We start from the raw sequence: 107,146 nt of genomic DNA on the forward strand, positions 1-107,146 counted from the left end.
CGCCCAGACCGAGCGCCTGCACTCGGAGGGCGTGCTGGCCCATATCGCCCGGCTCGACTCCCCTCAGCCCGGACTGCTGCACCTGCAATGCAAGGGCGTCCAGCGCTTTCACATCCAGCGCTGCTGGCAACTGCCGCATGGCCTGTGGGTAGCCGATGTCGCCATGCTGCCCGACGACCCCAAGGTCACTGTCCCCAAGCATTTACTCAGCACCTCCTATGCACTGGCTCAGGCCTTGCTGAACCTGCACAGCCACGACCCCGACCACGCGCAACTGCCCACTCCGACGCAGATGCATGACTGCGCCTGGGTTGCCAATCGCTGGGCCGAGATGCTGCCCCTGCCGGTGCGGGTCAAGCAGCAGCTCATGACACTGGATGCCCCGCTGCTGCGACTGGAGCTGATTGCCGATGTGCTGGAGCAAAGCGGCATTACCGGATCAGGCCCACAGGAGGAAGCCTGAATTTGACTCATCCCTTTAACGGCGATGTAGAAACACTACTTTTTCGGCAGCATTCAGCTGGCTGGCTCGGCTGCAGTCTGGGCCATGGATGCGACATTCCGCAGTTCCTGCGAGCGCTTTGCCCGGTCGCTTACCGCTGACTCGGCAAAAAACTTAAAATCACCGGTTTCGGGCAGCGGCTATCCTTGCCGTGCCCCCATTCCTGGCCTCCAACCGGCGCTTGTCGCTGGCGCTCTCTTTTCATGACTGAACAAAACATCTCTTCTGCGGCAGAAAACACCGCCCCTCAGGACGAAAACAAACTCATCGCCGAGCGCCGCGAAAAACTCAAAGCCCTGCGCGAGTCTTCCAAGGCCAACGGCGGCGTTGCCTTTCCCAACGACTTCAAGCCCGAGCATCGCGCCGCAGCCCTGATCGCCGAGCACAGCGACAAGGATGCCGAAGCCCTGGACGCTGCAGCCGTCGCCGTCAGCGTGGCTGGTCGCATGATGCTCAAACGCGTGATGGGCAAGGCCAGCTTTGCCACCGTGCAGGACGCCACGGGTCGTATCCAGGCCTATGTCACCCGCGATGCCGTGGGTGAAGAGGTCTACGCCGACTTCAAGAAATGGGATCTGGGCGACATCATCTCCGTCGAAGGTCAGCTGATGAAGACCAAGACCGGCGAGCTGTCGATCAAGGCCACGAAGATCCGCCTGCTCACCAAGAGCCTGCGCCCCATGCCCGACAAGTTCCACGGCATGGCCGACCTGGAGCAGAAGGTGCGACAGCGCTATGTGGACCTGATGACCGACGAAGAAGCCCGCAAGCGCTTCGTGGCCCGCAGCAAGGCTGTGGCCGGCATCCGCGACTTCATGGTCGAACACGGCTTCCTGGAAGTCGAGACACCCATGCTGCACCCCATCCCCGGCGGTGCCAATGCCAAGCCCTTCATCACCCACCACAATGCGCTGGACCAGGAGATGTACCTGCGCATCGCGCCCGAGCTCTACCTCAAGCGCCTGATCGTCGGCGGTTTCGAGCGCGTGTTCGAGATCAACCGCAACTTCCGCAACGAAGGTATCTCGGTGCGCCACAACCCCGAGTTCACCATGATGGAGTTCTACGCGGCCTACTGGAACTACCAGGATCTGATGGACTACACCGAAAAGCTGATCCGCGACGCGGCCATGAAGGCCGTTGGCACGCTGGAGCTGAGCTATGGCGGCAAGCCCGTGGACCTGGCCAAGCCCTTTGAACGCCTGACCATCCCCGAAGCCATCGTCAAATACACCGAAGCCGGCGACAACGTGGGCAACCGCGAATGGCTGACCAATGCCCTGAAGAAGCTGGGCATGAAGGAAGACAAGGACAAGTTGTCCACCCGCACCCTGGCCAGCCTGCAGGTGCTGTACTTCGAAGAGGTGGTGGAAGATAAGCTGTGGAACCCCACCTTCATCATGGAGCATCCCACCGAGATCTCGCCGCTGGCGCGTGCCAACGACGAGCGTCCCGAAGTGACCGAGCGCTTCGAGCTCTACATCACGGGCCGCGAATTCGGCAACGGCTTCTCCGAGCTCAATGACGCCGAAGACCAGGCCGCCCGCTTCAATGCCCAGGTGGAAGCCAAGGACAGCGGCGACGACGAAGCCATGTACTTCGACCACGACTTTGTGCGCGCCCTGGAATACGGCATGCCCCCCACCGGCGGCTGCGGCATCGGTATCGACCGCTTCATGATGCTGCTGACCGACAGCGCCAGCATCCGCGACGTGATTCTGTTCCCGGCATTGCGCCGCGAGGTCTGAGAAGCGGCTGTGCGCCCGGCTCGGGCGTTGCGGAACAACATGGCCTGACGAGCCGAGGACGATCCGCGACTGAGACACCAATAGCCACCGACACAGCCAGATTGCGCACCGGCCATGATTCAAAATAGGCTGTCGCAATACTGGCTGGCTATACTGCTTGACATGCAGATTCCCCAATACTGGGCTCAGGCAAGACTACGTCATCAGACCGGCGTACGCCATGGCGTCACCGTTCAACGCTGGGGCTGGTCTGACAACAGCGAGTCCGATGCCCAGGCTCATGCTCAGCAAAGAGCACAGCAGGCACTGGAGGCGGCTCTCGCTGCCGCTGCCAAGCGCAACCTGCCCGAATACTTCGAGCGCATGGAATGGCGCACCGAATACGGGCTGGACGGCGGCACACCCATTCGCGAAGAGGTGCTGGAGCGGCGTGATGAATCCGTCATGACGCGCAACAGCTATGGCGCACACTGCCTGAATACAGAGAACGTGGCCATCGCCGATATCGACTTTCCACATCAGAAAAAGCCTGCCCGCTTCCCTGTCATTTCGTCGCTGCTGCTGGCTCTGGCCCTGCCCTGGCTGTGGATGACCCCGCTGACCTGGAGTCTCGGTGCAGCGATGTTGATGCTGCTGGTGGCCAGCATCGGCCTGGTCTTCTGGTCAGGCCTGAAGCAATGGCTGCATGCCCGCCAGACGCAGCGCAACAATGCCCGCCTGCCACCGCCTGTGGATATTGCACTGGCAAAAGTTCGGGCGTTCTCAGCCAGGCACCCGGACTGGGGCTTGCGCGTCTACGAAACGCCCAAAGGACTGCGCGTCATTGTCACCCACGCCGCACTCGCCCCCTCCTCGCCCGAGGTCCAGGGACTGTTCCAGCAACTGGAGGTTGATCCGCTCTACGCCATGCTGTGCAACCAGCAGCAGTGCTTTCGCGCCCGAGTCAGCGGCAAACCATGGCGCATGGGTCTGAACGGTCTGTCGGGCCAGGAAAGGCGCTGGCCCCTGTCTGCCGCCTCTCAGGGTGCACGCCAGCAGTGGGTGTCGGTTTATGAAACAAGATCGACGCAGTTCGCGGCCTGCCGCTTTATCGATCAACTGGGCGCGACGACGCTGTGTTCAGCGGCACAGACTTTCGTCATCTGGCACGATGAACGCAGCAAAGCGCACTCCTCTCTGGCATTGGCCTGAGCATGTCCGTGACCATTCACAAAGCCTGTTGCTTGAAACCGGCGTATAAAGTAACAATATATTTCCCAGACCATGCCTGAACTACCGATGAGTCTGACCCTGACCTTCCTCTCATGACAGCTCTGCCATCTTCTGCATCAGCTTTGTCTGCCATCGAATCCAGCGGGGCACGGTTCTCGTCACCCGATTCTGCGACGCCGTTCTCCGTACTGGTCGTCGAGGATCAGGCAGTCATGCGAGCTGCTCTGGTGACGGAACTTCGCCAGGCCGGTGTGACACAGGTGCTGGAAGCCGAAAACGGCCGCACCGCGCTGGCACTGTTTCGCAGCGAAAGACCCGATCTGGTGCTGCTGGACATCCGCCTCCCCGGCGAAGACGGCTATTGGGTCGCGCGTCAGCTGCGCGAGGCCGAGCCCGGCGAGTGGACACCCATCATCTTTCTCTCCGGCCTGGACAACGATCTGGACGTCTGGCGCGGTATTGAGGCGGGGGGCGACGACTACCTGGTCAAACCCGTCAAACCCATTGTGCTGGTCGCCAAGCTGCGCGCCATGCGCCGCCTGCTGGACATGCGCCGTCGCCTGGTCACGGTCTCTGCAGAGCTGCATCTGGCGAATCAAAAGCTCAACGAAATGGTGGAGCTCGATGCGCTCACGGGTCTGGTCAATCGTCGAGGCCTCGATCGCATGCTGCATGCCGAAATTGCTGCGGCAAGGCGCGAGAGCAGGCCGCTGACGCTGATGCTTTGCGACCTCGATCACTTCAAGCACTTCAACGATACCTACGGCCATGTCCAGGGTGACGAATGCCTCAAGCAGGTCGGGCGTCTGCTGCGCGAAGTCTGCGTGCGCCCGCGCGACATCGCCGCACGTTATGGCGGTGAAGAGTTTGCCATGATCCTGCCCAATACCCCGCGTTCCGGCTCGATGACGTTCGCACGTGCTCTCGGCCAAATGCTCAAGTTCCTCAAGATTCGCCCGCCAGGAGCCGCCGAGGATATTCCGCTGACCCTCTCCGGCGGGATTACCACCTGCATTCCCGACGAGCACACCAGCGCCGAATCCATGCTGATGCGAGCCGACGAAGCCCTGTATGCCGCCAAGTCTCAAGGGCGCAACCGCTTCTTCAGCTTCGAGATGCAGATGGACACCATAGAGCAGAGACAGATCTAGCAGTCCGCCAAGCAGCGTTGCGGCACTGCCTGCCCATTCGACACTTATCAGCTTCGCTCTCAAGAGACGCTAGGATTGGCGCATTGTCCTGTCAGCCCTTCTGGGCTGACCTCTGCCGTTTTTCTAGAGTGACTGGTTATGCGTCGTCTTCAAATGCACCTGCCCGATTGGATGCAGGACTGGCTTGAAATCCTGATTCCCGGGGTTCAGATCTTTCTCATCATCCTGGTGGCCTGGCTGATCAACTGGCTCATCAAGCGCATCATCTCGCGTGCAGGCAAGGCCTATGACCTGCCTCATGAACTGCTCATGCCGCTGCGCGGGGTGTTTCGCTGGATCATCATCGCCGCCGCCATACTGGCGATTCTGGAGCGCCTGGGCATGTCGGCTACCGTGCTCTGGACGGCTTTCACCGGCTTTGCCACCGTGGGTGCCGTTGCCTTCTTCGCAGCCTGGAGCGTGCTCTCCAATCTGTTTTGCGCGCTGCTGATCGTCACCGTCGGCCCCTTCCGTCTGGGCGACTATATCGAGGTACTCGACACTGCCGAGAAGCCTGGGGCCAAGGGCCGCGTGATCGACCTCAATATGCTCTACATCACCTTGCAGGATGACAGCGCACCGGCAGGCATGCCCAATCTGCTGCAGATTCCCAACTCACTGATCTTCCAGCGCGTCATTCGCCGCTGGAAAGGCGGCATGCCGGTGGTGACGGAGAACACGCCGGCCACCAGCCAGGAAGAAGCCTGCGCCGTGGCCATCACGACTCCTGGCGGCAGCGCCGCTGCCTCGGGCTGATATCGGCTGATACCCGGCCTCCATGCAAAAGGGCTTCCTGAGAAGCCCTTTTTTGATTTCGTCAGGGCAGACGCGGCCTGACCTTGCTGGCGGCCAGCTTGGCATTCACACGTGCCTGCTCCACATCGCCAGCGCGCGCCAGGGCCACGCCCATGCGACGCTTGACGAAACTCTCGGGCTTGCCGAAGAGGCGCAAATCGGTGCCGGGCACTGCCAGGGCTTGCTCCACACCATCAAACACCAGGCCTTCGGCATCCTGACCGCCGTAAATCACGGCACTGGCACCAGGGTTGCGCAGGCTGGCATCCACGGGCAGGCCCAGAATCGCGCGGGCATGCAACTCGAACTCGCTTTGCCATTGCGTGCACAGCGTCACCAGACCTGTGTCATGAGGACGTGGCGAGACTTCGCTGAACCAGACCTGCTCGCCCTTCACAAACAGTTCCACGCCAAACAGGCCCAGACCACCCAGGTCGTCGGTGACGGCCTTGGCAATCTGGCGCGATTTCTCGAGCGCGGCAGGATGCATGGGGTGGGGCTGCCAGCTCTCCACATAGTCGCCGGCCTGCTGGATATGGCCCACGGGGTCGCAGAAATGGGTTTCGATTTGACCATCTGCACCCTTGGCGCGCACGGTCAGCTGGGTGATTTCGTAATCGAAGTCGATAAAGCCTTCGACGATCACGCGGCCCTTGGCGACACGGCCACCGGCCATGGCGTAATCCCAGGCCTTGGCCACATCGGCCGGGCCGTCGATCTTGCTCTGGCCCTTGCCCGAGCTGCTCATCACGGGCTTGACCACGCAGGGGTAGCCGATGGCGGGCTGGCCGTCGCTGCCGTCAATCGCGGCTTGCAGCTCGACCAAGGAGTCGCAGAAACGATAAGGGCTGGTGGGCAGACCCAGGGTTTCAGCGGCCAGACGGCGAATACCTTCGCGGTCCATGGTCAGACGCGCGGCGCGGGCCGTGGGAATGCAGGTGATGACGCCTGCGGCCTCCAGCTCTTCCAGCATGGGCGTGGCAATGGCCTCTATCTCGGGCACGACCAGATCGGGCTTGAGCTCTTCGATCAGTGCCTTGAGCTGGGCCGGATCGCTCATGGTGATGGTGCGCGCATGGTGGGCCACCTGCTGGCCAGGCGCGTTTTCATAGCGGTCCACGGCAATGGTTTCCACGCCCAGGCGCTGCAGGGCAATCAGCACTTCCTTGCCCAGCTCGCCGCTGCCCAGCAGCATGACTTTGGTGGCATTGGGGGAGAGAGGGGTTCCTAGGGTGGTCATGGTTGCATCCTGCGTATATGGGGCCAAGCCCCCGATCATAGGCGAGCAGGCAAGCCTCTCGTGACTGCAGCTTGGCAATTCGGCCGCTTTCCGCGCCGAGCTATGAAGCGCATGGCGCGGCTGACTGAAGATTCAGTGCGGCATCGGCGAGTAATGCTCGATGCGGCAGGCGCCGCGATTCTTGCATTGCCCGTCCAGATAGCGAAAGCGTACCGTCACGGCAGCACCGGGACCGGGCCACTGCCTGCGCGGCAGCTCGCTTTGATAGTCCGCCGTTTCGGGTCTGAAGCTCAGCGCCGTGCCTGGCTGCGGACATTCGGCATCGCCGCTGGCTTTGGCTTCGAGCACGCGGGTCTGCAGCGCGCGGCCACCGCTTTGCTTTTCTCGCACCTGCACCTTGAGATCGCAGATCTGCCAGTCTGCAGCCTGGGCGGCAGCGGCGCAGGCGCTCAAAGCCGTCACAATCAGAATTCGGAAAAGAGTCATCTGTCTACCTGCGAGTGAGTGATGTTCATGGCCCAGCATCTCTACCAAATAGATAGCTTCAATCGCTTCAAGACAAAGGGAGTGAGGCCAATATCATGGATTTTTTCGGTGGGTATCAGTGCGTCAGACCGACAGCCTTGCCGCCACGCTGCGGAATGCTTCCCGCGTCGAATCGCATCTCCGAAGTCCAGACCGCATCGTCCCAGACCCAGGGGCTGCTGGCCTGCTCCAGACCCAGCACATGCACGCCGCTCAGGTCCTTGATGCGTTCCTTGAGCCAGTCGATCTGATCGCTGCGCACAAACACCAGGCAGGCGATCTCCCAGTCGGGCTGCGTGATGCCCAGGCCGTGCAGCTGCGACAGCAGCGGGGCATACCATTTCTCGACCCGCTCGTTGAGTCGGTTGACCAGCGCCAGCGGATAGCCGGAAGCCGATACCTCGACCACATAGACCTGGCGACGAGCCGGGCGCAATGCCACGAAGGCCGGACATTGCCAGCCATCGGCCACCTCGTACTTGGGGGCCACAAAAGTCTCACCGTTGGCCGTGAGCAGCTGCATCACGGCTTCTTCATGTCGGTCCATGCTGAATTTCTCCGGCGCGCCGAAAGTGCGCGCAGGCTCACACCTTAGCGCAGCTCAGGCCTCGCCAAAGCAAATTCCGATATCGCGCGCCATGGTCAGCAGCGGGCTGTCCAACGGCACGGTGCGCTGGGTGTTGGCCACATCGGCAATCGCCACACTGCCGATGCGGCCGTTCTGCAGCGTGACCATATGGCCCAGTTGGCCGCCCAGCACCAGTTGCGCCGCATGGTGGCCGAACTGCGTGGCCAGCACCCGGTCAAACGGCGTCGGATCGCCGCCGCGCTGCACATGCCCCAGCACCGTGGTGCGCACCTCGCTCTGGAGATGGGGTTGCAGGCGCTCGCGCAGCACATGGCCGACGCCGCCCAGACGCACGGGGTCGGGACTGTGCGCAATCCGCTCGCGCACCGTCAGGCTCTGGCCGCTTTCCTTGGCCCCCTCGCCGATGCAGATGATGGTGTAGCGCTGACGCCGCTCGCGCTCCTGACAGACCTTGATGATGGACTGCAGGTCGTAATCGATCTCGGGCAGCAAAATGATGTCGGCAGCACCGGCGATGCCGGACTCCAGCGCCAGCCAGCCCGCGTGGCGGCCCATGGTCTCCACGATCATCACGCGGTGGTGACTCATGGCCGTGCTCTCGATGCGGCGCAGGCTTTCGGTCACCGTGGCCACGGCCGTGTCGAAGCCGAAGCTGCGCTCGCAGTTGGCAATGTCGTTATCGATGGTCTTGGGCACGCCCACGCATTGCAGTCCCACCTGCGCCAGGCCATGGGCCAGACTCATGGTGCCGTCGCCGCCGATGGCGACCACTACATCCAGTGCCAGCGCCTTGACATTGCGCCCCACCTGGGCCAGCGTGGCCGCATCGCGCAACGGGTTGGCGCTGTTGCTGGTGCCCAGGATGGTGCCGCCGATATGCAGAATTCCGCTGACCTCGTCCCAGCTCAGCGCTCTGACGCGCGGACTTGCATCCATCAACCCTTCAAAGCCGTCGGCAATGCCCAGTACCTCGCACTGGCCATGGTTGATCAGGGACTTGGTGACCGCACGGATCACCGCATTGAGGCCGGGGCAGTCGCCGCCACCGGTCAGCACACCAACGCGCATGGGCTCGTTCTCCAAAGATTCTCGAATGCACATCATCCCACGAGAAAGTCGCTGCCAGAGCCTCCCATGCCTGCACCGTGGTTGAGACTGCTTGTCCCCGAACCTGCCTGCCTCAGCGGCTCCCGGGCAGGTCGGCCTCCCGGATCCCTTGCTGCGGCTGCAGCAGCCAGCGGGCCGTGTGGAACTCCGTCACACTGTCGCGGTGCGCCACCGAGACCAGCGCCCCGCCCCTGTCCTGCACCAGTTGCACCAGCCGGCTGTAGATCTGCGCTTCGGCGGCATTGTCCAGCGCGCTCGTGGCCTCGTCCGCAAACACCCAGGCCGGACGCTTGAGCAAGACCCGCGCCACGGACAGCCGCTGCTGCTCGCCTCCCGACAGGCTGCTGTTCCAGGCCGCCTGGCTGTCCAGCCGCTCCTGCAGCTGCGGCAGCTGCGCTTCGCGCAAGACCTGTTTGAGCTCAGCGTCGCTGTAGCTTGCCGCCGGCTCCGGATAGGCCAGGGCATCGCGCAGGCTGCCGTCGGGAAAATAAGGGCGCTGAGGAATGAACATTGCGTCCAGAGGCCGCTCCACCCGACCTCGCGCATAGGGCCAGATACCAGCAAACGCCCGCAGCAAGGTGGACTTGCCGCTGCCCGAAGGCCCGCTGATCAACAGCCTCTGGCCCGGGCATATCTGCAGCCTGGCGCCCGCCACGATGGGGCTTCCTGCGGGCAGGGATACATCGAGATTCCGGGTCTGCAACTGGTTCGACGCTGCAAGCTGAACGCCGACCGGATGCTCCTCCTGCTCGCGCAGGCTCTCGTCGAAACCGGCCAGGCGCGCAGTCGTGGCCCTCCAGGCAGCGATATCGGAGTAGTTGTTGACGATCCAGCTCAGCGAGTCCTGCACCTGATTGAAGGCCGAGCCTATCTGCATGAGCTGACCCAGCTGGATGGCGCCGCTGAAAAAACGCGGTGCCGCAATGATGAAGGGAAAGACCACGGCTGCCTGGCCGAAGAAATTGGTAAACCAACCCAGACTCTTCTGCTTCTTGATCAGGTCCAGATAGTTGCCCAGGGCGTCGCCGAAACGCAGGCCGATCTGAGCACCCTCCACGCGCTCGCCACCGTCCAGGGCGATCGCCTCGGCATGCTCGCGCACGCGGATCATGTGATGGCGGAAGTTGGCCTCCAGTTGCTGCTGGCGGTTGTTGAGTCGGACCTGGGGCTTGCCGATCCAGAAGGTGATCGCGCTGCCGACCAGACAATACAGCACGGCCATCCAGACCATGAAACCGGAAATCTGCAGCTGCCCGCCGCCGAACATGGCCGGCAAACTGACATCGACGACGGAGCTCAGGCTCCACAGAATGCCGACGAAGCTCACAAAGGTGACGACCGCATTCAGCAGCCCCATGGACAGCGACACGGTATAGGTGGTGAACAGATTCAAGTCCTCCTGAATCCGCTGATCGGGGTTGTCGGGGGCCTTGGCATTGCCGTCCACGCCATAGCGCCCCAGCTCCAGCCGGTAGAACGCCTTGGCCGACAGCCAGCGCTGCAACATGTGCTCGGTCAGCCAGCGCCGCCAGTTGAGCTGCAGCAACTGCGTCAGATAGAACTTGTAGACCGCGATGACGATGTACACCAGGGCCAGCCAGAGAAAGCGCCATAGCTGCTGCCAGAACACCTCGGCCTGCTTGTTCTGCAATGCGTCATAGAACACCCGGTTCCATTCATTGATCTGCACCAGCATGAACACCGCGGCGAGATTGAGGCCCACGATGGCGGCCAGCAGCCCCCAGGCCTTCCATTTCTCCTCGGACTGAAAATAGGGCCGGGTCAGCGAAAAGGCCTGGCGCAGCACGCCCGACCGGTTTTTGCGGGACTCAGGTCCCGGGCTCTTGGAAGTCATGCAGGCTTTCGGTGATTCATGAACCGCTGGCGCCACGGCGATGCCGCTGCCAGGCTTCTGAGCACACCCTAAGCCGGCTAACTGAGGCCAGACTTAAATTCCGGCAGCCGACCTGCCCAGCCTTCGAAAGGCATAAAAAAATCCGCTGCCCTTGCGTCAAAGGCAGCGGATGGCGGGGCCGGCTCAGTGCCGCCTAGGGCAGCAGATCCAGCGCCTGCAGATAGGCTGGCTGGCGCATCAGGTCGTCCCAGGCCTGGGGTTCGGTGTCGGGCAGCAGCGAGACACGGCGCGATTCGGAGTCGATATCGGGCACCCAGCGACCGTCGCGCAGCGCGGCATCCATGCCGTCCAGCAACTCGTCCACATGCTCGCCCAGACCCAGGCTCTGGTTGCACAGCAGCACCATGTCGCAGCCCGCATTCAGGGCCGTCAACGCGGCATCGGTGTAGCTGATGAGTGCGCCGTCGATGCGGCGCGCGCCCTCCATGCTCAGATCGTCGCTGAAGATGGCTCCGTCATAGCGCAGACGGGCGCGCAGAATGTCCTTGAGCCATTTCTCGCTGAAGCCCGCCGGGCGCTTGTCCACCTTGGGGTAGATCACATGGGCGGGCATGACGGCCGTGAGCACGCTGGACAGCCAGGGATAGGGAGCGGCGTCTTCGTCGAGGATGGCCGTCAGGCTGCGCTTGTCGACGGGAATGTCCACATGCGAGTCGGCCTTCACAAAGCCGTGACCGGGAAAATGCTTGCCGCAGTTGCCCATGCCGGCCTGCAGCAGACCCTGCATCAGGCTCCTGGCCAGTGTGGCCACCACGCGCGGGTCGCGGTGAAAGCTGCGGTCACCGATGACCGAGGACTCGCCATAGTCCAGATCCAGCACGGGCGTGAAGCTGAAATCCACACCGCAGGCACGCAGCTCCGTGCCCAACACATAGCCGGCAGCCGTGGCGGCGTTCATGGCCCGCATGGCGCCGCTGCCTTCGCGGTACTTGTTACCTTTGCCGCTGCGCACGCCGTCATCCATCCACATCTCGCCAAAGGCGCGCATCGGCGGTAGATGCGTGAAGCCATCGGTGCGAAAGCGCTGCACGCGGCCGCCTTCGTGGTCCACGCTGATCAGCAGATCGGGCTTGACGGCCTTGATATCGGCGCACAGCTGGACCAGCGCGCTGCGGTCCTCCCAGTTGCGCTTGAAGAGAATGATGCCGCCCACCAGAGGATGGGCCAGGCGCGCGCGGTCCACATCAGTCAGCGATGTGCCGGCAATATCAATGATCAGAGGTGCATGCATGCTCATGACTTTAAAATTTCCATAGCTGTCAGCGCCTATGTATCAGGCACCAGAGGCTGATTTCACTCTTTTCTTTCGACGACACAAAAGCTGGCCGCGTAGTCGGACTCGTCGGTGACGGACAGGTGCGCCGTCAGATTGTTTTTCTCGAACCATTCCTTGAGTTCGCCATGCAGACGAATCGCAGGCTGGCCGCTGGGCAGTTTGATGACTTCGCAATGACGCCAGGTCATGGGCATGACCATGCCCATTCCCACGGCCTTGCTGAACGCCTCCTTGGCCGAGAAGCGCGTGGCCATATAGCGGATGCCGCGTTCGGGCCAGCGCTCGCTGCGTGCCTTCCAGGTTGCCAGCTCGCCATCGGCCAGAATCTTGCGGGCAAAGCGCTCGCCATGCTTTTCCAGGCTTGCGCGTATGCGGCGCACATCGCAGATATCGGTGCCGATGCCGTAAATCATCCATGGCTCCTTTAGAAAGAAAAAGACCTTAAACGCTTACCTACAAAGCGCCGGCAGCTATCTTTTCAGGAATTTTTACCTGCCATGCCGGTGTCGATGCAGGCCTGATAGGCCTTGACGGTCTCGGCATAGCCCAGCTCCAGCGCATCGGCAATCAGCGCATGGCCGATGGAGACTTCGGCCAGACCGGGCACCCGGGCCACAAAGGCGGCCAGATTGTCGCGATTGAGGTCATGGCCGGCATTGATGCCCAGGCCCGCATCCAGCGCGGCCTGCGCGGCCCTGGCATAGGTCTGCAGCTGCTGCTCCTGCTCGGACTTGCCCCAGTTGGCAGCAAAAGGCTCGGTGTAGAGCTCCACGCGATCGGCACCGACGGCCTTGGCCGCCGCCATCTGCTCGGGAACGGGGTCCATGAACAGGCTCACGCGCACGCCCAGGGCCTTGCACTCGGCAATCAGCGGCTTGAGGCGTTCGGCATCCTGGGGAAAGCTCCAGCCATGGTCACTGGTGAACTGGTCTTCGCTGTCGGGCACGAAGGTGGCCTGATGCGGACGCGTCTGGCGAATGAAGTCCATCAGATTCTGCGTGGGATTGCCCTCGATATTGAACTCAGCGCCAGGCCAGCTCTTGAGCAGCTCGTGCAGCTCGAAGACATCCTGAGCGCGGATATGACGCTCATCGGGACGCGGGTGGATGGTGATGCCCTGCGCTCCGGCCTCCAGGCAGATCTGCGCCGCACGCGTCACCGAGGGAATGCCCAGATGGCGGGTATTGCGCAGCAGCGCCACCTTGTTGACATTGACCGAAAGCGCGGTGCGAGGGGAGGCAGGGGTATTCATAGCGATTGCAGATCCATCATCAGCTGGCGGGTGCGCAGCATGGTTGAGCCGCAATGGTATTGCAGAAGATGGCGCAATTGCGGCTTCAGGGCCTGGGCCACCTCCGGCTCGGCCAGCGCGTTCAGGGTTCTCGGAAATGGCTGCTCGGCCTGCAGCGCCAGCTCTATGGCTTGCCACTGCTGGCCTCTCAACGCCGCGCGCTCGTAGCCGGCGGCCTGGCGCAGGCCGCCGTCGGCCACCAGGGTGTAACGCAAAACACTGTTGAGCTGGCTGAGCGTTGCGCTTTCCTGCCTCAGATCGGGCAGATGGCCGAGTTCGCGCAGCAGCACCAGCTCGAAGGCGCGCAGCACGGGTTCGATGGCCTCGGTCGTGCCGCCATGCTGGCCAGCCAGCACGCGCACCACACCGGCATAGATATCGAACAGCGCCGTATAAGGGTCATCGCGCGCCAGCAGGCGCAGCAGCAACTCGTTCAGATACATGCCCGACCACAGCGCATCGCCCTGGGGCATGACATGGCCGCCCACCCATTCCGCCCCCTTCAGGCTATGAATCTCGGCATTGCCCTCTGCTCCCAGCGTGTAGCTGAGCTTGAGCGGCTGCAGCGGCAGCAGCACGGGGCGAAAGTTGGAGGTATGGCGCTTGACGCCCTTGGCCGCAAGCGCCACGCGCCCGCGATGGCGCGTGAACACCTCCAGGATCAGGCTGGATTCGCTCCAGTCGTACTGGTGCAGGATGTATGCGGGCTCGTCGCCGACGCGTTTGGCGCTAGCCATGACTTGCTCCGTACCACAACAAAAATGTGAAGGGGGCGGTTTTGCCGCCGGGCCGCCCCAAGGCAAAACCCGGCCTAAGCCGGGTCAGGACCCCCTCGGGGGGCAGCGAGCACACGCAGTGAGCAAGCGTGGGGGTCAAAAAATTTTACTCGTAGCCGAAGGATTTGACCCGGGCCTCGTCGTCGGCCCAGCCGGACTTGACCTTGACCCAGACTTCGAGGAACACCTTGGCATTGAGCAGCTTTTCGAGCTCCTGACGGGTTTCGGTGGAGATGCGCTTGAGGCGCTCGCCGCCCTGGCCGATCACCATGGCCTTGTGACCGTCGCGCTCGACCACGATGGTGGCTGCAATGCGCATGAAGCGACCGAACTTGGGACTCGGCTCCTCCTCGAACTTGTCGATGACCACCGTCGAGGTATAGGGCAACTCGTCGCCCGTGAAGCGGAACAGCTTCTCGCGCAGAGTCTCGGAAGCCAGGAATTTCTCGCTGCGGTCGGTCAGTTCGTCCTCGCCGTAGAACCAGGGCTGCTGCGGCAGGTATTTGGCGCAGATGCCATACATGCGCTCGATATCCTTTTTGTTCTTGGCCGACATGGGCACGAACTCGGCAAAAGGATGGCGCTCCTGCATATCGCGCAGCCAGGGGGCGATCTCGGCACGGCGACCCACGGTGTCGAGCTTGTTGGCGATCAAGAGCGTGGGAATGCCGGGCTTGAACAGGCTCAGCACCTTGGCATCGGCCAGCGTGAAGCTGCCCGCCTCCACCACGAACAGGATCAGGTCCACATCGCCGATGGCGCCCATCACGGTCTTGTTGAGCGACTTGTTCAGGGCAGTGGAATGCTTGGTCTGGAAACCGGGGGTATCGACAAAGACGAATTGGGTCTCGTCCTTGGTGCGGATGCCGGTGATGCGGTGGCGCGTGGTCTGGGCCTTGCGCGACGTGATGGAGATCTTCTGGCCCACCAGCGCGTTCATCAGCGTGGACTTGCCCACATTGGGCTTGCCGACGATGGCGATCAGGCCGCAGCGCTGCTCTTCGGGCGCGTAGACGCGCGCCGGAGCCTCTTCCTCCTGATCGCGGATGGCAGTCGGCGTGCTGCCGGGCTTGGCAGCGGCCAGCATGGCGCTGATGTAGTCCAGGCTGGGGTCGCTGATATCGGTAGTCACAGACTTGGGGCCTTTCTGGCCCTTGGCTTTTTCTGCACCTGCGGTGCCCGCTATCTTTTTCTTAGCAGCATCGGTCATGGATTTTTGGCTTTCACTTTTTCCAGCAAGGCAGCGGCGGCTGCCTGCTCGCCCATGCGACGGGATGCTCCCGAGCCCTGGGCGCTGATATTCCATTCGGCAATCGTGCACTCGACCTTGAAGGTCTGCTTGTGCGCCGCGCCACTGATTTCCACCACATGGTATTGCGGCAGCTTCATGCGCTTGCCCTGTAGCAATTCCTGCAGTGCGGTCTTGGGGTCTTTGTCGGCCGCACGCATATGGGGGTTGATGTCCACGCCCTCGAAGAGGTGGTGGACGACTTTCTCGCCTGCGGCAAAGCCGGCATCGAGGTAGACGGCACCGATCAGCGCCTCCACGGCATCAGCCAGGATGGAGGGACGCTGCTTGCCGCCGGACTTGGCCTCACCTTCGCCCAGGCGCAGCAGATCGGGCAGCTGCAGCTTCAGCGCAATCTTGTGCAGCGTGCCTTCCTTGACGAGATTGGCCCGAACACGCGAGAGATCGCCTTCGGGCATAGAGGCCAGCTTGGCATAAAGCAAGCTGGAGATGGCCAGACTGAGCACCGAGTCGCCCAGAAACTCCAGTCGCTCGTTGTTGTCGGCCGAAAAGCTGCGGTGCGTGATGGCACGCTGCAGCAGCGCCGGGTTGGCAAATTGATGTTGCAGCCTTTGCTGCAGAGCGACTAGAGCAGGTTCCACCTGAAAGGTCTATTTCTTGAAACGGTAAACAAGGTAGGCAGGGCCTGCCAGATGAATCTCACGGGAATACTCGAAGCCCACGACGATCTTGTCGTTGACCTTGGTCACGTTCAGATCGTTGCCGGAGATGGACTTGAAATCATCAATGGAGGCCGAACGATCGAAGCTGGCCTTGACTTCGGCAACGGTACTGCCTTCAGCGGCGGCCTTGTTGGCCGCCTTGGTGATGGCCTGGTACTCCAGGAAGACGGGCACCGATTGTGCGCCAATTGCGGCAACTGCCACGATGATGGCCACGAGAAACACCAGGCCGATAAAGGACAGACCACGCTGCCTGGAGCGCAATGCCAGATTTTTCATGCTTTTCCCCTCTCAAGCCGGGCATGTTTCTGCCCGTGTATCCCAGAAAAATGACGAAACGATTGCCGGTGCTCAGTGGAAACGGCCGATACGGCTCAGGTCACCAAAGTTCATCCAGACAAAAAAGGCCTTGCCCACGATGTTCTGGTCGGGCACAAAACCCCAGTAGCGCGAGTCCAGCGAGTTGTCGCGGTTGTCGCCCATCATGAAGTAATGGCCCTCGGGCACCTTGCAGGTCACGCCTTCCACGCTGTAGCGGCAGTTTTCCTTGAAGTCGAAATTGCTCGCCCCCTGGATGAAGGCCGGCACATCGTTGTTGACGATGGCACGGTGCGGCTGCTCGCCCAGAGTTTCCTCGAACTGCTTGAAGTAACGCATCACGTCACGGTCCAGAAAGTCCGGCAGCTCACGGGTGGGCAGCTCCTTGCCGTTGATGCTCAGGCGCTTGTTGATATAGGCCACCTCATCGCCGGGCACGCCCACCACACGCTTGATGTAGTCCAGCGTGGGCTGGGGCGGGTAGCGGAACACCATCACATCGCCGCGCTGGGGCTTGTTGCCTTCGGTGATCTTCTTGTTGATCACGGGCAGGCGGATGCCGTAGGTGAACTTGTTGACCAGGATCAGGTCGCCCACCATCAGCGTCGGAATCATGGAGCCCGAGGGAATCTTGAACGGCTCGAACAGAAAGGAGCGCAGCACGAAGACGATGGCGATCACCGGGAACAGACCGGCGGTCCAATCCAGCCACCAGGGTTGCATGAGGATGCGACCTTTGGCGTCTTCGGAGACTTCGATGTCGGTCTTGGCAATGCCCATGCGATCCAGCTCGGCGCGGCGCTCGACCGCGGCCTGCTCCAGCGCAGCCGCAGCCGCGCGGCGTCGAGGCCAGAAGTAAAAGCGCTCGGCCAGCCAGTACACCCCGGTCACCACGGTTGCCAGAAACAGCAGCAGTGCGAAGTTGCCCTCGATGGAGCCGGTGTACCAGGCCGCGATATAGCCTACAAAGGCCGCCAGGATGGCGGCCGTGATCCACTGCATGACTTGCATCAATCCTCCACTTGCAGAATGGCCAGGAAGGCTTCCTGCGGCACTTCCACCGAACCGATCTGCTTCATACGCTTCTTGCCGGCCTTCTGCTTTTCGAGCAGCTTGCGCTTACGCGTGATGTCGCCGCCATAGCACTTGGCCAGCACGTTCTTGCGCATGGCCTTGACGGTCTCGCGCGCAATGATGTTGGCGCCGATCGCGGCCTGAATGGCCACATCGAACATCTGGCGGCTGATGATCTCGCGCATCTTGGCCACCACGGCACGGCCGCGGTAAACGGACTGCGAACGGTGCACGATGATGGACAGGGCGTCGACCTTTTCGCCATTGAGCAGAATGTCGACCTTCACCACGTCGGAAGCGCGATATTCCTTGAACTCATAGTCCATGGAGGCGTAGCCTCGCGAGACGCTCTTGAGCTTGTCGAAGAAGTCCAGCACGATTTCGCCCAGCGGCATCTCGTAGGTCAGCATGACCTGACGGCCGTGGTATTGCATATTCATCTGCACGCCACGCTTCTGGTTGGCCAGCGTCATCACCGGACCCACATAGTCTTGCGGCATGTAGAGGTGCACGGTCACGATGGGCTCGCGGATCTCCTGGATGCGGCCGATGTCGGGCATCTTGGAAGGATTTTCCACATCGATCAGCTCGCCATCGCCCTTGATCACCTGGTAGACCACGCTGGGTGCCGTGGTGATCAGGTCCTGGTCGAACTCGCGCTCCAGGCGCTCCTGCACGATTTCCATGTGCAGCAGGCCCAGAAAGCCGCAGCGGAAGCCAAAGCCCAGAGCTTGCGAGACTTCGGGCTCGAACTGCAACGCCGCATCGTTGAGCTGCAGCTTTTCCAGCGCATCACGCAACTGGTCGTATTCAGAGGCTTCGGTGGGGTACAGACCCGCGAAAACCTGGGGCTTGACTTCCTTGAAGCCCGGCAGAGGCTTCTCGGCAGGACCCAGGTTGTTGGGCAGCTTTTTTTCCAGCGTGATGGTGTCACCGACCTTGGCGGCCTTCAGCTCCTTGATGCCGGCAATGATGTAACCCACCTCGCCGGCCCTGAGCATGTCGCGCGGCTGGTTGGCCGGGGTGAACACGCCGATGTTGTTGGCTTCGTAGGCAGCGCCGCTGGCCATCATCTTGAAGCGCTCGTTCTTCTTGAGCTCGCCATCGACCACGCGCACCAGCATCACGACGCCCACATAGGGGTCGAACCAGCTGTCCACGATCATGGCACGCAGCGGGCCATCGGGATTGCCCTTGGGGGCCGGCACCTTGGCCACGATAGCTTCCAGGATCTCGTCGATGCCCATGCCGGTCTTGGCCGAGCAGGGAATGGCATCGCTGGCATCGATACCGATCACGTCCTCGATCTCGGCCTTGGCGTTCTCGGGATCGGCCTGGGGCAGGTCCATCTTGTTGAGGACGGCGAATACCTCCACGCCCAGGTCCAGCGCGGTGTAGCAGTTGGCCACGGTCTGGGCTTCCACGCCCTGGGAGGCATCGACCACCAGCAGGCCGCCTTCGCAGGCCGACAGCGAGCGCGAGACTTCGTAGGAAAAGTCCACGTGGCCAGGGGTGTCGATCAGGTTCAGGTTGTAGACCTTGCCGTCCTTGGCCTTGTACTGCAGGGCAGCGGTCTGGGCCTTGATGGTGATGCCGCGCTCTTTCTCGATGTCCATCGAGTCCAGCACCTGGGCTTCCATATCGCGGTCGGCAAGGCCTCCGCAGCGCTGGATCAGGCGGTCCGCCAGAGTGGACTTGCCATGGTCAATATGCGCAATGATGGAGAAATTACGGATGTGATTCATCAACGAGAAAGACAGCTTTGGAATTGAAAAAAGTGGCCTGCAGCAGCAAGAAAAAAGGGCGCGTCCCTCAAGCGGCGCGCCCTTAACCAACAATCTCTGGCAACTGCGATAGTTGGGACTTTATTGTAGGCAAAACTGGCCGCAAGCCAAGACCCAGCAAGGCTTGACAAGTTTCGGTTTGTGATTTTCGAATTCATTTATCAACAAATTATCCACAAACCAGAAAACACCGTTTAGCCATCAGCAGCCGGAGATTGCAAAGGCTTTTGCACCGCTTGAAAACCGCCTGTCAGCGTGATTTTTTGCGTCCAACCACCATGCATTTGCGTGGGATTCTACCCAATGGCATAGGGGCACTGACAGGCTGAGGGCTTGTTGTCATTTCAGATCACGAAATGGCAACAAGCCCATGCAGGCTTTTCGCCACATTTATTTGGCAGGGCGAATCAGCACATACTGCGCCCAGTCACCACGGCGCACCAGCACATTGACGGGCTTGGACTTGTCGGCCTTGGCCCAGGCGGCCTCGAAGCTCTTGAGATCGGAGACTTCCGCATTCGCCAATTGCAGAATCACATCGCCTTCACGCAGGCCGGCGCGGGCTGCCGCATCCACCGCAGCCGACACGCGCACGCCGCCCTTGATGGCCAGCTCCTTCTTCTGTGCAGACGTCAGCTCGCTCAGCGTCAGGCCCAGAGCCTTGTTCTCCAGCGTACCGGATGGAGTCTTGCCTGCACCACTGTTGCCTGCCTTGGTCTTGGCAGATTCGTCGGAAGGTACTTCGGCAATCACCATGCTCAGCTCCTTGAGCTTGCCGCGGCGCAGCACGGTAATGGTGCTCTTGGTGCCGGGCTTGGTATTGCCCACGAGACGCGGCAGATCGGAGACCTTCTCGATGGCCTTGCCATCGAACTTGGTGATCACGTCGCCCGCCTCCACACCGGCCTTGGCCGCGGGAGAGTCCGGCTCGACGGCCGACACCAGAGCGCCTTCTGGCTTGCCAAGGCCGATGGACTCTGCCACGTCCTTGGTCACGGGGCCGATCTGCACGCCGATACGACCGCGCGTGACCTTGCCGGTGGCACGCAGCTGATCGCTGACACGGATCGCTTCATCCACGGGAATTGCAAAGCTGATGCCCATGAAGCCGCCCGAGCGCGAGTAGATCTGGCTGTTGATCCCCACCACCTCGCCACGCATATTGATCAGCGGGCCGCCCGAGTTGCCGGGGTTGATGGCCACATCGGTCTGAATGAAGGGCAGATAGTCACCGGTATCGCGCTGCTTGGCAGAGACAATGCCGGCTGTGACCGAATTTTCGAGTCCGAAGGGCGAGCCAATCGCCATGACCCACTCGCCCACGCGCAGCTTGCTCACATCGCCGATCTTGACTGCGGGAAGCCCTTTGGCATCGATCTTGACCACAGCCACATCGGTGCGCTTGTCCGCGCCGACTATTTTTGCCTTGAACTCGCGCTTGTCGGTCAGCGTGACAATGACTTCATCGGCACCATCGACCACATGGGCATTGGTCATCACATAGCCGTCAGCCGTGAGGATGAAGCCCGATCCCACGCCACGCGGCTGCTCTTCCTCGGACTGACCGCCCTTGGGCGAGCGCTGACGCGGCACATTGGGCACGGGAAGGCCGAAGCGGCGGAAGAACTCTAGCATGTCTTCATCCATGCCCAGAGCTTCGGCGCTGTTGTTCGAGACCTTCTCCAGCGTACGGATGTTGACCACCGAAGGCCCGACCTGATCGACAAGATCCGTGAAGTCCGGCAGCCCGCGCGCCGTTGCAGCACTTTGGGCATGAGCAGCTGTAACCGGCAGCATGCCTCCTGCGGCCAGGGCCGCGATCGCCATCGAACTGGCAATGGCTGTAGCCGAAACACGGGATTTGAGCGTCATCCAGGATGGTGTGCGCATCGTTTTTATTCCTTGTTCGAGTCGTCGGACAGAACGGGTCGCCAAATCAGACCCATGAGAGAAAACAGGTGAGAGCATTGAAGCGCATTCTGGCAAAAGCCGCCATCAACTGAAAGCGCTCCAGCCCGTGAAATCGGGCACAGATCAAACAGTATCTGTACCCAACAGATCCTAAATCAATAGCTTCGCACGCAAGCTGCATAAAGCTTAGACCTGAAAACCATGCGTTTCAGGCCTAAGACTGCTGTGCGCAGAAGCATCAATGGCGGGTAGCCGTGGCAAAGCTTGCATTGCGCAAAAAGCTGGCAGGCATCTGCAGATTGGGCGCGCTGCTTTGCTGAGGGTGAGAAGCCAACAACTCGTCCAGACGCGGATCGCGCAGCATCACGGTCTGGCCGTTGGGGCCAGCAACTGCCACCACGGTGGAAGACTGGGCTTCCGAACCCAGGGGCATGGCCGTCTCTTCACCGCCCGAAACGGGCTGGCTCAATCCTAGCGATGCGGCAGGCGCGGCGGCCACCACGGCATTCGGGCTGAGAGCAGCGAGCTGCGCCCCACCCTGGCGGCCGTACAGCCCCCCCGAACCGGCGAGCATGACCCCCCAGCCAACGGCGGCCACGGCAGCAACCGAGGCAAAGCCGGCTGCCATTTTCCAGCGAAAGACCGATGCATTGGCCGCCTGACGGGCAGGCAGGCTGACCACGGTTGCGCCATTGCCCAGCGCCTGCCCACGTTCCTCGGCAGCTGTGATCTGCTCCAAACCGCCCAAGCTCAATGAACTGGCCGCATCTGCGGTCACACCGGGCAGATGAATGCCACGGATCGGCTCACGCTCCATATGGGCGCGCACGCCGCTCAAAATATCGTGCTGACTGTGATGGGCCAGCTCCGGAGAACGCAGCACATCGCCAATCAGGTGGTACATGGCCCAGGACTGCTGGCCTTCGTCGCTTTCCGCATAGGAGAGCACGGCCTGCATCTGGACCGAGGAAGCCTCGCCATCCACCAGTGCCGACAACTGTTCCTGCTTGATCAGATCGTCATTCATGAAGTTCACCTGCTCGTCTTGCCTGTACTACCAACGCTTTCCACCCTGGCGCTCCAGTAAGGGCTTGACCCTGGCCGAAATCGCCTCGCGTGCCCGAAAGATGCGCGAGCGCACCGTGCCTATGGGGCAGTCCATCGCCTGCGCGATTTCCTCATAGCTGAGCCCCTCGATTTCGCGCAACGTGACCGCCTGACGCAAATCCTCGGGCAAAGCCTCCATGGCGGCGTTGACGGCTTCGGCAATTTCACGCGCCGCCAACACTGTTTCCGGGGTTTCCTGAGTCGTTAGTTCCTGTCTGTGAACAGAAGTTTCATCCTCATCGTCCCCAGTGTGTAACGCGCTCTCGGTCATCACCGGCGAGCGATGCATTTCCATCAAGGCCTTCTTGGCCGTATTGACGGCAATGCGGTACAGCCAGGTGTAGAACTGGGCCTCGCCGCGGAACTGGTGCAAGGCCTTGTAGGCGCGGATGAAGGTTTCCTGCGTGATGTCAGGCACCAGATCGACATCGCGCACCATGCGGCCCACCAGACGTTCGATGCGACGCTGGTACTTGATGACCAGAAGCTCAAAAGCCCGTGTGTCGCCAGCATTGGCTCGTTCGACCAAAGCCAGATCGCTGTCGGCAGAGGGAGTGGGAAAATCGGGAGGTGTCATGAAAGGCCAAGCGGCGTGCTGCCATAACCGGCGAGGGCCTAGCCCTGCTCTGCCAGCGGCACGATGGAGGAATATACCGCACGCCGCAAGTCTCCCCATTGCTCGGGGCTGTGTCGTTGAGACAGGAAAATCCATAGCAGCTTGCGCCTGCCGCCCTTGGTCCTGAACACCAGAACATCCGAAACACTGAGCCAAAGCCAGTGGCCAGCATCAAGCCCCACCGCCAGCCGCACAGGCAGTGACCGAGCGGTTGACAGGTTTTCGGCTTCCAGCAACCAGTGCTCGCCATTCCAGAGCAGACGTCCTTGCGGCCAGTTGCGCCACTGTCCGCAAAGCAGCACTGCGGCCAGGATCAAGGCCGGCAAAGCCAGCAGCACCTGCAACCAGCCCGACTGGACTTGCAGGCACCAGACCAGCAGAGCCATCAGCAAGACCATCCCGGTCAGCAGCAGCAGTCCTCCGGCGCAGCCAGGCCGGACAAAGACATAGGCAACTGCTGGAGCATGGTAGCGAGCACTCATGGGCCGACCATGTGCGAAAACCCGGCTGCAGCAAAGCTAGGGAAAGCACGATCAAGCCGCACATAGAACAAAGCCCGCAAGGCCAGGGCCTGTGCGGGCTGTGCAGAAGCTGCTCGAAGCGACTTAGACGCGCTTGAAGACCAGCGTGCCGTTGGTGCCACCGAAACCGAAGTTGTTCTTCACGGCAACTTCCAGCTTGGCGTCACGCGCCGTATTGGCGCAATAGTCCAGATCGCACTCGGGATCCTGGTTGATCAGATTGATGGTCGGAGGAATCTTCTGGTCGTGCAGCGCCATCACGGTGAAAACGCTCTCGATACCACCAGCACCACCCAGCAGGTGACCCGTCATGGACTTGGTCGAGCTGACCACCAGATTCTTCTTCGCAAACTCGCCCATGGCCGCCTTGATGGCATTGGATTCATTCGCATCGCCCAGAGGCGTGGAAGTGCCGTGCGCATTCAGGTAGTTGACCTGATCCTGGTTCACACCGGCATTGCGCAAAGCGTTGAGCATGGCACGGCGAGGGCCGTCCATATTGGGTGCGGTCATGTGACCGGCGTCGGCACTCATGCCAAAGCCTGCCAGCTCCGCGTAAATCTTGGCGCCGCGGGCCTTGGCGTGTTCGTACTCTTCGAGCACCAGCACACCAGCACCTTCGCCGAGCACAAAGCCGTCACGGTCCTTGTCCCAGGGGCGCGATGCAGCCTTGGGGTCGTCGTTGCGCGTTGACAGCGCACGCATGGCAGCAAAGCCGCCCACACCCAGAGGCGAAACAGTGGCTTCCGTGCCACCGGCCACGACGATGTCTGCATCGCCGTATTCGATCATGCGTCCGGCTTCGCCGATGCAGTGCAGGCCTGTGGTGCAGGCTGTCACTATCGACAGATTCGGCCCCTTGAAGCCAAATCGCATGGACACATGCCCTGCCACCATATTGATGATGGAAGCAGGCACGAAGAACGGCGTGATGCGGCGAGGACCGCGGGCAGCCAGTTCTGCGTGAGTGTTCTCGATCAGCGGCAGGCCGCCAATGCCCGAGCCGATCACGCAGGCAATGCGTGTGGCCAGGTCTTCGGACAGGGCTTCACCTGTGGGCAGGCCTGCGTCCAGAACGGCTTGCTCCGCAGCCGCGATGCCGTAATGAATGAAGCTATCCATGGAGCGCGCATCCTTGGCGCTCATGTATTTCTCCACATCAAATCCCTTGACCTCACCTGCAATCTTGCAGGAGAAGTTCGACGCATCGAACTTGGTGATGAGGTCAATACCGGACTGGCCGGCCAAAAGATTGGCCCAGGCTTCGCCCACCGTGTTACCCACGGGGGAGATGCAGCCCAGACCGGTCACGACAACGCGACGACGGCTCATGCGTTCAAACCTTTAACTGATCGCTGAAAAAAGACCTTAGGCCTTTTGGTGGGTATTGGCGTAGTCGATGGCGTTTTGCACCGTCGTGATCTTCTCTGCGTCTTCGTCAGGGATCTCGATGCCGAATTCATCTTCCAGGGCCATCACCAGTTCCACTGTGTCCAGGGAGTCAGCGCCCAGGTCAGCCACGAAGGCCTTTTCGTTGGTCACTTGGGACTCTTCAACGCCGAGTTGTTCGGCAATGATTTTTTTGACACGTGCTTCGATATCGCTCATGGTTTCCCTCAGGGGGTTGTGAATGAACCCGCGATTCTAGCCGTTTCGGGAGAAGCCCCCTTGGCGGCTGGCCGTCGCGAGGAAACGGCCACTGAACTTGCAAAAGTGTTCAGCTTCTGGCAGCAAGTGCGGCAAACACCGCGCAAACTGCCGAAATTTCTTACATGTACATGCCGCCGTTGACGTGCAGTTCCTGCCCCGTCACATAGCCGGCACCGGCAGAAGCCAGATAGGCCACGGCATGCGCGATGTCGCTGGGCTGACCCAGATCACCCATGGCGATCTGTGCCTTGAGCGCAGCCTTTTGCGCCTCTGGCAGATCTGCCGTCATGTCCGTGGCGATGAAGCCCGGAGCTACACAGTTCACGGTGATGCCGCGACTGCCCAGCTCCTTGGCCAGAGCACGGGTCATGCCAGCCACGCCAGCCTTGGCGGCAGCGTAATTGGCCTGACCGGCATTGCCCGAGGCACCAACCACGCTGGTGATGCTGATGATGCGACCGAAACGCTGCTTCATCATGGGACGAATAGCCGCACGGCTGACTCGGAAAACAGCCTTCAGATTGGTGTCGGTGACGGCATCCCAGTCGTCATCCTTCATGCGCATGGCCAGGGTGTCGCGCGTGATACCGGCATTGTTGACCAGCACATGCAGGCCGCCGTCGTTCTTGACGATGGAGTCGATCAGGGCATCCACGGCAGCGCCGTCGGTCACGTTCAGCGTGACACCACGGCCGCCGAAGGCGGACAGCGCCTGGCTGATCTTTTCGGCACCAGCATCCGATGTGGCCGTGCCAATCACTTGATAGCCCTTGGAGGCCAGCTCCTGCGCGATGGCGGCACCAATGCCACGGGTGGCACCGGTGACCAGGGCAACCTGGGGCTTGGTCTGGTTATCAGTCATGCGAGCAATTCTTTCACGTCAGCCAGGGTGGCTGTATCAAACAGGGGAACACCCGTCAGGTCGGCGTCAATACGCTTGACCATGCCGGCCAGCACCTTGCCGGGTCCACATTCCACGATATGGGTCACGCCGCGAGCCTTGATGGCCTGCACGCACTCCACCCAGCGCACCGGACCAAAGGCCTGACGATACAGGGCATCGCGAATCGCATCAGCGTCCGTCTGGACGGTGACGTCGATATTGTTGATGACGGGAATCAGGGGAGTAGCCAGCGTCAGCTCGGCCAGCGCGGCCTTGAGCTTTTCTGCAGCAGGCTTCATCAGGCTGGAGTGAAAAGGTGCGGAGACCGGCAGAGGCAGGGCGCGCTTGGCACCGGCCGCCTTGACCGCTTCACAGGCCCTCTCCACGGCCAGCTTGCTGCCGGCGATCACTGTCTGACCGGGATCGTTGAAGTTCACGGCTTCCACCACTTCAGCACCGCCCAGCTGAGCCGTCACTTCGGCGCAGACCGCCTTGACCTTTTCGGCATCCAGGGCCAGCACGGCCGCCATGCCACCCGTGCCAACGGGCACGGCATCCTGCATGGCCGCGGCACGCAGACGCACCAGCGGAGCGGCCTGAGCCAGCGTCAGCACGCCGGAAGCGACCAGCGCCGAGTATTCACCCAGGGAGTGACCGGCCACCGCATCCGGCAGTGCACCGCCTTCTGCCTGCCAGACACGCCAGGCCGCAACACCGGCAACCAGCATCACGGGCTGGGTATTGGTGGTCAGCGCCAGAGCTTCCTTCGGGCCTTGCTTGATCAGCAGACCCACATCCTCGCCCAGAGCCTCGGAGGCTTCGGCCACGGTCTGAGCCACGACGGGATGATCCCCCCAGCCATCCAGCATGCCCACGGACTGCGAACCCTGGCCAGGAAATACAAATGCGAATTTCTTCATATTTCTTAGTATAAAAATTGCCTGAAACGCTTATTTATATAGCGTCTACAGCTACATCTTGAGGAGCACCGCACCCCAGGTGAAGCCACCGCCTACCCCTTCGAGCAGCACGGTCTGGCCTTTTTTGACCTGTCCGCTGCGCACGCCATGATCGAGTGCCAGAGGAATCGAAGCCGCCGAGGTGTTGCCATGCTGATCGACGGTCACCACCACCTTGTCCATGGACAGCTTGAGCTTGCGCGCCGTGCTTTGCATGATGCGGATATTGGCCTGGTGCGGGATCAGCCAATCGATGTCGGCATCCGTCAGACCCGCTTTTTCCAGCGCGGAGCGAGCCGCCTTGTCCAGCACGCTCACTGCCAGCTTGAAGACAGCCTGACCGTCCATCTTGAGCAAGGGATCGCCCAGCACATTGCCGCCGGAGACATTGCCCGGTACGCAGAGAATGCCCACATGGCTGCCATCGGCATGCAGCTCGGTAGCCAGAATGCCAGGCTCGTCGGAAGCCTCCAGCACCACGGCGCCTGCGCCATCACCGAACAGCACGCAGGTCGTGCGGTCGTTGAAATCCAGGATACGGCTGAAGACTTCGGAGCCCACCACCAGCACGCGCTTGGCAGCGCCGGTCTGGATCATGGAATCGGCCACCGTCAGGGCATAGACGAAACCGCTGCACACGGCCTGCACATCGAAGGCCGGGCAGCCATTGCTGATGCCCAGCTTGTGCTGCAGGATGGCGGCCGTCGAGGGAAACACCATGTCCGGAGTGGACGTGGCGACAATGATCAGATCGATGTCCGAAGCCTCGATGCCTGCGGCCTCGATGGCCTTGCGGCTGGCCTCAAGAGCCAGGTCGCTGCTGGTCACATCGGGCTCGGCGAAGTGGCGGGCACGAATGCCGGTGCGTTCGACGATCCACTCGTCCGAGGTTTCCAGGCCGCGCTGAGCCAGCTCGGCTGCGAGGTCGTTATTGGTCAGGCGGCGGGGCGGCAGGTAACTGCCGGTGCCAATGATGCGTGCGTAGCGTCTCATGTCTTCTATCAGGGCGCCGAAGTTCCAGATTCCGTCTGTGCTGCCAGCAGCAAAGGTGCGGCAGCAGCAATACGGCTGCGGACACGGTCAAGCAGGTTGTTGCGTGCCGCATCATACGCGCGGTTCAAAGCATGCTCGAATGCCATTGCATCAGCCGAGCCATGGCTTTTGAAGACCAGCCCGCGCAGACCCAGCAAGGCAGCGCCGTTGTAACGACGATGATCAACACGCTTCATAAGCGCAGATAGCACCGGATAGGCAATGATGGCAGCAATCTTGGTGAAGATGTTGCGCTTGAACTCTTCCTTGAGAATCCCCGAGATCATCGAGGCAACCCCCTCGGTGGTCTTGAGTGCAACGTTACCAACGAAACCATCACACACGACAATGTCCACCACACCCTTGAAGGTGTCATTACCTTCCACATTTCCGTAGAAATTGAGGTTGCCCGCATCGCCTGCAGTGCGCAGCAGCTCGCCGGCACGCTTGATGACTTCGCTGCCCTTGATCAGCTCTTCACCGATATTGAGCAGGCCGACACTGGGCGCCTCCGTATTCTTGAGCGCAGACACCAGGGCCGAGCCCATGACCGCAAACTGCAGCAGATGTTCTGCCGTGCAGTCCACATTGGCCCCCAGATCCAGCATGGTGGTGTCACTGCCCTTGGCGTTGGGCAAACCAAAGGCAATCGCGGGACGATCGATGCCATCCAGAGTCTTGAGCAGATAGCGCGAGATTGCCATCAGCGCCCCGGTATTGCCCGCCGACACTGCAGCCTGAGCCGCACCATTCTTGACCTGCTGCACGGCCACGCGCATGGACGAGTCCTTTTTCTTGCGCAGAGCTATTTCCACGGGATCATCCATGCTCACCACCTCCGTGGCGGGAACAAGGGTCACGCGTTCATGCTTGAAGTCGGCCAACTCCTCGGCCTTGCCGACCAGCAGCAGATGCGCATCGGGGTGTGAATTCAGAAACTGACGGCACGCGGCCAGCGTGACGCGGGGGCCATGATCGCCCCCCATGCAGTCAACAGCCAAATTAATCATGGGCGACTGACAAATCCAATTAGGCTTGGGATGATGAATTGAAGGATCCGAGGACCACAACAGAAGCTATTTGCAAAACCAGCATTGAGATTTTGCAGCCATGCCCGTCATGACAGGCTTTGCAAATATCTCCCATAAAAACAAAAGCCTGTTGCTACAAAAAAATGTAGCAACAGGCTTTGCGAATGCAGTCGTCGCTTAGGCTTCGGACTTGTTCTTCAGCACTTGACGGCCACGGTACACGCCGTTGGGGCTGATGTGGTGGCGCAGGTGTGTCTCGCCGGTAGTGGCTTCGACAGCGATGCCAGGCACATTCAGTGCGTTGTGCGAACGGTGCATGCCGCGCTTGGAGGGAGACTTCTTGTTTTGCTGAACAGCCATGATGGCTCCTGTGTATCTTGAAAGGGTTGGTAACACGACTCACACAGCAAGACCGGGCAAAAAACTCTGCCTTTCGACGCCCCCACCGATAGTGAGAGTGCGCCCTTGTCCGTGCAAGTCCTAAAAAAACGCGATCAGCCCATTAAAGACACGAGGGGGTTTCGCGCGAAGCTCACGATTATAGCGCAAACGCTTTTCGCGGCCCAGGCAAAATCAAATCCCCACCGTGCCATGGGATGGATCAGTCGGCAGACTTGCCTACATTGAGAGATTGCAGCACGGCAAAAGGGTTTTCCTTTTGCTCGTTGGCCTGCTCGAAGGCGTCATCGCTGACCTCCAGCTTGACGGGTACCGGACAGACCTCATGGCGAGGCACTACAGGCACTTCCATCAGCAACTCGTCCTCGACCAACTCCAGCAGATTGAACTCGCTGCTCAATGCCAGCACATCCTCATCGCTGTCGTCATCTTCCAGTTCTGCCGTCGCTTCGTCCGGAACGAAGCGAAATGACCGATCCACATAAAGGGGAATATCGGCCTCGGTCAGGCAGCGCTGGCAGGTCAGCGGCAAAGCCACCTCGGCGCTCAGGTGCAGCCACACATGGCCGCTGCCACCTTTTTGCTCCACCAGCTCGCCTTCGGCTTCCCAGCGCACCAGAGGCTGCTCGCCGGTAATCGCCAACGCATCGGCCGCCAGACGCTTGAAGTCCGACAATGGTGCCTGACCATGCAAATGACCTTCAGCCTGCGCGAAAGCACGCACATCCAGCCGGGTCGCAGAAAAATCCTTGCTCATGCAGCCAGTGTAAGAGAATCCCGCAATGCCCGACTTATTGATTGCCGGACGACTTGAGCGTCCATTGATTCTTGGCTCCACCTCGCGCTACCGCCGTGAGCTGCTCAGCCGCCTGCAACTGCCGTTCGAGACGGTGTCTCCTGAAGTGGATGAAACCCCGCTCAGCGGCGAAACACCCCACGACCTGAGTTTGCGTCTGGCCATAGCCAAGGCACAGGCCGTGGCCCGGTTGCACCCCGGCGCCATCGTGATCGGCTCCGACCAGGTGCCCGAGCTCGATGGCCAGCCCCTGTCCAAGCCCGGCACCCACGAGCGCGCCACCGAACAGCTGCGCCAGATGAGCGGCCGCCAGATGAATTTCCACACCGGCGTCTGCGTGAGCTGTACCGAAACCGGCTTCACGGAATCCAGCGTGGTCACGGTGCAAGTGCGCTTTCGTGAACTGAGCAATGTCGAGATCGAGCGCTATCTGCGCGCCGAGCAACCCTATGACTGCGCAGGCTCGGCCAAGAGCGAAGGCCTGGGCATCGCCCTGCTGGATGCCATCGTCAGCGACGACCCCACGGCACTGATAGGCCTGCCGCTGATCCGCACCTGCCAGTTGCTGCGTGCCGCAGGAGTGGTTCTGCCATGAGCGAAACACCGAAAAGCAAAGCAGGCACCCTTTATCTGGTACCCGCTCCACTCGATTTCGGCTGCGAAAGCCAGACCGCATTGACCGAGGTGCTGCCCGAGGGCACGCTGCGCCGCGCCGCCTCTCTGACTCACTGGATCAGCGAAAACGCCAAGACCGCACGCGCCTATCTCAAGCGCATCGACGCCTTGTTCCCGCTGACTGCTCCGTTGCAGGCCCAGAACATTGCCGAGCTGCCCCGCGAAGCCCACAAAAAAGGCGACCATGGCAACAAGGGCGCGGCCGTCTTCGACCCCAAGCCCCTGCTGGCAGCGGCCCTGGCCGGACAGGACATGGGTTTGATCAGCGAGGCGGGCATGCCCGCCGTGGCCGACCCCGGCAGCTCCATCGTGCGTGCCGCCCATGATCTGGGCATTCGCGTCGTGCCGCTGACGGGACCGGTGTCGCTGCTGCTGGGCCTGGCGGCCAGCGGCCTCAATGGCCAGAACTTCGCCTTTGTCGGCTATGTGCCTCAGGATGGAGCCGAGCGCACGGCCCGCATCAAGGAGCTGGAGAGCCTGGCCCTGCGCCAAGGCCAGACCCAGCAGTTCATCGAGACGCCTTACCGCAATGCCTCCCTCTGGCAGGCGCTGCTGCAAACCTTGCAACCGAATACCAGGCTGGCCCTGGCCAGCGGATTGACGCTGGAGACAGCACGCATTGAAAGCCATCTGGTGCGCGAATGGCGCCAGCGCAATACCCCGCCCGACAACCGAACACCGGTGGTGTTCGCCATAGGCCGCTGAGCACCTGAAATCAAAAAAAGCCTGCGGCATTGGCCGCAGGCTTTTTTGATAGCTACCAGCGCTTATCTGGCAAAGGGTTCGCGGCTTTTTAATGCCTTATCAGCGAATGCTGGGCACCAGGCCACGCATGGCTTTGACCGAGCCCTCGCCGATGGCGGCGCCAAAGCGCTTGGCCAGGCGCTCGGCCACGTTGTCGCGGCGGGTGTAGTCTATGACTTCCTCGGCCTTGACCACCTCACGCGCCACATAGTCGAGGCTGCCCAGCTTGTCGGCCAGACCCAGCTCCACGGCCTGCTGTCCAGTCCAGAACAGTCCGCTGAACATTTCGGGGGTCTCATGCAGGCGGTCGCCACGACCAGCCTTGACCACGCCGATGAACTGCTGGTGAATCTGCTCCAGCATCTGCAGCGCAAATTCCTTTTGCTGCGCCGACATGGGGCTGAACGGATCGAGAAAGCCCTTGTTCTCACCGGCCGTCAGCAGGCGGCGCTCCACGCCGACCTTGTCCATCACGCCCGTAAAGCCAAAGCCGTCCATGAGCACGCCGATGCTACCCACGATGCTGGCCTTGTCGACGAAGATCTCATCGGCCGCCGCCGCAATGTAGTAGGCCGCCGAGGCGCAGGATTCCTCGACCACCGCATACAAAGGCTTGTTGTACTTGGCCTTGAGACGCGTCATCTCGTCGTTGATGATGCCGGCCTGCACGGGGCTGCCGCCGGGCGAGTTGATCAGCAGCACCACGGCGCGCGAGCCCGAATCTTCAAAGGCGCTGCGCATGGCAGCCACCACGAATTCGGCACTGGCGTCCGCTCCCGAGGCGATCTCGCCCTTGATCTCCACCACCGCGGTATGGGGCGAGGTGCTGGTCTTGGTGGCCGTATCCTTGAAGAACACCGCCCACATCACCAGCAGCACCACCACGGACCACAGCAGACGGCTGAAAAAGCGCCAGCGCCTTGCCGCCCGCTGCTCCTTGATGGAGGCGAACACCAGCTTTTCCAGCACATCGCGCTCCCAGCCCCCGTTCCCAGAGGCCTTGGCCGCAGCGGCGGGCGCCTCAGCGGACGCAGCAGACGCCTTGGACCAGAGGTCCGCGCCCGGCGTCACATGCGACTGGGAATCATGGTTGTCAGGAGTACTCATCTCAAAACTTCAGAGGTTTCAGGTGTGGCCCAGTATGCCAGCGCACCAAGCCGCCGCTTTCGCTCAAGGCGATTTTTACCAACCCACCGCGGCAAGGACCGCCTGCACAGGCGCCGCTGTCAGGTTCGTAGGCAGCTCCGTGGGTAGAACACAACAGCCAGCGACCGGAATCGTCAAAAAACTGACCTTCCTGGTAGTCCATTTCCATGGGGATATGGCTGCAGCGATTCAGATAGGCATGAACCTGCCCCTGGTAGCGGATGGCAAACGCGCGGCTGCTCTGACCGGCATACAGCACATCAAAGCTCACCGCCCGGCCGCCGTCGACCAGATCCGCACTGGCGCACAGCTCCACGGCATCTGTCATATCTGGCTTCACGCGTTGGCCAGCAGCCAGGCCCGCAGCTGCATCGCGGAATCGGCCACGAACAGCGGATTGAACTGGGCGAAGCCGTCGGGAGCATGGGCGCCATAGGAAACCCCCACACAGGCACAGCCGGCATTCTGTGCCATCTGCAAATCGTGCGTGGTGTCGCCAATCATCAGCGTTCGCTCGGGCTCCACGCCGAATTCGGCCATCAGCTCGTGCAACATCAGCGGACTGGGCTTGCCAGCGGTCTCGTCGGCCGTGCGCGAACCGTCGAACAATCCCTTGAGCTGCGGGTCCTGCAGCGCATGGTTGAGCCCCATGCGGCTCTTGCCCGTGGCCACGCTCAGCCAGTGGCCGCGCTCGCGCAGCTCGGCAAGCAGCGGCAGTATGCCGTCAAACACGCAGATATCGTCCTGATGCTTGAAGAAGTGAAAGCGATAGCGATTGGCCAGCTCAGGATATTTTTCGGGCGGCACATCGGGTGCCGCGCGGGCCAGGGCCGGCATCAACGCCATGCCGATCACATAGGCAGCCTGCTCGTCGCTGGGCACGGTGCCGCCCACATCACGCACAGCCTCCTGGATGCTGCGACTGATGATGGCCGTGGAGTCCGCCACCGTGCCATCCCAGTCGAATGCAATCAGATCGAAGCGGCGTGGTCGCCGGGCGCTATGGTTTTCAGTAGTCATGAAGCCTAGTCAGTTCACAAAGTCCGCCAGCTCAGGCGGCAGCTCGGCACGCAGTTCGACACGCTCGCCGCTGGCGGGATGATTGAACTGTAGCCGCCAGGCGTGCAGAAACATGCGCTTGAGACCCTGCTTTTGCACACGACGGTTGAGATCAAAATCACCATATTTGTCATCGCCCACGATGGGATGCCCCTGCGAGGACAGATGCACGCGGATCTGGTGGGTGCGACCTGTCTTGATGGTCACCTCCAGCAGACTCATCGCAGGCAGCCCCTGCAGGGGACGCGGCTCGATCAGCTTTCTGACCTTGACCAGGGTGATGGAACGCATTCCATCCGGGTCATCGGCCGTGGTCACGCGCACACGGCGCTCGCCATCGGCCTGCAGATACTTGTGCAGCGGCAGATCGATGACCTTCTTGTTGGCCGGCCAGGCACCTTGCACCAATGCCAGATAGGTCTTGCCGGTCTCGCGCTCGCGAAACTGGTCCTGCAGATTGATGAGTGCCGAACGCTTTTTGGCCACCAGCAAAATGCCCGAGGTTTCGCGATCCAGCCGGTGCACCAGCTCAAGAAACTTGGCATCGGGACGCGCCTGGCGCAGTTGCTCGATGACGCCAAAGCTCACGCCCGAGCCTCCATGCACGGCCACGCCGGCAGGCTTGGACAATGCAATCATGTGTTCGTCATCCAACAGGGCGGGAAAGTCCTTAGCCGGTGCCGGGCGCTCCGCTTTTTCAGCCACTTTGTCGGAAATCCGGACCGGGGGAAGGCGCACCACGTCGCCGGGCTGAACCCGGGTCTCGGCGCTCACGCGCCCCTTGTTGATGCGCACCTCACCACTGCGGATGATGCGGTAGACATGGGTCTTGGGCACCCCCTTGAGGTGGCGCATGAGAAAGTTGTCGAGTCGCTGTCCGGCGGAGTCTTCATCGACCTCGATCAGCCGTACCGAGGCCGCGGCCGTATTCTGGGACCGGTCCTGTGCCGGTTTGCCCTCTATAATGTGTTTCACCTGTGCCGAGCTTAGTTGTAAGTGATTGATTCGCATGGAGTTTAGTCCAAACAATCATTTCCCACCGCACAGGCAGGTCGATGCCCGCCAGTTTTGCACACGCAAATTGCAGTCAAGATGAGCTGCAGCAGCCTGTGAGAGCCTGGCAAAGGCTGACGAATTGAAACACTGATACGGAATCTCATACCGTGCAGTTGTCCAGGCAAAAGCAGCCTGCAACTGTCGGTTCTCTCAACGAGCATGTGGATCTTTTGGACATTGCTGATCAACCTCTGGGGCAAGGCACGGCCGGCCCCCGGGACGAGTCATGTCTCGAAGAAACCACCCACCTCCCTAGCACGCGCGTCGGCTTCTTTTGTACCCCGTCTGCATGCGCGTCCTCTCCCGCTCGTCCCCCGGCCTGTACCTCCGCTACTGACTTGAGATCAGGCCAGTAGCGCCGTCCTGTACCGCCCCAGATTCCTCATCCGTTTCAACTCGTTCGTCTGGCATCACGGCTCCTGTTGAGCCTGTCTTTGATTACCAGTCAAAGGTGCGTTGGTCTATGACCAACGTGCCTCATAAAACGAATAAAGGAAACGCATCATGAAACGGATGCTGATTAACGCGACGCAGTCCGAAGAACGCCGCCTGGCCATTGTGGACGGCCAGAAGCTGCTGGACTACGAGATCGAGATCGAAGGTCGCGAACAACGCAAGGGCAATATCTACAAGGCCGTCGTGACCCGCGTCGAGCCATCTCTAGAAGCCTGCTTTGTGGACTACGGCGAAGACCGCCACGGCTTTCTGCCCTTCAAGGAAATCTCCAAGCAATACTTTGCCGAAGGCGTCTCGCCCAGCCAGGCCCGCATCAACGACGTGATCCGCGAAGGTCAGGAGCTGATCGTCCAGGTCGAGAAGGAAGAGCGCGGCAACAAGGGTGCAGCCCTGACCACCTTCATCTCGCTGGCCGGCCGCTATGTGGTGCTGATGCCCAACAACCCCCGTGGCGGTGGCGTTTCGCGCCGCATCGAGGGCGAGGACCGCGCCGAGCTCAAGGAGGCCATGGACCAGCTCGAGTACCCCAAGGGCATGTCCATCATTGCACGCACTGCCGGCATCGGCCGTTCGGCCCCCGAGCTGCAGTGGGACCTGAACTACCTGCTCAAGCTGTGGAGCGCCATCGACGGCGCCGCCAAGGCCTCCAAGGGCGCCTTCCTGATCTATCAGGAATCCAGCCTGGTGATCCGCGCCATCCGCGACTATTTCAACAATGACATCGGCGACATCCTGATCGACACCGATGACATCTACGAACAGGCCCAGCAGTTCATGGCACATGTGATGCCCGAGCACGCTGCCCGCGTCAAGCGCTACCGCGACGACGCCCCCCTGTTCTCGCGCTTCCAGATCGAGCACCAGATCGAGTCCGCCTATTCGCGCACCGTGACCCTGCCCTCGGGCGGCGCCATCGTGATCGACCATACCGAAGCCCTGGTCTCCGTGGACGTGAACTCGGCCCGCGCCATCAAGGGCGGCGATATCGAGGAAACCGCGACCCGCACCAACCTCGAGGCAGCCGACGAAGTGGCGCGCCAGATGCGCCTGCGCGACCTGGGCGGCCTGATCGTGATCGACTTCATCGACATGGAAGAGGCCAAGAACCGCCGCGAAGTGGAAAACCGCCTGCGCGATGCCCTGCGCCAGGACCGCGCCCGCGTGCAGTTCGGCACCATCAGCAAGTTCGGCCTGATGGAAATGAGCCGCCAGCGCCTCAAGCCCGCTTTGTCCGAGGGCGCCCACATCAACTGCCCACGCTGCGGCGGCTCCGGCCACATCCGCGACACGGAAAGCTCGGCGCTGCAGATTCTGCGCATCATCCAGGAAGAGTCCATGAAGGACAACACGGCCGCCGTGCACTGCCAGGTGCCCGTGGAAGTGGCGTCCTTCCTGCTCAACGAGAAGCGTAGCGAAATCACCAAGATCGAGCTCAAGCAGCGCGTCAACGTGATCATGGTGCCCAACAAGTCCATGGACACGCCGCACTACAAGCTCGAGCGTCTCAAGCACGACGACTCGCGCCTGGAATCCATGGAAGCCAGCTACAAGCTGGCCGACGAGCCCGAAGAGGTGACCACGGTCACACGCCGCTCGCAGGAGCCCACCAACAAGCAGACTCCCGTCATCAAGGGAGTGCTGCCCGATGCTCCCGCGCCGATTGCCGAGCCTCGCCCACCGCGCCAGCCTCGCGCTGCCGCTGCGACGCCCGCTCCCGCTGCGGCCCGCCCCGTGGTGCGCGAGCAAGGCTTCTTTGCCTGGCTCAAGAATCTGTTCGGCTTTGGCGCACCGGCTCCCGTGGCAGCGCCCGCTCCCGTGGCCGAGGCTCCCGCTCCTGCCGCCCGTGAAGGCAGCCGCGACGGCCGCCGAAGCGAAGGCCGTGGCGGCGACCGCAACCGCCGTGGCGGTGACCGCAATGAGCGCAGCGACCGCAACAGCGCAGAGCGCAATGGCAGCGAACGCGGCGACCGCAACAACCGCCGCAATGCCCAGGGTCGTGACGAGCAGCAACGCAACGAGCGTCCCGAACAGCAACAGCGTCAGGACCGTCCCGAGCGCGGCAACCGCCGCGGCGGCGAACGCAACGAGCGTCGCGACGAGCGCCAGCCCCAGGTGGCAGAAGCTGCTCTGAACGGCGAAGAGTTCAACGCAGCTCCCAAGCCCGAGCGCAACCGCCAGGAACGCGGTGAGCGTACAGAACGCAATGAGCGCGGTGAACGCGGTGAAGGCCGCCGCGAGCGTCAGAATCGCAACGCCGATGCCCAGCCCGCCATGCAGGCCGTGGCCGACGAAGTGGTGCTGAACACCGCCCAGGTCGACGCTGCGGATGCGCAGGCACAGGATGGAGCGCAAGGCGATCCCGCACGCGAGCCCCGTCAGCGCCGTTCGCGTGACCGCTACGGCCGTGACCGCCGCGACCGTGCACCGCGCGATGCCCAGGCAGAAGGCCAGGCTGCAGAGCAGGCTGCCGAAGCCCAGGCCCCGGTCGAAGTGCCTGCCGCAGACGCTGGCGAGCAGCCGGCACGCCGCAGCTACTTTGATGCTGTTGCGCCTCAGGCTCAGGCAGAGCAAGCGCCTGTTGCTGCAGAAGTGCAGGCACCCGTGGTTGCAGAAGCCGTGGTGGCAGCGGTCGCCCCTGTGGCAGAACTCTCTCAGCCCGTGCAAGCAGAACCTGCTGCTACCGCAGAGCCTCAGGCTGCCGCCGTGGAGCCTGTGGCTGAAACCGAGGCTCCTGCTCCAGCAGTCGCAACGCCCAAAGCTCAGAGCTATGCGCTGCCGATTGCCGAGCTGCAGGCCCTGGCAACCGCATCGGGTCTGGAATGGATCAACTCCGATGCCGAAAAGATCGCCGCCGTCCAGGCTGCGATTGCCGCCGAGCCCAAGCCCGTGCGCATTCCGCGCGAGCGCCCGCCCGTGGTGGTGCTCGACGAAGGCCCGCTGATTCTGGTCGAGACCCGCAAGGATCTGAGCCTGATGCAGCTGCCGTTCGAGAAGGAAGAACAGGCTGCAGGCGTCAACGCCTAAGCAGACTGCCTTCCGGCATCACAGGGCCAAGGGGACTGTCCACTTCGGTGGATGGGGCCTTGGCCCTTTTTCATGCGCCCTTTCTTTGATTGAGTGAACGTCAAGCCATGTTGTTTCTGATCTCTCCGGCCAAATCGCTGGACTATGAAAGCCCTGTTTCCGCCGAGTTGCCGCACACGCTGCCGGTTTTCAAAAAGCAGCCCCTGGAACTGATCGAAGTGCTGCGCGAGAAATCGCCCCAGCAGATTTCCGAGCTCATGAGCATCAGCGACAAGCTGGCCGTACTCAATGTGGGCCGCTACGAAGCGTTCAGTTCCAAGTTCACCACCAGGAACTCGCGCCAGGCCGTGCTGGCCTTCAATGGCGATGTCTACGAAGGCCTGGATGCCGCCAGCCTCAAGCCCAGGGAGCTGGACTGGGCCCAGGAGCATGTCGTGATCCTTAGCGGCCTCTACGGCGTGCTGCGCCCGCTGGATCTGCTGCAGCCCTACCGCCTGGAGATGGGCACCCGGCTGGAAAACGCCAAGGGCAGCAACCTCTATCAGTTCTGGGGAACCCAGATTGCCGACTACCTGAACGAACGCAGTGCTGCGCAAGCCGAGCACGGTGACGCCCAGGCCGAGCGCATTGTCGTCAACCTGGCGTCTCAGGAATACTTCAAGGCCGTGGATCTCAAGGCGCTCAAGGCCCCCGTGGTCGAATGCGTTTTCGAGGACTTCAAGGGCGGCAAGTACAAGATCATCAGCTTCCATGCCAAGCGCGCACGCGGACTGATGGTGCGCTGGGCCGTACAGCACAAGGCCAGGAAGGTGGCCGACCTGCGCAAGTTCGACCTGGAAGGCTATGCGCTGGCCGAGCAGGCCAGCACGCCCGGCAAGCTGGTGTTCCGCCGCAAGCTGCAAGACTGACGCTGCGCATTGAAATCGGCATCAGTGCACACTAGCATTGTCGACATGAGCACCTCCACCCAAGACGAGTTCGTCACACCTCCCGGCCTGACACCCGAGCTGATGCAATGGGTGCGCGCGCAAAGCGCCTCCGGCGTGCCGCTGCCATCGCTGCTGCAGTCCATGCGCAAGGCTGGCTGGGCCGAGCATCTGGCGCGCCGCGCGCTGGCCCTGCCCGAAGAGGGTGAACTGCCCCTGCCTTTCGCAGCAGCCCGGCCCGACACCGAAGTGGCAGTGCAGGTCCATGAGTCAGGCGTTCCCGAGCCCGATCTGCTGACCGATCCCTGCTGCGTCCATGCCGGCGATCGCGATGTCCATGTCCTGATGAGCGTGCGCCACCCGCGCGTGGTGGTGTTCGGCAATCTGCTCTCCGACGAGGAGTGCGATGCCATCATCGCAGCTGCCCGCCCGCGCATGCAGCGCTCGCTGACCGTGGACAACCAGAGCGGTGGCGAGGCCGTCAACGACGACCGCACCAGCAATGGCATGTTCTTCCAGCGCGGCGAGAACGAGCTCATCAGCCTTGTCGAGCAGCGCATTGCGCGTCTGCTGAACTGGCCGCTGGAAAACGGCGAGGGCATGCAGGTGCTGCACTACCGCCCAGGCGCCGAATACAAGCCGCATTACGATTACTTCGCCCCCAACGAGCCCGGCACGCCGACCATACTCAAGCGTGGCGGCCAGCGTGTGGGAACCCTGGTCATGTATCTCAACGAGCCCGCGCGCGGCGGCGCAACCACCTTTCCCGATGTAGGGCTGCAGGTCGTTCCGCGCCGTGGCAATGCCGTATTCTTCAGCTATAACCGGCCCGACCCGGCCACCAAGACCCTGCACGGCGGCGCTCCCGTGCTGGAAGGCGAAAAATGGATTGCCACCAAGTGGCTGCGCGAACGAGAGTTCAAGTAAAAACAGGCTCCAACCCTTACTCACAAAGCGCCAGCAGCTATCTTTTTTACTGCTGGCTATTTTGTTTTTGAATCATGCACACCCCTGAACAATCGCAGCTGGGCAAAAGCTCGGCCTATGTGGACCAGTACGACGCGTCCCTGCTCTTCCCCCTGCCACGCCTGACCAAGCGCGAGGAAATCGGCGCCGCCATCAACCCGCCGTTCTTTGGCGCCGATCTGTGGACCTCATTCGAAGTTTCCTGGCTCAATCTGCGCGGCAAGCCCCAGGTCGCGCTGGCGCATTTCACCATCCCCTGCGAAACGCCCAATCTGATCGAGAGCAAGTCCTTCAAGCTGTATCTGAACAGCTTCAACAACACCCGCTTTGCCGATGCCAGCGAGGTGCTGGCGCGCCTGCGCACCGATCTGTCCGAAGCAACCTGGCGCGGCAGCCAAACCCAGGGCAGCGTGGGCGTGCGGCTGTTGCAGGCAGATCAGTTCGATGCCCAGCAAGTGCATGAGCTGGACGGTCTGCTGCTGGACCGCCTCGATGTGGAGTGCACCCGGTACACCCCGGCTCCCGAGCTGCTGCGCGCCAACCACGACGAAGCCCCCGTCAACGAAACCCTGGTCAGCAATCTGCTCAAGAGCAACTGCCTGGTCACCGGCCAGCCCGACTGGGGCAGCGTGCAGATTCAATACAGCGGTGCGCAGATCGAGCAGGAAGGTCTGCTGCAGTACCTGGTGAGCTTTCGCAACCACAACGAATTCCACGAGCAGTGCGTGGAGCGCATCTTCATGGACATCTGGACCCGCTGCAAACCCATCAAGCTGGCCGTCTACGCCCGCTACACACGCCGCGGCGGCCTGGACATCAACCCTTTCCGTACCAGCCACCCGGGTGCACTGCCCGCCAATGTGCGCACCGCCCGCCAGTAACAGCAGCACCGACTCAATCAGGGGCAGCAAACAAGGGCCGCCCCGCAGCAAAGCTGCCGTCCCCCCCGGAGGGAAGCCGCAGAGTGGCTCAAGGGAATCAACTCTTCCATGGGCAGTCATCCTGTCCCAGCAAAGCCTCGGCATAGCGCAGATCCTGAATGCGCAGCCACAGCCCGTTCATGCCCTGGCGCAGAGGCTCAACGGCAGCACGCTGCCAGGTCTGCGCCACCACGAGCTGACGCGCCGCTGCGGGCTCCGACTGGGGCTTGTGAACCGCGCTGGCCTCGCCCTGCAGCGCCGCTTCGTCAGGCAAGGGCAGATCCTGCCAATGCAGGCCCTGGGCATCCCAGCCCTGTAGCACCGGCATGCGCGCCTTGAGCGTCAGCGTGCGCACTTCCTTTTCCACGGGGTTGAGCCAGTGCAGCTGCCATTGACCCAGTTCGCCATAGCGTGTCTCCACGGGCTCCAGCAAGGCCCAGCCTTCGCCTGAAGGATGAGGACAGGCGCAAGGCCCAACACCGCAGAACGCCAGACCGCTGCGCGTCATGATCACGCCGTCCTTGCGAGGTTCATCATGCTGCCAATAGTGATTGACGCGCTCGTTCACTCCGCCCCACCACCAGACGGTGTCGCCGCGCACATCGTCGCGCCAGACATAGTCGCCGTCGGAGCAGGGATGCTGGATCTGTCTCACCTCGCGCCAGCGCGGCAGCAATTGCCAGCGCCCTTGCGCATCGGGCGCCAGTTCGCGCTCGGAGTAGAGCGGGCGCCAGTCGGGTCGGGCCAGATGGCTGGCCGATACGGACTGCAAAGGCCAGCGCCAGGATGCGGTGGAGGGGTCCCAGTCCTTGTCCGCCAGACTGGCCGTCAGCGCCAGCACACGCATGCGGGCAGCCATGCCGCCCTTGACCGAAGGCACAGCGGCCAGCCGCACCACGGGCCAGGGCAGGTCCACGCTTTGCAGGCGCTCCCCGTCCCAGACCTGCAGGCTGCCGCTGCCACCGCGAATCGGTGCACGCCCATGCGGCATGAGAATCGCCCAGCGTCCCTGCACGATCACGTGTTCCAGAGCCCAGGTGCCGGGCAGATGGCGTTCGCCCCACTGCAGGTTGTAAGCCGCCGTTTCGCCCAGCTCCTCCCGGGCGGGCTTGGACAGGGTCCAGATCAGGCGCTGCCCCTTGAGCGGCTCGCTCTGCGCGCGCCACAGCGCGGGCTGCGCCGGATCACGCAGCCAGTCGAAACACAAGGGAAGCGAGGGTTTGAGGATGGGCAGACCATCGCGCTGATGGGCAGCGCAGACATCCACCTCGCTCATGGCGCAACTGATGCTGGTGCCATCGTGCAGGCGCTCGGTCTCGGGCGTATCTAGTTGCACTTTCTGCAGCAGCAGTTCATTGAGCCAGCTCAGCGGCAAAACCGCTGGCGCTTGCGGCTCGCTCGGCGGCTCAAGATCCGGCAGGCCCAGGGCCCAGGGCTTGCGATCCTCGGGCATCAACTCCGGCCATTGCTGCCAGCCTCGCTCCATGGTCCAGACAGCCAGCCGCAGGCTGGCCTGGCTGGCATCGCCCTGGGTGGGGTAGGCATAGAGCGCAAAGGCCTGGGCATCGGCACGCCAGACCATGCTGTGGCTCTCGTCCAGCACCCAGGGCTGGGCGGCCTCACCCAGCATCAGCTGCCAGTGCGGATTCTGCAGCGGAGCCATGGGATAGCGCAGCTTGCGCAGCGAAGCCGGCCAGTGGCGCTGCAGCGCCACTGGCGGCACCGAGGTGGGCTGAGCCGGTTGTGGCAGAGTCGGCATGGGCCGGGCGACTTCGGCAGGCAGGCAGTCGGCCGGCACCCAGAGATCCACCACCTGCAGCAGGGGCTGCGGCTGCGCAGCCATATGCTCGCCCAGCCAGGCCTCGAAGCTGGCATCGGACATGATCACATGCGCATCGTCGGCAATGCCGCTTTCGTTGATGCTCTCGCCACTCCAGCGCGGCATGCGCCAGTGGATGGCATCCAGCAGCTCGCCTTCCGGCTTGCTGATCACCCAGCTGCGACGTGATTTGCGATCGACCAGATGGGCGGCCTCGCTGTCATAAAAGCCCGTGCGCAGCCAGCGCCCGTCATAGGAGGTGTGCATGTCCATCTCCCAGACATGGGGCAGGTAGACGCCGTCCGCACACAGCACATCGCCATAGATGGGACCGCCCATGCCGCGCTCGCCCTGGGGGCGAAAATTCACATCCCTGCTGGCCTCTGACGCCGTATCCGCCTGCGCCGCAAGCTCTTGGTCGGAGAGTGTCTGCGCCGCAACCTCCGACGCCGTTCCGGCCTGGGCCACGGACGGCTCGGCCTCCTGCTGGGCAGTTGCAGACGACGCGGGTCTGGCGTCAGCGCGCAAACGCGATATCAGCCAGATCAGCAAACACAGGGCCAGCGCCGCAATGGCGATCAGGGTCAGCACAACACTCATGGTGCAATCCTACCGAAAGCCGATGTGAAAAAGGCAGCTCCAAGGCTGCCTTTTCAGAGCAAGACCACAAAAGCCTAGAGATGGAACACGTCCACCGAACGCTCCAGTGTCCTGGCACTCTGGCGCAGCGATTGCGCTGCACTGGTCGACTGCTCCACCAGCGCCGCATTCTGCTGGGTCACGGAGTCGAGCTGGGCCACGGCCTCGTTGACCTGGGAGATGCCTATCGATTGTTCGCGCGTGGCAATGCTGATCTGGTGCACCAGGGAGCCGACCTTGTCCACGGCCTGCACCATGCCGTCTATGGTCTGACCAGCGGCACGCATGCGCGCATTTCCGTCATTGATGCCATCGACCGTGCGGTTGATGAGCACGCTGATCTCCTTGGCCGCTTCGGCGCTGCGCTGGGCCAGTGCCCGCACCTCGCCAGCCACCACGGCAAAGCCGCGACCCTGCTCGCCGGCCCGCGCCGCTTCCACGGCCGCGTTCAGCGCCAGCAGATTGGTCTGGAAGGCAATGCTCTCGATCACGCCAATGATCTCGCTCATGCGGGTGGAGGAGCCGCGGATATGCTCCATGGCCAGTCCCACTTCGCTGATGGCCGCGCCGCTGCGGCTGGCCACCTTGCTGCTCTCGTCGCTGGCACCGGCCATGAACTGTGCCGTATCGGCCGTCTGCGACACGGTGCCCGAAATTTCCTCCATCGAGGCCGCAGTCTGCTGCAGGCTGGTGGCCTGCGACTCGGTACGCCCTGCCAGATCGAAACTGCTCTGGGCGATTTCATGGGCGGTCTGGGCAAAGCCCTGCACCTCGGTACGCACATCGCCCACCACGGCGCGCAGATTGATCTGAATCTGCTGCAACCTCAGCATCAGCGCCCCCACGGCACCGCTGTAGCTCTGGCTGCATTCGGTGCTCAGATTGCAGGCTGCCACATCGGCCGCAAAGCGGCTGGCTTCCTCCAGTCCCGCCACGCAGCGCCGTTGAAAGCGCCACAGCACGAATGCGCCGCCTGCCACCAGGCTTGCAGCACGCCAGCCCCAGGCCGCCGCACCCTGCCAGCCCAGCATATCGGGCAGCATGGCGATCAAGGCCATGATGGCCAGCAGCCAGGCCATGCGCGCCACCAGGCCCACATCCTTGCGACCGTCCCACCAGCCCATCAGCCCCAGACGGCGCACCGCGCCCGCACGCAGGCGGAAGCTGGCCTGGGCCTGCTTTTCCTCGTTGCGCATGCGCGCGTACAGCGCTTCGGCTTCGGCCACTTCCTTGGCCGAAGGCTTGGTACGCACCGACAGATAGCCGCTTGGCTTGCCGCCCTCCATGATGGGCGTGACATTGGCGCGCACCCAGTAATGGTCGCCGTTCTTGCGGCGGTTCTTGACCAGTGCCGTCCAGGGGTAGCCATGGGCGATGGTGCGCCACATGTCCTTGAAGGCGGCGGCCGGCATGTCAGGGTGGCGGATCAGATTGTGCGGCTGGCCGATCAGCTCTTCATAGCCATAACCGCTGACGCGCACAAAGGCCGGGTTGCAATGCGTGATCTCGCCCTTGGTGTTGGTGCTGGATACCAGCAGCTCGTCACCTGGAAAGTCGTAGTTTTGTTGAGATACCGGCAGGTTCAGGCGCATGCTTTGCACTCCTCCAATAAGCCTGTTTAGTTTTTGTTCGAGAGTGAGCGATCAGGCATCCCGTCGACAGCTGGTTAACCAGATACACAAATTCACACTTGGATCATCGCACAGTGATGATTCCCGAGCCCCCAGGCTCAGAACAGAGATGCGGTATAGGGATCCGAATGCTTGACCGAGGTCAAACCATGAGGTCTGAGCAGCAGCTCTCTTGCCACCGGATCGTGGGCGCTGGCCTGCCAGAGCTGCTCGGCAATCAGGCCCGAGACCTTGACCCCCAGCAGCCTGATGCGCTTGCCAAGCGGCACGCGCTTGAGGCATTGGCCTGCGGCCAGGCGGATGGCTGCCGCATCCTGTATCGGCAGGTTCAGGGTCTGGTCCCGCGTGGCGATCCTGAAATCGTCATAGCGCAGCTTGATGCCCACGGTGCGCCCCACATAGCCCTTGCGCTGCAGATCCTCGGCCAGACGCTCGCACAGGTCCGTGAAGATCGCGCCCAGTTCGGCCTTGTCGCGCACGGCATGCAGATCGCGCTCGAAGGTGGTCTCGCGACTCATGGAAACCGGCTCGCTCTCGGTCACCACGGCGCGTTCGTCCCGCCCCCAGGCAGACTCGTGCAGCCAATGGCCATAGCTTTTGCCAAACCAGTGCAGCAGCTGCGGCAGGCTTTGCGCGGCCAGGTGACCAATGGTTTCTATGCCCAGGCTCTTGAGCTTGGCATCGGCCTTGGGCCCTATGCCGTTGACCTTGCGGCAGGCCAGCGGCCAGATCCGGCTTTGCAGGTCTTCGGGCTGGACGATGGAGATGCCGTTGGGCTTGTTGAACTCGCTGGCCATCTTGGCCAGCAGCTTGTTGGGAGCCACACCGACCGAGCAGGTCAGGCCCGTGGCATCGAAGATGGATTTCTGGATCAGCCGGGCCAGCACGCGCCCGCCTTCGCGCTGGCCGCCGGGCACGTCGGTAAAGTCGATGTAGACCTCGTCCACGCCGCGGTTCTCCATCAGCGGAGCAATCGACACGATGATCTCTTTGAAGGCCCGGGAAAAGCGCCTGTACTCGGCAAAGTCCACGGGCAGAAGAATCGCCTGCGGGCACAGCCTGGCGGCCTTCATCATGCCCATGGCCGAGCCCACACCGAACTGCCGTGCCGGATAGGTAGCCGTGGTGATCACGCCGCGCCCCGTGTAATCGCGCAGCAGCGGAAAGTCCGCCACCGGGATCTCGGACAGCGGCCGCCCCGCATGGCGCGCCAGCAGCTCTTCGTCAAAGCTGCGCCGCCCGCCACCGATCACCACTGGCAGCCCCTTGAGCTGCGGGTAGCGCAGCAGCTCCACGGAGGCGTAGAACGCATCCATGTCCAGATGCGCGATGCGCCTGGGCCTGGAATCGGGGCTGGTGGGAAGATCGCTCACAGCACCGATTTTGCCTGGGCTGGCAAGAGACGGCAGCCATGCGCCAAACAGGCACACAGACACAGGGAAACGGCAAGCAGCGCCAGCCCCCGGACCTGCTGCCATCCCCTTCCGAACAGAGAAGGGGAAGGCTCAAACAGCCTCAGGACGAAACCTTGCCCTGCTTGATGTCTTCGAGCTCGTCAAAACGCATATCGGCATAGCTGACCCAGGTCTTGCGCTTGACCAGCCAGTAACCCAGCCAGAACAGCAGGAACAGCGGAATGCCCAGATAGGTCGACACCACGCCGCCCCAATCGATGCGATCTTCCAGGAAGGCCTGGTAGTTCTGGCCCAGCGTCACCACCAGACACAGCACAAAGGCAAAGATGGGTCCGAAGGGGAAGGCGCCGGCCTTGTAGGGCAGCAGGCCCACATCATGACCATGCATAACATAGCCGCGACGGAAGCGGTAGTGGCTGACGGCAATGCCCAGCCAGACGATGAACTCCGTCATGCCGGCCAGGTTCAGCAGCCAGATATAGACGGCCTGCGGGCTGTAGAGCGAGGAAAACAGACACAGGCTGGCGACCAGCGTGCTGCCGATCAAGGCCACCAGCGGCACGCCGTTCTGGGTCAGCCGGGAGAAGATGCGCGGCGCATTGCCCTCGGTCGCCATGTTGTAGAGCATGCGCGTGGCCGCATACATGCCGGAGTTGCCGGCCGACAGCACCGAGGTCAGGATCACCGCATTCATCACCGTGGCCGCCGACAGCAGGCCCGCGTGCTGGAACACCAGCGTGAACGGGCTCACGGCGATATCGGCCACATCGGTGCGCAGCAGCTGCGGATCGGTATAGGGAATCAGAAAGCCGATGACGACAATGGCCAGCACATAGAACAGCAGAATGCGCCAGAACACCTGGCGAATCGCACGCGGCACGTTCTCGCGCGGATTCTCGGATTCGCCCGCCGCCACGCCCACCAGCTCCGTGCCCTGGAAGGAATAGGCCACGATCATGGCCACGCCCACAAAGGTCGCGAAATTGCCGACGAATGGCGCATCGCCCGTGGTCCAGTTCTCGAAGCCCGGTACATGGCCGTTGCTGATGATGCCGAACAGAATCAGCACGCCGGTAATCAGAAAGGCCACCACGGCCAGCACCTTGATCAGCGCGAACCAGTATTCGGCCTCGGCAAAACCGCGCGCGGAAAACGCGTTCAGCCCCACCATCAGCAGCAGGAACAGGCCGCTCCAGAGGATGCCCGGCACATCGGGAAACCAGTAGGCCATGACCAGTTGCGAGGCCACCAGATCCACCGCCACCACCACGGCCCAGCTGAACCAGAAGTTCCAGCCCAGCGCAAAGCCGAAGCCGCGATCCACATAGCGCGAGGCATAGGTCGAGAAGGAACCGGCCACCGGCATGAAGGCAGCCAGCTCGCCCAGGCTGGTCATGATGTAGTACACCATGATGCCGATGAGCAGATAGGTGAGCACGGCACCGCCGGGGCCGATCTGGGCGATGGCCGAGCCGGAGGCCACGAACAGGCCCGTTCCGATGGCGCCGCCAATGGCGATCATGCTCAGGTGGCGCTGCTTGAGCACCCGGTGCAAGCGGGGCTGGTTATCGTCACCATCACCAGTCGGCGCGAGCTGCTGGCTTGAGTTGGGTTGGGACATAAATGTCTTGTTGTAATGGTTTGCGCCCATCCGGACAAAACACCCAACCATCCCGCAGGCGCTGCGACAGGCAACGCAAAAAGGCGACCATGACGGTCGCGGGCAACAAGGACAAAGGAACGAAGCCATGACAGCAGAACGCCATGGCGGATAGGCCAGTTGCATCCTGAATCGGCAGCCACCCCAGTCGGGTGCTTCAATGGCAAAGCGGTGATATCGCCGGGCCCATTGACAGGCAAAGACGATATTTTGCCCAAATCCACCGCCGACCATGACCCGCCATGCCAATGCAGGGGCTGACTCTGGGGCTGCTCGGCGGCACTTGACAGCGTCTATCGCTATGAATTTAGAAGCACACTGCGCTTTAATAAATTCATTTTCATGGACAAATAATCAATATTCCCTTGAAGGATAAGCGGCAGGCGCTATCAAATAGCATGGACTAGACATGAGCAGCCATGGCTGGGCCCTGGCGCAGAAGTCTAGAAAACCCGTATATCCAGGCGCCGCCATTCTTCCTACATTTGCCCACAGGCTCTCAGCCCGGTGATGCCGAGAGAGACTGCAGCGCAAACTTGGCGCATGCAGCGCCGAAGGAGCAACCGCCCCGGAAACTCTCAGGCCAAAGGATCGGCATCGCTTTCACACACTCTGAAGAATGTCCGGACGTCATCGTCCGCCGGGCATACCGAAGGAGCAAGCGAGCAGCGCCGCAAGGCCCTGCCTCGTGAATCTCTCAGGTCCAGAACAGAGGGGGCGTTCGCTGCGCATGTTGCGCACGGGCTCCACCCTTGACGTTTCTGGAATCTGAATCATGAAGACAATCGCCGTCATCGGCGGTGGCATCACGGGCGTGACCACCGCCTACGCCCTCGCTCGCCGCGGATTTTCCGTCACCCTGTTCGAGAAGCAGCGCTATGCCGCCATGGAAACCTCGTTCGCCAATGGAGGCCAGCTCTCGGCCTCGAACGCCGAGGTCTGGACCCATTGGTCCACCATCGTCAAGGGCCTCAAATGGATGCTCAAGAGCGATGCACCGCTACTGCTCAACCCCAAGCCCAGCTGGCACAAGATGTCCTGGTTCTGCCAGTTTCTCGCTGCCATCCCCCATTACGAGAAAAACACCGTGGAGACCGCCAGGCTGGCGATTGCGGCACGCGAGCACCTGTTTGACTGGGCGGCCAGCGAAGGCATTGACTTCGACCTGAAGCAAAAAGGCATCTTGCATATCTATCGCGACCGAGCAGGCTTTGAACATGCGGGCAAGGTTTCCCGGTTGCTGGCCAAAGGCGGTCTGGAGCGCCGCGCCGTGACACCGCAGGAGATGCGCTCCATAGAGCCGACCCTGTCCGGAACCTTCTATGGCGGCTACTTCACCGAGAGCGACTCCACGGGCGACATCCACAAGTTCACCAGCGGCCTTGCCGCCGCCTGCGAGCGACTGGGCGTGCAATGCCGCTACGGCCAGGAAATCGTGTCGGTGAACAGCAATGGCAAGCAGGCCAGCGTGACCGTGCGCCAGGGCCTGGAAACCGAGACCTCGACTTTCGACGCCATGGTGGTCTGCGCAGGCACGGCCAGCCGCGCCCTGGCCGCCCAACTCGGCGACAGCGTCAACATCTATCCGGTCAAGGGCTATTCCATCACGGTGAATCTGCCGGACGAAGCCAGCCGCGCCGCAGCCCCCGTGGTGAGTCTGCTGGACGACGAGACCAAGCTGGTCACCAGCCGCCTCGGCGACGATCGCTTCCGAGTTGCCGGTACGGCGGAGTTCAACGGCTTCAACAAGGACATCCGCGCCGACCGCATCCGCCCGCTCATCGAATGGGTTCAGCAGTGCTTCCCTGGCGTCAGCACGCGCAGCGTCGTGCCCTGGGCGGGCCTGCGCCCCATGATGCCGGACATGCTGCCGCGCGTGGGCCCTGGCAACAAGCCCTGCGTGTTCTACAACACCGGCCACGGCCATCTGGGCTGGACCTTGTCGGCCGTCACCGCCGACATGGTCGGCGACCTCGTGCTGCAGTCCATGGGCAGCGCCAGCAGACAGCCCCGACCGGCCACGCTGAGCACCGCCAGCGCCTGACCACGACCTGAAAACCTCATCAACAAGCCAGACACGGCAGCCGCAGCGCCCCGTGAGGGACAGCTGTTGCCGTGTGAATGGCAAAACGGAGACATACAACATGAGTCGAAATCATCCAAGCGCAGCCGGGGAGTCGCTGCAGCAGACAGGGGAGCTGGAGCGCGGCCTCAAGGACCGGCACATCCAGCTGATCGCCCTGGGCGGCGCCATTGGCGTGGGCCTGTTCCTGGGCTCGGCCAAGGCGATCCACAAGGCCGGGCCGCTGCTGCTGGTCAGCTACGCCATCGCGGGGCTGGCCATCTTCTTCATCATGCGGGCACTGGGCGAGTTGCTGGTGCACCGCCCGGTGGCCGGCTCTTTTGCCACCTATGCCGAAACCTATGTCAGCCCCTGGGCCGGATTCGTCACCGGCTGGACCTACTGGTTCACCTGGGTGGTGACGGGCATGGCCGAGCTCACGGCCATAGGCATCTACACCCACTACTGGTTTCCGGCCATTCCGCAATGGGTTCCGGCGCTCGCCACCCTGGCCGTGCTGCTGGGCGTGAATCTGATTGCGGTCAAGGTCTTCGGCGAGCTGGAATTCTGGTTCGCGCTGATCAAGGTCGTGACCATTGTTGCCACGCTGGTGCTGGGTGTGGCCATCATCACCACGGGCTGGGGACCGCTGGGCCAGACGGCAAGCTTCGCCAATCTCTGGTCGCACGGCGGCTTTGCGCCCGTGGGCATGGTGGGCGTGGTCTTCACCTTGCAGATAGCCTGCTTTGCCTATACCGGCGTGGAGCTGATCGGCGTGACGGCCGGCGAGGCCGAGTCGCCCGAGAAAGTGCTGCCTCGCGCCACCAACAGCATCGTCTACCGCATTCTGATCTTCTATATCGGTGCCCTGATCGTCATCATGTCGCTGGTGCCCTGGAACGAGCTCAGCCCCGACATGAGCCCCTTCGTCCATGTCTTCGACAAGCTGGGCATTCCTGCGGCCGCCGGCATCATCAACTTCGTGGTCATCACCGCCGCAGCCTCTTCGTGCAACAGCGGCATCTTCAGCACGGGCCGCATGCTCTATACGCTGGCGCAATTCAAACAGGCGCCCGCCAGGCTGGGCCGGGTCAATTCACGCCATGTGCCGGCCGCCGGCATTTTGATCTCTGCAGCCTTCATGCTGGTCGGCGTGGTGCTGAACTATCTGGTGCCCGAGGAAGCCTTCATCTACGTGACCAGCATTGCCACCATAGGCGCCGTCTGGACCTGGGGCATCATCGTCTTCTCCCATCTGCGCTATCGCCGCGCCGTCAGCCTGGGTCATGCCGCAGCCGTGGCCTACCGCATGCCCGGCGCGCCGTTCACCAACTGGTTTGTGCTGGCCTTTCTGGCCGTGGTGCTGGTCTGCCTGTCGCTGGATGCCAGCACCCGCGTGGCGCTATATATCGCGCCCCTGTGGTTTGCGCTGCTGACGATCGGCTACCGGCTCTATGCGGTCAAGCCCGAGCAGCGCCAACGCCTGGCGCAAGCGCAACAGCAAGCCGCCTGAGGCGCAGCACAGCCGCGCTGTCGATGCCCTGGCTGCAGCTGAGACAGCGACAGCCGCGGCAGCACGCTATTGATTCAGAAGCTTCTTGCGCTTTTTCATATTTCATTTCAAGGACTTATAGCTTTGAAAATGAGACTAGACAAGCGCAGGAAGCTCTTGAAATCAGAGCTGCAGACAGATCAGCACCAGGCCCAGCATCATCAGCGCCATGCCCAGCTTTTCCGTCAATGAGAGCTTCTCGCTGAACACCTTGCGCGAGACGATATAGCTGAACACCACCTCCACCATGCCCAGGGTGCGCACGGCGGCCGCCCCCTGCATGGCATAGGCGGTGAACCAGGCCAGCGAGGCCGCAGCGCCCATGCTGCCGGCCAGCAGCGAGATGCGCCAGGCCTTGAAGATGGGGCGTAGGCCCTGTTCATGGGTTCTGGCAATCCAGGCGCTCATGACGACGGACTGCATGGTCTGCGCGATCAGCACGCCCCAGGCCCCCGACAACCAGGGCGAGCTCACGCCCAGTGTTGCGATCTCGACCGCGCCGCCGCGAAAGCCCACGGTGGCCAGCGCAAAACAGGCGCCGCAGATCAGCCCGTAGACCGAAGATTTGCTGGTCCAGGCCGAGAGCGTGAACAGCTGCCCGCGCGGCGGCAGCGACAGCATCAGCACGCCCACGGTAGCAAGCACCATGGCCAGCAGCGCCAGCCGGCTCGGCAGCTCATGCAGGAACATGGCGGCAAACAGGGCCACCTGCAGCACCTCGGTCTTGGACAGCGTGACCGCCACGGCAAAATTGCGCTCCTTCATGGCCATGAGCAAAGCAGCCGTGGCCGCAACCTGAAAGAAGGCACCAAGCGCGATCCAGCCCAGATACGCGGCACTGAACTTCGGCAGCACCTGGGACGGATCGCCCAGACTGTACAGCGCCAGCAGATAGATCGCAGCAAACGGCAGGCCATAGAGAAAGCGCACCAGCGTGGCGGGCAAGGTGCCGACCTGCGCCGTCAGCGAGCGCTGGGCCGTGTTGCGCACCGTCTGCGCAGCCGCCGCAAACAGCACCACCCCCACCCACAAATATTCCATTCCTATGCCCGGCATGAGACGCTTTCTTTTCTGTTAGCGCGCCAGCATAGCGCCGGCTGCCGGACGGTGCTGACGCGATTCGTGCAGTCCACCCGCTCAAGCCAAGGCGACGTGAAGCGCGAACGGCTTCCGTTCTGATGACGAAGCCTCCACCCCGGAAAAATAACCTCAAATCCAGACCATTTCTGCGTCTTTAGCTACAATTTCAGCTGGGTGCCCGCCGCACGAGGTGGCGATGGCAGGTGAATGTTCATGCGCAGGTCGGGCCGCCAGCGCGCCAGTCGTTTGCAGTGCAGACGGCACCAGCAGGCATTGCCTCAGGTGCCGCACGCCTTCAGCGTACGACTTCAGACACCTACCGACACATGGACCCACAAACACTTGTGCAGGCCCCTGCGCCTTTTGCATCCCAAAATTCACCCCGTGTTCCCGCGCTGCAATCAGCGACCGAGCGCGTGCAGGCACAAATCTCGCACCTGCTGCATATCGAATCCTTTGCCGGCATGGTGCTCATGCTGGCCGCTGCGGCAGCCCTGATCTGGGCCAACTCCGCTGCGGCGCCAAGCTACTTTGCACTGTGGCATGTCCCCGTCGCGCTGACGCTTGGCCCATGGAGCTTCAGCACCGATCTGCATTTCATCGTCAACGATGTGCTGATGACGGTGTTCTTTCTGGTCGTGGGCATGGAGATCCGGCGCGAGCTGCACAACGGCGCGCTGGCCAGCCTGCGCCAGGCCAGTCTGCCGCTGATCGCTGCCATCGGCGGCGTGGCCGTGCCCGCACTCATCTACGTGGCCCTGGCGGGCAACGACAGGACGCTGCTCAACGGCTGGGCAATTCCGACGGCGACCGACATCGCGTTTGCCGTGGGCGTGCTGGCCTTGCTGGGCCGCAATATCCCGGGTGCACTGCGTATCTTCCTGCTGGCCCTGGCCATCATCGACGACATCGTGGCCGTGCTCATCATCGCCTTCTTCTACTCCGGCGGCCTGCAGGCCATGGGCTTTGTGGTTGCCGCAGCCGGCGTGCTGCTGGTGCTGCTGTTCAACCGCATGGGCATTGCCGCCGCGCCCCTGTATGTGCTGCCCGGAGCCATTCTCTGGTTCGGTCTGCTCAAGACCGGCGCTCATCCCACTCTGGCAGGTGTGGTGCTGGGTCTGATGACGCCTGTGTTTGTACGTCCCGCCTCCATGCCGCTGCTGATCACGGCACAGACGGCCATGCGCAAGGCCGGCGAGCAGATGCAGAGCGGCCGGCCCGATCCGCAGCACCTGCTGCAGGAGTTGCGCATTGCCCAGCTCGCACAGCGCGACCTGCTGCCGCCTGCTCTGCGCCTGCCCATGATTCTTCATCCATGGGTGGCTTTTTGCATCATGCCCATTTTTGCACTGGCCAATGCCGGCGTGCAGTTCTCGGGCATAGACCTGAGCGCTGCCGCACCGCAGACCACGGCCATGGCCGTGCTGGTGGCCCTGGTGCTGGGCAAGCCCCTGGGGGTCTTCATCTGCACCTGGCTGGCTGTCAAGAGCGGGCTGTGCAGCCTGCCCGAGGGCCTGAACTGGCGCGGCGTGCTGCTGGTGGGTCTGCTGGCCGGCATAGGCTTTACCATGTCCATCTTTGTCGGCGGCCTGGCCTTTACGGATGCTTCCCTGCTGGGCGCGGCCAAGCTGGGCATTCTGGCCGGCTCGGCCATGGCAGCCTTGCTGGGGCTGGGCTATGGCTTTGCCATGCGCAAGCGTTTCGAGCAGCCCTGAACGCCACGACACACCGCCGGAAAATCAAAAAGGTCAGCCCTGCAAAGGACTGACCTTTTTTCATGCCGCAGAACAATCAGCTCTGATCGAAAGGTTTCGGGTAAGTGCCGGGCAACAGAATTTCTTTGCCGACCTGGTTGATATTGGTGTGCCCGCAGAAGGCCATGGTGGTGTCCAGCTCCTTGTGGATGATCTGCAGCGCCTTGCTCACGCCGGCCTGACCATAAGCGCCCAGACCGTAGAGGAAGCTGCGACCTATCATCGTGCCTTGCGCACCCAGTGCGCGGGCCTTGAGCACGTCCTGACCGCTGCGAATGCCGCCATCCATCCAGACCTCGATATCCTTGCCCGCAGCCTCTGCAATCGATGGCAAGGCTGCAATCGAAGAAGGCGCACCATCGAGCTGACGGCCGCCATGGTTGCTGACCACCAGCGCGTCAGCACCGCTTTGCGCGGCCAGACGCGCATCTTCGGCATCCATCACGCCCTTGAGAATGATCTTGCCGCCCCAGAGCTTCTTGATCCATTCCACATCGCTCCAGTTCAGTGACGGATCGAACTGATCTGCCGTCCAGGACGACAGCGAGGACACATCGCCCACACCATCCACATGGCCGACGATATTGCCGAAGCTGCGGCGCTTGGTACCCAGCATTCCAAGGCACCAGTGCGGCTTGGTCGCCAGATTGATGAGGTTTGCCAGCGTGGGCTTGGGCGGGGTGGACAGACCGTTCTTGATGTCCTTGTGGCGCTGACCCAGGATCTGCAGGTCCAGCGTCACCACCAACGCCGAGCAGTTGGCCGCCTTGGCGCGATTGATCAGGCGCTCCATGAAGGCCTTGTCGCGCATCACATAGAGCTGGAACCAGAACGGATGGCGATCGGTGTGCTCGGCTATGTCCTCCAGCGAGCAGATGCTCATGGTGGACAGCGTGAACGGCACGCCAAAGGCCTTGGCGGCCTTGGCTCCAAGAATCTCGCCATCGGCATGCTGCATGCCGGTCAGGCCCGTGGGTGCAATCGCCACCGGCATGGCGACCTCCTCGCCGATCATGGTGGTGCGCGTGCTGCGCCCTTCCATGTTCACGGCCACACGCTGACGCAGCTTGATTGACTGGAACTCGTCTTCGTTGGCCCGATACGTGCCCTGGGTGTAAGAGCCCGAATCGGCGTAGTCATAGAACATGCGCGGCACACGACGCTTGGCCACCACACGCAGGTCTTCGATACAGGTGATTTTGGAAAGATCGCTCACGACTTCTAGCCTTGTAATTGGAGTTGAACCCGATGGTAGCCCTCATCGCCGTCATCGGCAGTTCACTATGGTTTGAAGTGATTTATGCCGGTTTTGAAATTTTCTTCAGCGAGGGAAAATCAAGGGCTAATGCTAGGTATGCAAGCCTATTCGCACAGCCACCATCCTTGTCACCACAACAAACAGGAGACAACAGAGATGGTTTGGCAACAGGTCTATGACCCTCTATCGAATATGTGGCTATCCACATTGCTGGCGGCCATTCCGGTCGTGGTGATGCTGGTGGGCCTTGGTTTTCTGCACATGAAGGCCCACCTGGCCGCAGGAGCGGGGCTGATTGCAGCGCTGCTGATTGCAGTCTTTGTCTACAACATGCCCGGCGAAATGGCGGGGCGCGCAGCCTTGTTCGGCGGCTTCACCGGCCTGCTGCCCATTGGCTGGATTGTGCTGAACATCATCTTCCTGCATCAGCTGACCGAGCAGAACGGCAGCTTCAAGGTGCTGCAGGATTCACTTTCCGGGATCACCGAAGACCGCCGCATCCAGCTGCTGCTGATTGCCTTTTCCTTCGGTGCCTTTTTCGAGGGCGCTGCCGGCTTCGGGACACCCGTGGCCGTGACGGCAGCCATCCTGATCGGCCTGGGCTTTTCTCCGCTGGCGGCATCCGGTCTGTCGCTGATCGCCAATACCGCACCCGTGGCCTTTGGCGCCCTGGGCACGCCCGTCATCACGCTGGCCAAGGTCCATGGCTACGATCTGATGGAAGTGACCGCCATGATCGGCCGCCAGCTGCCTTTCTTCTCGGTGCTGGTGCCGTTCTGGCTGATCTGGGCCTTTGCCGGTCGCAAGGGCATGATGGAAATCTGGCCCGCGATTCTGGTCACCGGCCTGTCGTTTGCCATTCCCCAGTACCTGGTCTCCAACTTCATCGGCCCAGAGCTGGTGGACATCATCGCGGCCATTGTTTCCATGGCCAGCCTGATCCTGTTCCTGCGCGTCTGGCAGCCCAAGAAGATCTGGACCTCGGCCTCGCTGCGCGGCAAGGATATCAGCGCATCCGAAGTCAAGCCGCCACAGCCCGTGGCCAAGCACAGCAAGAGCGCGCTGATCGCCGCCTGGACACCCTGGATCATTCTCTCGGTGTTTGTGTTCATCTGGGGCCTGCCGCCGGTCAAGGCCTGGCTCAACAGCCTGTTTGCCCCCGCCTTCCCCATGACGGGCCTGCACAATCTGATCGAGAAAATGCCGCCCGTGGTGCCCCAGCCGACCAAGGAGGGTGCGGTCTACACGCTGAACCTGCTGTCTGCCACCGGAACAGCCATTCTGTTCTCGGCCATCGTCAGTGCCTTCGTCATGAAGTACAACCCGGTGACCATAGTGCGCACCTTCTTCAAGACCACCTGGCTGGTGCGCTACTCGCTGCTGACCATCGTGCTGATGCTGGCCCTGGGCACGCTGACACGCTACTCGGGCACAGACACCACCCTGGGCCTGGCCTTTGCCAACACAGGTGTGTTCTACCCCTTCTTCGGCACGCTGATGGGCTGGCTGGGCGTGGCACTTACAGGCTCGGACACGGCGTCCAACGTGCTGTTCGGCGGCATGCAGAAGGTCGCCGCCGACCAACTGGGCCTGTCCCCCAACCTCATGGGCGCCGCCAACAGCTCGGGCGGCGTGATGGGCAAGATGATCGATGCGCAATCCATCGTCGTGGCTTCGACCGCCACACGCTGGTTCAACCGCGAAGGCGACATCCTGCGCTACGTATTCTTCCACTCCATCGCCCTGGCCTGCCTGATGGGCCTGTTCGTCACCATGCAGGCCTATGTCTGGCCGTTCAAGCTGATGGTGAACTGAGCCCCGAGCCGCTTTGCGGCTTGCCCTGACGAGACACCCCAAAGAGCCACACTGGCCCTTGCTCGGTATCTCTGGCCTGGGCCGCAGCGGTTTTCCGCCGCGCATGTCCCTTTTCTCAACCCACCAGATGGGCATTCCAGCAGCCGCAGCGCCTTCGGGCCTGCGGCTTTTTTGCGCCGTTTTCATGGAATCATGCGTAATACCAATTCGCAAATTGGTATTACCAATCAATTATTAAAAACAAGGGAAAACCACTAATTCATGTGCAAAACCTCATTTCTATAATCCGCTTTACCCGAAATCGCCACACATTGGTCATACCAATTTAACAAACGAAGCCGAACAAGACTGCGTGACAGCGTCCGGCACAGGGTGACACGGTTGTTTAAAGAATTGACGGGGAAGCTTCTGGACGCTCAGGAGGGTTGCCCTCCCCGCATAAATCCAGGAGATCAAGGCAATGCAAGAAATCTGGTCGCAAAACTACGACCCCGCAGGCAATGTGTGGGTGTCGGCGCTGGTGGCGCTGATACCCATCATCTTTTTCTTTCTCGCTCTGACCAAGCTGCGCCTCAAGGGCTATGTGGCGGGCACCATCACGGTGGCGCTGTCCCTGGCCGTGGCGCTGCTCTTCTATCGCATGCCCGTGGCCAATGCGCTGGCAGCAGGCGTCTACGGCTTCTTCTACGGCCTGTGGCCGATTGCCTGGATCATTGTCGCGGCGGTGTTTCTCTACAAGATCTCGGTCAAGACCGGACAGTTCGACATCATCCGCTCGTCGATTCTCTCGGTCACAGAAGACCAGCGCCTGCAGCTGATCCTGGTGGGCTTTTGCTTCGGTGCCTTCCTTGAGGGAGCCGCCGGCTTCGGCGCCCCCGTGGCCATCACGGCAGCACTGCTGGTGGGCCTGGGTTTCAGGCCTCTGTATGCAGCCGGCCTGTGCCTGATCGGCAATACCGCCCCCGTGGCCTTCGGCGCCATGGGCATTCCCGTCATCGTGGCCGGTCAGGTCTCGGGCGTCGATGTCATGGCCATCAGCCAGATGGCCGGCCGCCAGCTGCCGTTCATGACCATCATCGTGCTGTTCTGGCTCATGGCCATCATGGACGGCTGGCGCGGCGTGAAGGAAACCTGGCCTGCAGTGCTGGTGGGCGGCGGCAGCTTTGCACTCGGACAGTTTCTGACGGCCAACTACATCGGCCCCGAACTGCCGGACATCACCTCGGCCATCTTCGCCCTGGTGACACTGACCACTTTCCTCAAGTTCTGGCAGCCCAAGCGCATCTTCCGCTTCGACACCGAGCCGGGCGCAGCAAAGATCCAGACGGCAGCCCCTGCCAAACTGACGACCGGCATGGTGATCAAGGCCTGGTCGCCCTTCATCATCCTCACGGCCATGGTGACCATCTGGAGCCTCAAGCCCTTCAAGGCGCTGTTCGCCTCGGGCGGTGCACTGTCCGGCACGGTCTTCAGCATTCCCGTGCCCCTGCTGCACAATCTGGTGCAGAAAATGGCTCCCGTCGTCGCCGCGCCCACGCCCTATGGCGCGGTCTATTCCTTCAACTGGCTGTCGGCCACTGGAACCGCGATCCTGATCGCCGCCGTGCTCGCCATTCTTTTGCTGCGCCTCAAGCCAGCCGTGGCAGTCCAGACCCTGGGCGAGACCTTCAAGGAACTGGCCCTGCCCATCTACTCCATCGGCATGGTGCTGGCCTTTGCCTTCATCGCCAACTACTCCGGCCTGTCCACCACGCTGGCCATGGCGCTGGCCCATACGGGCAAGGCCTTTGCGTTCTTCTCGCCCTTCCTGGGCTGGGTCGGCGTATTCCTCACAGGCTCGGACACCTCGGCCAATGCGCTGTTCGGCGCCCTGCAGGCCACGACGGCCGCCCAGCTGGGGCTGCCCGAGGTTCTGGCCGTGACGGCCAACACCACCGGCGGTGTGACCGGCAAGATGATCTCGCCCCAGTCCATCGCCATTGCCTGCGCGGCCGTGGGCCTGGCCGGCAAGGAATCGGACCTGTTCCGCTTCACCGTCAAGCACAGTCTGGCCTTCCTGGTGCTGATCGGCATCATCTGCACGCTGCAGGCTTATGTGTTTCCGTGGATGATTCCCACCACCTGAAACTCCTGCCCGACCCCATGCCCGCCATCCGCCTGTCCGACCGCGTTGCCCAGCAGTTGCTGGAGCTGATCCAGAGCACCCAGCTCCAGAGCGGCGCCAAGCTGCCGACCGAGCGGGCGCTGGCCGAACAGCTGGGGGTCTCGCGCACGGCGCTGCGCGAGGCCATACAGAAGCTGGCCAGCCGCGGCGTGCTCGAAAGCCGCGTGGGCGCCGGCACCTTTGTCGGCTCGCGCGTTCCGCTGTGGCACGAGCAGGCCGTCGCACCGCTGGAATCCTTGCTGCGCGACGACCCCCAGTATCGCTACGACGTGCTGGAAGCACGCCAGGCGCTGGAGCTCAGTACCGCCTGGTATGCGGCCCAGCGTGCCACCGACAAGGACAGGGACCGCATCCGCCGCTGCTTCGACGACATGCTGCGCCACCAGCAGGCGCGCGATGCCGCCAGCGCGGCCCGCTCCGACGCACAGTTCCATCTGGCAATTGCCGAGGCTTCGCACAACGCCGTGCTGGTGCAGCTCATGGGCAGCCTCTTCGAGCTGGTGCTGGGTACCGTGGCCCAGAACCGGCGCCTGATGTTCGTGCATGATGATCTTTCGACGCTGGAGCATCTGACTGCGCAGCACCACAACCTCATGCAGGCCATTGTCGACGGCGAGCCGGAGCAGGCCAGAAGCGCCATCGGCCAGCACCTGGCCTATGTTCACGAAAAGCTGTCCGAGTCGGATGCCGAAGCGGCCCGACGCAAGCGGCTGGATCGTTTCTCCTCTTCCTCCGCCATTTTTTCATGATCATCTCCTCCACCACCGACTACCGCGCGGCTGCGCAAAAGCGCCTGCCGCCCTTTCTGTTCCACTACCTCGACGGCGGTGCCTATGCCGAGAAGACGCTGGCCCGCAATGTCGATGACCTGGCCGACGTGGCCCTGCGCCAGCGCGTGCTCAAGGACATGAGCCAGCTGGACACCAGCATCGAGCTGTTCGGCGAGAAGTTCTCGATTCCCGTGGCGCTGGCTCCCGTGGGGCTGACCGGAATGTTCGCCCGCCGCGGCGAAGTGCAGGCCGCCATGGCCGCTGATAAAAAGGGCATCCCCTTCACCATGTCAAGCGTCTCGGTCTGCCCCATCGAGGAAGTCGCGCCCAGGCTGGGCCGCCCGATGTGGTTCCAGCTCTATGTGCTCAAGGACCGGGGCTTCATGAAGAACGCGCTGGAGCGCGCCCAGGCCGCCGGCGTCTCCACCCTGGTCTTCACCGTGGACATGCCCGTGCCTGGCGCCCGCTACCGCGATGCGCATTCGGGCATGAGCGGCCCCAACGCCGCCATGCGCCGCTACCTGCAGGCCGTGACCCATCCGCACTGGGCCGTGGACGTGGGCTTGATGGGGCGCCCGCACACGCTGGGCAATATCTCCACCTACAAGGGCCAGAACGTCTCGCTTGAAGACTATATGGGCTATCTGGGCGCGAACTTCGACCCCTCGATCTCATGGTCGGACCTGGAGTGGATCCGCGACTTCTGGAAGGGTCCCATGCTCATCAAGGGCATTCTCGATCCCGAGGACGCCAGGGATGCCGTGCGCTTCGGGGCCGACGGCATCATCGTCTCCAACCACGGCGGGCGCCAGCTCGACGGCGTGCTCTCCTCGGCACGCGCCCTGCCTGCCATTGCCGATGCCGTCAAGGGCCAGATCAAGATCCTGGCCGACTCGGGCGTGCGCAACGGCCTGGACATCGTGCGCCTGCTGGCCCTGGGCGCAGACTGCACCATGATAGGCCGCGCCTTCGTCTACGCGCTGGCCGCTGAAGGCGAAGCCGGTGTGAGCAACCTGCTGAACCTGCTCGAAAAGGAAATGCGGGTGGCCATGACGCTGACCAGCGTCAAGAAGGTCTCGGAGATCACTGGCGATCTGCTGGTACGGGACTGATCCCGCACAGGCTCCGGCCCAGGGCCGGGGCCTGGCAGGCATCAGCGCGCCGCACCCTTCTGCCCCAGCCAGATGCCGCCCAGGACCAGGGCCACGCCCGCCATCTGCACGGCCGTCAGCGTCTGGTCCAGGAATGCCCAGCCCAGCAAAATCGCCGTCAGCGGGCTGAGAAAACCCAGCGGCGCCACCATGTTCGGCTCCAGCCGGGCAATGCCGCGAAACCACAGCACATAGGTCAGCGCCGCGCCCACCAGACCCAGCCAGGCCAGTCCGATCAGATGGCCGGGCGTGGGCGCCGGAAAATCCGGTCCGGCCCACAGCGCCACCGGCAGCAGCAACAGGCCGCCGGCCGTGAGCTGCCAGGCGGTAAAGGTCAGCAGTGGCACGGGCGGGCGCCACTTGCGCGTGAGCACCGTGCCGCAGGCCATGGAAAGCGCTGCTGCCAGGCCTGCCGCAATACCTGTCGCATCCAGCGCCACGCCGGGCGTGAGCACCAGCAGGGCCACGCCCGCCAGTCCGGCCAGGGCTGCGAGCACCGAGGCCGGTCGCAGCGCACTGCCCAGCACCCAGGCCGCGAGAAACACCACCACCAGCGGCTGCACGGCCCCCACAGTGGCGGCCGCCCCGCCCGGCAGACGGTAGGCCGAGACGAACAGCATGCTCCAGAACACCGAGAAATTGAGCGCTCCCAGGATGAACACCCGCAACCACCACACGCCCTGCGGCAGGCGCCGTGCAAATGCCAGCAACAACAGGCCTGCGGGCAGCGCGCGCAGCAGGGCCACGGTCATCGCGGGTACCTGCGGCAGCAGCTGCGTGGAGACGATATAGCTGCTGCCCCAGATGGCGGGCGCCAGCCCTGTCAGCAACAGATCCCATGCCCGGGTCTGCCCCGGTGTTCGCACCGCTTGCCGGGCGCTCATGCGAACTCCAGCACCTGCTCCAGCGGCCGGCGCGGCTTCTGCGGCCAGTTGCCGGCTGCTGCACGGCCCACGGTGACAAGCATCACCGGAACCTCCTCGCGCGCCAGACCGAAGCTCGATGTCACGCCTTCGGCGTCGAAGCCCGTCATCGCACAGGACGCCAGACCCATGGCCTGCGCCGCATGCATCAGCGTCATGGCGCCGAAGCTGGCCGAGCGCAGGGCCTCGTCGCGCACCGCCTGCGCGCTGGCGTACTGCTGCTGCGCGGCCTGCAGCCATCCCTGTGCAATGGCGGCAGGCATGAAGCCTCCGTCCACAAAGGGCTGCAGCCGTTCGGCCAGCGCCTCGGGGTCGGCCAGCACGCCGCAGACGATGAAGCAGACGGCCGCCTCCTGCACCTTGGCCTGATCCTGGGCCAGAGCGCGCAGCCTGGCTTTGGCTGCGGGCGTGCGCACGGCGATGAAGCGCCAGTTCTGAAGGTTGTAGGCCGTGGGCGCACGCGTGGCCAGTTGTACCAGCCGCGCTATCTCGGCATCGGCCAGGCGGTGGGAGTCATCGAAGCGGTTGGCCGAGATGCGCTGCTCGATGAGAGCGAGTGTGGGGTGAGTGGTAGTCATGGCATGACTGTAGATAATTCACCCTGAATTGATAATTGGCTTTTATCAAAATAAACCATTCACCAACAGAGAAGAATCACATGGACCGACTGACCGCCTTGCAAGTCTTTCATCGCGTCGCGCAGCGCGGCAGCTTTGCCGAGGCGGGCCGCAGCCTGGGCCTGTCGCCAGCCGCGATCAGCAAGAACATCGCCGAGCTGGAGGCCCATGTGGGCACGCGCCTGATCCAGCGCACCACACGGCGCATGGCGCTGACGGAGGAAGGCCGCCTGTATCTCGAGCATGTCACGCGGGCGCTGGATGCGCTGGCCGATGCCGACTCGGCGCTATGCCCCTTCAAGGCCGCGCCCAGCGGCCTGCTCAAGGTCAGCGCACCCATGACATTCACGCTGACGCAGATCTCTTCCGCCATTCCCGCCTTCCTGGAGCTCTACCCCGAGCTGCAACTGGACCTGCACCTGGACGACAGACGCGTCGACATCGTGCGCGAAGGCTTCGATCTGGCCATACGCGGCAGTGACCGGCTCGAGGACTCCTCGCTGATCGCGCGTCCGCTGACAAGCATGTCGCATGTGCTGTGCGCCGCTCCCGGCTATTTCGAAAAGCGCGGCCGCCCGCACACGCCTGCCGATCTCAACGGCCTGGAGCACATACGCTTCAGTCTCTCGGGCCATGCGGATGCCTGGGAATTCGAGCAAGGCGGACGCATGGAGAGCGTGGCAGTCAACGCGCGCTATTCGGTGTCCTCAAGCCTGGCAGTGCGCGACGCACTGCGCGCGGGCTTTGGCGTCAGCCTGATCCCGCAGCCCTATGTCGAGGAAGACCTGCGCACGGGCCGGCTGCAGGCCGTCCTGGAGGACTGGAGCACGGTGAAGACCACGCTCTATGCGATTTATCCGTCGCGCCAGCATGTGACGCCCAAGCTGCGCGCGCTGCTGGACTTTCTGGTCGCACAGTTCGATTCTGGCAACTGAGCCTCCGGGCCATTGGCCAGCCTTCAGCGCCGGCGCTGGCTCTGGATCTGCTCCGGCCCGGCCACCAGGGCACCGGCGCCGCGCACTTCCAGCGCGATGCTGTCCAGCACCTTGCCGGAGGCATCAAGCAGCTCCAGCCTGTGGCGCCCCGGCCAGGGCAGCCAGCCCAGCTGACTGCCGCGCCCCAGCTCGCGCTGCACTTCCCGCATCACGGGTTGGGCGTTCTTGTCTGCTATGACGGGCGCTCCATATTGCCGGGTCACCAGCCGCCAGCGCAAGCTGCTGTCGCGCCAGTCCTGCTCGGCCGCCATGCCGGCCTGGCGCGCCACCAACTGCACGCGCTGGCTATCGGGCGGAATATCGGGGTCCAGCGCCAAAATGGTGCCATTGGCCGGACGCGAGATACGCACAGCGGCCGCAGCCGCAGCGCTGCCGGACTTGCTGCCTTTTTGCCTGGCTAGGCTTTTCTGCTCTGCACTGCCCGCCACGTGATCCATGGCAAACAGCGACTGCTGCGTGCCTTCCACAAACCATTCGCCACGGGCGCTTTCGATGGGCGTTCCGCCACTGGCCAGCGCGCCAAACTGCACTTGCTGCTGCAGCACGCCGATCGGAGCCCTGGGCGCGCGGCTGGACAGGTTGCGATGCAAAAAGCCCATGATATCGGCCCAGATGGGCGCTGCGCCGCTGGTGCCGCTGACCGAATGCATGGCCGCGCCACCCGCATTGCCCACCCAGACGCCCACGGTGTAGCGCTCGGACCAGCCCACGGCCCAGTTGTCGCGCATATCCTTGCTGGTGCCGGTTTTCACGGCCGTCCAGAAGCGCGTGGCCAGCACGCTGTCCGTGCCGAACGTCGGGGCCCGCGCCATATTGTCGGAGAGAATGTCGCCCACGATAAAAGCTGCCCGCGCATCCAGTGCCTGCACCGCGTCGTCGCCGGTTTTGCCGCCGGCCTTGCGGCTTTCAGTCTGAGGCAAGGCCCAGCTCACGGGACGATATTGACCGCTATTGCCCAGTGCCCGATAGGCATTGGTCAGATTGAGCAGCGCGACCTCGCTGCTGCCCAGCGCCAGGCTGAAGCCGTAATAGCCTCCGCTTTCGCGCAGCGGCAGACCCAGTTTTTTGAGCTGCTCGAAGAAGGCGTCGGGCGTGACCATGACCAGCGTGCGCACCGCAGGCACATTGAGCGAGGAAGCCAGCGCCGTGCGCGCCGATACCCAGCCCTTGAAGCGCCGGTCGTAATTCTGCGGAATATAGAGGCCGTTCTGCGTGGGAATATGGGCCGATGAATCCTCGATCAGCGAGGCGGCCGTGATGCGCTTTTCGGCAATCGCCTGGGCGTAGAGAAACGGCTTGAGCGTGGAGCCGGGCTGACGCAGCGCAGTGACGCCATCGACCTCGGATGCCTGGCTCAGCGTGCCCGAGGAGCCCACCCAGGCCAGAATCTCGCCTGTTCGGTTGTCCAGCACCACGGTCGCACCATCTTCCACATTGCGGCCCTGCAACTCGCGCAGATGCTGCTGCAGGCTGGCCACGGCAAAGCGCTGCAAGGGTGCGCTCAAGGTTGATCGCACCTGCTCCTGCCCCCTGTTCTGAGGCAGCGCCAGCCAGCGCCGCGCGAAATGCGGGGCCACACCCTCGCTGGCCAGCCATTGACGCCGCTGCAGCACGCTGGAGGTGTAGAGCTGCATGGCCGAGCAATCCCTGGCCGCCACATCATCGGGCACCATCACCTGCAGCACGCCACAGGCACGCTGGGCCACCCGCTCCACCGAGGCATTGGGTGCCCGCACCAGGGCTGCGGCAATGGCGGCCTCGCGCGCATCCAGCCCGTGTGCGGCCTTGCCGTACAGGCTTTGCGACAGCGCAGCGATACCCACGATCTCGCCGCGGAACGGCACCAAGTTCAGATAGGCCTCGAGAATCTGGTCCTTGCGCCAGCGCCTGTCCAGCACCTGGGCCGCCACGGCCTGCCCCACCTTCTGCACCACGCTGCGCCCACCCGGTCCCTGACGCCAGTCTCCATCCAGCAGACCGGCGAGCTGCATGGTGATGGTGCTCGCGCCGCGCGTGCGTGTGTTCCAGAGGTTGCCCCATGCAGCTGCGGTGACGGCAGCCCAGTCCACGCCGCTGTGCTCGTAGAAACGCTTGTCCTCGCTGAGCACCAGGGCCGTGCGCAATGCCGGCGAAACATCGGCCAATGCCACCCAGGGACCGCGGCGCACCGTGCTGTCGGTGCGCAAGCGCTGCAGCACCTCGCCTTCGCGCGAAAGCAGAAGGGTCTCCGACGAGCGATGGTCGCTGCGCACCTCGTCATAGCTGGGCACGGCTTGGCTGCTGGCGGCAAGACCCAGCCACAAGGCGGCCGTCATGCCAACGGCTCGCCAGAACGGCTTCATTCTCTGGGGCTGGAAATACCGCTGCATGCCTTGTTTCATGTCTTTGTGCGCTGTTGGAAGTCAGCAGGCATTGTCCCAAAGATGGCATGGCAAACTGTCCGCTCAGGCAAGCGGCAATAAAAAAGCGGCTCCAGCGAGCCGCTTTTTTCCGGAACCACCGCCTTTTCCTCAGGCCGTGAACTTCTTGATCTTGAACGCCAGTATCACCATCAGCACGCCAAAGATGACGGCATAGGTCGCCAGCACCCACAGCATGGCCATCATGCCCGCGCCGGGTTGCATCAGCACGAAGATGCCGAACAGCACCGACAGCAGCCCCCCGAGCACCAGCACCCATTCGCCTTGAATTTCCTTGCGCAGACGCAGCGCCGCGACGATCTGCAGCACACCGGTCATCAAGGCCCAGACGCCGATATAGATGGTCAGAACCAGCGCCGTAATCGCAGGGTTGATGACCGTGAGCACCCCCACCACCACACCCGTCAGCCCCCACAGCAAAACCACCCACCAGTGGCGCGACTGCTGACGGCTCTTGATGGCGGTGTAGATGCCTAGCAGGCCGTCGACAAACACATAGGCGCCAAACACCAGCACCAGCGCGGCGGCGGACGCCGCAGGCTGCATCCAGGTCAGCACGCCGAAGATGATGGCTGCGGCGCCGCGCAACAACAGCACCCACCAGCTACGGTGCAACATGATGGACATGGAAGGAATTTCTACAGGCATGAAGACTCCTCTCTTTTAGAACGTGTTTACGTTCTCAGGGTTTCACAACAGTGCGACTTGTGCAGCCACTCGTCTCTCGAATCCAGCTTCGACCCTTAGAACGTGTTTACGATCTCCTCGCGCCGCGACAGAGGGCTTTGCGGGATGGGATGCAAGGGGGCGGCCCCCCGCGCGCGATACCGCAGCAATAGCCCTGCTATTGCGAGGATTCGCGCGGCCGGCGAGGCAACGCCGCAGACCGCCCCTGACCGGGCGCCCGCAAAGACACTGTCCCGAAGGGTTGGAGCGCAATCGGACGATTTCTGCACGCTGTCTCTTGCTTGCACCCCGGTGCAAGCGGCGAGCCATCGCTTCGAACTCATCCCGATTGCGCTCCAACGCGGCCGCGTAGAGATCATAAACACGTTCCAAAACAAGCTCAGCCCAGCGTCAACATCACAGGCTGGTGGTCAGACGCCTGTGTGGCGCTGTCAACGCTCCAAGTGTGCACTCTCTGACACAAGCTATCGCTGACCCATATCAAGTCGCATGCCCCGGGCTCTGCCCCCCAGGTTCGATCCACCAGTCTGAAGGTCGGAGGCTGCGGTTGCCCGGGATACAGCACATCCCAGCTATTGCGCCACTGCCCGGCCTGCAGACAGCCTTCCTCGCCGGCAACCCAAGGTGCGGACAGAACGGCATATTCGGGCTCGTGCGGCTCGAAGTTGAAATCCCCGCAAAGCACGGCATGGCGGGTATGCGGCTTGGTTTGATAGGGCGAGCCATCGCTGGCCGGCTGGGGCGGGGCATCGACCAACGCACAGGCCTGCATCTGCAGGGCACGCAGTGCGCCGGCCTGCGCCATGCGCTGACGCGCCGAGAAATATTCGAGATGCGTGGTCATGATGCGTACCGGTCCCAGCGCCGCGTCATCGACCGTGACCACGGAACACATGCGCTGCATGCAGCGCATATCGGCTTCTGCCGGCATGGGCAGCAGATAGTGCTGAACCAGCAGCACCGGCAGCCGCGTGACAATCAGATTGCCAAAACGCTGATGGCCCCGGGGCGTGAACTCATCGACCGATGCGCCAAAGAAAATCTGCCAGCCCGGCAACAGCGCCTTCAGCTCGGCCAACTGGTCGCCGGGCCTTCCTTGCAGATCGGGGTAGTTGACGGCGATTTCCTGCATGCACAGCACATCCAGACCGCCGGACTGCTCGCCCATTTGCAGCGCGTGACGCACGATGCGTTCCACACTGACCAGTCCATCCATGCCGCAGCACCATTGCACATTCCAGGTCAGGATATTCATCTTGTCGCGTCTTTCCAGATTGAAAGTGGCTGAAGCCCCGGCAGCCACTATTTTTACAGCAGCTGATCAGGCCAAGTTCTCGCGCAACTGGAACACATTGCCTTCCTTGTCCATGGCATTGCAGGCCGCAAAGCCAGGACCTTGCCAACGCTCGTCAAACACTTGTCCGCCCAGCGCCTGTGCTGCGCTTTCGGCGTCGGCAATCGCCGGCACGGTGACAAAGAACTTGAGTGCCACATCGGCGCGGCGCTGCGGTGGCGTGCCGATCTTGACCCGCGCCGCAATCTCGGCAGGCAGGGCGTGAATCACCAGTTGCAACACGGCGGACTCCAGCACGATGACGTGCGCATCTTCATGCAGTCGCCGCATGCCCAGAACCTGCTCATAGAAGCCTGCCAGACTCTGGAAATCCTTGGCATAAATCAGCACACCAGCAGCAGCGGGACCGGGCATCGTCAACTCCTCAAATGGTTTGACTGTATCCCAGTCACTTGATGCCCGCACGCATGAAGCTTTGCACGAACTGGCGCTGGAACAGCAGGAATGCAATAAGCAGCGGCCCTGAAGTCATCAGTGTGGCGGCGCAGATGGTCGACCATTCCACGCCCGATTCCACGCTGGAGAAAACCTGCAGGCCCACGGTGAGCGGACGCGACTGCACGCTGTTGGTGATGATCAGAGGCCAGAGAAAATTATTCCAGTGAAAGCTCACCGAAACCAGCGCAAATGCCGTGTAGACCGGCCTGGCCAGCGGTACGTAGACACGCCAGAGAATCTGCAGCGTGCTGGCACCTTCCACGCGCGCGGCTTCGTCCAGCTCGCGGGGTATGCCCATAAAGGTCTGGCGCAGCAAAAAGATGGCAAAGGCCGAGGCGAAATACGGCAGACCTATGCCCGCCAGAGTATCGACCACTCCCAGCCCGGACATGGTCTGATAGTTCGCCACCAGCAGAATGTCCGGCATGATCATCAGCTGTATCAGCACCAGCGCAAACGCTACATTGCTGCCGCGAAAGCGCAAGCGTGCAAAGGCAAATGCAGCCAGCGTGGACAGCAGCAGCTGCACCGCCAGAATCATGGCCACCAGCAAGATGGTGTTGAGAAAATAGCGCGCAAACGGCGCGGCTTCCCAGGCATGGCGGAAGTTCTGCAGCGTCCAGGGCGCGGACAGATCCAGGCGCGTGGACGCATCGGAGGGGTGAAACGCCGTCCAGACCGCATAGACCAGCGGCAGCAGCCACAGCAGGGCCAGCGTCCAGGCGGCCAGGGTGTCCAGCCATGAAGCGCCATAAAAGCTCACGCCCTGACTTGCCCGGGCGCTCCTGCGCCCTGGCAGAAATGAAGCAGCTGTCATTGATAGTGCACCTTTTTGTCCAGCACGAAGAACTGGAACAGCGCCACGGCAGCCAGCACCACGACCAGCACCACGGTGATGGCCGCGGCATAGCCGGTATCCCAGAACTTGAAGCCCACTTCGTAGAGGTGATAGAGCAGCAGCGTGGAGGCATTGTCCGGTCCGCCACGTGTGAGGATGAACACATGGTCCACGAGCCGGAAGGCATTGATCACGGCGTTGACCAGGATGAACAGCGTGGTCGGCATGAGCAGCGGCCACTGCACGCGGCGCAGGAAATACCAGCGCGATGCGCCTTCGATGACCGCTGCCTCCTTGAGGCTGGGGTTCAACGTTTGCAGCGCGGCCAGATAGAAGATCATGAAAAAGCCGGCCTCCTTCCACACGGCCACCAGCGTGATGCAGGCCAGGGCCGTGGATGGATCGCCCAGCCAGTTGTGCGCGTCCAGGCCCAGTGCGCCGCGCAGCTGCTCCAGCAGCCCGTACTGAGGCGTGTAGAAGAACAGCCAGATATTGGCCACGGCAATCATGGGCAGCACCGTGGGCGTGAAATAGGCCATGCGCAGCAAGGCCCGCCCCGCGAGCTTCTCGTTGACCCACAGCGCCATCAGCAAGGCCAGTCCCATGGACAGCGGAATGGTGGCAGCGGCAAACCAGAGGTTGTTGCGCACGGCCTGCCAGAACACGGGATCATCGACCATGAGCGCATAGTTTTCCAGCCCCACCCATTCGCCGGGCTGGCCGCCACGACCCGTGGCATGCAGGCTGTCGATCAACGTGGACAAGGCCGGCCAATGCGTAAAGCCCAGCAGCAGCACCAGCGCCGGCATGAGCAGCAGCCAGGCATGCACGGCCTGCCGGCGTGCCGCGGCCTGCGCCAGCCTGCGGGCGGCCCTGGATGACAAGGGCGCCGCCATGGCGCCCTTGCCGGTTTCAAGCGCCGGACTGCTCATTACTTGTAGCGACGCAGAATGCGCTCGGATTCCTTCTGCGCATCGTCCATGGCCTGGGCTGCGGTCTTGGTGCCGTTCAGGGCCGCCTGAATCGCATCGTTGAGCACCTTGGTCACACGCTGGTTCTCATGGGTGGAATACTCGGCCACCGACACGGGAAGTTGATCGCGCGCCACCAGTGCCTGGGGAAATTCCTGGCCGTACTTCTTGAGTGCGGGAGTCTCGTAGGCTGCAGGCGAGACAGCCACATAGCCGCTGTCCATGCTCCACTGCGCGGCACGCTCTGGCTGGGTCACCCATTTGGCAAACTCGAACGCAGCCTGCTGCTGCTCCCTGGGCGCATTCTTGAAGATGTAGAAATTGCCCCCGCCCGTGGGCGAGCCCTTGCGGACATTGCCGGCGATCTGGCCCACGCCGAAGTCGAACTTGGCATTGGCGCGGATATTGGTGAGATTGCCCGTAGTCGTCACGATGATGGCGGCCTTCTTTTCCATGAAGTCCCTGGGCGTCGTGCCCCACTCCACCACACCTGCCGGGTGCACGCCGTCCTTGACCAGGCTGACCCAGAAGTTCAGCGCTTCCACCACCTTGGGGTGGTTGAGCATGACGCGGGTGCCGGACTCGTTGGCCAGCAGCACATCATTGGGCGTGGTCAGGGTCTGCAGCATCCAGTAGCCAAAGCCTGTGGACGGAATCTGGATGCCGTATTGCACGACCTTGCCGCTGGCGTCCTTCTTGGTCAGCTTGTGGGCGGCCTCCTTGAGTTCCTTCCAGTTCTGGGGCGCCTTGTCGGGGTTCAGGCCGGCCTCCTTGAAAGCTTCCTTGTTGTAGTACATCACCACGGTGGAGCGCTGAAAGGGCACGCCCCATGTCTTGCCACCGGTCTGGCTGTTGGCCATGAAGGCCGGATAAAAGCCCTTGAGCCAGGCCTTGTCGGCATCGGTCTTCACGAAGTCGTCAATGGGCGCAATCGCGCCCTCGTCCATCAGCGTGAACATATCGGTGGACAGCAGCACCGAAGTCGCAGGCGCCTTGCCGGCCTTGTGCGCCGTCAGCGCCTTGACGATGGTTTCCTGATAGGTCCCCGCATAGATGGGCGTGATCTTGTATTGCGGATGCGCCTTGTTGAAGTCCGCCGCATAACCGTCTATCACCTTGGTGATGGGGCCGCCCACGGCCACGGGGTAATAGAAAGGCACTTCCAGCGGGGACTGCGCAAGAGCAGTGCCCGCCAGGCCAAGGCCGGCGGCAGCGGCGAGCAGGCCGTGAACAAAGGTTTGACGACGCATGGGAATCTCTCCTCGGGATTTGCAGACAATGGAAAACGCCGGCGGCTCAGGCTGCGGCCAGCAAGGAGCGGGCGGATTCCACCGCCTGCCCACAAAAATGAATGCGCCCGCCCTGGGCATCGAACCAATGCGAAGCCTGCTGCGGCCAGTACAGGATCACGCCTTGTCCAGGCCGCAGATCGGCATGGGCATGGCCGGGCACACGCGCCGTCAGCAGCTCGCTGCCCACCCGGCAGCGCAGCACCAGATCAGCACCCAGATATTCAAAGCCCTGCACGGTGGCCGGAATGCGGTTGCCCAGACCCTCGTTGCCGCCGTCGGCATCACCTGCCACGGCAATCACCTCGGGCCGCACGCCCAGCGTTTGCGGATAGGCGCTGCCAGCCACCAGATCCGGGGCCACGACCACATCGCTGCCTGCAATCCGGTGGCCCTGCAGGGCCACGATGTTCATGGCGGGCGTGCCGATAAAGCGCGCGGCAAACGTGGTTGCGGGCTTGGCATAGATCTCGCGCGGCCCGGCCGCCTGTTCCACCCGGCCCTTGTTGAGCAGCACCACCTGATCGGCCATGCTCATGGCCTCGGCCTGATCGTGGGTCACATAGACCACCGTGAGGCCCAGACGCTGCTGCAGCTCGCGCAGCTCGGCGCGCATTTCCTGGCGCAGCTGGGCATCGAGATTGAATAGCGGCTCGTCCATCAGGCAGACCCTGGCCTGCGCCACCAGCGCACGGCCCAGCGCCACGCGTTGCTGCTGGCCGCCCGAGAGTTGCCCGGGCCGGCGCTCCAGAAGTGCCGTCAGCCCCAGCAGCTCGGCCGTTTGCTCAAGACGCTGCTCGCGCTCGGCCTTGCCAAGCTTGCGTACCCGCAGACCGAACTGGATGTTGTCGGCCACGCTCAGATGCGGGAACAGCGCATAGTTCTGAAACACCATGGCAATGCCGCGCTCTGCGGGCGGCAGATGGGTGACATCGCGACCATCGATGCGCACCGACCCCGAGGTGGGAATGTCCAGCCCGGCAATCATGCGCAAGGTGGTGGATTTGCCGCAGCCCGAAGGGCCGAGCAAGACGCAAAACGAGCCTGGTTCAATGCGCAGATTCACGGCATGCAGGGCCGTGGCGTCACCCCAGGATTTGGCGACGTTCTCCAGCTCGATCAAAGACATCGCGCCAGTCTAGGAAGACTGGATGACAGCCGCGTGTCAACCCAGATCCAACCAAATAAAAACAGGAGCTTCTTGCGCCTGCCATTTATGGATCTCAGATAGAAATGATCTTGAATCATCCTTTTTAAATACGAAAGCAGCTTCAATATTCATAGCATCAGCGCATGAAAAAAGCCCCGACTGCTTGCGCAGACCGGGGCTTGTCGTACGGCCGGGAAACCGCTGAAGGCTTACTTGGGCATCACCACCTTGATCTTGGCGTTGGGAATCTCGCCAAACATCTCGGGCGCATACAGCGCTTCGGCACGCGTGGGCGGCAGGGCAAATTCACCGGCGTTGTTCAGGCGCACCGTGTATTCGACCTTGGTCGTCCCTGCGGGCAGGTACTGGTAGTAGGCACGGTAGGACTCGAAGCTGCGCTCTTCGTAGGCCAGCCAGCCGGCCCCCTCCTGCTTCTCGCCCTTGGACGCGATCTCCGAATCACGGCCCAGGCCGCCACCCAGAATGGTCGCCCCCGTGGGGACGGGATCGGTGATGGCCACCCAGGTCATATCGGTCTTGGCCTGCACCTCCAGCGTCACGCGCAGCACATCGCCGCGCGTGTACTGACCGCCACCGAACAGGCCCTTGTCGGCCTGCTCCACGGGCGTGACGGTCTTCTTGATGGTGTAGCCGGCGCTGAACGGTGCCTTCAGGGCCACGGCCGCCACGGACTGCACGGTCAGCCAGGGCTTGCCCGTCCCTTGCTGCGTCACGCTCAGCTGGCCCTTGCCGGCCTTGGCCCAGGGCATGAACATGGTGTTGTTCATCAGGCCGCCGGCGCGCACGGGCTCACCGAAGACGCTGTTGGCATGGGCCGTGCCCTGCGCATCCTCGGACGTGGCGCGCCTGACCTCGGCCCAGTTCACCTTGGCCTCGTTACCGTTCATGCTGGCCACGGTGCTGCCGGCCACGGGCTCGGACTCGAACTTCTGCGAGAAGCGGCGCAGCGCCAGAGCTCCCCAGAGGTTGGCCGTGGTCGTGTTCCAAGCACCGCCCTGCTGGCGCGCGATAAAGCCGCTGACCAGGCGCGGCATGTCTTCGGCCCATGCCGGGTCGTTGATGGTCGCCAGGATCAGACGCGCCAGATTCACGTCAGGGCCCTGCATCAGCCACCACCAGCCATCGTCCTGATCGGTCGAGAAGCCGGCACGCGTGCCGTTGTAGGTCAGGCGGGCACGCAGAATCTGCATGGCCTGGGCCAGGCGCTCGTCGCGCTGGGGCGCATCGCTCATGCGCTGCAGCAGCAGCACCCAGTCGATGACCGTGTGCGTGGGCCACTGGTTGGGCGTGGCATTGATGCTGTCGAGCATGCGCGGCGTGGCCTTGCCAGTCAGCGCCAGCGCGGCAATCGCCGCCAGCTTGCGCATTTCCAGATCCTTGCGCGGGCTCCAGAAGTTGCGCTGGATGCGGCCTTCCACAAACGCGATCAGGCCGTCCTCCATGCGCGCACGCTCGGCCGCCGGAATCACGAAGCGCTTGTCAACGCCCTGCGCCATGGCCGACAGATTAAGCAGATGCGCGGTCAGCGTATCGCTGCCGCGGCTGACCGAGCCGTCCTGGGGCGGGAAGTAGTTGGCCAGGCCGTCACCGTCCAGATAGTTGGGCAGCTGGGCCATGGTGCTGCCCCAGAGCTCGGCGTTGTTCATGCCGACGGCCTTGCTGGTGGTCTGCTCCAGGCAGGAGTAGGGGTAGCGGGCCCACCAGTCGCGCACGCCGGGCAGACCTTCGGTCAGCTTGGGCACCAGCGACATCTGCAGACCGCCGCGACCGGGCAGGGCATCGGCGGGCGGATTCACGGGCACGCTATAGCTGCCGTTGACCTGCACCAGCGTGGCCTGCTGCACCGACAGCGGCACGGCGGGCACGATGCGCTGGCTGACCTTGAGCGCATCCTGCGCCGCGTCGGCGCCGCCAGCAGTATCGCGCGCGGAAATCTCCCAGATCAGCGCCTCGGCACGCGTGCCGGAGAGCTGGGCCGGAGCCTTCACATCCCAGGCCACTTCACGCGCCTCGCCGGCGGGAATCTCCACGGTCTGGGCCTTGAGTTCCAGCAGCGTGGCACGCGGCGTGACCTCCACCTTCATGGCCTTGGCCGAGGTGTTGCGCAGCGTGACCTGGGCGCGGAACTGATCGTCCTCGCGTACCAGGGGCGGCAGGCCGCTGATGATCTGCAGATCCTGCGTGGTACGGATCGCCGCCTGGCCGGTACCGAACAGGCTCACGCCCGCATCGGCCACGGCCACCACCTGGAAGGTGGTCAGGGCGTCGTTGAGCGGCACCTCGATCAGCGCCATGCCGTTGCCGTCCAGCACCACATCGGGCTTCCACAGCAGCAGGGTGTCGAGCAGTTCGCGCGTGGGGCTGCGGCCACCGCCACCGCCCGCAGGCACGGCCTTCTTGCCGTAGTGGCGTCGGCCGATCACCTCCATCTGGGCCGTTGCCGTCTGTACGCCCCAATCGCGGCGTGTCAGCATGGCATCGAGCAGATTCCAGCTGCTGTTGGGCATCAGTTCCAGCAGAGCCTGGTCCACGGCCGCCAGCGCCACATGGGCACCTGCAGCGGGCTTGCCATCGGGCAGCGTGGCCTTGATGGTGACCTTGGCCGTGCCGCGCACCTTGTAGCTGGACTTGTCCGAGGAAACCTTGACGTCCAGGGTATTGCTCTTCAGGCCCACGCGAATTTCGGACATGCCGAAACGGAAGGCAGGCTTGGAGAGGTCCACCATGGAAGTCGGCGCGATGAATTCCTTGCCGTCATTCCAGAAGGCACGCCACCACTCCAGCGGCGACTTGAAGCCCCAGGTGAAGAAGCTGTACCAGGGCACTTCCATCAGGCGGCCGCGCAGCGCCAGCACGCTGACATAGGCGTTGGGCCCCCAGTTGTCTTCGATCTTGACGTCCACCGTGGGGTTGTCACCCGCCAGCTCCACCACCTGGGTGCTGACGATGCCTTCGCGCTCCACGGCCACCAGCGCCGTGGCGCGACGGAAAGGCATGCGCACCTGGAAGCGCGCGGTCTCGCCGGGCTCATAGCTCTTGCGCTCGGACAGCACGTCCATGCGGTCATGGTCTTCGCCACCGAACCAGAGCTCGCCCTGGCCCGTGACCCACACCGAGGTCGCGGCCAGGCTGCTGCGGCCTTCCTTGTCGGCGGCCTTGACGATCAGCTCCACCTCGCCCGGCTGGGACAGCTGGGCCTCGCATTGCACAAGGCCATGGCTGTCGCTGGTGCCCGAGCACACGGTGCCCAGATTCTTGAGCGTGGTCTGGTTGTCGTAGCTGTAGAAGCCACCCACCAGTCGCTTGCGGCTGGAGGTGGTGATGCGCGCCACGGCCTCGACCTTGACGGGCACGCCGGCCTGGGCCTTGCCTGCCGTATCCAGCGTCAGCGCCTGAAAGCGCAGCTTGCGGTCCACCGAGATCCAGTTCTCGGAGCGCACGCCTGCCACCACGGCAGCCGGCCAGATGGTGCGCGTGCTGCGCAGGGTCTGCACCTCGCCGTTCGGGTCGGCGTAGGTCGCTTCCATCAGCAGCTCGCGCGGCTCGCCCGACTTGGGCAGCTTGTCGATGCTGACCTTGCCCAGACCGTTCTTGTCCAGCGTCACGGGAAGCTTGTCGGCCACGACCTTGGTGTCGTCAGCCGCCGTGCTTTCCTCGTCGTCGCTGCTGCCCACGTCCTGGGCACTGCGCGGCGGGTTGAAGCTGAAGCCGTCCCAGCCCGCGAAATCCAGCGATTTGGAGCGCAGCAGAGCCGACACCTTGACCGGCAGATTGGCGGCGGCACCACCCGAGACATAGTTGATCTGCACTTCGGCAGGCACGCTGCTGACAGCGTAGAGCTGCTCCTTGCCGGCCGGGCCCACACGCCCCTCCATCACCGGAAGGCGGAACTCCTCGACACGGAAGATGCCGGTGCTGAAACTGGAGCGACGGCCGCTGCCATTGGTGTAGCCCAGCTCCACCGCATATTCGCCGAGCTTGGCGGCCTTGGAGATGGGGAACTCGCTGCTCGCGCTGCCATTGACATTCCAGCTCAGGGCCTGGGTAAAGCGCTGGCCACTGCCCAGATGGGTGATGGTCAGGCGGTCAGGCTTGTCCTGGGTCTGCTCAAAGCCCGTGGAGTTCTTGCCGGGGCCTGTCAGGGCACGCAGAAAGTGCTTCATGGACACGGTTTCGCCGGCACGGAACAGCATGCGGTCAAACACCGTATGCGCGACTTCGTCGCGCTTGTTGCTGGAGCTGGTCGGCACATTGAAGCGCCAGGACTCTATGCCCTTGTTCCAGTTGCTCCAGACAAACGCCAGTTCCTCGCCAGCCTCGGTCTTGGCACGCGCACTCACGAAATAGGAGTTGCTGCGGTAGTAGCCGTCTTCGTTGCTGCACGAAGGCGGATTGGGATTGAGGCCGTTGAAGGTCACCAGACCCTGGGCATCACTGACAGCCGAAGCAATCGCCTGACCGTTGCAGTCCGAGACCTGCACCGTGGCGCCCGGCACCACCTTGCCCTTGTCCAGCGTCGTCACCCAGGCCACGGAGTTCTCGCGCCCCAGCTTGAAGTGCACGGCCAGATTGGTCACCAGCACCGAGGTGCGCACATACATGGTACGGCCCGCTCCATAGCCTTCGTCGAGCAGAGACTGGCCCAGCATGGGCGAGGCGATCTCCACTACCTGGAAGCCCGGGTTCAGCGGAATGCCGACGACCTCGAAGGGGCGCGGGTCGCTCTTGGCCGCCTTGGGCAGCTCCAGCGTCTGGGTCTGGCTCTGGCCGTCCAGCAGCGACAGCATGCGGGTCTGCACCCAGTGCTTGTCGTCGTTGATGACAGGAGGCAAGACCTTGACATCACGCGCAGCGCGCTTGCGCTCCACGCTGTAGCTGTCATAGCGCTCGACTTTCTTGAGCCAGGCGATGATGTCGGCATCCGAGCCACCCTTCTTGGTACGCACCACGCTGGCGTCCAGCGACTTGCCCAGAAGCTGCGGCTCCACATTGCGCAGCGTCACGGGCAGCAGCGCCGGGCCCTTGGGGCCTTCGGCAAAGCGCTCGACGATGCCGAAGGGCGCGGCGGCAAACTTCACCAGCGGCGGCATATTGCCCGTGGCCGTGGCCAGCGGGAACAGATTGGCATTGCTCAGCGTGCGGCCCGCAGCATCCTTGAACTGCGGCGGCAGCTCCACCACATACTTGGAGTTCGGCTGCATGGTGGCGGGAAAGCTCACGCTGTCCACCAGCGAATCCTCGGCCAGCTTGTCGCCGTTCTGCTCGATGATGGGGGCCACGGCCGAGGCACCGCTCTTGAGGCGTATGCCTTCGATCAGCTTGCGCGGCACCGGCGCGCTGAATGACAGCCGCATGGGGCGGATCGGCAGACAGGCGGCGTTGGCGTTCTCGCGCTCGCAGCTGAAGTCGGCGCTGAAGGGCTGGCGCACCTGGTACTCGTAGCGCTGCTCGTCCTTGCTGACCAGGCCGTTGGCCATGGCCACGCCCTTGCCATAGACCAGGGTCATCTTGCTGCCCGAGGTCAGACGGCGGTTACAGGCCAGCACCGCATAGTTCTGCGGGTTCTTGGCAGCGTCCTTGTCCCAGTGGCGCTGCTCGAGCACGGCCTCGCGGTCCTTGCCCTCTATCAGTTGCACGGGAATGCGCTCGCCCACACCTTCGGAGGTACACCAGACGCGCTGCTTGAGGCTGTCGACGGATGCCGCGCCCGTCAGGCGCAGAGCAAAGTACTGCTGCTCGTCCACCTCTTCATAGGTGTCGGGCGCAATGCTGGCCACCTGCGGTCCGCCGGTCTGGAACTGATAGCTGGCTGCGCCCGTCAGGGCCGTACCCGCGACGCTCTTGAACTGCGGGTTGAGCTGGGCCGTGCAACGCACGCCGGCGGGCAGGTTCTGGGCAAAGTCGAAGACCCATTCCTTTTCGCTGTTCCAGCGCCCCGTACCCTTGGCGGCCTGCGCATTGCTGCACTGCAGATTGACCGGCGCCTCGGCCTTGGGGTCGCCAAAGCGCACGGCTGCCCCATCGAACTGCACCACCACCTGGCCCACCTTGCTTACATCGCCCTGCGGGCTGAACTGGCGCACCCCCACGGCATGGGCCGCCGTGGCCGCCAGGCCCCATAACAGGCCTGCCTTGAGCAGCACGCGCCAGTGCGGCGCGATCTGCTTCCTCTTCCTTCCCTCTGCATAAGGCACAGTCATACAGTCACTTCCTTTTGGGGCCGGCGTGGCCGGCCCTGGCTGTTTGAATCTGAAGTCTGGAATCAGCGACGCAGCAGTGCGGGACGGCAGAATGCAAAAAGCCCTGCCTCGCAAGTGAAGCAGGGCCTTGAGCAGGTGCCGCACGCGCGAAACTACTGCGGCTGGAAACCGCTGCGCTGAATGATACCGGCCCAAACCTTGGAATAGGCGGCCTCACGCTCCCCCAACTGGCGGGGATTCATGTATCCAACTGTAAGCCCCAATGCCGTCAGCTGCGCGTAGACGTCACGCTGCTTGAGCACATTGCCCACGGCTGCAGAAAAGCGCTCGACAAAGGCCTGGGGCACGCCCTTGGGCGCAAAGATGCCGTAGTAAGGCATGTCCTCGAAGCCCTTGATGCCCTGCTCCAGCAAGGTCGGCACTTCGGGCATGGAGGCTTGGCGCTTGGCGCCCAGCACGCCGATCACGCGCAGCTTGCCCGCCTTCTGGTTCTCCATGAAGTCGGGCACCGAGGCAATGCCGGCAGGAATCTGATTGCCCAGCATATCGGCCAGCAAGGGAGCGCTGCCGCGATACGGTGCCGCCACCAGATCGAGCTTGTAGTGGTCGGCCAGGATCTTGACCAGAAATTCGGGCGTCGATGCCGGAGCCGGAATGCCGATGGTTCCGTTCTTGGCACTGCCTCTGGCCCAGGCCGCGTACTCGGCCAGATTCCTCACCGGCGTGTTGCTGGACACGGCCAGCGCATTCACGAAAGTGGCGACCCCGGCCACGGGAATGAAGTCCTGTTGCGGATCGAAGCCCGGCTTTTTCACGACCTTGGGCAGGATGGAGATGGTGTGGTCATGCGTGAGAAACAGCGTATGCCCATCGGCAGGCGAGGCCTTGAGCAGTTGCGCGGCAATCTGGCCGCCGGCGCCGGGACGATTCTCCACCAGCACCGTCGCACCGCTCAGTTCGTCCTTGAGCTTGTCGGCCAGCAGGCGCGCAATCGCATCCGAGCCACCGCCGGGCGGAAAGCCCACCAGAATGCGGATGGGCTGGCCCGACGAGGCCCAGGCCAGCGGGCCCAGGGCCGATGCTGCCACCGCTCCCGCACCGGCTCTCAGCAATTGACGACGAGATTGCGTCATGTGTTTTCTCCTTATGCTTTTTCCAGACTAACCAAAACAAAAGCGCCCGGCAAAGGGCGCTTTCAAGGCGTGAACGTTACGCCACAGTGCTTGAGTCCATCAGGCCAGACGAGCGTGGTGCTTGGCCAGTTGCGCACGCACCTGCGCCGGAGCCGTACCGCCCAGCGTGTTGCGGGCATTGAGCGAGCCTTCCAGACTCAGGGCCTCGAACACATCGGCCTCGATATTGGGGTTGAAGGCCTGCAGCTCGGCCAGCGGCAGCTCGGTCAGGTCCACGCCCTTCATGGTGGCCAGCTTCACGGCGTGAGCCACGGTTTCGTGGGCGTCACGGAAGGGCAGACCCTTCTTGACCAGATAGTCGGCCAGGTCGGTGGCCGTGGCATAGCCCTTCAGAGCTGCAGCGCGCATGTTCTCGGCATTCACGGTGATGCCGCCTTCCTTGACGCCGCTGGCGGGGTTGAGCTGGCCGCCGATCATCTCGGCGAAGATGCGCAGCGTGTCCTTGAGGGTGTCCACCGTGTCGAACAGCGGCTCCTTGTCTTCCTGGTTGTCCTTGTTGTAGGCCAGGGGCTGGCCCTTCATCAGCGTGATCAGGCCCATCAGATGACCGACCACGCGGCCGGTCTTGCCGCGTGCCAGCTCGGGCACGTCGGGGTTCTTCTTCTGGGGCATGATGGACGAGCCGGTGGTGAAGCGGTCGGCGATCTTGATGAAACCGAAGTTCTGGCTCATCCAGATGATCAGCTCTTCCGACAGGCGGCTCACGTGCACCATGCACAGCGAGGCAGCAGCGGTGAACTCGATGGCGAAGTCGCGGTCGGACACGCCGTCCAGCGAGTTCTGGCTCACGCCTTCCATGCCCAGGGTCTTGGCCACGCGCTCGCGGTCCAGCGGGTAGGTGGTGCCGGCCAGGGCGGCAGAGCCCAGAGGCAGCACGTTGACGCGCTTGCGCACGTCCAGCATGCGCTCGGCGTCGCGCTTGAACATTTCCACATAGGCCAGCATATGGTGGCCGAAGCTCACGGGCTGGGCCACTTGCAGATGGGTGAAACCGGGCAGGATCACGTCCACGTTCTTGGCAGCCACGTCGACCAGCGAGCGCTGCAGTTCCTTGAGCAGGCCTTCGATCAGGTCGATCTCGCTGCGCAGCCACAGGCGCACGTCGGTGGCCACCTGGTCGTTGCGGCTGCGGCCGGTGTGCAGACGCTTGCCGGCATCGCCGACCAGTTGGGTCAGGCGCGCCTCGATGTTCAGGTGCACGTCCTCCAGATCCAGCTTCCACTCGAAAGTGCCGGCCTCGATCTCGGCCGTGATCTGCGCCATGCCCTTCTGGATGGAGGCGAAATCTTCGGCTGCAATGATCTTCTGGGCCGACAGCATTTCGGCGTGTGCCAGAGAGCCCTGGATGTCGGCCTGCCACATGCGCTTGTCAAAGAACACGCTGGAGGTGTAGCGCTTGACCAGGTCGCTCATGGGTTCGGAGAACAGGGCAGACCAGGCTTCGGCCTTGGAATCGAGCTGGTTGTGCGAAGGAGCAGATGTAGACATGTGAGGGCAACAATCCCGTAAAACCACAGGCCGCCCAATGCAGAAGTTTGGCGTGACGGCTGTGCAAAGCAGAAACAGGGATTTTATCGGCCTGACCCGGCGCCGGCGCCAGAGCACCCCAGAGCCATTGCCGGCCACTGCGACAAAGCGGCATTCGCGCCCAAAAAACTCACTAATCAATAGCACCATGTACTTGATGGATAAGGCCTGCAAGTCTTATTTCCCCGAGCCGACAAATCCGGCTGCAGCCACCCGGTTTCTGGCTTGCGCGGACAATCACATCGTCCCCGCTCACTTCCCTCCCAGGCCGCTGCCCAAGCGGCTGACGCGCCTCCCGGCATGCATTCCCGCTCTTCCCTGATTTCCGGCCTCGGTTTTGCGCTGGCCGCCTGCGCGCTCTGGGGCGCGATTTTTCTCGTGCCGGCCATGCTGCCGGAGTTCTCGCCGCTGCAGATCACCTTTGGCCGCTTCGTGCTCTATGGCGTGGTGGCCTTATGCGTTTTTCTGCCTCGGGCCACCAGGCTGCTGCCCAGGCTGCAAGCGGCCGATATCCGGCATCTGGTCTGGCTGGCCCTGACGGGCAATGTGGTGTACTTTGCCCTGGTTGCCACGGCCGTGCAATGGATAGGCATGGCCGTGACCTCGCTGATCGTGGGCCTGGTTCCCGTCACCGTGCCGCTGCTGGGCCGCAACACCCATGGCGCGCTTCCGCTGCGCCGCATGCTGGCGCCGATGGCACTGATCCTGACCGGCATCGTGCTCGTCAACGCCCATGCGCTGACCACAGGGCCCGAAGGCAGCCAGGGGCGCTATCTGCTGGGCGTGCTGATGGCCGGGCTGGCCATGCTCTGCTGGAGCCGCTACGCGCTGGACAACACCCGCTATCTGGCGCAGAGCCGCTTCAACGGCACGGAATGGTCCACGCTCTGGGGTCTGGTCGTAGGGCTGATCAGCGCCTTGCTCTGGGCGCTGCTCTGGCTGGTATCGCCGGAGGCCAGCGGCGCCAACAACCCCGACATTCCAGCCCAGCGCTGGCAGCTGTTCTGGCTGTTGAACCTGGCCGTGGCCGTGCTCTCGTCCTGGCTGGGCAACTGGATGTGGAATGCCGCCAGCCAGCGCCTGCCCATCACCTTCGTGGGCCAGCTGCTGGTATTCGAGACCCTGTTCGCCCTGGCCTACCACTTCCTCTACGAGCAGCGCCTGCCCCTGCTCGCGGAACTGGCCCCCATGCTGCTGATTCTTGCGGGCCTGGCCTGGTCGCTCAGACGCTATCAGGCCGCCAGCCGGGCGGCGGCCTAGTTTTGAGTCAGCACAAAGCTGATGCATCGAACCGACAGATGCCGCGCGAATTGCAGTTGCACAGCGGCTGCTGGCCAATAATCACAGGACTTGCGCCAATTCGGACCGGGCATGCTGCCCTGTCGACAGGAATGCCCTTGGTGCATTTTCAGCCCGCTCCAGTCTGCATCCCAAACACCGTCCTGCTCCAGACCGCCAGTGCCCATCTCACCGCTCATCGCCGCCACTCCCGCATCGGCCCGCACGGTCCTGGTGTTCGACGCCTGCAATGCCGGTGTGGTCCTGCGTGCCGTGCTGTTTGTACAGGTGGTGGTGAGCACGGCCGCCATCTATGGCGCGGACTCGCTCTGGGAGTGGTTTTCCAGCGCCGCCCTGCTCACCGGGGCTTGCCTGCCCGGCACCCTGGTCTGGCTGATAGCAGCCTGCAGCCTCAAGCACCAGTTGCAGCGCCTGGGCACGCGCGGCCAGTATCTGGCCGGCGTGCTGCTGGGTGCCCTCGCGGGGCTTTACGCCTGCGGCATGCTGCTCTTCATAGGCATAGCCAAAGTCCCCTGGCTGGCCAGTGCCGTCACGGGAGGCCTGCTGGCCGCGCTGCTGGTGACGGCGCTGGTGCTGCGCGCGCGCGGCAACACGCCGGCGCAGACCCAGGCCCGTCTCACCGAGCTGCAGTCACGCATCAGACCGCATTTTCTGTTCAACACCCTCAACAGCGCGATTACGCTGGTGCGTGCCGAACCCGCCAAGGCCGAGGCCTTGCTCGAGGACCTCAGCGACCTGTTTCGCTATGCGCTGGCCGAACCCCATCTAACCACCACGCTGGCCCAGGAGATAGAGCTGGCCCAGCGCTATCTGTCCATAGAGCAGGTTCGCTTTGGCGAGCGGCTGCAGATGCAGTGGCAGCTCGATGAAAGCGTGCATGGCGCGCTGCTGCCGCCGCTGCTGCTGCAGCCGCTGGTGGAGAACGCCATCCGTCACGGCGTGGAGCCCAATGCGCGCGGCGGCAAGCTGCAGGTCCGCACCGAAAGGCGCGGCAACGAGGCGCTGATCCAGATCATCAACACCTTGCCGCCAGCCAGCGCCGAGCATCAAAGCACGGGCCATGGCATGGCCCTGGACAATGTCAAGGCCAGGCTGTCGCTGCTGCACGATCTGCAAGGCAGTTTCAGCGCCAAGGTGCGCGACGGGCTGTATGTGGTGCGCCTGAGCGTGCCTTTGCAGCAGAGCGCGCCAAAACCGGGACAATCCCGCCATGCACATTCTGATCGTTGATGACGAAGCTCTGGCTCGCGCCAGACTGCGCACTCTGCTCGGCGACTGCGCACATGGCCCCCACCATATCCAGGAAGCCGCCGACGGCGAACAAGCCCTGCAGATGCTGCAGGCCGCACAGCCGGCCCCGGTGCAACTGGTGCTGCTGGACATCCACATGCCGGGCCACAACGGGCTGCGACTGGCAGCGGCTCTGGCCGAGCTGCCCAACCCGCCCGCCATCGTGTTCGTGACAGCGCATGCCAGCCATGCGCTACAGGCTTTCGAGCTCGATGCCGTGGACTATCTGACCAAGCCCGTACGCCTGGAACGCCTGCAGCAATCGCTGCAAAAGGCCGAACGTGCGCTGAGCACGCGCAGCGTCGTGGACAGCGGCCCCGTGCTGCTGATCCAGGAGCGCGGCGGCACGCTGCGGCTGCCGCTGTCCGAAGTACGTTTTCTCAAGGCCGAGCAGAAATACATCACCGTGCGCACCGTGCAGCGCAACTACATCCTCGACGGAGCACTGGCCGATCTCGAAACCCGCCATGGCGAGCACCTGCTGCGCATACACCGCAACGCCCTGGTGCTGCGCGCGGCCCTGCGCGGCCTCGAAAAATATGACGACCCGCAGGAAGGCGAAGGCTGGGGTCTGCGCCTGCAGGGCGTGAGCGAGCTGCTGCCGGTCTCGCGCCGCCAGCTGGCGGCGGTCAAGACCGAACTCAAAGATATTTCCTGAATGAAAAAACCGGCTGGAAGCCGGTTTTTTTATCGACTGCAGTTGCAATCAATGTTCGTGCTTGTGCGCCGCTTCATGGGCAGCCGCGGGCGCGGAGGCGGGCTCGTGCGAATGCCCGACCTCGGCGCCATGATCGTGCTCATGCTCGTGTCCATGGTTGTGCGCCGCGCCGCTCATCACCGTCACGATGACGATGCCCAGCAGCAGCCAGAAGACCTGGGCTGCGGTTTCCTTGGCGCTCAGGCGCTTTTGCAGCTGGGGAATCAGGTCGGCCAGCGCCACATAGATAAAGCTGCTCGACGCAATGACCAGGAAATATGGCAGCAGCTCATGCAGCTGTCCGATGAGGAAATAGCCGGCCACCCCGCCCAGCGTGGTCACGGCTCCTGCCATGGACACCTTGATCAGCGCCACGCGGCGATTGCTGCTGGATTGGCGCAGCACCACGATATCGCCCATGTGGTGAGGCACCTCGTGCGCCAGCACCGACAGGGCGGCGATCAGGCCCAGACGGATGTCGGCCACGAAAGCCGATGCAATCAGCACGCCATCGCCAAAGCAATGCACGCTGTCGCCCGTCAGAATGGCCCAGCCGCCCTTGCCATGGCTGTGGACGTGCGTATGCTCGCCATGCTCATGGCGGGCGTGACCATGCTGGTGATCGTGGCCATGACCGTGAGCATGGTGCACGGGAAGATGCTGGTGGGCGTCGCCATGCGAATGCTCATGGCCGTGGTGCCAGAGCTCGGCCTTGGACAACAGAAAGAAAAACACCAGCCCGATCAGCAGCACCACGAACAGATCATGGGACTTGCCGTGGCTCTCGAACGCCTCGGGCAGCAAATGCATAAAGGCCGTGGCGAGCAAGGCTCCCGCCGCCAGGCTCAGCAGACGCTGGGGCATCAGCCCTGGCGTGCGCCCCCCTCCCAGACTCATCAACAAGGCGGCCACCCAGACGCTGCCGATACCAGCAGCCAGGGTGGCCAGAATAATTGCTACCAATGTCATAGCTTTATATGGCTTAACCGCAACCTTTTACAGGCGAATCTTGAGGATTTTCGCAGAATGCGCGGCCCAAGGCTGCCCGCTTGCGACTATCCCCATACCGTCAGCCCCGGATGCGCATGATGTGCATGGCATGCCGGGACTTCTTTCACCTTAGCAAAGCTGTCAAGCCCCCCGTGCCGAAAATTTCGGCGCATGGGGCATCAGGCCACGCCATGCCGGTTGAACCAGGTCAGCATGCGCGTCCAGCCGTCCTGCGCAGCCTGCTCGCGGTAGCTGGGGCGGTAGTCGGCATGGAAGGCATGGGGTGCATCGGGGAAGATCACGAACTCCGAGGCTCTGGCTGCGGCAGAGCCGGTCTTGAGCGCAGCCTTCATGGCTTCGACCGACTCAAGCGGAATGCCGGTGTCCTTGCCACCGTACAGGCCCAGCACCGGCGCCTTGAGCTGCCCCACCAGTTCCAGCGGATAGCTGGGCTGCAAATCGTTCTTGTTGCCCTGCAGCCGCCCGTACCAGGCCACGCCGGCCTTGAGCGGGGCATGCGCCGCATAGAGCCAGGTGATGCGCCCGCCCCAGCAAAAGCCGGTGATGGCCAGCTTCTTCACATCGCCGCCCTGCGTACCCGCCCATTGCACGGCCGCGTCCAGATCGCCCATGACCTGGGCATCGGGTACCTTGGAGATCACCTCGCTCATGAGCTTGGCCATCTCGGCATAGGCCATGGGGTCGCCCTGGCGCACAAACAGGTCGGGCGCTATCGCCAGATAGCCGGCACGAGCCAGGCGGCGGCAGGTGTCGGCAATGTATTCGTGCACGCCGAAGATTTCGGAGATCACCAGCACCACGGGCAGATTCTGCCTGCCCGCAGGCATGGCCCTGTAGACCGGTAGCTTGAAGCCTTTGACATCGATGCTGACCTCACCTGCCGTCAGGCCGTCGACCGGAGTCTTGATGGCCGTCTGTGCCATGACCGGTCCGGCAGCGCAGGCATAGCCCACGCCCAGGCCGGCGCCCAGGGCTGTGCGCAAGGCCGCGCGGCGGCTGGGCCGGGCATCGGCGCGACCGCCAAGCAGCCCCTGCATATCCTGAGCGATGTCTTCGTACTTCATGGATCCTCCTTGGGTTGATGGAATCTCAAGCCAGCCCGGCTCGCGCAGCAAGCCGGGCTGGCCATGCAGTCTAAAGCCAGTGCCTTGCCGTCAGCTCAGACCAGCCAGCGCAGCAGCGCCGCAGCAGCTGCCCCCAGAATCACCACCAGCAGGAACGGTGCCCGCAGCCACAGGGCCAGCGCCGCCACCAGCAAGGCGCCCAGGCGCGCATCCAGGCTGATGCGCGTGCCGCTGGCCAGGGTGTTCATCACCGTCAGCGATGCCAGCAGCGCCACCGTCAGACAGGCCGCGATCTGGGCCATGCGCGGGCTGCGCATCCAGCGCTCGGGCAGGCTGTAGCCCAGCAGCTTGGTCACAAAGGCCAGCGCACAGGCCAGCAGAATCCATTGCCACAGGGACAGCGTCATTGCTCGGCCTCCGAAGGGCGCACCCAGCCCCAGAAGGCGCCCAGGGCCGCGGCCAGCAGAATCGGCACGCCTGCGGGCACCCAGGGTATGGCCAGGGCCGTGACCAGGCCACAGGCCAGTGCCAGCGCCACCGGCTCGCGCGCATTGAGGCGCGGCCAGAGCAGGCCGAGAAAGGCCGCCACGGCGGCACCGTCAAGACCGAAGCGGCGCGTGTCGCCCAGCGCATTGCCCATCAGCGCGCCCAGCAGGGTGAACAGATTCCAGAGCACAAACACGCCCGCCCCGGCAACCCAGAAGCCGCGCCGCTGCTCGGCCAAATCTTCCTGCCCCGATGCCGTGGCCGCAGATTCGTCGATGGTCCAGTGCGCGGCCAGCCAGCGCTGCAGCCCTTTGACACCCAGCAGACGGCTCATCTGCATGCCGTAGATGGCATTGCGCACGCCCAGCAGCGAGGCCGCGCTCACGGCCGCCATGCCGCTGCCGCCACCGGCAACCACGCCGATGAAGGCGAACTGCGACCCGCCCGTGAACATCAACGCGCTCAGCGCCATGGTCTGCCAGAGATTGAGGCCGGCCGCCACGGAAAGTGCACCGAAGGAGATGCCGTACAGCCCCGTCGCCACCGAAATCGACAACCCCATGCGCACGGCGGGCGTCATTGCAAAGCCTTTGAACAAGATATTTCCCGCAACAAGCTAGAACAATTCAGGAGCTGACAGCGCATGTGAACAAAGCACTTCAGGTCAAAAACAAGCTGAAGTTCTTTATTAGAAAGCGCAAGCAGCTCTCTTTTTTAAGGATTCGTCTCGGCAAGACCTAGTCGCCCCGGAACGAACGCGTATCAGTGCGCCTTTGGGTGAAAAGCTCAATGCGCCTTTTCCCAGCTGCTGCCAAAGCCGATCTCGGCCAGCAGCGGCACGGACAGGTCGGCCACGCCGGCCATGATGGCCGGGATCTCGGCCTGCACCCAGTCCCTGGCGGACTCGGGCAGCTCGAACACCAGTTCGTCATGCACCTGCATGATGACCAGCACCTCGGGCTTTTCGGTATCCAGCCTGGCCTGCACGGCCACCATGGCCTTCTTGATCAGATCGGCCGCCGTGCCCTGCATGGGGGCGTTGATGGCGGCGCGCTCGGCCGCTTTCTTGCGCGGGCCGTTGCCGCCGTTGATCTCGGGCAGCACCAGACGGCGACCGAACACGGTCTCCACATAGCCCTGGGCATGGGCCAGCTCCACGGTCTGGTCCATATAGCGCTTCACGCCGGGATAGCGCTGGAAGTATTTGTCGATATAGGCGGCCGCCGCCTTGGTTTCAATGCCCAGGTTCTTGGCCAGGCCGAAGCTACTCATGCCGTAGATCAGGCCGAAGTTGATCACCTTGGCATAGCGGCGCTGCTCGCTGCTGACCTCGTCCACACTCACGCCAAAGACTTCGGCCGCCGTCGCACGGTGCACGTCCAGGCCGTTCTTGAAGGCGCTCAACAGGGCCTCGTCGCCCGACAGATGGGCCATGATGCGCAGCTCGATCTGTGAATAATCGGCGCTGGCAATCAGCTTGCCCTCGGGTGCCACAAAGGCTTCGCGCACGCGGCGGCCTTCGGGCGTGCGCACCGGAATGTTCTGCAGATTGGGGTCGTTGCTGGACAGGCGCCCCGTCACCGCCACGGCCTGGGCATAGTGGGTGTGCACGCGGCCGTCGCTGGGCAAGGCCATCTGCGCCAGCTTGTCGGTGTAGGTGCCCTTGAGCTTGGACAGCGAACGGTGTTCGAGCAGCTTGGCGGGCAGCGGATAGTCCTCGGCCAGCTTTTCCAGCACTTCCTCGTCCGTGCTGCGCGCGCCGGTGGCGGTCTTCTTCACGACGGGCATGCCCAGCTTGTCGAAAAAGATCTCGCCCAGCTGCTTGGGGGAGGACAGATTGAAGGGCTGGCCCGCAATCTCGTAAGCCTCTTCCTCGAGCTTGAGGATGCGCGCGCCCAGATCGTTGCTCTGGCGTGCCAGCTCGCCAGCGTCGATGCTCACGCCATTGCGCTCGATGCGAAACAGCGCTTCGCTGGTCTGCATTTCCAGCTCGTAGATATGCAGCAGACCGGCATGGGCCTGGATGCGCGGCCACAAGGTGTTGTGCACATCCAGGGTCTGGTCGGAGTCCTCGCAGCTGTACGCCGCGGCCTTGTTCACGCTCACCTGGGCAAACGGAATCTGGTTCTTGCCCTTGCCGCACAGGTCCTCGTAGCTGATGCCGCTGCGACTCACATGGCGCAGCGCCAGGCTGGTCAGATTGTGCGGGCGGTCGGCTTCGAGCACATAGGACTGCAGCATGGTGTCGTGCGCATAGCCGCGCACGGTGATGCTGTGGTTGGCAAACACATGCTGGTCGTATTTGACATGCTGGCCCAGCTTCTTCTTGCCGGCATCCTCCAGCCAGGGCTTGAGCCTGGCAAGCACCATGTCCATATCGAGCTGCTCGGGCACGTCCATGCCTTCGTGGCGCAGCGGAATATAGGCGGCCTCCCCCACGGCCACGCTGAAGGAGATGCCGACGATGCGGGCCACCATCTCGTCCAGCGAATCGGTCTCGGTATCCAGCGCCGTCAGCTCGGCGGCGCTGATCTTGGCCAGCCACTCATCGAGCTGAGCCTCGCTCAGAATGGTGGTGTAGAGCACATCGCGCTGCTGGGCAGTCACGGCGACCTCGGTCGCCGCCGCGTCATCGGCATCGAACAGGCCGCCTTGGGCACTGTCGACCTTGGCAGCCTTGCCTGGCTTGGCCGCCTTGGCTTCGGCTGCTGCGGCGCCCAGCGTCCGCACCAGGCCCTTGAAGCCGTATTTCTCGTAGAAGGGCGCAAGCGCTGCGCTATCGGGCTCGGCCAGCGTGATGGCATCGAGCTGCGGCAGGCCGCTGATATAGGAGGACAGATCGCAATCGGTCTTCATGGTCACCAACTGGCGGCTCAGCGCCAGCTGACCGCTGGCAATCGCATCGCGCAGGTTCTGACCGGCAACGCCCTTGATATCTGCGGCGCGGGCGATCAGATTGTCCAGCGAACCATGCTCCTCCAGCCACTTGGCGGCGGTCTTGGGTCCGACCTTGGTCACGCCGGGCACGTTGTCCACGGTGTCGCCCACCAGGGCCTGGTAGTCGATCATCAGCGCCGGCGGCACGCCGAACTCGGCCGTCACTCCCGCCACGTCGCGCTTCTTGCCGTTCATGGTGTCGATGATGGTCACATGCTCGCCCACCAGCTGACTCAAGTCCTTGTCGCCGCTGGAGACGATGACCTGTATGCCCTGGGCCGCCGCGGTCTGCGCCAGCGTGGCGATCACGTCATCGGCTTCCACGCCGGGCACGGCCACCACCTTCCAGCCCAGCAGCTGAACCACCTCGTGGATGGGCTCGATCTGGCTGCGCAAGTCATCGGGCATGGGCGAGCGCGTGGCCTTGTACTCGGTGTACATCTCGTCGCGGAAGGTCGGGCCCGAGGCGTCGAACACGCAGACGGCGTAATCGGCCTGCACATCCTTCCTCAGCGCCTGCATCATGTTCACCATGCCGCGGATGGCGCCCGTGGCCGGGCTGGCCGGGTCGCCTGGAATCGCCCGCAGGTCGGGCATGGCATGGTAGGCGCGGTAGAGGTAGCTGGAGCCGTCCACCAGCACCAGGGTCTTGGAATTGCTCATACCCCGGATTGTGCACGCGTGCCCGGCTCCTCCGAGCTGCAGCCCAAAGACAGGCTGCGCCTGGTGGGACAATTCGAAGTCGCCCTACAATCTATGCATCATGCGCGCTGCACCACTTTTCATCATCCTGAGCCTGGCTGCCGGATCCGTTCTGGCCCAGTCCCCCACTCCTGCTCCGGCCAATGCCGTGGTCGCTCCTGCGCCCCAGGGCCAGCAGGACAACGCGGCGGCGACCGGCAGGCACAACCAGCGGATCGAACATATCCGCGTGGAAGATGCTGGCAGCCGTGTGGATGAAACCCGTGTGGGCGGTCAGACCCAGAGCATCACCGTGCAACCCAAGGTCGGCTCCATGCCCGAGTACGAGGTACAGTCCAACGACGGCGCCCGCGCAGCCCGCAACCGCGACAACAACAGCGGCGACACCACGGGCACTCGCGTCTGGAATTTCATCAAATTCTGAAGCGCGGCGCGCTTTTCCCCATTCATGACAGGGCAGTGCTTCACTGCCCTGTTGCATATAGACACCTTCTCCCCGCTAGTTCGGTCGGTCACCCCAGACCGGCGTATTCACCATGGCTGTTTTCACCGAAGTTTCCGATAAAGATGCGCGCGAGCTGCTGCGCCGCATGTCCCTAGGCGCGTTCAAGGAATTGCGTGGCATTCAAGGCGGCATTGAAAACACCAACTATTTTCTGACAACCGACCAGGGAGAGTGGGTGCTGACACTGTTCGAGCGCCTGAGTGCCGAGCAGCTGCCTTTTTACCTCTACCTGATGAAGCACCTGGCACAAGCCGGGATTCCCGTGCCGGACCCGCAGGGCGAGACACGCAGCGGTGACATTCTGCTCAAGGTCTGCGGCAAGCCCGCATCCATCGTCAACCGACTGGCCGGCAAGAGCCAGCTGACCCCGGCTGCCGTGCACTGCGCTGCCGTGGGCGAGATGCTGGCGCGCATGCATCTGGCCGGTCAGGACTACAACCGCCAGCAGCCCAATCTGCGCGGCCTACCCTGGTGGAATGAAACCGTGCCCGTGGTCCTGCCCCATCTGGGCGAGGAAACCGCCGCCATGCTGCGCGCCGAGTTGGCCTATCAGAACCATATCGCCGCCTCGGCCAGCTATGCAGCCCTGCCGCGCGGCCCCATCCATGCCGACCTGTTCCGCGACAACGTGATGTTCGACGGCGACCGGCTGACCGGCTTTTTCGACTTCTATTTCGCGGGCGTGGACACCTGGCTCTTCGATCTGGCGGTCTGCCTCAACGATTGGTGTATCGATCACGCAACAGGTGCACATGATGCCGAGCGCGCCAAAGCCATGCTTGCGGCCTACCAGTCCGTGCGTCCTCTGACCGGGCCCGAGCGCGAGTTGCTCAACGCCCAGTTGCGTGCCGGCGCCCTGCGTTTCTGGATCTCCCGCCTCTGGGACTTCCATCTGCCGCGTGAAGCCGCACTGCTGCAGCCTCACGACCCCACCCACTTCGAGCGCGTGCTGAGCCAGCGCATCGCACATCCGCTGACGCTGGACTGAGTACCAGGCAAGCTGATTGCTCCGGGGCTTTTGATGGCCCCGTTCAGCCGTCTCGGGTACAGTGCAAGAAGCGACTTTTGCACGCTCTCGCAAAAGTATTTCAGCCTCTTCCATGAAACTTCAAATCGTTCCACCCGGCACCGGTCTGCAATGGGTGCTGCAGGGTCTGCGCACCTTCAAAAGCCAGCCTCTGGCCCTGGCCGCCCTGTTCTTTCTGGGCATGGCCAGCATGTCGCTGATCTCGGCCCTGCCGCTGATCGGCCCCGTCATTGCACTGGCACTGCTGCCATGCATCTCGCTGACCATGATGGTCGCGGCATCCGAAGCCGCCCACGGCCGCAAGCCCACACCGGCGCTGCTGCTGGTGGCTTTCCGCTCCGGCAGCCAGCATCTGCACTCCATGCTGATGCTGGGCGGCCTCTATGCCGCAGGCTTTTTGCTCATCATCGGTGCCTCCAGCCTTGTGGACGGCGGCACGTTTGCCAGCGTCTACCTGGGTCAGACTCCCATGACCCGAGAACTGGCCGAAGAGCCCGAGTTCCAGTCCGCCATGTGGCTGAGCATGTTTCTCTACCTGCCGCTGTCGCTGGCCTTCTGGCATGCTCCGGCGCTCATCCACTGGCATGGCATCAGCCCCGTCAAATCGCTGTTCTTCAGCTTTGTCGGCTGCATTCGCAATATCAGTGCCTATCTGGTGTTCGGTGTCTGCTGGATCGGCGTGTTCATCGTCTCAGGCATGGCCCTGGCCATCGTGACCGGCATACTGGCCATGCTCATCGGCAGCATTGCCGGTGGCCTGATGGTGGCAACGGCACTGATGCTGGCAGCCATCTTTTTTACCTCGATTGTGTTTACCTTCCGTGACAGCTTCAGCCCGCCCGATGACGACCAGACTCTGATCGACTCCTCGTCGGGCACAGCGCCGCCATCATCGGATTCCTAAGCTCGAGCACTACCCCGCACCAGCCCCGCCCCCAGGTCGGGGCTTTTTTATGGGCTGAACACAGGCCCGCGCCAGCAGATCATTCATCCCGGCGTCATCAAGCCGCCACGGCACTGTCATATTCGTTTCCTAGGATTCGCAGGACTGACCAAGGCATGCATCTCATGTCCTGGCATTCATCCAATTCAGCGCGGCCCCAAGTCTGCGCTTCACCCCACACTGCGAAACTCTCATGGCACAAAATCTGCTCAGCCGTCGTAAGGCCCTGCAACTCTTTTCCGGCGCTCCTCTGCTCCCACTGGGTTCGGTCGTGTCCGCATCCAGCCTGCTGGCCGCATGTGGTGGTGGTGACGATGACAACACAACGCCGACAACGCCTCCTGTCACCAAGAATTATGTTTCCGCCACCTTCACCAGCATGGCGGCGCCCACGCTGACCACGCCCGCCAATATGGCCACCATGTATGTGGCTTCGCAGCTCAAGGTGGCGTTCGACGACAAGAGCGAGCAGGTCTACGACCTGGGCTATCAGCCTTTCTTCGTGACCGGCGACATGGTCTCCAACGGCAAGGGCGACCAGGTGCTGGCCGGTGGTTACTACGACATCTACAACAACAAGATCATCGACAAGACGGTCGCAGGCAAAGAGCGCCACTTCTTCTCCGATTCGCCCGACGGCACCTCGCTGCTGACCGTGCCCAATGCCAAGGTGGACGGCGTCAAGGGCAAGCCCGTCTTTGCCGTGGTGCAGTTCGAGTACACCACCTGGGCTCAGGACGGCAAGACCGATATGTACGGCAAGCTGCCCTCGCCCATCGCCGTGCTGACGCTGGACCAGGATCAGAGCACCGGCAAGCTGAGCCTGGTGAAATACCACAATGTGGACACCTCCAAGGTCCACGGTCTGTGGATCACCTGCGGTGCCAGTCTGTCGCCCTGGGGCACCCATCTGTCGTCGGAAGAGTACGAGCCTGATGCCTTCGCAGCCTCGCTACCTGCCACCGAACTCGACAAAAATAGCAAAGTCGTCGACTCATCCGCAGGCAAAGCAGTAAAACAGCTAAATGCTTACAGCCAAAACCTCTTTGGCGATGCGACCAAGGCCAACCCCTACCACTACGGCCATATGCCCGAAGTAATCGTCAACGTCGACGGTACGGCAAGCATCAAGAAGCATTTCTGCATGGGCCGCATCTCACACGAACTTGTGCAGGTAATGCCAGACCAGCGCACCGTACTCATGGGTGATGACGCCACCAACAGTGCCTACTTCGTCTTCGTTGCCGACAAGGAAAAAGACCTCTCTTCCGGAACGCTGTATGCGGCAAAGGTTGGTGCCGGCTTCTCTATTGACCCGACAGCGAACAGCTCAGCTGCACTGACTTGGATCAAGCTTGGTTCCGCCAGCAGCGCCGAAATCAGCAGTCTGGTGGACAGTGGCATCAAACCATCCGACATCATGGATGTTCGCTTGGCTGAAGATGCTTCCACCTATCCCGCCACTCCTGTGGCACAGCCATCACCCGATCATCGATTGGTGATTACCAATGGTCGCAAAGAATGGATTGCACTCAAGATAGGACAGGACAAGGCCGCCGCCTTCCTCGAAACCCATCGCTATGCCGCCTTCAAGGGTGCCAGCCTGGGCTTCACCAAGATGGAAGGCACGACCGTCAACGCCAAGGACAAGATCGCCTACTCCGCCCTGCAGAACGTGCAGTCCTCCATGGTGGCCGGCAATGCCGCCAACGTGCCTAGCAACGGCGTCTCCGTGCCCAAGCAGCTGGTGGCAGGCGTGGTGATGGCGCTGAACCTCAAGGGCGGCCAGAAGGATACCGACGGCGCAGCCATCAGCAGCGAATGGATGCCCGTGGACACGGCTCCCCTGCTGGCTGGCGAGGATCTGCTGGACAGCGACGGCAAGACCCTCAAGGGCGACGCCCTGGGTAACACCGCCAACCCCAACAAGATTGCCAACCCCGACAACCTCAAGTTCTCGGAGAAAATGCGCACCCTGTTCATCGGCGAGGACAGCAGCCAGCACGTCAACAACTTCATGTGGGCCTACAACGTGGACACCAAGCAGCTGTCGCGCGTGCTGTCCGTGCCCGCAGGTGGTGAATCCACGGGCCTGCATGCCGTGGACGAGATCAACGGCTGGACCTACATCATGAGCAACTTCCAGCACGCTGGCGACTGGGGCGGCATCCACGCCAACGTCAAGACCCAGCTGGATCCGCTGATCAAGGCCAACTACAAGGACAAGTTCGGCTCCGCCGTGGGCTACATCACGGCCTCGCCCGCCCAGATGAAGCTCAGCGCCAAATAAGCCCCAACGCCTCATAAAAAAGCCGCCTTCTACAAGGCGGCTTTTTGCTGGGCAAAGGCGCTATGCCTCAGTCCACAATCGTCAGCTTGGCAATCGCCAGCGCCAGCCACTTGGTGCCATGGCGGCCAAAGCTGACCTGTGCGCGCGCATCGTCACCCGAGCCTTCCACCGCCAGCACCTTGCCCTCGCCAAACTTGTTGTGGAACACCGCGATACCGGCCTTGATGCCGTGCGCGGGCTCGGCCTTTTGCTGCGGCACGGGCGGGCTGGCAAAGACTTCGGTCTGCTTGCCACCCCAGCCCGAGCCGGAGCCGAACTGGCTTGCGCCCCTGGATCCCCAGGCGCCGCCAGCGCCCGATGAAGGGGCGAAACTGCCAAAGCCGCTCTGCCTAGGCGTGATCCACTTGAGCGCTTCCTCAGGCAGCTCGTCAAAGAAGCGGCTCTTGACGTTGTAACGCGTCTGACCATGCAGCATGCGCGTCTGCGAATGGCTCAGATACAGACGCTTGCGCGCACGCGTGATGGCCACATAGGCCAGGCGCCGCTCCTCCTCCAGACCACCGCGATCCATCATGGCGTTCTCGTGCGGGAACAAGCCTTCCTCCACACCGCCGATGAACACGGCATCGAACTCCAGGCCCTTGGAGGCATGCACCGTCATCAGCTGCACGGCATCCTGGCCGGCCTGGGCCTGGTTATCGCCCGCTTCCAGTGCCGCATGCACGAGAAAGGCCTGCAGCGGCGACAGCGTCTCGCCGGTATCGGCATTGACCATGGAGGCCGCAGTACCTGCCGGTGCCTTGAGCGCCTCGTCCAGCAGCGGCTGATTCGGGTCCAGCCCCTGGCTGACGGGCGACTGGCTCAGCTGCGGCGCATTCTGCTGCTCGTCCAGCGGCATGGCCACGGCATCGCGGCCAAAGCCTTCCTGGGTCACAAAGCTCTCGGCAGCCGTGACCAGTTCCTGCAAGTTCTCGATGCGGTCCGCGCCTTCCTTCTCGTTGCGGTAATGCTCGATCAGCCCGCTTTGCTCTTCCACGGTCTCGATGATTTCACGCAGCGTGCGCCCCTGCGTCTGCTCGCGCAGCACATCGATCTGTGCCACAAAGCCCTGCAGCTTGGTGCCGGCCGCGCCGCCCACGGCAGTGACAGCGTCGCTCAGCGAAGTGCCGCTGCTGCGTGCCGTGTCCTGCAGGACTTCGATCGTGCGCGCGCCGATACCGCGTGCGGGGAAGTTCACCACGCGCAGGAAACTGGTGTCGTCATGCGGATTTTCCAGCAGGCGCAGATAGGCCAGGGCGTGCTTGATTTCGGCGCGCTCGAAAAAGCGCAGGCCGCCGTACACACGGTAGGGAATCTTGGAATTGAACAGCGCCGACTCGATCACCCGGCTTTGCGCATTGCTGCGGTAGAGCACAGCAATTTCCTGGCGCGTGAAGCCATCGTTTCTGACCAGCTGCTTGATCTCGTCGACCATCCACGCAGCCTCGGCCAAATCGCTGGGCGCTTCGTAGATACGCACCGGCTCGCCCGGGCCCTGGCTGGTGCGCAGGTTCTTGCCCAGGCGGTTGCTGTTGTGGCTGATCAGCGCATTGGCGCAGTCGAGGATGTTGCTGAAGGAGCGATAGTTCTGCTCCAGCTTGATCTGGTTTTTGACGTCGAACTCGCGGATGAAGTCCGCCATATTGCCCACGCGCGCTCCGCGAAAGGCATAGATGCTCTGGTCGTCGTCGCCCACGGCAATCACGCTGGCGGCCGACTCGTAGCGCCCGCCCACATCGTCGCCCGCCAGTTGCTTGAGCCACTGGTACTGCAGCTTGTTGGTGTCCTGGAACTCGTCCACCAGGATATGCTGAAAGCGGCGCTGGTAGTGGTGGCGCAGATGGGCATCGTCACGCAGCAGTTCGTAGCTGCGCAGCATCAGCTCGCCGAAATCGACCACGCCTTCGCGCTGGCATTGCTCTTCGTAGAGCTGGTACAGCTCCACTTTCTTGCGAGTGTCGGGGTCGGTCGCCACCACATCGCCAGGGCGCATGCCCTCTTCCTTGCAGCCCGCGATGAAGTACATCAGCTGCTTGGGCGGAAAGCGCTCGTCATCCACATTGAACTGCTTGCACAGGCGCTTGATGGCCGAGAGCTGGTCTTGCGTATCCAGAATCTGGAACGCCTGGGGCAACTTCGCGGCCTGATAGTGGGCGCGCAGCAGTCGGTTGCACAAGCCGTGGAACGTGCCTATCCACATGCCGCGCACGTTGTAGGGCAGCATGGCCGACAGGCGCGTGAGCATCTCCTTGGCGGCCTTGTTGGTGAAGGTCACGGCCATGATGGAGCCGGGCGTGGCCTGACCGGTCTGCAGCAGCCAGGCGATGCGCGTGGTCAGCACACGCGTCTTGCCCGAGCCGGCACCCGCCAGAATCAGCGCATGGCCCGCAGGCAGGGTCACCGCAGCCAACTGCTCATCGTTGAGGCCGGTCAGCAGGGGCGAGTGAGAGGCGGGATTGGCGCCGGAATTTGCACCGTCTGGCGCGGAGTCAAGCAGGTCGATCGGGAACATAGCCCCCATTGTAGAAATGCTGGCGACTCCCTGCGACTTGCTGCTGCTTTCGCGGCTTCATGCTCCTGAAAGAAAAGCAACCAGCGCTTGATAAATATGGATTTCAGATATTTTCATATCTGAAAAGCATGAATATCAAACGCAAGCAGCTATCAAATCATTCAAGCCACGGCGCTCACACTCAGTGTCCACCCGCACCGGGCTCGACCGTGCGGCTCGGCCTCGGTGCCAACCAGATCGCGCAGGCTGCCAGCACAAAGCCGCCCGCGATGATGAACATGATCTGGTTGGTGGCCAGCATCACGCTCTGGCTGGTGATGAGCTGATCGAGCGCCGACAGCGCCGCATCGGGACTCATGCCCGACTGCTGCAGCCCGTGCAACACCTCGCCGCTGGCATCGCTCAAACCCACCAGATCCGCATGCTTGCGCGTCGTGCCGTTCTCCCAGGCCGTGTTGACCACCGAGACCGCAGCCGCGCCCGACAGGGTGCGCAGAAAGTTCATCAGGCCGGCGGCGTTGTCCATCTCCTGCGGCTCCACGCTGGCCAGCGCCAGCCCGGTGGTCGGTATGAAGAAGAACGGCAGACCCAGCCCCATGAACATCAGCGGCAGGGCGATGTCCCAATAACCCATGTCCGTGGTCGCAAACGCGCGCCAGAAGGTGATCACCCCCATCCAGAACACGCCGCCAAAGATCAGCCGGCGCGGGTCCACCCGGGCCGCCAGCCCCGCGGCGGCCGGTGCCACGAAGAGCGCGAACAGCCCCGTCCAGGCCGTGACCAGACCCGCGAGCGTGGCCGTGTAGCCCATAAAGCTCTGCAGCCACAGCGGCGTGAGCACATTGACGGCGAAGAAGGCCGCAAAGGCCAGACTGATGGTCAGCACGGCCATGGAAAAGCCGCGGTGCCTGAAGACGCGCAGATCAACGATCGGGTGCTCGGCATGCAGCTCCCAGATCATGAAGGCCGCAAAGCCCACCACGGCGACCACGGCCAGCGCCACGATCATGGGCGAGGCAAACCAGTCCAGGTTCTTGCCTTCGTCCAGCATCAGCTGCAGCGAACCCACCCAGACGATGAGCAACACCAGGCCCACAGTGTCTATGGGGTTCTTGAGCAGCGGCTGCTCGTAGCGCCTGACCAGATGCCAGACCGCGAACGCGCAGACCAGGGCCACCGGGATGTTGATCAGAAAGATCCAGTGCCAGGTGTACTCGTCGCAGATCCAGCCGCCCACGATGGGGCCCAGCACGGGAGCTATCAGCGTGGTCATGGACCACAGACCGATGGCCGCAGGCGCCATGCGCGGCGGGAAGATGCGCAACAGCAGCGACTGGGACAGCGGCATCAGCGGGCCGCCGGCCAGGCCCTGCAAGATGCGCGCAAACACCAGCATGCCCAGCGAATTGGCCAGGCCGCACAGCAGCGATGCCAGACCGAACAAGCCCATGGCCGTGGCAAACACGCGCACCGCACCGAAGCGCGCCGCCAGCCAGCCGGTCAGCGGCACGGTGATGGCCTCGGCCACCGCATAGCTGGTGATGACCCAGGTGCCCTGGCTGGTGGTCGCGCCCAGGTTGCCGGCAATGCTGGGCACGGAGACATTGGCCACCGTCATGTCCAGCACGGCCATGAAATTGGCCGCGGCCAGCACCAGGGCCGCCAGCCACAGCGTGCCCCCCGTCAGCGGCACCATGCCGGCAGCCATGGGCACGGCAGGCGCATCGGCCGCCGTGGCCGCAATTGCGTTGTGATCGCTCATGAGACGCTCACTGCGCGGCCGTGGTCGCCACGCCGGCTGCGTCGGCAGGGCCGCTGCGGGTGTCCACCGTCACCTGCATGGACAGGCCCACGCGCAGCGGGTTCTTGGCCAGCTCGGCGGCATCGAGCTGAATGCGCACTGGCAGGCGCTGCACCACCTTGATCCAGTTGCCCGTGGCGTTCTGCGCGGGAATGGCCGCAAACGCCGAGCCGGAGCCGCCGCTGAAGCCCACCACAGTGCCGCTGTACTTCACATCGCTGCCGTACAGATCGGACTGCAGCTGCACGCGCTGGCCCACGCGCACCTTGCCCAGCTGGCCTTCCTTGAAGTTGGCATCCACATAGATCTGCTGCACCGGCACCACCGTCATCAAGGGCGCGCCGGCCTGCACGCGCTGCCCGATCTGCACGCTGCGCCTGGCCACCACGCCATCGACGGGAGCGCGCACCGTGCTGCGATCCAGATCGACCTGGGCCTGATCGCGACGCGCCTGCGCCAGCTGCACCTCGGGGTTGGTCTCGGCATCCGCGCCCTCGATCAAGGTGGCGTTGACCTGCTTGGCGCCAATGGCGGCTTCGCGGTTGGCCCTGGCCTGGGCCTGCGCAGCCACGGCCGATGCCAGCTGCGCCTTGGCTGCGGCAAACGCGTTCTGCGCCTGCGTCAGTTCCTCGCCCGAGACCGAACCGCTCCTGGCCAGGGCCTGGCGGCGCTGCAAATCGATGGTGGCACGCTCCATATCAGCCTCGGCCGCCAGCAGCTGCGCGGCCGCGCGCTTTTCATCGGCCTCGCGGGCCGTCACCTGGGCCTTCAGGCCGCCATCATTGGCCACGTAGCCCTTGACGCGGCGCATGGCGCGGGCCAGCTCGGCCTCGGCCTGGGCCAGTGCCAGCCTGGCATCCGTGGGATCGATGCGCAGCAGCACATCGCCTTGCTTGACGGCCTGGGTGTCCCTGACCAGCACCTCCAGCACCGTGCCACCAATGGAGGGCGTGACCTGCGCCACCTCGGCCGCCGCATAGGCGTTGTCGGTGGAGACGAAGCGGGAGGCATGCAGCCACCAATAGGCGCCGGCAACCGCACCGCCAAGCAGCACCAAGCCTGCCAGCCCGGCCAGCAACCGGTTGCGGCGCTGTTCGCGCGCAGCGGGATTCGCGCTCACGGAAGAAGCGTTTTCAGTCATACAAAAACCTCGGAAATATTCTTGGGAGTCACGCAAACAGGACTGCATTCGAGGCCTGCCTGCTGAGGCAGCCGTCTTGCCCGAACCTGTTTTGCGCAAGTCGTGATTGAGTTCTGGAAAGTGGCTCAGGCCTTTGGCAAAGCCGCATGCTGGACGCCGGCGGACTCGCTCCAGCCGCCGCCCAGTGCGCGATGCAGACCGATATCGAGCGTCAGGGCGCGCGACTGCACATCGACCAGCTGGCGTACGCTGGCAAGCAGCTGGTCTTCGGCTGACAGCACATCGAGATAGCGCGCCAGCCCGCCCTCATAGCGGTTGCGCGCCACGCGATGCGCCTCGGTCGCGGCCGTCACGGCCTGCTGCATGGCCGTCAGCTGCTGCTGCAGCGCTCGCTGGCTGACGGCGTTGTCCGCCACCTCCTGCAAGGCCCGGTTGAGCGTGCTGCGGTACTGGGCCACGGCCTCGTCATAACGGGCGCGCGCGGCACCCAGTTGCGAGCGCAAACGGCCGCCATTGAAGATCGGCAGGCTGACGGCCGGGCCCACGCTGGCGATGCCGGAGCCGCTTCGGGTCAGCATGTCCAGGCCCAGCGACTGCACGCCGACAAAGGCGCTGAGATTCACATCGGGATAGAACTCGGCCTGTTGCGATGCCACGCGCGACTCCAGCGCCTGTGCCTGCAGGCGGGCCGCCACCACATCGGGGCGACGGCCCAGCAGATGCGCCGGCAACTGCTCGGGCAAGGCCCATTGCTGCTGCCACGGCGATTGCAGGCGCCCGGCATCGAGCACGATGGCCGCACCACGATCGGGAGCGGCGCCAATCAGCGCAGCAATGCTGTTGCGCTGCAAGCCGACCTGTTCCTGCATCTGTGCCAGCTCGGCCTGTGCAGCCGCCAGACGCGCCCTGGCGCTGTGCACGCTGCCCTGGTTTTCGAGCCCGTTGGCATAGCGCTGCTCAAACAACTCGGCCGTGGTCCGGCGCACCTGCACCGATTGCTCCAGCGTCTGCGTATTGGCGGCCAGACGCAGCAGCTGTGCATAGGCCAGGGCCACATTGCTGGACAGCAAGAGACGCGCCTGGGCGGCATCGGCCTCGCGCGCTGCCAGCTCGCCGGCAGCGGCGGCCACGGCGGCGCGCTGCTTGCCCCACAGATCCAGCGACCAGCTCAGGTCCAGCGTGGCGCGGCCATAGTCATTCATGCCGCGCGGCGCGAAGGCCTCTGGCGTCAGATGGTTGTAGCTGAGCTTGTCCTCGCTGACCGAGGCGCGGGCGGAAAGCTGCGGCGCAGAGGCCGCCTCGCTCACACCCAGCATGGCCCTGGCCTGCTGCACGCGGGCGGCGGCGGCAGCCATATCGGGAGCGCCCTCCAGGGCCTCGGCGATCAGCTGATCGAGCTGGGCGTCGCCATAGCGCTGCCACCATTGCTGGCTGGGCCAGTCCATGGGCGGAGCATGGCTTGCAGCCTGCAGAGTCTCGGGTACGGGCTGCGCCAGCATGGCCTTGCCCTCCCATTCGGGAATCTGGGCACAGGCTGCCAGAACCACCGGCAAGCCCAGAACCCACCAGCCATGGCGCCCGCGCCGAATCCTCTGCGGCGCGGCGGCTATGCATTGAGTCATGAAATACTTTAATAATGAACTGTACGGTACAGTATATGTTTCCAGCGTTTCAGATCGCAAGCGCTACACTGAAAGACATCACAACCGCCCCAGGACATTTCGCCCCATGCGCACCAAAACGGAAGAAAAGCGACAAGCCATCATTGACGTTGCAGCGGCCACCTTTGGCGAACTGGGCTTCGAGCGCACTTCCATGTCCGAGATATGCACGCGGCTGGGCGGCTCCAAGGCCACGCTCTACAACTACTTTCCGTCCAAGGAAGCGCTGTTTCTGGAGGTGATGTTCCAGGCCTCCGAGGCCGACTTCCAGAACACCATGCTGGCACTGCAGGCCAGCAATGACGATGCGGCGCAGACGCTGTGCAACTTTGGCCAGCGTTTCCTGGGCCTGCTGTACTCGCCGGAGGTGATGGCCGTGCGCCGCCTGCTGGTCTCCGAAGGCGGGCGCGCCAATATCGGCCAACGCTGCTGGGACATGGGACCGGCGCGCGGCAACGCCGCCATCAATGCCTTCTTGCAGCAGGGCATAGAGCGCCGCCTGCTGCGCAATGCAGACACCGAGGTCATGCGCCATCACCTGCTGGCGTTGCTGGAGGCCGAGTTGCTGCCGCGCTTCATGTTCCAGCACCTGCCCGCCCCCTCTGCGCAGGAGATTGCCCTGTGCACCGAGCGCGCTGTGGATGCCTTCATGCGGGTCTATGGCACACCTGCTAAGACGCAGGACAAGGCCCCCCTATAAGAAAACCCTTATAACCCTCATAACGATGTCGGAACATACGATTTGCGCCGACGCCGTATAGAATCAATCACCGGGCCCAAGTTTTTTGAGGTCCGGTTTTTTTTGCCTGCTGCATGCCGGCACTGCCAAAAACCGGGCTCCAAGCCAAGCGCCTATCCTTGAAAATTGAGGTGGGTGAGATTCCCGCCGTGACCTTTTCCGGAGCTTGGAACCATGGAAATCTTCGACTACGACAACATTCTTCTGCTGCCCCGCATGTGCCGCGTGGAAAGCCGTTCGGAATGTGACACCAGCGTCATGCTGGGCAACCGCAGCTTCAAGCTGCCTGTGGTGCCCGCCAACATGAAGACGGTGGTGGACGAGAAGATCTGCACTTATCTGGCACAAAACGGTTTCTTCTATGTGATGCACCGTTTTGACATCGACAACGTGGCCTTCACCAAGGACATGCAGTCCAAGGGACTGTTTGCCTCCATCTCTCTGGGTGTCAAGCAGCCCGACTACGAAACGGTGGACCGCTTCGTGGCCGACGGCATCTGCCCCGAATACATCACCATCGACATTGCCCACGGCCATGCCGAGAGCGTGAAGAACATGATTGCCTACATCAAGGCCAAGATCCCTGCGGCCTTTGTGATTGCCGGCAACGTCGCCACGCCCGAGGCCGTGATCGACCTCGAAAACTGGGGTGCGGACGCCACCAAGGTCGGCGTGGGCCCCGGCAAGGTTTGCATCACCAAGCTCAAGACCGGCTTCGGCACGGGCGGCTGGCAGCTGTCGGCGCTCAAGTGGTGCGCCCGCGTGGCGACCAAGCCCATCATTGCCGACGGCGGCATCCGCAGCCACGGCGACATCGCCAAGAGCATTCGCTTCGGTGCCACCATGGTGATGATAGGCTCCCTGTTTGCGGGCCATGAAGAGTCACCCGGCAAGACCGTGGAAGTGGACGGCCAGCTGTTCAAGGAATACTACGGCTCGGCCTCCGACTTCAACAAGGGCGAGTACAAGCATGTGGAAGGCAAGCGCATTCTGGAGCCCGTCAAGGGCCCGCTGATGAACACGCTGGTCGAGATGCAGCAGGACGTGCAGTCCTCCATCAGCTACGCAGGCGGCACCAAGCTCATGGACATCCGCAAGGTCAACTACGTCATCCTCGGCGGCGACAACGCCGGCGAGCATCTGCTGATGTAGGCCGTAAAGCGCGACTCACCAGCGCGAAGGTGAACCTCCAAAAAAAAGCAACAAGGGCAGCTCAGGCTGCCCTTGTTGTTTTCAGCTATCCCTTTTTCTGCATCCTGCGCGCACAACTGATCTTTGATCATGGCCGCGATTGCGGCCTTCACCAGGGCTTAGCATGTCGTCATTCACAAGAACGTGTTGACGTTCCGAAACTCCAGGGAAACAACGCCATGAACACATTGAAGATCGCCGTTCTGGGCACGGGCATGATGGGCCTGCCCATGGCCCGCCGCCTGGCCCAGGCCGGCCATGAGGTCCACGTCTGGAACCGCACCCGCGCCAAGGCCGAGCCGCTGGCTGCCGATGGCGTGAGCATCCACGACAGCGCGGCAGATGCCGTGCGCGGAGTGGACTTTGCCGTGAGCCTGCTGGAGAGCGGCGCCATCGTGGGCGAAGTGCTGTTCACGCTGGGGGTTGCCGATGCCATGCCCAAGGGCTCGCTGTTCATCGACATGGCCTCCATCCAGCCACGCGAGGCGCGTGAACATGCGGGCAAGCTTGCCGCGCTGGGCGTGCGGCATCTGGATGCTCCCGTCTCGGGCGGCACGCTGGGTGCGCAAGCCGGCACGCTGGCCATCATGGCCGGTGGCGAGGCTGCGGATTTCGAACATGCCCTGCCCGTCTTTGCAGCGCTTGGCCGTGCCACCCATGTGGGCCCGCACGGCGCAGGCCAGCTCGCGAAACTGGCCAACCAGATGATCGTGGGCATCACCATCGGTGCCGTGGCCGAAGCGCTGCTGCTGGCCGAACGTGGCGGCGCCGACCCTGCCAAGGTTCGTGAAGCCATCTCCGGCGGCTTTGCCGACAGCCGCATCCTGCAAGTGCATGGCGAACGCATGGTCAAGCACGACTTTGCACCACGCGGGCGCATGACGGTGCAGCTCAAGGACATGCGCAACGCCATCGCCACGGCCGAGGAAGTCGGCTTTGACGCACCCATCACCGGCCTGCTGGAGCAGCTCTATGCCGAGGGAGTGAAAAACGGCCTGGGCGACCTGGACCAGGCGGGTCTGTTCGTGGAATTGCAACGCCGCAACGCACTGGATTAAAAAAACCTGCGGGTTTTCCTGCAAGCCCTCCAGAATTAGCGCATAATTGCGGTCTCGCTTGCAGCGCAGGCGTTGTGTGGGGCTCTTAGCTCAGCTGGTAGAGCAGCGGACTCTTAATCCGTTGGTCGAGTGTTCGAATCACTCAGGGCCCACCAAAATTCTTCAGTCTG

General features: G+C 63.0%; 88 protein-coding genes, 1 tRNA gene and 1 riboswitch (1 of these 90 only partly in view). Of the genes, 31 read left to right on the forward strand and 58 right to left on the reverse strand.

Going from position 1 to position 107,146, the window contains the following annotated elements; translation table 11 throughout:
- From ACWGXF_RS01055 to ACWGXF_RS01075, 5 genes are all read left to right on the forward strand, one after another.
- Window positions 1-463, forward strand: partial view of an LON peptidase substrate-binding domain-containing protein gene (locus ACWGXF_RS01055; protein ID WP_012837275.1) — the 3' portion only. It extends 188 nt beyond the left edge of the window; only the last 463 of its 651 coding nucleotides appear in the window; its start codon lies off the left edge, out of view; the stop codon is at window positions 461-463.
- A 242-nt stretch (window positions 464-705) separates the two neighbouring features.
- Window positions 706-2,250, forward strand: coding sequence for a lysine--tRNA ligase (lysS, locus tag ACWGXF_RS01060; protein WP_012837274.1), 1,545 nt, complete (start codon window positions 706-708; stop codon window positions 2,248-2,250).
- A gap of 162 nt (window positions 2,251-2,412) precedes the next feature.
- Complete coding sequence (locus ACWGXF_RS01065; RefSeq protein ID WP_256629881.1) at window positions 2,413-3,441, forward strand: hypothetical protein; 1,029 nt, start codon at window positions 2,413-2,415, stop codon at window positions 3,439-3,441.
- A gap of 113 nt (window positions 3,442-3,554) precedes the next feature.
- On the forward strand, window positions 3,555-4,613 hold the full coding sequence (locus ACWGXF_RS01070) for a GGDEF domain-containing response regulator (protein WP_012837272.1): 1,059 nt from the start codon (window positions 3,555-3,557) through the stop codon (window positions 4,611-4,613).
- 138 nt (window positions 4,614-4,751) lie between these two features.
- Entirely contained in the window at window positions 4,752-5,408 is a 657-nt protein-coding gene (locus ACWGXF_RS01075; protein ID WP_003064226.1) for a mechanosensitive ion channel family protein, read from the forward strand.
- Between the two features lie 61 nt (window positions 5,409-5,469).
- Here ACWGXF_RS01075 and purT read toward each other — a convergent pair whose 3' ends face one another.
- The 26 genes from purT to ACWGXF_RS01205 form a co-directional block, all read right to left on the reverse strand.
- The gene (gene purT, locus ACWGXF_RS01080) at window positions 5,470-6,687 is read right to left on the reverse strand and encodes a formate-dependent phosphoribosylglycinamide formyltransferase (protein WP_202787587.1); all 1,218 of its coding nucleotides are present in this window, start codon (window positions 6,685-6,687) and stop codon (window positions 5,470-5,472) included.
- 132 nt (window positions 6,688-6,819) lie between these two features.
- The gene (locus tag ACWGXF_RS01085) at window positions 6,820-7,173 is read right to left on the reverse strand and encodes a hypothetical protein (protein WP_012837270.1); all 354 of its coding nucleotides are present in this window, start codon (window positions 7,171-7,173) and stop codon (window positions 6,820-6,822) included.
- Between the two features lie 115 nt (window positions 7,174-7,288).
- Window positions 7,289-7,759: a hypothetical protein gene (locus ACWGXF_RS01090; protein ID WP_046461214.1), complete on the reverse strand. Its 471-nt coding sequence runs from the start codon at window positions 7,757-7,759 to the stop codon at window positions 7,289-7,291.
- 54 nt (window positions 7,760-7,813) lie between these two features.
- Entirely contained in the window at window positions 7,814-8,869 is a 1,056-nt protein-coding gene (locus tag ACWGXF_RS01095; protein WP_003057959.1) for a 6-phosphofructokinase, read from the reverse strand.
- A 112-nt stretch (window positions 8,870-8,981) separates the two neighbouring features.
- Window positions 8,982-10,763, reverse strand: coding sequence for an ABC transporter ATP-binding protein/permease (locus ACWGXF_RS01100; RefSeq protein ID WP_452101649.1), 1,782 nt, complete (start codon window positions 10,761-10,763; stop codon window positions 8,982-8,984).
- Window positions 10,764-10,956: 193 nt separating this feature from the next.
- Window positions 10,957-12,060, reverse strand: a complete 1,104-nt coding sequence (gene nagZ, locus ACWGXF_RS01105; RefSeq protein ID WP_256629879.1) for a beta-N-acetylhexosaminidase — start codon at window positions 12,058-12,060, stop codon at window positions 10,957-10,959.
- Between the two features lie 56 nt (window positions 12,061-12,116).
- Complete coding sequence (acpS, locus tag ACWGXF_RS01110) at window positions 12,117-12,512, reverse strand: holo-ACP synthase (protein WP_034378694.1); 396 nt, start codon at window positions 12,510-12,512, stop codon at window positions 12,117-12,119.
- Window positions 12,513-12,577: 65 nt separating this feature from the next.
- Window positions 12,578-13,351, reverse strand: a complete 774-nt coding sequence (locus ACWGXF_RS01115) for a pyridoxine 5'-phosphate synthase (protein ID WP_256629878.1) — start codon at window positions 13,349-13,351, stop codon at window positions 12,578-12,580.
- Window positions 13,348-14,127 carry a DNA repair protein RecO gene (recO, locus tag ACWGXF_RS01120; RefSeq protein WP_039049960.1) on the reverse strand — a complete coding sequence of 260 codons (780 nt, stop codon included), beginning with the start codon at window positions 14,125-14,127 and terminating at the stop codon, window positions 13,348-13,350. Before recO ends, ACWGXF_RS01115 begins: the two co-directional genes overlap by 4 nt.
- A gap of 145 nt (window positions 14,128-14,272) precedes the next feature.
- On the reverse strand, window positions 14,273-15,376 hold the full coding sequence (gene era, locus ACWGXF_RS01125; RefSeq protein ID WP_003064203.1) for a GTPase Era: 1,104 nt from the start codon (window positions 15,374-15,376) through the stop codon (window positions 14,273-14,275).
- Window positions 15,373-16,056, reverse strand: coding sequence for a ribonuclease III (gene rnc / locus ACWGXF_RS01130; RefSeq protein ID WP_003057967.1), 684 nt, complete (start codon window positions 16,054-16,056; stop codon window positions 15,373-15,375). Before rnc ends, era begins: the two co-directional genes overlap by 4 nt.
- 9 nt (window positions 16,057-16,065) lie before the next feature.
- The gene (locus ACWGXF_RS01135; protein WP_003057968.1) at window positions 16,066-16,416 is read right to left on the reverse strand and encodes a DUF4845 domain-containing protein; all 351 of its coding nucleotides are present in this window, start codon (window positions 16,414-16,416) and stop codon (window positions 16,066-16,068) included.
- A gap of 72 nt (window positions 16,417-16,488) precedes the next feature.
- On the reverse strand, window positions 16,489-17,466 hold the full coding sequence (gene lepB, locus ACWGXF_RS01140) for a signal peptidase I (RefSeq protein ID WP_003064198.1): 978 nt from the start codon (window positions 17,464-17,466) through the stop codon (window positions 16,489-16,491).
- Window positions 17,466-19,274: a translation elongation factor 4 gene (lepA, locus tag ACWGXF_RS01145; protein WP_003064195.1), complete on the reverse strand. Its 1,809-nt coding sequence runs from the start codon at window positions 19,272-19,274 to the stop codon at window positions 17,466-17,468. Before lepA ends, lepB begins: the two co-directional genes overlap by 1 nt.
- Before the next feature lie 429 nt (window positions 19,275-19,703).
- Window positions 19,704-21,203 carry a DegQ family serine endoprotease gene (locus ACWGXF_RS01150; protein ID WP_003064192.1) on the reverse strand — a complete coding sequence of 500 codons (1,500 nt, stop codon included), beginning with the start codon at window positions 21,201-21,203 and terminating at the stop codon, window positions 19,704-19,706.
- Between the two features lie 259 nt (window positions 21,204-21,462).
- Window positions 21,463-22,251, reverse strand: a complete 789-nt coding sequence (locus ACWGXF_RS01155; protein WP_003064189.1) for a sigma-E factor negative regulatory protein — start codon at window positions 22,249-22,251, stop codon at window positions 21,463-21,465.
- 27 nt (window positions 22,252-22,278) lie between these two features.
- Window positions 22,279-22,908 carry an RNA polymerase sigma factor RpoE gene (gene rpoE, locus ACWGXF_RS01160; protein WP_003064186.1) on the reverse strand — a complete coding sequence of 210 codons (630 nt, stop codon included), beginning with the start codon at window positions 22,906-22,908 and terminating at the stop codon, window positions 22,279-22,281.
- Between the two features lie 38 nt (window positions 22,909-22,946).
- On the reverse strand, window positions 22,947-23,429 hold the full coding sequence (locus ACWGXF_RS01165) for a hypothetical protein (RefSeq protein ID WP_256629877.1): 483 nt from the start codon (window positions 23,427-23,429) through the stop codon (window positions 22,947-22,949).
- Window positions 23,430-23,552: 123 nt separating this feature from the next.
- Window positions 23,553-24,800, reverse strand: coding sequence for a beta-ketoacyl-ACP synthase II (gene fabF, locus ACWGXF_RS01170; protein WP_256629876.1), 1,248 nt, complete (start codon window positions 24,798-24,800; stop codon window positions 23,553-23,555).
- Window positions 24,801-24,836: 36 nt separating this feature from the next.
- Window positions 24,837-25,076 carry an acyl carrier protein gene (acpP, locus tag ACWGXF_RS01175; protein ID WP_003058049.1) on the reverse strand — a complete coding sequence of 80 codons (240 nt, stop codon included), beginning with the start codon at window positions 25,074-25,076 and terminating at the stop codon, window positions 24,837-24,839.
- Between the two features lie 160 nt (window positions 25,077-25,236).
- Complete coding sequence (fabG, locus tag ACWGXF_RS01180; protein WP_003058052.1) at window positions 25,237-25,980, reverse strand: 3-oxoacyl-ACP reductase FabG; 744 nt, start codon at window positions 25,978-25,980, stop codon at window positions 25,237-25,239.
- Window positions 25,977-26,921 (reverse strand): ACP S-malonyltransferase, encoded by a 945-nt coding sequence (gene fabD / locus ACWGXF_RS01185; RefSeq protein ID WP_256629875.1) that lies wholly within the window; start codon window positions 26,919-26,921, stop codon window positions 25,977-25,979. Before fabD ends, fabG begins: the two co-directional genes overlap by 4 nt.
- A gap of 51 nt (window positions 26,922-26,972) precedes the next feature.
- Window positions 26,973-27,953, reverse strand: a complete 981-nt coding sequence (locus ACWGXF_RS01190; protein WP_003064176.1) for a beta-ketoacyl-ACP synthase III — start codon at window positions 27,951-27,953, stop codon at window positions 26,973-26,975.
- An 8-nt stretch (window positions 27,954-27,961) separates the two neighbouring features.
- Complete coding sequence (plsX, locus tag ACWGXF_RS01195) at window positions 27,962-29,002, reverse strand: phosphate acyltransferase PlsX (protein ID WP_256629874.1); 1,041 nt, start codon at window positions 29,000-29,002, stop codon at window positions 27,962-27,964.
- 198 nt (window positions 29,003-29,200) lie between these two features.
- Entirely contained in the window at window positions 29,201-29,383 is a 183-nt protein-coding gene (gene rpmF, locus ACWGXF_RS01200) for a 50S ribosomal protein L32 (RefSeq protein WP_003058062.1), read from the reverse strand.
- A 241-nt stretch (window positions 29,384-29,624) separates the two neighbouring features.
- Window positions 29,625-30,179 carry a YceD family protein gene (locus ACWGXF_RS01205; RefSeq protein ID WP_256629873.1) on the reverse strand — a complete coding sequence of 185 codons (555 nt, stop codon included), beginning with the start codon at window positions 30,177-30,179 and terminating at the stop codon, window positions 29,625-29,627.
- Window positions 30,180-30,204: 25 nt separating this feature from the next.
- Here ACWGXF_RS01205 and ACWGXF_RS01210 point away from each other — a divergent pair, with 25 nt between their 5' ends.
- Complete coding sequence (locus ACWGXF_RS01210; RefSeq protein ID WP_087864194.1) at window positions 30,205-30,813, forward strand: Maf family nucleotide pyrophosphatase; 609 nt, start codon at window positions 30,205-30,207, stop codon at window positions 30,811-30,813.
- Window positions 30,810-31,598 carry an SAM-dependent methyltransferase gene (locus tag ACWGXF_RS01215; RefSeq protein WP_256629872.1) on the forward strand — a complete coding sequence of 263 codons (789 nt, stop codon included), beginning with the start codon at window positions 30,810-30,812 and terminating at the stop codon, window positions 31,596-31,598. Before ACWGXF_RS01210 ends, ACWGXF_RS01215 begins: the two co-directional genes overlap by 4 nt.
- Window positions 31,599-31,697: 99 nt before the next feature.
- Here the strand turns inward: ACWGXF_RS01215 and ACWGXF_RS01220 are convergent, their stop codons facing one another.
- Genes ACWGXF_RS01220 through ACWGXF_RS01235 form a run of 4 tightly spaced genes read right to left on the reverse strand, consistent with a single transcriptional unit; the run spans window position 31,698 to window position 34,817 of the window.
- On the reverse strand, window positions 31,698-32,744 hold the full coding sequence (locus tag ACWGXF_RS01220; RefSeq protein WP_003067704.1) for a S49 family peptidase: 1,047 nt from the start codon (window positions 32,742-32,744) through the stop codon (window positions 31,698-31,700).
- 1 nt (window position 32,745) lies between these two features.
- Window positions 32,746-33,111, reverse strand: coding sequence for a Rieske (2Fe-2S) protein (locus tag ACWGXF_RS01225; RefSeq protein WP_034353459.1), 366 nt, complete (start codon window positions 33,109-33,111; stop codon window positions 32,746-32,748).
- 8 nt (window positions 33,112-33,119) lie between these two features.
- Window positions 33,120-33,803 carry an HAD family hydrolase gene (locus ACWGXF_RS01230; RefSeq protein ID WP_034408589.1) on the reverse strand — a complete coding sequence of 228 codons (684 nt, stop codon included), beginning with the start codon at window positions 33,801-33,803 and terminating at the stop codon, window positions 33,120-33,122.
- A 9-nt stretch (window positions 33,804-33,812) separates the two neighbouring features.
- Window positions 33,813-34,817, reverse strand: a complete 1,005-nt coding sequence (locus tag ACWGXF_RS01235) for an RluA family pseudouridine synthase (RefSeq protein WP_034385443.1) — start codon at window positions 34,815-34,817, stop codon at window positions 33,813-33,815.
- A 585-nt stretch (window positions 34,818-35,402) separates the two neighbouring features.
- Here ACWGXF_RS01235 and ACWGXF_RS01240 point away from each other — a divergent pair.
- From ACWGXF_RS01240 to queF, 4 genes are all read left to right on the forward strand, one after another.
- Window positions 35,403-38,378, forward strand: coding sequence for an Rne/Rng family ribonuclease (locus ACWGXF_RS01240; protein ID WP_256629871.1), 2,976 nt, complete (start codon window positions 35,403-35,405; stop codon window positions 38,376-38,378).
- 107 nt (window positions 38,379-38,485) lie between these two features.
- Complete coding sequence (yaaA, locus tag ACWGXF_RS01245) at window positions 38,486-39,286, forward strand: peroxide stress protein YaaA (RefSeq protein WP_256629870.1); 801 nt, start codon at window positions 38,486-38,488, stop codon at window positions 39,284-39,286.
- 45 nt (window positions 39,287-39,331) lie between these two features.
- The gene (locus ACWGXF_RS01250) at window positions 39,332-40,231 is read left to right on the forward strand and encodes a 2OG-Fe(II) oxygenase (RefSeq protein ID WP_256629869.1); all 900 of its coding nucleotides are present in this window, start codon (window positions 39,332-39,334) and stop codon (window positions 40,229-40,231) included.
- Window positions 40,232-40,305: 74 nt separating this feature from the next.
- The gene (gene queF / locus ACWGXF_RS01255) at window positions 40,306-41,151 is read left to right on the forward strand and encodes an NADPH-dependent 7-cyano-7-deazaguanine reductase QueF (RefSeq protein WP_256629868.1); all 846 of its coding nucleotides are present in this window, start codon (window positions 40,306-40,308) and stop codon (window positions 41,149-41,151) included.
- Between the two features lie 97 nt (window positions 41,152-41,248).
- Here queF and ACWGXF_RS01260 read toward each other — a convergent pair whose 3' ends face one another.
- The 4 genes from ACWGXF_RS01260 to ACWGXF_RS01275 all read right to left on the reverse strand — a co-directional run bounded on the left by ACWGXF_RS01260 (window position 41,249) and on the right by ACWGXF_RS01275 (window position 48,315).
- Window positions 41,249-43,609, reverse strand: a complete 2,361-nt coding sequence (locus ACWGXF_RS01260; RefSeq protein WP_256629867.1) for a hypothetical protein — start codon at window positions 43,607-43,609, stop codon at window positions 41,249-41,251.
- A 74-nt stretch (window positions 43,610-43,683) separates the two neighbouring features.
- A complete protein-coding gene (locus ACWGXF_RS01265) occupies window positions 43,684-45,240 on the reverse strand; it encodes a methyl-accepting chemotaxis protein (protein WP_256629866.1) in 1,557 nt (518 codons plus the stop codon).
- A gap of 137 nt (window positions 45,241-45,377) precedes the next feature.
- On the reverse strand, window positions 45,378-46,595 hold the full coding sequence (dinB, locus tag ACWGXF_RS01270; RefSeq protein WP_256631308.1) for a DNA polymerase IV: 1,218 nt from the start codon (window positions 46,593-46,595) through the stop codon (window positions 45,378-45,380).
- A gap of 199 nt (window positions 46,596-46,794) precedes the next feature.
- Window positions 46,795-48,315, reverse strand: coding sequence for an amino acid permease (locus tag ACWGXF_RS01275; protein ID WP_003067734.1), 1,521 nt, complete (start codon window positions 48,313-48,315; stop codon window positions 46,795-46,797).
- Between the two features lie 543 nt (window positions 48,316-48,858).
- Window positions 48,859-48,958: riboswitch (glycine riboswitch) on the forward strand.
- 171 nt (window positions 48,959-49,129) lie between these two features.
- Between ACWGXF_RS01275 and ACWGXF_RS01280 the strand changes: the two genes are divergently transcribed.
- Window positions 49,130-50,398, forward strand: coding sequence for a D-amino acid dehydrogenase (locus tag ACWGXF_RS01280; RefSeq protein WP_256629865.1), 1,269 nt, complete (start codon window positions 49,130-49,132; stop codon window positions 50,396-50,398).
- 100 nt (window positions 50,399-50,498) lie between these two features.
- Window positions 50,499-51,929 carry an amino acid permease gene (locus ACWGXF_RS01285; protein ID WP_012837248.1) on the forward strand — a complete coding sequence of 477 codons (1,431 nt, stop codon included), beginning with the start codon at window positions 50,499-50,501 and terminating at the stop codon, window positions 51,927-51,929.
- A 162-nt stretch (window positions 51,930-52,091) separates the two neighbouring features.
- On the opposite strand, the gene ACWGXF_RS01290 is transcribed toward ACWGXF_RS01285, so the two are convergent.
- Entirely contained in the window at window positions 52,092-53,024 is a 933-nt protein-coding gene (locus ACWGXF_RS01290) for a DMT family transporter (RefSeq protein ID WP_012837247.1), read from the reverse strand.
- Between the two features lie 350 nt (window positions 53,025-53,374).
- On the opposite strand from ACWGXF_RS01290, the gene nhaA reads away from it, so the two are divergent.
- Window positions 53,375-54,763, forward strand: a complete 1,389-nt coding sequence (nhaA, locus tag ACWGXF_RS01295; protein WP_452101650.1) for a Na+/H+ antiporter NhaA — start codon at window positions 53,375-53,377, stop codon at window positions 54,761-54,763.
- Between the two features lie 76 nt (window positions 54,764-54,839).
- On the opposite strand, the gene ACWGXF_RS01300 is transcribed toward nhaA, so the two are convergent.
- Entirely contained in the window at window positions 54,840-56,018 is a 1,179-nt protein-coding gene (locus tag ACWGXF_RS01300) for an alpha-hydroxy acid oxidase (RefSeq protein WP_012837245.1), read from the reverse strand.
- A 32-nt stretch (window positions 56,019-56,050) separates the two neighbouring features.
- On the opposite strand from ACWGXF_RS01300, the gene ACWGXF_RS01305 reads away from it, so the two are divergent.
- The 5 genes from ACWGXF_RS01305 to lldD all read left to right on the forward strand — a co-directional run bounded on the left by ACWGXF_RS01305 (window position 56,051) and on the right by lldD (window position 61,921).
- A complete protein-coding gene (locus ACWGXF_RS01305) occupies window positions 56,051-56,239 on the forward strand; it encodes a hypothetical protein (protein WP_131361368.1) in 189 nt (62 codons plus the stop codon).
- Window positions 56,217-57,875 carry an L-lactate permease gene (locus ACWGXF_RS01310; RefSeq protein WP_012837244.1) on the forward strand — a complete coding sequence of 553 codons (1,659 nt, stop codon included), beginning with the start codon at window positions 56,217-56,219 and terminating at the stop codon, window positions 57,873-57,875. The genes ACWGXF_RS01305 and ACWGXF_RS01310 overlap by 23 nt, the downstream gene beginning before the upstream one ends.
- Before the next feature lie 460 nt (window positions 57,876-58,335).
- Window positions 58,336-60,000 (forward strand): L-lactate permease, encoded by a 1,665-nt coding sequence (gene lldP / locus ACWGXF_RS01315; RefSeq protein WP_256629864.1) that lies wholly within the window; start codon window positions 58,336-58,338, stop codon window positions 59,998-60,000.
- Window positions 60,001-60,017: 17 nt separating this feature from the next.
- Window positions 60,018-60,788 (forward strand): transcriptional regulator LldR, encoded by a 771-nt coding sequence (lldR, locus tag ACWGXF_RS01320; protein WP_003067750.1) that lies wholly within the window; start codon window positions 60,018-60,020, stop codon window positions 60,786-60,788.
- On the forward strand, window positions 60,785-61,921 hold the full coding sequence (gene lldD, locus ACWGXF_RS01325; RefSeq protein ID WP_012837241.1) for an FMN-dependent L-lactate dehydrogenase LldD: 1,137 nt from the start codon (window positions 60,785-60,787) through the stop codon (window positions 61,919-61,921). Before lldR ends, lldD begins: the two co-directional genes overlap by 4 nt.
- Before the next feature lie 41 nt (window positions 61,922-61,962).
- Here lldD and ACWGXF_RS01330 read toward each other — a convergent pair whose 3' ends face one another.
- Window positions 61,963-62,844 carry an EamA family transporter gene (locus ACWGXF_RS01330; RefSeq protein ID WP_256629863.1) on the reverse strand — a complete coding sequence of 294 codons (882 nt, stop codon included), beginning with the start codon at window positions 62,842-62,844 and terminating at the stop codon, window positions 61,963-61,965.
- Complete coding sequence (locus ACWGXF_RS01335; protein WP_256629862.1) at window positions 62,841-63,461, reverse strand: nitroreductase family protein; 621 nt, start codon at window positions 63,459-63,461, stop codon at window positions 62,841-62,843. Before ACWGXF_RS01335 ends, ACWGXF_RS01330 begins: the two co-directional genes overlap by 4 nt.
- A gap of 80 nt (window positions 63,462-63,541) precedes the next feature.
- On the opposite strand from ACWGXF_RS01335, the gene ACWGXF_RS01340 reads away from it, so the two are divergent.
- Window positions 63,542-64,435 (forward strand): LysR family transcriptional regulator, encoded by an 894-nt coding sequence (locus ACWGXF_RS01340; protein WP_256629861.1) that lies wholly within the window; start codon window positions 63,542-63,544, stop codon window positions 64,433-64,435.
- Window positions 64,436-64,458: 23 nt separating this feature from the next.
- On the opposite strand, the gene pbpC is transcribed toward ACWGXF_RS01340, so the two are convergent.
- From pbpC to argH, 11 genes are all read right to left on the reverse strand, one after another.
- Window positions 64,459-66,837, reverse strand: a complete 2,379-nt coding sequence (gene pbpC, locus ACWGXF_RS01345; protein ID WP_452101654.1) for a penicillin-binding protein 1C — start codon at window positions 66,835-66,837, stop codon at window positions 64,459-64,461.
- A gap of 168 nt (window positions 66,838-67,005) precedes the next feature.
- Window positions 67,006-67,563, reverse strand: coding sequence for an HdeD family acid-resistance protein (locus ACWGXF_RS01350; protein WP_012837236.1), 558 nt, complete (start codon window positions 67,561-67,563; stop codon window positions 67,006-67,008).
- Between the two features lie 418 nt (window positions 67,564-67,981).
- On the reverse strand, window positions 67,982-68,857 hold the full coding sequence (locus ACWGXF_RS01355; RefSeq protein ID WP_452101651.1) for an endonuclease/exonuclease/phosphatase family protein: 876 nt from the start codon (window positions 68,855-68,857) through the stop codon (window positions 67,982-67,984).
- 66 nt (window positions 68,858-68,923) lie between these two features.
- The gene (locus ACWGXF_RS01360; protein WP_003067760.1) at window positions 68,924-69,310 is read right to left on the reverse strand and encodes a VOC family protein; all 387 of its coding nucleotides are present in this window, start codon (window positions 69,308-69,310) and stop codon (window positions 68,924-68,926) included.
- Window positions 69,311-69,344: 34 nt separating this feature from the next.
- Complete coding sequence (locus ACWGXF_RS01365; RefSeq protein WP_256629859.1) at window positions 69,345-70,211, reverse strand: carbohydrate ABC transporter permease; 867 nt, start codon at window positions 70,209-70,211, stop codon at window positions 69,345-69,347.
- Complete coding sequence (locus ACWGXF_RS01370) at window positions 70,208-71,164, reverse strand: carbohydrate ABC transporter permease (RefSeq protein WP_232096875.1); 957 nt, start codon at window positions 71,162-71,164, stop codon at window positions 70,208-70,210. The genes ACWGXF_RS01365 and ACWGXF_RS01370 overlap by 4 nt, the downstream gene beginning before the upstream one ends.
- The gene (locus ACWGXF_RS01375) at window positions 71,164-72,453 is read right to left on the reverse strand and encodes an ABC transporter substrate-binding protein (RefSeq protein ID WP_256629858.1); all 1,290 of its coding nucleotides are present in this window, start codon (window positions 72,451-72,453) and stop codon (window positions 71,164-71,166) included. The genes ACWGXF_RS01370 and ACWGXF_RS01375 overlap by 1 nt, the downstream gene beginning before the upstream one ends.
- A 46-nt stretch (window positions 72,454-72,499) precedes the next feature.
- The gene (locus ACWGXF_RS01380; RefSeq protein ID WP_452101652.1) at window positions 72,500-73,621 is read right to left on the reverse strand and encodes an ABC transporter ATP-binding protein; all 1,122 of its coding nucleotides are present in this window, start codon (window positions 73,619-73,621) and stop codon (window positions 72,500-72,502) included.
- A gap of 230 nt (window positions 73,622-73,851) precedes the next feature.
- Window positions 73,852-79,863 (reverse strand): alpha-2-macroglobulin family protein, encoded by a 6,012-nt coding sequence (locus tag ACWGXF_RS01385; RefSeq protein WP_452101653.1) that lies wholly within the window; start codon window positions 79,861-79,863, stop codon window positions 73,852-73,854.
- 152 nt (window positions 79,864-80,015) lie between these two features.
- Window positions 80,016-80,996, reverse strand: a complete 981-nt coding sequence (locus tag ACWGXF_RS01390; protein ID WP_256629855.1) for a Bug family tripartite tricarboxylate transporter substrate binding protein — start codon at window positions 80,994-80,996, stop codon at window positions 80,016-80,018.
- 99 nt (window positions 80,997-81,095) lie between these two features.
- Window positions 81,096-82,544, reverse strand: coding sequence for an argininosuccinate lyase (gene argH, locus ACWGXF_RS01395; RefSeq protein WP_034353260.1), 1,449 nt, complete (start codon window positions 82,542-82,544; stop codon window positions 81,096-81,098).
- Between the two features lie 339 nt (window positions 82,545-82,883).
- Between argH and ACWGXF_RS01400 the strand changes: the two genes are divergently transcribed.
- The 3 genes from ACWGXF_RS01400 to ACWGXF_RS01410 all read left to right on the forward strand — a co-directional run bounded on the left by ACWGXF_RS01400 (window position 82,884) and on the right by ACWGXF_RS01410 (window position 85,830).
- Window positions 82,884-83,843 (forward strand): DMT family transporter, encoded by a 960-nt coding sequence (locus ACWGXF_RS01400; RefSeq protein ID WP_256629854.1) that lies wholly within the window; start codon window positions 82,884-82,886, stop codon window positions 83,841-83,843.
- Between the two features lie 198 nt (window positions 83,844-84,041).
- Window positions 84,042-85,112 carry a sensor histidine kinase gene (locus ACWGXF_RS01405; protein WP_256629853.1) on the forward strand — a complete coding sequence of 357 codons (1,071 nt, stop codon included), beginning with the start codon at window positions 84,042-84,044 and terminating at the stop codon, window positions 85,110-85,112.
- On the forward strand, window positions 85,093-85,830 hold the full coding sequence (locus tag ACWGXF_RS01410; protein WP_003067782.1) for a LytR/AlgR family response regulator transcription factor: 738 nt from the start codon (window positions 85,093-85,095) through the stop codon (window positions 85,828-85,830). Before ACWGXF_RS01405 ends, ACWGXF_RS01410 begins: the two co-directional genes overlap by 20 nt.
- A gap of 48 nt (window positions 85,831-85,878) precedes the next feature.
- On the opposite strand, the gene ACWGXF_RS01415 is transcribed toward ACWGXF_RS01410, so the two are convergent.
- The 5 genes from ACWGXF_RS01415 to polA form a co-directional block, all read right to left on the reverse strand.
- Window positions 85,879-86,838 (reverse strand): ZIP family metal transporter, encoded by a 960-nt coding sequence (locus ACWGXF_RS01415; protein ID WP_256629852.1) that lies wholly within the window; start codon window positions 86,836-86,838, stop codon window positions 85,879-85,881.
- A 200-nt stretch (window positions 86,839-87,038) separates the two neighbouring features.
- Entirely contained in the window at window positions 87,039-87,944 is a 906-nt protein-coding gene (locus tag ACWGXF_RS01420; RefSeq protein WP_256629851.1) for a dienelactone hydrolase family protein, read from the reverse strand.
- A 95-nt stretch (window positions 87,945-88,039) separates the two neighbouring features.
- Window positions 88,040-88,351, reverse strand: coding sequence for an AzlD domain-containing protein (locus ACWGXF_RS01425; RefSeq protein WP_003067787.1), 312 nt, complete (start codon window positions 88,349-88,351; stop codon window positions 88,040-88,042).
- A complete protein-coding gene (locus tag ACWGXF_RS01430) occupies window positions 88,348-89,010 on the reverse strand; it encodes an AzlC family ABC transporter permease (protein ID WP_039051185.1) in 663 nt (220 codons plus the stop codon). The genes ACWGXF_RS01425 and ACWGXF_RS01430 overlap by 4 nt, the downstream gene beginning before the upstream one ends.
- Window positions 89,011-89,216: 206 nt before the next feature.
- Window positions 89,217-92,030 carry a DNA polymerase I gene (gene polA, locus ACWGXF_RS01435; RefSeq protein ID WP_256629850.1) on the reverse strand — a complete coding sequence of 938 codons (2,814 nt, stop codon included), beginning with the start codon at window positions 92,028-92,030 and terminating at the stop codon, window positions 89,217-89,219.
- Between the two features lie 100 nt (window positions 92,031-92,130).
- Between polA and ACWGXF_RS01440 the strand changes: the two genes are divergently transcribed.
- The 4 genes from ACWGXF_RS01440 to ACWGXF_RS01455 all read left to right on the forward strand — a co-directional run bounded on the left by ACWGXF_RS01440 (window position 92,131) and on the right by ACWGXF_RS01455 (window position 96,834).
- On the forward strand, window positions 92,131-92,493 hold the full coding sequence (locus tag ACWGXF_RS01440; RefSeq protein ID WP_003067794.1) for a hypothetical protein: 363 nt from the start codon (window positions 92,131-92,133) through the stop codon (window positions 92,491-92,493).
- A 112-nt stretch (window positions 92,494-92,605) separates the two neighbouring features.
- A complete protein-coding gene (locus ACWGXF_RS01445) occupies window positions 92,606-93,562 on the forward strand; it encodes a homoserine kinase (RefSeq protein WP_003067796.1) in 957 nt (318 codons plus the stop codon).
- A 112-nt stretch (window positions 93,563-93,674) separates the two neighbouring features.
- Window positions 93,675-94,505 (forward strand): BPSS1780 family membrane protein, encoded by an 831-nt coding sequence (locus tag ACWGXF_RS01450; RefSeq protein ID WP_256629849.1) that lies wholly within the window; start codon window positions 93,675-93,677, stop codon window positions 94,503-94,505.
- Window positions 94,506-94,737: 232 nt separating this feature from the next.
- Window positions 94,738-96,834 carry a PhoX family protein gene (locus ACWGXF_RS01455; RefSeq protein WP_256629848.1) on the forward strand — a complete coding sequence of 699 codons (2,097 nt, stop codon included), beginning with the start codon at window positions 94,738-94,740 and terminating at the stop codon, window positions 96,832-96,834.
- A gap of 67 nt (window positions 96,835-96,901) precedes the next feature.
- Here ACWGXF_RS01455 and ACWGXF_RS01460 read toward each other — a convergent pair whose 3' ends face one another.
- From ACWGXF_RS01460 to ACWGXF_RS01475, 4 genes are all read right to left on the reverse strand, one after another.
- Window positions 96,902-99,385: a UvrD-helicase domain-containing protein gene (locus ACWGXF_RS01460; RefSeq protein ID WP_256631305.1), complete on the reverse strand. Its 2,484-nt coding sequence runs from the start codon at window positions 99,383-99,385 to the stop codon at window positions 96,902-96,904.
- A gap of 181 nt (window positions 99,386-99,566) precedes the next feature.
- Window positions 99,567-101,147: a DHA2 family efflux MFS transporter permease subunit gene (locus ACWGXF_RS01465; protein WP_306164043.1), complete on the reverse strand. Its 1,581-nt coding sequence runs from the start codon at window positions 101,145-101,147 to the stop codon at window positions 99,567-99,569.
- Window positions 101,148-101,154: 7 nt separating this feature from the next.
- Window positions 101,155-102,327, reverse strand: a complete 1,173-nt coding sequence (locus ACWGXF_RS01470) for an HlyD family efflux transporter periplasmic adaptor subunit (RefSeq protein WP_256629847.1) — start codon at window positions 102,325-102,327, stop codon at window positions 101,155-101,157.
- A 125-nt stretch (window positions 102,328-102,452) separates the two neighbouring features.
- A complete protein-coding gene (locus ACWGXF_RS01475) occupies window positions 102,453-103,949 on the reverse strand; it encodes an efflux transporter outer membrane subunit (protein ID WP_256629846.1) in 1,497 nt (498 codons plus the stop codon).
- A gap of 106 nt (window positions 103,950-104,055) precedes the next feature.
- Between ACWGXF_RS01475 and ACWGXF_RS01480 the strand changes: the two genes are divergently transcribed.
- The 4 genes from ACWGXF_RS01480 to ACWGXF_RS01495 all read left to right on the forward strand — a co-directional run bounded on the left by ACWGXF_RS01480 (window position 104,056) and on the right by ACWGXF_RS01495 (window position 107,131).
- The gene (locus tag ACWGXF_RS01480; RefSeq protein WP_256629845.1) at window positions 104,056-104,688 is read left to right on the forward strand and encodes a TetR/AcrR family transcriptional regulator; all 633 of its coding nucleotides are present in this window, start codon (window positions 104,056-104,058) and stop codon (window positions 104,686-104,688) included.
- Window positions 104,689-104,901: 213 nt separating this feature from the next.
- Window positions 104,902-105,879 (forward strand): GMP reductase, encoded by a 978-nt coding sequence (locus tag ACWGXF_RS01485; protein WP_043006439.1) that lies wholly within the window; start codon window positions 104,902-104,904, stop codon window positions 105,877-105,879.
- A 218-nt stretch (window positions 105,880-106,097) separates the two neighbouring features.
- Window positions 106,098-106,976, forward strand: coding sequence for an NAD(P)-dependent oxidoreductase (locus ACWGXF_RS01490; protein WP_012837213.1), 879 nt, complete (start codon window positions 106,098-106,100; stop codon window positions 106,974-106,976).
- A gap of 79 nt (window positions 106,977-107,055) precedes the next feature.
- Window positions 107,056-107,131, forward strand: a tRNA-Lys gene (locus tag ACWGXF_RS01495).
- Window positions 107,132-107,146: the final 15 nt, after the last annotated feature.

The organism is Comamonas sp. HJ-2, from assembly GCF_053615495.1.

Excerpts from the sequence above, each read along its gene's own strand:
- ACWGXF_RS01135 (WP_003057968.1), bottom strand. The coding sequence starts at position 16,416 with ATGAAAAATCTGGCATTGCGCTCCAGGCAGCGTGGTCTGTCCTTTATC.
- plsX (WP_256629874.1), bottom strand. The coding sequence starts at position 29,002 with ATGATTAATTTGGCTGTTGACTGCATGGGGGGCGATCATGGCCCCCGC.
- acpP (WP_003058049.1), bottom strand. The coding sequence starts at position 25,076 with ATGAGCGATATCGAAGCACGTGTCAAAAAAATCATTGCCGAACAACTC.
- ACWGXF_RS01280 (WP_256629865.1), top strand. The coding sequence starts at position 49,130 with ATGAAGACAATCGCCGTCATCGGCGGTGGCATCACGGGCGTGACCACC.
- ACWGXF_RS01380 (WP_452101652.1), bottom strand. The coding sequence starts at position 73,621 with ATGTCTTTGATCGAGCTGGAGAACGTCGCCAAATCCTGGGGTGACGCC.
- ACWGXF_RS01400 (WP_256629854.1), top strand. The coding sequence starts at position 82,884 with ATGCATTCCCGCTCTTCCCTGATTTCCGGCCTCGGTTTTGCGCTGGCC.
- ACWGXF_RS01475 (WP_256629846.1), bottom strand. The coding sequence starts at position 103,949 with ATGACTCAATGCATAGCCGCCGCGCCGCAGAGGATTCGGCGCGGGCGC.
- ACWGXF_RS01365 (WP_256629859.1), bottom strand. The coding sequence starts at position 70,211 with ATGACAGCTGCTTCATTTCTGCCAGGGCGCAGGAGCGCCCGGGCAAGT.
- ACWGXF_RS01165 (WP_256629877.1), bottom strand. The coding sequence starts at position 23,429 with ATGAGTGCTCGCTACCATGCTCCAGCAGTTGCCTATGTCTTTGTCCGG.
- ACWGXF_RS01470 (WP_256629847.1), bottom strand. The coding sequence starts at position 102,327 with ATGACTGAAAACGCTTCTTCCGTGAGCGCGAATCCCGCTGCGCGCGAA.
- ACWGXF_RS01310 (WP_012837244.1), top strand. The coding sequence starts at position 56,217 with ATGGTTTGGCAACAGGTCTATGACCCTCTATCGAATATGTGGCTATCC.
- recO (WP_039049960.1), bottom strand. The coding sequence starts at position 14,127 with ATGGCTAGCGCCAAACGCGTCGGCGACGAGCCCGCATACATCCTGCAC.
- ACWGXF_RS01440 (WP_003067794.1), top strand. The coding sequence starts at position 92,131 with ATGCGCGCTGCACCACTTTTCATCATCCTGAGCCTGGCTGCCGGATCC.
- ACWGXF_RS01275 (WP_003067734.1), bottom strand. The coding sequence starts at position 48,315 with ATGTCCCAACCCAACTCAAGCCAGCAGCTCGCGCCGACTGGTGATGGT.
- ACWGXF_RS01430 (WP_039051185.1), bottom strand. The coding sequence starts at position 89,010 with ATGACGCCCGCCGTGCGCATGGGGTTGTCGATTTCGGTGGCGACGGGG.
- ACWGXF_RS01155 (WP_003064189.1), bottom strand. The coding sequence starts at position 22,251 with ATGAATGACGATCTGATCAAGCAGGAACAGTTGTCGGCACTGGTGGAT.
- ACWGXF_RS01230 (WP_034408589.1), bottom strand. The coding sequence starts at position 33,803 with ATGACTACTGAAAACCATAGCGCCCGGCGACCACGCCGCTTCGATCTG.
- ACWGXF_RS01070 (WP_012837272.1), top strand. The coding sequence starts at position 3,555 with ATGACAGCTCTGCCATCTTCTGCATCAGCTTTGTCTGCCATCGAATCC.
- ACWGXF_RS01210 (WP_087864194.1), top strand. The coding sequence starts at position 30,205 with ATGCCCGACTTATTGATTGCCGGACGACTTGAGCGTCCATTGATTCTT.
- ACWGXF_RS01290 (WP_012837247.1), bottom strand. The coding sequence starts at position 53,024 with ATGCCGGGCATAGGAATGGAATATTTGTGGGTGGGGGTGGTGCTGTTT.
- argH (WP_034353260.1), bottom strand. The coding sequence starts at position 82,544 with ATGTCTACATCTGCTCCTTCGCACAACCAGCTCGATTCCAAGGCCGAA.
- ACWGXF_RS01285 (WP_012837248.1), top strand. The coding sequence starts at position 50,499 with ATGAGTCGAAATCATCCAAGCGCAGCCGGGGAGTCGCTGCAGCAGACA.
- purT (WP_202787587.1), bottom strand. The coding sequence starts at position 6,687 with ATGACCACCCTAGGAACCCCTCTCTCCCCCAATGCCACCAAAGTCATG.
- ACWGXF_RS01085 (WP_012837270.1), bottom strand. The coding sequence starts at position 7,173 with ATGACTCTTTTCCGAATTCTGATTGTGACGGCTTTGAGCGCCTGCGCC.
- lepA (WP_003064195.1), bottom strand. The coding sequence starts at position 19,274 with ATGAATCACATCCGTAATTTCTCCATCATTGCGCATATTGACCATGGC.
- ACWGXF_RS01360 (WP_003067760.1), bottom strand. The coding sequence starts at position 69,310 with ATGCCCGGTCCCGCTGCTGCTGGTGTGCTGATTTATGCCAAGGATTTC.
- lldD (WP_012837241.1), top strand. The coding sequence starts at position 60,785 with ATGATCATCTCCTCCACCACCGACTACCGCGCGGCTGCGCAAAAGCGC.
- ACWGXF_RS01265 (WP_256629866.1), bottom strand. The coding sequence starts at position 45,240 with ATGCGCCTGAACCTGCCGGTATCTCAACAAAACTACGACTTTCCAGGT.
- ACWGXF_RS01385 (WP_452101653.1), bottom strand. The coding sequence starts at position 79,863 with ATGACTGTGCCTTATGCAGAGGGAAGGAAGAGGAAGCAGATCGCGCCG.
- polA (WP_256629850.1), bottom strand. The coding sequence starts at position 92,030 with ATGAGCAATTCCAAGACCCTGGTGCTGGTGGACGGCTCCAGCTACCTC.
- ACWGXF_RS01340 (WP_256629861.1), top strand. The coding sequence starts at position 63,542 with ATGGACCGACTGACCGCCTTGCAAGTCTTTCATCGCGTCGCGCAGCGC.
- ACWGXF_RS01465 (WP_306164043.1), bottom strand. The coding sequence starts at position 101,147 with ATGAGCGATCACAACGCAATTGCGGCCACGGCGGCCGATGCGCCTGCC.
- nagZ (WP_256629879.1), bottom strand. The coding sequence starts at position 12,060 with ATGAGCATGCATGCACCTCTGATCATTGATATTGCCGGCACATCGCTG.
- ACWGXF_RS01065 (WP_256629881.1), top strand. The coding sequence starts at position 2,413 with ATGCAGATTCCCCAATACTGGGCTCAGGCAAGACTACGTCATCAGACC.
- queF (WP_256629868.1), top strand. The coding sequence starts at position 40,306 with ATGCACACCCCTGAACAATCGCAGCTGGGCAAAAGCTCGGCCTATGTG.
- fabG (WP_003058052.1), bottom strand. The coding sequence starts at position 25,980 with ATGACTGATAACCAGACCAAGCCCCAGGTTGCCCTGGTCACCGGTGCC.
- rpoE (WP_003064186.1), bottom strand. The coding sequence starts at position 22,908 with ATGACACCTCCCGATTTTCCCACTCCCTCTGCCGACAGCGATCTGGCT.
- ACWGXF_RS01305 (WP_131361368.1), top strand. The coding sequence starts at position 56,051 with ATGGTAGCCCTCATCGCCGTCATCGGCAGTTCACTATGGTTTGAAGTG.
- lldP (WP_256629864.1), top strand. The coding sequence starts at position 58,336 with ATGCAAGAAATCTGGTCGCAAAACTACGACCCCGCAGGCAATGTGTGG.
- ACWGXF_RS01100 (WP_452101649.1), bottom strand. The coding sequence starts at position 10,763 with ATGACTTCCAAGAGCCCGGGACCTGAGTCCCGCAAAAACCGGTCGGGC.
- ACWGXF_RS01480 (WP_256629845.1), top strand. The coding sequence starts at position 104,056 with ATGCGCACCAAAACGGAAGAAAAGCGACAAGCCATCATTGACGTTGCA.
- ACWGXF_RS01350 (WP_012837236.1), bottom strand. The coding sequence starts at position 67,563 with ATGCCTGTAGAAATTCCTTCCATGTCCATCATGTTGCACCGTAGCTGG.
- ACWGXF_RS01370 (WP_232096875.1), bottom strand. The coding sequence starts at position 71,164 with ATGAGCAGTCCGGCGCTTGAAACCGGCAAGGGCGCCATGGCGGCGCCC.
- ACWGXF_RS01090 (WP_046461214.1), bottom strand. The coding sequence starts at position 7,759 with ATGGACCGACATGAAGAAGCCGTGATGCAGCTGCTCACGGCCAACGGT.
- ACWGXF_RS01115 (WP_256629878.1), bottom strand. The coding sequence starts at position 13,351 with ATGAATACCCCTGCCTCCCCTCGCACCGCGCTTTCGGTCAATGTCAAC.
- ACWGXF_RS01460 (WP_256631305.1), bottom strand. The coding sequence starts at position 99,385 with ATGTTCCCGATCGACCTGCTTGACTCCGCGCCAGACGGTGCAAATTCC.
- ACWGXF_RS01225 (WP_034353459.1), bottom strand. The coding sequence starts at position 33,111 with ATGACAGATGCCGTGGAGCTGTGCGCCAGTGCGGATCTGGTCGACGGC.
- ACWGXF_RS01215 (WP_256629872.1), top strand. The coding sequence starts at position 30,810 with ATGAGCGAAACACCGAAAAGCAAAGCAGGCACCCTTTATCTGGTACCC.
- nhaA (WP_452101650.1), top strand. The coding sequence starts at position 53,375 with ATGGACCCACAAACACTTGTGCAGGCCCCTGCGCCTTTTGCATCCCAA.
- ACWGXF_RS01150 (WP_003064192.1), bottom strand. The coding sequence starts at position 21,203 with ATGCGCACACCATCCTGGATGACGCTCAAATCCCGTGTTTCGGCTACA.
- ACWGXF_RS01335 (WP_256629862.1), bottom strand. The coding sequence starts at position 63,461 with ATGACTACCACTCACCCCACACTCGCTCTCATCGAGCAGCGCATCTCG.
- ACWGXF_RS01445 (WP_003067796.1), top strand. The coding sequence starts at position 92,606 with ATGGCTGTTTTCACCGAAGTTTCCGATAAAGATGCGCGCGAGCTGCTG.
- ACWGXF_RS01450 (WP_256629849.1), top strand. The coding sequence starts at position 93,675 with ATGAAACTTCAAATCGTTCCACCCGGCACCGGTCTGCAATGGGTGCTG.
- ACWGXF_RS01390 (WP_256629855.1), bottom strand. The coding sequence starts at position 80,996 with ATGACGCAATCTCGTCGTCAATTGCTGAGAGCCGGTGCGGGAGCGGTG.
- ACWGXF_RS01240 (WP_256629871.1), top strand. The coding sequence starts at position 35,403 with ATGAAACGGATGCTGATTAACGCGACGCAGTCCGAAGAACGCCGCCTG.
- ACWGXF_RS01415 (WP_256629852.1), bottom strand. The coding sequence starts at position 86,838 with ATGACATTGGTAGCAATTATTCTGGCCACCCTGGCTGCTGGTATCGGC.
- ACWGXF_RS01075 (WP_003064226.1), top strand. The coding sequence starts at position 4,752 with ATGCGTCGTCTTCAAATGCACCTGCCCGATTGGATGCAGGACTGGCTT.
- acpS (WP_034378694.1), bottom strand. The coding sequence starts at position 12,512 with ATGATTTACGGCATCGGCACCGATATCTGCGATGTGCGCCGCATACGC.
- rpmF (WP_003058062.1), bottom strand. The coding sequence starts at position 29,383 with ATGGCTGTTCAGCAAAACAAGAAGTCTCCCTCCAAGCGCGGCATGCAC.
- ACWGXF_RS01485 (WP_043006439.1), top strand. The coding sequence starts at position 104,902 with ATGGAAATCTTCGACTACGACAACATTCTTCTGCTGCCCCGCATGTGC.
- ACWGXF_RS01455 (WP_256629848.1), top strand. The coding sequence starts at position 94,738 with ATGGCACAAAATCTGCTCAGCCGTCGTAAGGCCCTGCAACTCTTTTCC.
- ACWGXF_RS01260 (WP_256629867.1), bottom strand. The coding sequence starts at position 43,609 with ATGAGTGTTGTGCTGACCCTGATCGCCATTGCGGCGCTGGCCCTGTGT.
- ACWGXF_RS01220 (WP_003067704.1), bottom strand. The coding sequence starts at position 32,744 with ATGAGTACTCCTGACAACCATGATTCCCAGTCGCATGTGACGCCGGGC.
- ACWGXF_RS01330 (WP_256629863.1), bottom strand. The coding sequence starts at position 62,844 with ATGAGCGCCCGGCAAGCGGTGCGAACACCGGGGCAGACCCGGGCATGG.
- fabD (WP_256629875.1), bottom strand. The coding sequence starts at position 26,921 with ATGAAGAAATTCGCATTTGTATTTCCTGGCCAGGGTTCGCAGTCCGTG.
- ACWGXF_RS01490 (WP_012837213.1), top strand. The coding sequence starts at position 106,098 with ATGAACACATTGAAGATCGCCGTTCTGGGCACGGGCATGATGGGCCTG.
- ACWGXF_RS01355 (WP_452101651.1), bottom strand. The coding sequence starts at position 68,857 with ATGAATATCCTGACCTGGAATGTGCAATGGTGCTGCGGCATGGATGGA.
- ACWGXF_RS01250 (WP_256629869.1), top strand. The coding sequence starts at position 39,332 with ATGAGCACCTCCACCCAAGACGAGTTCGTCACACCTCCCGGCCTGACA.
- lepB (WP_003064198.1), bottom strand. The coding sequence starts at position 17,466 with ATGCAAGTCATGCAGTGGATCACGGCCGCCATCCTGGCGGCCTTTGTA.
- ACWGXF_RS01095 (WP_003057959.1), bottom strand. The coding sequence starts at position 8,869 with ATGCGCGTTGGTGTGCTGACCGGTGGCGGCGACTGCCCCGGCCTCAAT.
- yaaA (WP_256629870.1), top strand. The coding sequence starts at position 38,486 with ATGTTGTTTCTGATCTCTCCGGCCAAATCGCTGGACTATGAAAGCCCT.
- ACWGXF_RS01425 (WP_003067787.1), bottom strand. The coding sequence starts at position 88,351 with ATGACGCTGTCCCTGTGGCAATGGATTCTGCTGGCCTGTGCGCTGGCC.
- ACWGXF_RS01420 (WP_256629851.1), bottom strand. The coding sequence starts at position 87,944 with ATGAAGTACGAAGACATCGCTCAGGATATGCAGGGGCTGCTTGGCGGT.
- lldR (WP_003067750.1), top strand. The coding sequence starts at position 60,018 with ATGCCCGCCATCCGCCTGTCCGACCGCGTTGCCCAGCAGTTGCTGGAG.
- ACWGXF_RS01375 (WP_256629858.1), bottom strand. The coding sequence starts at position 72,453 with ATGCGTCGTCAAACCTTTGTTCACGGCCTGCTCGCCGCTGCCGCCGGC.
- ACWGXF_RS01190 (WP_003064176.1), bottom strand. The coding sequence starts at position 27,953 with ATGAGACGCTACGCACGCATCATTGGCACCGGCAGTTACCTGCCGCCC.
- lysS (WP_012837274.1), top strand. The coding sequence starts at position 706 with ATGACTGAACAAAACATCTCTTCTGCGGCAGAAAACACCGCCCCTCAG.
- pbpC (WP_452101654.1), bottom strand. The coding sequence starts at position 66,837 with ATGAAGCCGTTCTGGCGAGCCGTTGGCATGACGGCCGCCTTGTGGCTG.
- ACWGXF_RS01410 (WP_003067782.1), top strand. The coding sequence starts at position 85,093 with ATGCACATTCTGATCGTTGATGACGAAGCTCTGGCTCGCGCCAGACTG.
- dinB (WP_256631308.1), bottom strand. The coding sequence starts at position 46,595 with ATGGATGCGTTCTACGCCTCCGTGGAGCTGCTGCGCTACCCGCAGCTC.
- ACWGXF_RS01205 (WP_256629873.1), bottom strand. The coding sequence starts at position 30,179 with ATGAGCAAGGATTTTTCTGCGACCCGGCTGGATGTGCGTGCTTTCGCG.
- fabF (WP_256629876.1), bottom strand. The coding sequence starts at position 24,800 with ATGAGCCGTCGTCGCGTTGTCGTGACCGGTCTGGGCTGCATCTCCCCC.
- era (WP_003064203.1), bottom strand. The coding sequence starts at position 15,376 with ATGACCGATGCTGCTAAGAAAAAGATAGCGGGCACCGCAGGTGCAGAA.